This window comes from Pontibacter flavimaris (genome assembly GCF_001907195.1).
GTDB lineage: Bacteria > Bacteroidota > Bacteroidia > Cytophagales > Hymenobacteraceae > Pontibacter > Pontibacter flavimaris.
Genome location: NZ_LVWA01000003.1, coordinates 1 through 115,343, shown reverse-complemented (window position 1 = coordinate 115,343; position 115,343 = coordinate 1). Strand labels below are relative to the sequence as shown.

At 54.0% G+C, this 115,343-nt stretch carries 96 protein-coding genes and 1 other RNA gene (1 of these 97 running past the window's edge); 36 read left to right on the top strand and 61 right to left on the bottom strand.

Annotated elements, in window-relative coordinates:
• The 5 genes from thrS to A3841_RS02715 all read right to left on the bottom strand — a co-directional run.
• Nucleotides 1-312 carry the 5' end (the start) of a threonine--tRNA ligase gene (gene thrS / locus A3841_RS02735; RefSeq protein WP_073850791.1) on the bottom strand. 1,626 nt of this gene lie to the left of the window's left edge, so the window shows 312 of its 1,938 coding nt (coding positions 1-312); it begins with the start codon at nt 310-312; its stop codon lies beyond the left edge, outside the window.
• 6 nt (nt 313-318) lie between these two features.
• Entirely contained in the window at nt 319-1,398 is a 1,080-nt protein-coding gene (locus A3841_RS02730; RefSeq protein WP_083610166.1) for a tetratricopeptide repeat protein, read from the bottom strand.
• 171 nt (nt 1,399-1,569) lie between these two features.
• Nucleotides 1,570-2,358, bottom strand: coding sequence for a tetratricopeptide repeat protein (locus A3841_RS02725; RefSeq protein ID WP_235861266.1), 789 nt, complete (start codon nt 2,356-2,358; stop codon nt 1,570-1,572).
• A gap of 63 nt (nt 2,359-2,421) precedes the next feature.
• Nucleotides 2,422-5,169 carry a DNA gyrase/topoisomerase IV subunit A gene (locus tag A3841_RS02720; protein ID WP_073850789.1) on the bottom strand — a complete coding sequence of 916 codons (2,748 nt, stop codon included), beginning with the start codon at nt 5,167-5,169 and terminating at the stop codon, nt 2,422-2,424.
• Entirely contained in the window at nt 5,162-7,024 is a 1,863-nt protein-coding gene (locus tag A3841_RS02715; RefSeq protein WP_073850788.1) for a DNA topoisomerase IV subunit B, read from the bottom strand. The genes A3841_RS02720 and A3841_RS02715 overlap by 8 nt, the downstream gene beginning before the upstream one ends.
• A 351-nt stretch (nt 7,025-7,375) precedes the next feature.
• Here A3841_RS02715 and A3841_RS02710 point away from each other — a divergent pair, with 351 nt between their 5' ends.
• The 3 genes from A3841_RS02710 to fbaA all read left to right on the top strand — a co-directional run bounded on the left by A3841_RS02710 (nt 7,376) and on the right by fbaA (nt 11,270).
• Nucleotides 7,376-8,515 carry an AI-2E family transporter gene (locus tag A3841_RS02710; RefSeq protein ID WP_073850787.1) on the top strand — a complete coding sequence of 380 codons (1,140 nt, stop codon included), beginning with the start codon at nt 7,376-7,378 and terminating at the stop codon, nt 8,513-8,515.
• Nucleotides 8,516-8,649: 134 nt separating this feature from the next.
• Nucleotides 8,650-10,065 carry an exonuclease domain-containing protein gene (locus A3841_RS02705; RefSeq protein WP_083610214.1) on the top strand — a complete coding sequence of 472 codons (1,416 nt, stop codon included), beginning with the start codon at nt 8,650-8,652 and terminating at the stop codon, nt 10,063-10,065.
• Nucleotides 10,066-10,190: 125 nt separating this feature from the next.
• The gene (fbaA, locus tag A3841_RS02700; protein WP_073850786.1) at nt 10,191-11,270 is read left to right on the top strand and encodes a class II fructose-bisphosphate aldolase; all 1,080 of its coding nucleotides are present in this window, start codon (nt 10,191-10,193) and stop codon (nt 11,268-11,270) included.
• Between the two features lie 40 nt (nt 11,271-11,310).
• On the opposite strand, the gene A3841_RS02695 is transcribed toward fbaA, so the two are convergent.
• The 6 genes from A3841_RS02695 to A3841_RS02670 all read right to left on the bottom strand — a co-directional run bounded on the left by A3841_RS02695 (nt 11,311) and on the right by A3841_RS02670 (nt 18,121).
• Nucleotides 11,311-12,261, bottom strand: coding sequence for a 1-phosphofructokinase family hexose kinase (locus A3841_RS02695; RefSeq protein ID WP_073850785.1), 951 nt, complete (start codon nt 12,259-12,261; stop codon nt 11,311-11,313).
• A gap of 32 nt (nt 12,262-12,293) precedes the next feature.
• Nucleotides 12,294-14,696: a glycoside hydrolase family 65 protein gene (locus A3841_RS20465; RefSeq protein WP_073850784.1), complete on the bottom strand. Its 2,403-nt coding sequence runs from the start codon at nt 14,694-14,696 to the stop codon at nt 12,294-12,296.
• 4 nt (nt 14,697-14,700) lie between these two features.
• Nucleotides 14,701-16,278, bottom strand: coding sequence for a trehalose-phosphatase (otsB, locus tag A3841_RS20575; protein ID WP_073850783.1), 1,578 nt, complete (start codon nt 16,276-16,278; stop codon nt 14,701-14,703).
• 163 nt (nt 16,279-16,441) lie between these two features.
• Entirely contained in the window at nt 16,442-17,221 is a 780-nt protein-coding gene (locus A3841_RS02680) for an HAD family hydrolase (RefSeq protein ID WP_073850782.1), read from the bottom strand.
• A 433-nt stretch (nt 17,222-17,654) separates the two neighbouring features.
• On the bottom strand, nt 17,655-17,873 hold the full coding sequence (locus tag A3841_RS02675) for a cation transporting ATPase C-terminal domain-containing protein (protein ID WP_073850781.1): 219 nt from the start codon (nt 17,871-17,873) through the stop codon (nt 17,655-17,657).
• Nucleotides 17,874-17,935: 62 nt separating this feature from the next.
• Complete coding sequence (locus A3841_RS02670) at nt 17,936-18,121, bottom strand: hypothetical protein (protein ID WP_073851180.1); 186 nt, start codon at nt 18,119-18,121, stop codon at nt 17,936-17,938.
• A gap of 295 nt (nt 18,122-18,416) precedes the next feature.
• On the opposite strand from A3841_RS02670, the gene pgi reads away from it, so the two are divergent.
• A complete protein-coding gene (gene pgi, locus A3841_RS02665) occupies nt 18,417-20,063 on the top strand; it encodes a glucose-6-phosphate isomerase (RefSeq protein ID WP_073850780.1) in 1,647 nt (548 codons plus the stop codon).
• A 117-nt stretch (nt 20,064-20,180) separates the two neighbouring features.
• Complete coding sequence (locus A3841_RS02660; RefSeq protein WP_073850779.1) at nt 20,181-21,773, top strand: hypothetical protein; 1,593 nt, start codon at nt 20,181-20,183, stop codon at nt 21,771-21,773.
• 70 nt (nt 21,774-21,843) lie between these two features.
• Here A3841_RS02660 and A3841_RS02655 read toward each other — a convergent pair whose 3' ends face one another.
• Both A3841_RS02655 and A3841_RS20680 read right to left on the bottom strand, forming a co-directional pair.
• Nucleotides 21,844-22,755: a DUF58 domain-containing protein gene (locus A3841_RS02655; RefSeq protein ID WP_073850778.1), complete on the bottom strand. Its 912-nt coding sequence runs from the start codon at nt 22,753-22,755 to the stop codon at nt 21,844-21,846.
• A gap of 2 nt (nt 22,756-22,757) precedes the next feature.
• Entirely contained in the window at nt 22,758-23,168 is a 411-nt protein-coding gene (locus A3841_RS20680) for a septal ring lytic transglycosylase RlpA family protein (RefSeq protein WP_073850777.1), read from the bottom strand.
• Nucleotides 23,169-23,303: 135 nt separating this feature from the next.
• Between A3841_RS20680 and A3841_RS02645 the strand changes: the two genes are divergently transcribed.
• Nucleotides 23,304-23,636 (top strand): DUF3276 family protein, encoded by a 333-nt coding sequence (locus A3841_RS02645; RefSeq protein ID WP_073850776.1) that lies wholly within the window; start codon nt 23,304-23,306, stop codon nt 23,634-23,636.
• A 164-nt stretch (nt 23,637-23,800) separates the two neighbouring features.
• Nucleotides 23,801-24,898: a redox-regulated ATPase YchF gene (gene ychF / locus A3841_RS02640; protein WP_073850775.1), complete on the top strand. Its 1,098-nt coding sequence runs from the start codon at nt 23,801-23,803 to the stop codon at nt 24,896-24,898.
• Between the two features lie 71 nt (nt 24,899-24,969).
• On the opposite strand, the gene A3841_RS02635 is transcribed toward ychF, so the two are convergent.
• The 8 genes from A3841_RS02635 to A3841_RS02600 form a co-directional block, all read right to left on the bottom strand.
• Nucleotides 24,970-25,179 carry a PhnA domain-containing protein gene (locus A3841_RS02635; protein ID WP_073850774.1) on the bottom strand — a complete coding sequence of 70 codons (210 nt, stop codon included), beginning with the start codon at nt 25,177-25,179 and terminating at the stop codon, nt 24,970-24,972.
• Between the two features lie 59 nt (nt 25,180-25,238).
• The gene (locus A3841_RS02630; RefSeq protein ID WP_073850773.1) at nt 25,239-25,811 is read right to left on the bottom strand and encodes a dihydrofolate reductase family protein; all 573 of its coding nucleotides are present in this window, start codon (nt 25,809-25,811) and stop codon (nt 25,239-25,241) included.
• Nucleotides 25,812-25,955: 144 nt separating this feature from the next.
• Nucleotides 25,956-26,828 carry an alpha/beta hydrolase gene (locus A3841_RS02625; protein ID WP_073850772.1) on the bottom strand — a complete coding sequence of 291 codons (873 nt, stop codon included), beginning with the start codon at nt 26,826-26,828 and terminating at the stop codon, nt 25,956-25,958.
• 98 nt (nt 26,829-26,926) lie between these two features.
• On the bottom strand, nt 26,927-27,451 hold the full coding sequence (locus tag A3841_RS02620) for a hypothetical protein (RefSeq protein ID WP_073850771.1): 525 nt from the start codon (nt 27,449-27,451) through the stop codon (nt 26,927-26,929).
• 73 nt (nt 27,452-27,524) lie between these two features.
• Complete coding sequence (locus A3841_RS02615; RefSeq protein WP_073850770.1) at nt 27,525-28,838, bottom strand: type IX secretion system plug protein; 1,314 nt, start codon at nt 28,836-28,838, stop codon at nt 27,525-27,527.
• A gap of 122 nt (nt 28,839-28,960) precedes the next feature.
• A complete protein-coding gene (locus tag A3841_RS02610) occupies nt 28,961-29,410 on the bottom strand; it encodes an OsmC family protein (RefSeq protein WP_073850769.1) in 450 nt (149 codons plus the stop codon).
• A 149-nt stretch (nt 29,411-29,559) separates the two neighbouring features.
• Nucleotides 29,560-30,915, bottom strand: coding sequence for a sensor histidine kinase (locus tag A3841_RS02605; RefSeq protein ID WP_073850768.1), 1,356 nt, complete (start codon nt 30,913-30,915; stop codon nt 29,560-29,562).
• Nucleotides 30,905-32,290: a sigma-54-dependent transcriptional regulator gene (locus A3841_RS02600; RefSeq protein ID WP_073850767.1), complete on the bottom strand. Its 1,386-nt coding sequence runs from the start codon at nt 32,288-32,290 to the stop codon at nt 30,905-30,907. The genes A3841_RS02605 and A3841_RS02600 overlap by 11 nt, the downstream gene beginning before the upstream one ends.
• 303 nt (nt 32,291-32,593) lie before the next feature.
• On the opposite strand from A3841_RS02600, the gene A3841_RS02595 reads away from it, so the two are divergent.
• The gene (locus A3841_RS02595; RefSeq protein ID WP_073850766.1) at nt 32,594-34,999 is read left to right on the top strand and encodes an ABC transporter permease; all 2,406 of its coding nucleotides are present in this window, start codon (nt 32,594-32,596) and stop codon (nt 34,997-34,999) included.
• A gap of 81 nt (nt 35,000-35,080) precedes the next feature.
• Here A3841_RS02595 and A3841_RS02590 read toward each other — a convergent pair whose 3' ends face one another.
• Both A3841_RS02590 and A3841_RS02585 read right to left on the bottom strand, forming a co-directional pair.
• On the bottom strand, nt 35,081-35,800 hold the full coding sequence (locus tag A3841_RS02590; protein WP_073850765.1) for a pirin family protein: 720 nt from the start codon (nt 35,798-35,800) through the stop codon (nt 35,081-35,083).
• A 185-nt stretch (nt 35,801-35,985) separates the two neighbouring features.
• Nucleotides 35,986-36,771: an XRE family transcriptional regulator gene (locus A3841_RS02585; RefSeq protein ID WP_073850764.1), complete on the bottom strand. Its 786-nt coding sequence runs from the start codon at nt 36,769-36,771 to the stop codon at nt 35,986-35,988.
• 554 nt (nt 36,772-37,325) lie between these two features.
• Between A3841_RS02585 and A3841_RS02580 the strand changes: the two genes are divergently transcribed.
• Entirely contained in the window at nt 37,326-38,819 is a 1,494-nt protein-coding gene (locus A3841_RS02580; RefSeq protein WP_083610164.1) for a S8 family serine peptidase, read from the top strand.
• A 106-nt stretch (nt 38,820-38,925) separates the two neighbouring features.
• On the opposite strand, the gene recQ is transcribed toward A3841_RS02580, so the two are convergent.
• The gene (gene recQ / locus A3841_RS02575) at nt 38,926-41,058 is read right to left on the bottom strand and encodes a DNA helicase RecQ (RefSeq protein WP_073850763.1); all 2,133 of its coding nucleotides are present in this window, start codon (nt 41,056-41,058) and stop codon (nt 38,926-38,928) included.
• 165 nt (nt 41,059-41,223) lie between these two features.
• Between recQ and A3841_RS02570 the strand changes: the two genes are divergently transcribed.
• Nucleotides 41,224-41,559 carry a four-helix bundle copper-binding protein gene (locus A3841_RS02570; RefSeq protein WP_073850762.1) on the top strand — a complete coding sequence of 112 codons (336 nt, stop codon included), beginning with the start codon at nt 41,224-41,226 and terminating at the stop codon, nt 41,557-41,559.
• 19 nt (nt 41,560-41,578) lie between these two features.
• Here the strand turns inward: A3841_RS02570 and A3841_RS02565 are convergent, their stop codons facing one another.
• From A3841_RS02565 to A3841_RS02510, 12 genes are all read right to left on the bottom strand, one after another.
• Nucleotides 41,579-41,911 (bottom strand): phage holin family protein, encoded by a 333-nt coding sequence (locus A3841_RS02565; protein WP_073850761.1) that lies wholly within the window; start codon nt 41,909-41,911, stop codon nt 41,579-41,581.
• Nucleotides 41,912-42,077: 166 nt separating this feature from the next.
• Entirely contained in the window at nt 42,078-43,148 is a 1,071-nt protein-coding gene (locus tag A3841_RS02560) for an agmatinase family protein (protein WP_073850760.1), read from the bottom strand.
• On the bottom strand, nt 43,141-44,472 hold the full coding sequence (speE, locus tag A3841_RS02555) for a polyamine aminopropyltransferase (protein WP_073850759.1): 1,332 nt from the start codon (nt 44,470-44,472) through the stop codon (nt 43,141-43,143). The genes A3841_RS02560 and speE overlap by 8 nt, the downstream gene beginning before the upstream one ends.
• 164 nt (nt 44,473-44,636) lie before the next feature.
• The gene (locus A3841_RS02550) at nt 44,637-45,449 is read right to left on the bottom strand and encodes a putative phage abortive infection protein (RefSeq protein WP_073850758.1); all 813 of its coding nucleotides are present in this window, start codon (nt 45,447-45,449) and stop codon (nt 44,637-44,639) included.
• 129 nt (nt 45,450-45,578) lie between these two features.
• Entirely contained in the window at nt 45,579-46,226 is a 648-nt protein-coding gene (locus A3841_RS02545; protein ID WP_235861264.1) for a chemotaxis protein CheC, read from the bottom strand.
• A gap of 34 nt (nt 46,227-46,260) precedes the next feature.
• Nucleotides 46,261-47,901: a chemotaxis protein CheA gene (locus A3841_RS02540; RefSeq protein ID WP_073850757.1), complete on the bottom strand. Its 1,641-nt coding sequence runs from the start codon at nt 47,899-47,901 to the stop codon at nt 46,261-46,263.
• The gene (locus A3841_RS02535) at nt 47,876-49,015 is read right to left on the bottom strand and encodes a chemotaxis protein CheB (protein ID WP_073850756.1); all 1,140 of its coding nucleotides are present in this window, start codon (nt 49,013-49,015) and stop codon (nt 47,876-47,878) included. Before A3841_RS02535 ends, A3841_RS02540 begins: the two co-directional genes overlap by 26 nt.
• A 43-nt stretch (nt 49,016-49,058) precedes the next feature.
• Nucleotides 49,059-49,433, bottom strand: coding sequence for a response regulator (locus A3841_RS02530; RefSeq protein ID WP_073850755.1), 375 nt, complete (start codon nt 49,431-49,433; stop codon nt 49,059-49,061).
• Between the two features lie 25 nt (nt 49,434-49,458).
• On the bottom strand, nt 49,459-50,025 hold the full coding sequence (locus A3841_RS02525) for a chemotaxis protein CheW (RefSeq protein ID WP_083610162.1): 567 nt from the start codon (nt 50,023-50,025) through the stop codon (nt 49,459-49,461).
• 35 nt (nt 50,026-50,060) lie between these two features.
• On the bottom strand, nt 50,061-54,569 hold the full coding sequence (locus tag A3841_RS02520; RefSeq protein WP_235861263.1) for a HAMP domain-containing protein: 4,509 nt from the start codon (nt 54,567-54,569) through the stop codon (nt 50,061-50,063).
• A 169-nt stretch (nt 54,570-54,738) separates the two neighbouring features.
• Nucleotides 54,739-55,485 (bottom strand): ParA family protein, encoded by a 747-nt coding sequence (locus tag A3841_RS02515; protein ID WP_073850753.1) that lies wholly within the window; start codon nt 55,483-55,485, stop codon nt 54,739-54,741.
• Nucleotides 55,486-55,593: 108 nt separating this feature from the next.
• Nucleotides 55,594-56,082 carry a SixA phosphatase family protein gene (locus A3841_RS02510; protein WP_073850752.1) on the bottom strand — a complete coding sequence of 163 codons (489 nt, stop codon included), beginning with the start codon at nt 56,080-56,082 and terminating at the stop codon, nt 55,594-55,596.
• Nucleotides 56,083-56,246: 164 nt separating this feature from the next.
• Between A3841_RS02510 and topA the strand changes: the two genes are divergently transcribed.
• Entirely contained in the window at nt 56,247-58,685 is a 2,439-nt protein-coding gene (gene topA / locus A3841_RS02505) for a type I DNA topoisomerase (protein WP_073850751.1), read from the top strand.
• 65 nt (nt 58,686-58,750) lie between these two features.
• On the opposite strand, the gene A3841_RS02500 is transcribed toward topA, so the two are convergent.
• Nucleotides 58,751-59,932, bottom strand: a complete 1,182-nt coding sequence (locus A3841_RS02500; protein ID WP_073850750.1) for a THUMP domain-containing class I SAM-dependent RNA methyltransferase — start codon at nt 59,930-59,932, stop codon at nt 58,751-58,753.
• A gap of 228 nt (nt 59,933-60,160) precedes the next feature.
• Between A3841_RS02500 and murB the strand changes: the two genes are divergently transcribed.
• Both murB and A3841_RS02490 read left to right on the top strand, forming a co-directional pair.
• Nucleotides 60,161-61,177 (top strand): UDP-N-acetylmuramate dehydrogenase, encoded by a 1,017-nt coding sequence (gene murB, locus A3841_RS02495; RefSeq protein ID WP_073850749.1) that lies wholly within the window; start codon nt 60,161-60,163, stop codon nt 61,175-61,177.
• Nucleotides 61,178-61,290: 113 nt separating this feature from the next.
• Nucleotides 61,291-61,794 (top strand): hypothetical protein, encoded by a 504-nt coding sequence (locus tag A3841_RS02490; RefSeq protein WP_073850748.1) that lies wholly within the window; start codon nt 61,291-61,293, stop codon nt 61,792-61,794.
• Nucleotides 61,795-61,971: 177 nt separating this feature from the next.
• Here the strand turns inward: A3841_RS02490 and A3841_RS02485 are convergent, their stop codons facing one another.
• Nucleotides 61,972-62,880, bottom strand: a complete 909-nt coding sequence (locus tag A3841_RS02485; protein ID WP_073850747.1) for a YihY/virulence factor BrkB family protein — start codon at nt 62,878-62,880, stop codon at nt 61,972-61,974.
• Between the two features lie 81 nt (nt 62,881-62,961).
• Complete coding sequence (locus tag A3841_RS02480) at nt 62,962-63,672, bottom strand: class I SAM-dependent methyltransferase (protein ID WP_073850746.1); 711 nt, start codon at nt 63,670-63,672, stop codon at nt 62,962-62,964.
• 232 nt (nt 63,673-63,904) lie between these two features.
• Between A3841_RS02480 and A3841_RS02475 the strand changes: the two genes are divergently transcribed.
• Both A3841_RS02475 and A3841_RS02470 read left to right on the top strand, forming a co-directional pair.
• Nucleotides 63,905-64,438, top strand: a complete 534-nt coding sequence (locus A3841_RS02475) for a DinB family protein (RefSeq protein ID WP_073850745.1) — start codon at nt 63,905-63,907, stop codon at nt 64,436-64,438.
• Between the two features lie 248 nt (nt 64,439-64,686).
• Nucleotides 64,687-65,280, top strand: a complete 594-nt coding sequence (locus A3841_RS02470; RefSeq protein ID WP_073850744.1) for a DUF429 domain-containing protein — start codon at nt 64,687-64,689, stop codon at nt 65,278-65,280.
• 8 nt (nt 65,281-65,288) lie between these two features.
• On the opposite strand, the gene A3841_RS02465 is transcribed toward A3841_RS02470, so the two are convergent.
• Together A3841_RS02465 and A3841_RS02460 are read right to left on the bottom strand one after the other, a co-directional pair.
• A complete protein-coding gene (locus A3841_RS02465; RefSeq protein ID WP_235861262.1) occupies nt 65,289-65,831 on the bottom strand; it encodes a hypothetical protein in 543 nt (180 codons plus the stop codon).
• A gap of 383 nt (nt 65,832-66,214) precedes the next feature.
• Complete coding sequence (locus A3841_RS02460; RefSeq protein ID WP_073850742.1) at nt 66,215-66,667, bottom strand: hypothetical protein; 453 nt, start codon at nt 66,665-66,667, stop codon at nt 66,215-66,217.
• A 73-nt stretch (nt 66,668-66,740) separates the two neighbouring features.
• Between A3841_RS02460 and A3841_RS02455 the strand changes: the two genes are divergently transcribed.
• Nucleotides 66,741-67,226, top strand: a complete 486-nt coding sequence (locus tag A3841_RS02455) for a nucleoside deaminase (protein ID WP_073850741.1) — start codon at nt 66,741-66,743, stop codon at nt 67,224-67,226.
• Nucleotides 67,227-67,429: 203 nt separating this feature from the next.
• Here A3841_RS02455 and ffh read toward each other — a convergent pair whose 3' ends face one another.
• Entirely contained in the window at nt 67,430-68,767 is a 1,338-nt protein-coding gene (gene ffh, locus A3841_RS02450; protein WP_073850740.1) for a signal recognition particle protein, read from the bottom strand.
• 191 nt (nt 68,768-68,958) lie between these two features.
• Here ffh and A3841_RS02445 point away from each other — a divergent pair, with 191 nt between their 5' ends.
• The 10 genes from A3841_RS02445 to A3841_RS02400 all read left to right on the top strand — a co-directional run bounded on the left by A3841_RS02445 (nt 68,959) and on the right by A3841_RS02400 (nt 82,114).
• Nucleotides 68,959-70,284 carry a glycosyltransferase family 4 protein gene (locus A3841_RS02445; protein ID WP_073850739.1) on the top strand — a complete coding sequence of 442 codons (1,326 nt, stop codon included), beginning with the start codon at nt 68,959-68,961 and terminating at the stop codon, nt 70,282-70,284.
• A 276-nt stretch (nt 70,285-70,560) separates the two neighbouring features.
• Nucleotides 70,561-71,580 carry a UDP-N-acetylglucosamine 4,6-dehydratase (inverting) gene (gene pseB / locus A3841_RS02440; protein ID WP_073850738.1) on the top strand — a complete coding sequence of 340 codons (1,020 nt, stop codon included), beginning with the start codon at nt 70,561-70,563 and terminating at the stop codon, nt 71,578-71,580.
• 80 nt (nt 71,581-71,660) lie between these two features.
• A complete protein-coding gene (gene pseC / locus A3841_RS02435; protein WP_073850737.1) occupies nt 71,661-72,836 on the top strand; it encodes a UDP-4-amino-4,6-dideoxy-N-acetyl-beta-L-altrosamine transaminase in 1,176 nt (391 codons plus the stop codon).
• Nucleotides 72,836-73,522, top strand: a complete 687-nt coding sequence (gene pseF, locus A3841_RS02430; RefSeq protein ID WP_073850736.1) for a pseudaminic acid cytidylyltransferase — start codon at nt 72,836-72,838, stop codon at nt 73,520-73,522. Before pseC ends, pseF begins: the two co-directional genes overlap by 1 nt.
• Before the next feature lie 4 nt (nt 73,523-73,526).
• Nucleotides 73,527-75,008 carry a UDP-2,4-diacetamido-2,4,6-trideoxy-beta-L-altropyranose hydrolase gene (gene pseG / locus A3841_RS02425; protein WP_073850735.1) on the top strand — a complete coding sequence of 494 codons (1,482 nt, stop codon included), beginning with the start codon at nt 73,527-73,529 and terminating at the stop codon, nt 75,006-75,008.
• Between the two features lie 7 nt (nt 75,009-75,015).
• The gene (gene pseI / locus A3841_RS02420; RefSeq protein ID WP_073850734.1) at nt 75,016-76,059 is read left to right on the top strand and encodes a pseudaminic acid synthase; all 1,044 of its coding nucleotides are present in this window, start codon (nt 75,016-75,018) and stop codon (nt 76,057-76,059) included.
• A gap of 3 nt (nt 76,060-76,062) precedes the next feature.
• Nucleotides 76,063-77,340, top strand: a complete 1,278-nt coding sequence (locus A3841_RS02415; RefSeq protein ID WP_083610160.1) for a glycosyltransferase family protein — start codon at nt 76,063-76,065, stop codon at nt 77,338-77,340.
• A 58-nt stretch (nt 77,341-77,398) separates the two neighbouring features.
• Entirely contained in the window at nt 77,399-79,201 is a 1,803-nt protein-coding gene (locus A3841_RS02410; RefSeq protein WP_073850733.1) for a LamG-like jellyroll fold domain-containing protein, read from the top strand.
• Nucleotides 79,202-79,206: 5 nt separating this feature from the next.
• Nucleotides 79,207-80,559, top strand: coding sequence for a polysaccharide deacetylase family protein (locus tag A3841_RS02405; RefSeq protein ID WP_073850732.1), 1,353 nt, complete (start codon nt 79,207-79,209; stop codon nt 80,557-80,559).
• Between the two features lie 67 nt (nt 80,560-80,626).
• Nucleotides 80,627-82,114 (top strand): lipopolysaccharide biosynthesis protein, encoded by a 1,488-nt coding sequence (locus tag A3841_RS02400; RefSeq protein WP_073850731.1) that lies wholly within the window; start codon nt 80,627-80,629, stop codon nt 82,112-82,114.
• Nucleotides 82,115-82,419: 305 nt separating this feature from the next.
• On the opposite strand, the gene A3841_RS02395 is transcribed toward A3841_RS02400, so the two are convergent.
• Nucleotides 82,420-83,541 carry a DegT/DnrJ/EryC1/StrS family aminotransferase gene (locus A3841_RS02395; protein WP_073850730.1) on the bottom strand — a complete coding sequence of 374 codons (1,122 nt, stop codon included), beginning with the start codon at nt 83,539-83,541 and terminating at the stop codon, nt 82,420-82,422.
• Between the two features lie 155 nt (nt 83,542-83,696).
• Here A3841_RS02395 and A3841_RS02390 point away from each other — a divergent pair, with 155 nt between their 5' ends.
• Complete coding sequence (locus A3841_RS02390) at nt 83,697-84,377, top strand: hypothetical protein (protein ID WP_139307865.1); 681 nt, start codon at nt 83,697-83,699, stop codon at nt 84,375-84,377.
• 37 nt (nt 84,378-84,414) lie between these two features.
• On the opposite strand, the gene A3841_RS02385 is transcribed toward A3841_RS02390, so the two are convergent.
• The 4 genes from A3841_RS02385 to ffs all read right to left on the bottom strand — a co-directional run bounded on the left by A3841_RS02385 (nt 84,415) and on the right by ffs (nt 86,273).
• On the bottom strand, nt 84,415-85,128 hold the full coding sequence (locus A3841_RS02385) for a cell division ATP-binding protein FtsE (RefSeq protein WP_073850728.1): 714 nt from the start codon (nt 85,126-85,128) through the stop codon (nt 84,415-84,417).
• A gap of 9 nt (nt 85,129-85,137) precedes the next feature.
• Nucleotides 85,138-85,341, bottom strand: a complete 204-nt coding sequence (locus A3841_RS02380; protein ID WP_073850727.1) for a fructose-6-phosphate aldolase — start codon at nt 85,339-85,341, stop codon at nt 85,138-85,140.
• A 66-nt stretch (nt 85,342-85,407) separates the two neighbouring features.
• Nucleotides 85,408-86,064: a fructose-6-phosphate aldolase gene (gene fsa / locus A3841_RS02375; RefSeq protein WP_073850726.1), complete on the bottom strand. Its 657-nt coding sequence runs from the start codon at nt 86,062-86,064 to the stop codon at nt 85,408-85,410.
• A 108-nt stretch (nt 86,065-86,172) separates the two neighbouring features.
• An RNA gene (ffs, locus tag A3841_RS02370) (signal recognition particle sRNA small type) lies at nt 86,173-86,273 on the bottom strand.
• A 921-nt stretch (nt 86,274-87,194) separates the two neighbouring features.
• On the opposite strand from ffs, the gene guaA reads away from it, so the two are divergent.
• The 5 genes from guaA to A3841_RS02340 all read left to right on the top strand — a co-directional run bounded on the left by guaA (nt 87,195) and on the right by A3841_RS02340 (nt 93,149).
• Nucleotides 87,195-88,724: a glutamine-hydrolyzing GMP synthase gene (gene guaA, locus A3841_RS02360; RefSeq protein WP_073850724.1), complete on the top strand. Its 1,530-nt coding sequence runs from the start codon at nt 87,195-87,197 to the stop codon at nt 88,722-88,724.
• A 99-nt stretch (nt 88,725-88,823) separates the two neighbouring features.
• Nucleotides 88,824-90,518: an ABC transporter substrate-binding protein gene (locus A3841_RS02355; protein WP_235861261.1), complete on the top strand. Its 1,695-nt coding sequence runs from the start codon at nt 88,824-88,826 to the stop codon at nt 90,516-90,518.
• Between the two features lie 31 nt (nt 90,519-90,549).
• Nucleotides 90,550-91,848, top strand: coding sequence for a glutamate-1-semialdehyde 2,1-aminomutase (gene hemL, locus A3841_RS02350; RefSeq protein ID WP_073850723.1), 1,299 nt, complete (start codon nt 90,550-90,552; stop codon nt 91,846-91,848).
• 120 nt (nt 91,849-91,968) lie between these two features.
• Nucleotides 91,969-92,505: a dCTP deaminase gene (dcd, locus tag A3841_RS02345; RefSeq protein WP_073850722.1), complete on the top strand. Its 537-nt coding sequence runs from the start codon at nt 91,969-91,971 to the stop codon at nt 92,503-92,505.
• A gap of 188 nt (nt 92,506-92,693) precedes the next feature.
• Nucleotides 92,694-93,149, top strand: coding sequence for a hypothetical protein (locus A3841_RS02340; RefSeq protein ID WP_073850721.1), 456 nt, complete (start codon nt 92,694-92,696; stop codon nt 93,147-93,149).
• Between the two features lie 103 nt (nt 93,150-93,252).
• Here the strand turns inward: A3841_RS02340 and gldC are convergent, their stop codons facing one another.
• Nucleotides 93,253-93,606, bottom strand: coding sequence for a gliding motility protein GldC (gene gldC / locus A3841_RS02335; RefSeq protein WP_073850720.1), 354 nt, complete (start codon nt 93,604-93,606; stop codon nt 93,253-93,255).
• 52 nt (nt 93,607-93,658) lie between these two features.
• Here gldC and A3841_RS02330 point away from each other — a divergent pair, with 52 nt between their 5' ends.
• Nucleotides 93,659-94,726, top strand: a complete 1,068-nt coding sequence (locus tag A3841_RS02330; RefSeq protein ID WP_139307864.1) for an endonuclease/exonuclease/phosphatase family protein — start codon at nt 93,659-93,661, stop codon at nt 94,724-94,726.
• 118 nt (nt 94,727-94,844) lie between these two features.
• Here A3841_RS02330 and dnaN read toward each other — a convergent pair whose 3' ends face one another.
• From dnaN to A3841_RS02300, 6 genes are all read right to left on the bottom strand, one after another.
• Nucleotides 94,845-95,969 (bottom strand): DNA polymerase III subunit beta, encoded by a 1,125-nt coding sequence (gene dnaN / locus A3841_RS02325; RefSeq protein WP_073850719.1) that lies wholly within the window; start codon nt 95,967-95,969, stop codon nt 94,845-94,847.
• A 107-nt stretch (nt 95,970-96,076) separates the two neighbouring features.
• On the bottom strand, nt 96,077-97,774 hold the full coding sequence (gene gldG / locus A3841_RS02320; protein ID WP_073850718.1) for a gliding motility-associated ABC transporter substrate-binding protein GldG: 1,698 nt from the start codon (nt 97,772-97,774) through the stop codon (nt 96,077-96,079).
• A complete protein-coding gene (gene gldF / locus A3841_RS02315) occupies nt 97,768-98,496 on the bottom strand; it encodes a gliding motility-associated ABC transporter permease subunit GldF (RefSeq protein WP_073850717.1) in 729 nt (242 codons plus the stop codon). The genes gldG and gldF overlap by 7 nt, the downstream gene beginning before the upstream one ends.
• 94 nt (nt 98,497-98,590) lie before the next feature.
• On the bottom strand, nt 98,591-99,508 hold the full coding sequence (gene gldA, locus A3841_RS02310; RefSeq protein ID WP_073850716.1) for a gliding motility-associated ABC transporter ATP-binding subunit GldA: 918 nt from the start codon (nt 99,506-99,508) through the stop codon (nt 98,591-98,593).
• 114 nt (nt 99,509-99,622) lie between these two features.
• On the bottom strand, nt 99,623-100,330 hold the full coding sequence (locus tag A3841_RS02305; protein WP_073850715.1) for an SDR family oxidoreductase: 708 nt from the start codon (nt 100,328-100,330) through the stop codon (nt 99,623-99,625).
• Between the two features lie 182 nt (nt 100,331-100,512).
• On the bottom strand, nt 100,513-101,220 hold the full coding sequence (locus tag A3841_RS02300; protein WP_073850714.1) for an SDR family oxidoreductase: 708 nt from the start codon (nt 101,218-101,220) through the stop codon (nt 100,513-100,515).
• 112 nt (nt 101,221-101,332) lie between these two features.
• Between A3841_RS02300 and A3841_RS02295 the strand changes: the two genes are divergently transcribed.
• Nucleotides 101,333-102,064, top strand: coding sequence for an MlaE family ABC transporter permease (locus A3841_RS02295; RefSeq protein WP_170866136.1), 732 nt, complete (start codon nt 101,333-101,335; stop codon nt 102,062-102,064).
• A gap of 69 nt (nt 102,065-102,133) precedes the next feature.
• Complete coding sequence (locus A3841_RS02290; RefSeq protein WP_073850712.1) at nt 102,134-102,913, top strand: ABC transporter ATP-binding protein; 780 nt, start codon at nt 102,134-102,136, stop codon at nt 102,911-102,913.
• A 700-nt stretch (nt 102,914-103,613) separates the two neighbouring features.
• Here the strand turns inward: A3841_RS02290 and A3841_RS02285 are convergent.
• The 4 genes from A3841_RS02285 to A3841_RS02270 form a co-directional block, all read right to left on the bottom strand.
• Nucleotides 103,614-104,915: a NupC/NupG family nucleoside CNT transporter gene (locus A3841_RS02285; protein ID WP_073850711.1), complete on the bottom strand. Its 1,302-nt coding sequence runs from the start codon at nt 104,913-104,915 to the stop codon at nt 103,614-103,616.
• 112 nt (nt 104,916-105,027) lie between these two features.
• On the bottom strand, nt 105,028-105,630 hold the full coding sequence (locus tag A3841_RS02280; protein ID WP_073850709.1) for a bifunctional nuclease family protein: 603 nt from the start codon (nt 105,628-105,630) through the stop codon (nt 105,028-105,030).
• A gap of 19 nt (nt 105,631-105,649) precedes the next feature.
• Nucleotides 105,650-106,630: an electron transfer flavoprotein subunit alpha/FixB family protein gene (locus A3841_RS02275; RefSeq protein ID WP_073850708.1), complete on the bottom strand. Its 981-nt coding sequence runs from the start codon at nt 106,628-106,630 to the stop codon at nt 105,650-105,652.
• Nucleotides 106,631-106,632: 2 nt separating this feature from the next.
• Nucleotides 106,633-107,373: an electron transfer flavoprotein subunit beta/FixA family protein gene (locus A3841_RS02270; protein WP_073850706.1), complete on the bottom strand. Its 741-nt coding sequence runs from the start codon at nt 107,371-107,373 to the stop codon at nt 106,633-106,635.
• 66 nt (nt 107,374-107,439) lie between these two features.
• Between A3841_RS02270 and A3841_RS02265 the strand changes: the two genes are divergently transcribed.
• Complete coding sequence (locus A3841_RS02265) at nt 107,440-107,772, top strand: tetratricopeptide repeat protein (protein ID WP_073850704.1); 333 nt, start codon at nt 107,440-107,442, stop codon at nt 107,770-107,772.
• Between the two features lie 562 nt (nt 107,773-108,334).
• Here A3841_RS02265 and A3841_RS02260 read toward each other — a convergent pair.
• The 3 genes from A3841_RS02260 to A3841_RS02250 form a co-directional block, all read right to left on the bottom strand.
• Nucleotides 108,335-108,631: an antibiotic biosynthesis monooxygenase family protein gene (locus tag A3841_RS02260; protein ID WP_073850702.1), complete on the bottom strand. Its 297-nt coding sequence runs from the start codon at nt 108,629-108,631 to the stop codon at nt 108,335-108,337.
• A 56-nt stretch (nt 108,632-108,687) separates the two neighbouring features.
• Complete coding sequence (locus A3841_RS02255; protein ID WP_073850701.1) at nt 108,688-110,925, bottom strand: ATP-binding protein; 2,238 nt, start codon at nt 110,923-110,925, stop codon at nt 108,688-108,690.
• 203 nt (nt 110,926-111,128) lie between these two features.
• Nucleotides 111,129-114,572, bottom strand: a complete 3,444-nt coding sequence (locus tag A3841_RS02250; RefSeq protein ID WP_073850699.1) for a pyruvate carboxylase — start codon at nt 114,570-114,572, stop codon at nt 111,129-111,131.
• Nucleotides 114,573-115,343: the final 771 nt, after the last annotated feature.

The window sequence follows — 115,343 nt, the reverse complement described above, 5'->3', positions numbered from 1 at the left end:
ATAGTAAAAGCCGTTCTCCACCGGAGGCCCGATGCCGAACTTCACGTCCGGGTACATGTCCTCCAAGGCTTCTGCCAGCAAGTGGGCCGAGGAGTGCCAGAAGGTGTTCTTGCCCTCGTCATCGTTCCAGGTGAGCAGCTGCACCGTCGCATCCTCGCTGATGGGGCGCGTGGCGTCCCATACCGAGCCGTTTACTTTGGCAGCAAGCACGTTACGAGCTAGGCCTTCGCTGATGCTCTGTGCAATCTCAAGGCTGTTAACGCCGCTTTCATATTGGCGCACCGAGCCATCTGGCAGTGTGATGTTGATCATAGTGGTTTATCTTTCTATCTGTTCCTGTAGGCGTACAGCTGCACTATCAGGTATTGGTCTTGCAATTTTATACTTTAACCGGGAGATGGACCGCTTAACATACGTAGCCGTCGGGTCTACCGCTAGAAGCCGCTGGTAAGTCGAGAGTGCTTTGGTGTTCAGGCCGGTTCGCTCATAGGCCGTGGCCAACCGTTCCAGGTACTCCCTATCCGACCGGTATACTTTGTAAATCTTCTCCAGGTGCTCCAGCGCCTCGTCACTGTTGCCGATGACAAGCTGATGCACGCCCAGCCTGTAATGCGCATCCGAGAGGGTATCATTTATACTTACAGCTCTGTTATAAGCCAGCATGGCACTGTCGCGTTTCTGCTCCGCCTGGTATAGCAGCCCCCGGTTGTACCATAACTTGGCGTCTTTGGGGGCCTGGTGCATGGCCTCCAGCAAGTATGGCCTGGCGGCGGCATGCTCGCCCCTGTCAATCAATAGCGCGGCCAGTTCGCGCTGCGGCTGCATAAAGTTGGGAGATTGCTCCAGCGCCAGTTTATAGTTGCGCACCGCGCTTGCCGAATCGCCGGTTGCCTCCTGCACACGGCCTTTATAGTAGTAGGCAAACTCATCAGCCGGGGAAAGCTCTTGCGCTTTCAGGATGTAAGCCATTGCCTGCTCGTACTCTTTTCGCTGCAAGTATAACTCCCCCAGCAGTACATACAGGGAGGAGCGCTGGAAGGAGTTCCGCTCAGCCGTCAGCGCTAGCGGCAGGGCTTCTTCCGACCGGCCCATGGCACGGAGCACCTGCGCCTTCACAAAAAGGCTGGCCGGTTCATTCTTCATTAACTTCACGGCCTCCTCGGCATCCTCTAGGGCCTTTTCCAGTTCCCCGTTCTGCAGCAGCACCACTGCCCTGCGGGCATAAAGACTGCCATCGCGCTTCGAGTTCTCCAACGCAGCGTTCAGGTTCTGCAGCTGCGCCGCAGGGTCATCCTTTACCTCCTGCAGGTTCACCATCTGCTCCTTGTTGCCTTCTTCCAACGTACAGGCACCCAGCGTAACCGATAACATCAACAGCACCAAACTCGAAATCCGCATCTTATACCGGTTATTTATACTTCTGCAAAAGGGCTTTTATACTTTGCATGCGCTAAATTAAGACATTTTACCCAAATAGAAACACATCCGGGACAGGAAGCGTGCCGCACATGAAAAACAAAAAGCCTGCCACCGATTGGGGAGCAGGCTTTTCATACTTTTTACACCTTACTAGATCTTCTGTTGCTGCTGCAACATGATGCTGCATCGCCTGCTAAGCTCCAACTCCTCTTTCGTTTCGAGCGTCAGCGTCAGCGCCTTTTGCAGGGTGCTGGTACAGGCGGCGGTGTTTTTCATCTCTTTGTAGACGCAGGCAAGGTCGTAGTAATACTGAATATTGTTCGGCTCGTAGGCTATGGCTTTTTCGATGGCCTCAGCGGCGCTTTCGTTCGTGGCCTCTCCGCAAACGCCCCCGAAGAACATCTTTGTAGCTGCCTTTTCTGCGAAATTGAGGTTGGCCATTTTAAAGTACCAACGCCCAAGTATATGCCAGGCTCCTGCATGCTGGCTATTGTCGGCCAGCGCGGCATCCACAAACGATTTCATCTGGTGTATGCCTGCTAGACGCTCTTTCGGTCCGGCAACCATCGCCTGGGCACCTAAGGCCACCGCCATGGCGTAGTTCGCCTCAGCGTCCTCCGGCTGCAACTCGTAGGCCTGCAGGGCGTACGCCTTCGCTTTGGAGAAGTGCTCCAGCTTACGGGTTTCGTCCAGGAACCTGTCGCCAATGCGGGCATGCAGGAAACTGGCCTTACACAGGGCAGTGTAATTCTCGGGAGAATCGGTCAGCACCTGTTCGTACAGACGCAGGGCCTCGCTCTCTTTGTAGTCATTCAAAAGCTGCTCCGCGCGCTTCATCAGCTCGGTATTGCCTGAGGCACCGCTGTCTGCCCCGGCGTTTGCCGGGGAGGCAGCACAGAGTGCACAAACAAGTATAGCAGCCTTTAAATATCTCTTCATAAAAATTTCCACTCCCGTAAACTACCATGTGTCAGCGACTTTAGCAAGGCTTCGGGAGAGAAATTAGAAGATATCAAGCTGTCTCTTCTCCTTCAGCGCCTTCTTTGCCTTATCAGCCTCTACATCAACTTCTACGGTGTCAGCAGGCAGAGGTTGGGTACCGCTTGCCTTCGCCGCCTCCTCGGCCAGTTCCTTCAGTTGGGAAGGCAACGCTACCGGCTCTCTTTTAGCTGCTTTTTTAGCTTGCGGCTTGTTATCCTCCGAGTGCTCCACCTCCAGCATCTTCGGCACATCCGCCTCGTAGATCTTGTAATAGTTGAGCTTGTTACCCAAAGCTTTCCAGCCTTTCACATCGATGAACTCGTTCAGCAGCAGCTTCTCGCTTTCACGCTCACCACGTATAGACCGCTTGAACTTGATGCTGGCCAGCGGCGCGGGATGCGTGGAAACGGCTTCCAGACGGGAGTTCTTTGTCTCCGGGATAAAGAAGAAGCGCTTACCAATTGTTGTCGTCTCTACCTTGAAACGCTTGACGTAATATATTTTATTATCTCCTTCGTAATAGATGGCCGAAATCACCAGCTCCGGATCAAACTTCTGCAGCACCTTCAGCTTCTCCACGGTATAGTGGTTGGCCAGGTCAAACGACGTCAGTTCGTAAGTACCGTCTTCATAAACGGCAAGTATGGAGTCGTCGGTATTGAACGAGCCCAGGTAACGGCCACGTCCCTCGGTGTTCAGCCTTCCAATCACCTCGTCGTAGAAGATCTCACGGCCACCCAGCGTGGACTCGCCCAGGCTTTTCTGCACCACCTTCTTCACCGGGTACTTCGTCACGATATTGCCGTTGGAGCCCTTGCCCTTGATCATCAGTTCCGCAAAATCGAAGTCAAGCACCTTGTTTCGGGCCGATGCGTTCGGCGAGAGCGACACCGTCACCACCTCCGACTCTGAGTTCGGGTTGGCGGTAAGGTAATGTACTTTGGAGCCTTTGTTGCCCTTGGTCAGGTCGTACTCCTTGTCGCGGGTGATCGACTTGACAGAGAAACGCTTGGCATAGGACACGCCTGACTTACCATCCAGGTAAATCATGTTGTACACCATGTGCTCGTCGTTCTTGTTGTACACGCCCGCCAGCAGGATGTCCTTACCCACAAAGGTTTTCTCGGCTACTTTCGTCACCATAAACTTACCATCCTTGCGGAACACAATGATGTCGTCCATGTCGGAGCAGTCGCATACGAACTCATCTTTGCGCAGGCTGGTGCCAATGAAGCCGTCTTTGGCGTTCATGTATAGTTTCTGGTTGGCAATGGCCACGTTCTGCGCGTTGATCACATCGAAGGTTTTGACCTGTGTGCGGCGGTCCCTGCCTTGGCCATACTTCTTCAGTAGTCCCTCAAAGTATGCGATGGCATAGCGGATCAGGTTCGCCAGGTTGTCATCCACCTCAGCCATTTCCTCCTCCAGCTTGTGGATGTACTCATCGGCTTTAAAGGAGTCATACTTGGAGATGCGCTTGATCTTGATCTCGGTCAGGCGAATGATATCTTCCTCGCTCACTTCGCGGCGCAGCAGGTGCTTGTAGGGGTCCAGGCCCCTGTCGATGGCGTTCAGCACCGCCTCCCAGGTCTCACACTCCTCTATATCGCGGTAAATGCGGTTTTCGATAAAGATCTTCTCCAGGGAGGAGTAGTGCCATTTGTCCTCCAGCTCGCCTTTGCGGATCTCCAGCTCCCGCTTCAGCAGGTCCACTGTTTTGAAAGTAGAGATACGCAGCAGCTCATTCACATCCATGAAGTGCGGCTTGTCATCAATGATCACGCAAGCATTGGGAGAAATAGCCACCTCGCAGTCGGTGAAGGCGTAAAGCGCATCCATGGTCAGGTCAGGCGATACCCCCGCCGGTAGGTGCACCTGTATCTCCACGTCCGCAGCGGTGTTATCCACCACCTTCTTGATCTTGATCTTGTTGTTCTCGCTGGCCTTCACGATCGACTCCATCAAGCCGGTAGTGGTAATGCCGTACGGCACATCCCGGATGATGAGCATGGTCTTGTCGACCTTCTCGATCGTGGCGCGCACACGGATCCTGCCGCCGCGCTGGCCACCGTTATAATTGGTCACGTCCACCTGGCCGCCGGTCAAAAAGTCGGGCAGCAAGTTGATACTACGGCCTTTGAGCACATCAATAGAGGCCTTGATCAGCTCCTTAAAGTTGTGCGGCATGATCTTCGTGGATAAGCCTACGGCAATGCCCTCCACACCCTGCGCCAGTAGGAGCGGGAATTTAACGGGCAGCGTCACCGGCTCGTTCTTACGGCCGTCGTAGCTTAGCTGCCAAAGCGTGGTCTGCGGGTTAAACACCACATCCAGCGCAAACTTCGAGAGGCGCGCCTCAATGTATCGGGCGGCCGCCGCGCTGTCGCCGGTGCGCACATCGCCCCAGTTACCCTGCGTCTCTATCAGCAAGTCCTTCTGGCCCAGGTTCACCATCGCGTCGCCAATCGAAGCGTCGCCGTGCGGGTGGTACTGCATGGTCTGCCCGATCACGTTGGCCACCTTGTTGAAGCGGCCGTCGTCCATCTCGCGCATGGCGTGCAGGATGCGGCGCTGCACCGGCTTCAGACCGTCCTCAATGGCTGGCACCGCACGCTCCAGAATAACATAAGAGGCATACTCGAGGAACCAGTTTTCATAGAGGCCGGATACGGGCGTAATGTTATGGATGATTTCCTCCCCGTCCGTAAACTCCACCTCCTGCGCCTCGTTTTGCTCTAATTCTTCGTTGTTCAGCTCGTCGTTATGCATATACTTCCTCTACTATATCTTTTTCAATCTTCAGGTTCTCGATGATGAACTGCTGCCGGTCGGGCGTGTTCTTGCCCATGTAGTAGTTCAGCATCTTCTGTATGGTGGTATCCTTCTGCAGGATAACCGGCTTGAGCTTGATGTTCTCGCCGATAAACTTCCCGAACTCATCCGGAGAGATCTCTCCCAAACCTTTGAAGCGGGTGATCTCCGGCTTCTTGCCAAGCTTGTTGATGGCCTCCTGCTTCTCAGTCTCGTTGTAGCAATAGATTGTCTCCTTCTTGTTGCGCACGCGGAAGAGCGGCGTCTCCAGTATAAACACGTGCCCGTTGCGTACCAGGTCCGGGAAGAACTGCAGGAAGAAAGTGAGCAGCAGCAGGCGAATGTGCATGCCGTCCACGTCGGCGTCGGTGGCGATCACTACGCGGTTGTAGCGCAGGTTCTCCAGGCCTTCCTCGATGTTGAGGGCGTGCTGCAGCAGGTTAAACTCCTCGTTCTCGTACACCACTTTCTTTTTCATGCCGTAGCAGTTCAGCGGCTTACCACGCAAGCTGAACACCGCCTCCACGTCCACGTTGCGCGACTTGGTGATGGATCCGCTCGCCGAGTCGCCCTCAGTGATAAAAAGGGTAGACAGCAGGGAATTCTCGTGCTTGTCTTCGTTAAAGTGCAGGCGGCAGTCACGGAGCTTACGGTTGTGCAGGTTAGCCTTCTTGGCGCGCTGGTTGGCCAGCTTCTTCACGCCGGCCATGTCCTTGCGCTCGCGCTCGCTCTGCTCTATGCGCCGCTTCAGCGCCTCAGCCGTAGTGGGGTTCTTGTGCAGGTAATTGTCCAGGTGCTCCTTCACAAAATCATTGATAAAGGCGCGCACAGCTGGCCCCTCCGGCCCCATCTCTATAGAGCCCAGCTTGGTTTTGGTCTGCGACTCAAACACCGGCTCCTGCACCCGGATCGAGATGGCGCCAATGATAGAGCCACGGATATCGGTGGCATCGTAGTCTTTCTTGTAAAAATCGCGCACGGTCTTTACCACCGCCTCGCGGAAGGCCGCCAGGTGCGTGCCGCCCATAGTGGTGTACTGGCCGTTCACAAACGAGTAGTATTCCTCGCCGTACTCGTTTCCGTGAGTCAGGGCAAGCTCGATGTCCTCCCCTTTCAGGTGGATGATCGGGTAGCGCATGCTTTCCTCATCGGCCTTGTTACGGAGCAGGTCCAGCAGGCCGTTCTCGGAGTAGAATTTCTTGCCGTTGAAGTTGATGGTAAGTCCGGCGTTCAGGTACACGTAGTTCCAGATCTGCTTCTCCAGGTAATCGGGGTTGAACTGGAAGTTCTTGAAGATGCTGTCGTCCGGGGTGAAGGTGGTGAGCGTGCCGTTGCGCTGGGTTGATTCCTGTACCTCAAAATCCTCCACCAGCACGCCTTTCTCAAATTCAGCGGCCTTCATTTTGCCGTCGCGCACCGACTGGATGCGGAAGTGGCTGGAGAGGGCGTTCACCGCCTTGGTACCCACGCCATTCAAGCCAACCGATTTCTGGAAAGCCTTGCTGTCATACTTACCACCGGTGTTGATCTTGCTCACGCAGTCGATCACCTTGCCCAACGGAATGCCGCGGCCGTAGTCGCGCACCTGCACCTTGTGGTCGGAGATCTTCACCTCGATGGTCTTACCGAAACCCATCACGTGTTCGTCGATGGAGTTGTCGATCACCTCCTTTACCAAAATGTAAATGCCGTCGTCTGCCGAAGAGCCGTCGCCAAGCTTGCCGATGTACATACCGGGGCGCAGCCTGATGTGCTCGCGCGGCTCAAGGGAGCGGATGCTGTCTTCGTTGTAATTATGCTCTAACTCTGCCATTTTGTAAGCGTAAGTGTAGTTTGATGGGTAATATCACCGCGAAAGATAGGAAAATATAGAAGATTAGATGCAACCGAATAGTTCCTACCCGAGGCTAAATTTAATAAGTCTTTCCCTGTTTTACTAATTTTGTTAGCCAATCCAGTTCGCATTTATATTTGATACTTCTTCCTAACAGTATAATTTAAGAGCTGGTTCAGCAAATCAGTAGTATTTCCTATCCTTTTTATACTAACTTTGTTAGCAAATTAATATATTAATAATTATATGCTTTAACGCGCGACATTTGCTTATTTTTGAGTGGCAAAAGTAGGGGTTGGCGGGAGAAATCAAATGAGTCGGACACGTTAAATGGAAATAAAGCTACCATCATACTTTAAGTACACGGTTATACTTTTGGGCCTCGTCCTGCTGATCTATACATTGCAGCAGTTCAAGGCTGTGCTGATGCCGCTGGCCTTCGGGCTGCTGTTTGCGCTGCTGCTACTCCCCCTCACCCGCGATCTGGAGAAAAAGCTGCGCTTCCCCAGGCCCCTGGCCATACTTACCAGCATCCTGCTCGTCATCGTTATCCTGAGCCTGGTGGTCTGGTTTCTGAGCATGCAACTGGTTAGCCTTACCTCCGAGCTGGACTCGATCGGCCAGAATATGCAGAAGCTGATCGTGAAGGGGCAGAATTTCTTCGTCGAGAACTTCGGCATCGCGCCGCCAAACAAGTCCGAGCTCATCCAGAATGCCCTCGGCGGCCTGCAGGATTTCACCACCACGTTCCTGGGCAGCACCATCTCCATCACCACGGGCGCCATCACCATCCTTACCCTGGTGCCGATCTTCGTTTTCCTGCTGCTCTACTACCGCGACCACCTGGAGCAATTCATGTTCAAATTTGTGGCCAAGGACAAGCGTAGCGGCGTCATCCAGACCGTCACCAATATTCAGCATGTGGTGCAGAGCTATATTTCGGGGCTGATGATTGTGATTGTGGTCGTGGCGCTGCTGAACTCGGCGGGACTGCTCATACTTGGCGTCAAGTATGCTATCTTCTTTGGCGTCTTCGCCTCCATCCTGACCATTATCCCCTACATTGGTATACTTATAGGGGCCTCGCTCCCGGCCCTGTTTACGCTGGCCACCACCGGCAACCTGCTGGACGCCGTGCTGGTGGTGATCGTATTCATGTTCGTGCAGTTCCTGGAGGGCAACTTCATCACGCCGTTTGTGGTGGGATCGAAGGTGAGCCTGAACCCCTTTGCGGCCATACTTGCCCTGTTGGTAGGCGGCGAGGTATGGGGTGCAGCCGGCATGATCCTCTCCATCCCGATCATCGCCATGATGAAGGTGATCTTTGATGTGTACGAGCCGCTGCAGCCGATCGGGTTTTTGATGGCGGACATGGACGAGCTGAAGCCGAGGAAGAAGGGGCGGGTGCGGAACTGGCTCGAGGAGATCGTGAACGGCATCTGGCGCGGCAAGAAAGACATAAACGACTGATCTTTTGCTAACCTCCTTTGCCGCTATACAGCAACACAAGCGATTTGAAACGGATTACTAATAATTTTGGTTTAGAAGAAGGGCCTGCAGCGCATGCCGCGGCCTCCGATGAACACATCCTAAACCAGAGCAACTTGTACGCGATAGTAGATATTGAGACAACCGGCGGCCAGCCCCACCAGGACAAGATCACCGAGATTGCCATTTTCATACACGACGGGGAGAAGATCGTAGACAAATACCATACGCTTATTAACCCGGAGCGCCCCATCCCCTACTTCATCACACAGCTTACCGGAATAAAGGACGACATGGTGCTGGACGCGCCAAAGTTCTACGAAGTGGCCAAGGAAATTGTGGAGTTTACCGAGGGCAAGGTGTTCGTAGCCCACAACGTGCGCTTCGATTACTCTTTTATGAAAAAGGAGTTTGCCGACCTGGGCTTTACCTTTCAGCGCAAGACGCTTTGCACCGTGCGCCTGAGCCGTGCGCTGATTCCCGGGCTGCCCTCCTACAGCCTGGGCAAGCTCTGTCAAAGTATAGACATTCCGCTAAGCCAGCGCCACCGCGCCATCGGCGATGCTGAGGCCACGGCCATACTTTTCGACAGGCTGATTAAGCTGAACCGGCCGGTGGTGGACGGTAACATGCACATGGCCGCCGAGCACACCACGCAGGTGCTGAAACAGGAGATCAAGACCTCGTTGCTGCCGCCTGCCATCAGCAAAGAGAAGGTGGATGCACTGCCGATGGTGCCGGGGGTGTACTACTTCCACAACGAGGCGGGGGAAGTAATTTATGTCGGTAAAAGTATAAACATCAAGAAGCGCATTATCCAGCACTTCAACATCGATTACAAGAGCCGCAAATCACTGGACTTCAAGAACAACATCACCGACATCACCTATGAGCTGATGGGCAACGAGCTGGTGTCGCTGCTGTTTGAGTCGGCGGAGATAAAGCGCATGAAGCCGCACTACAACCGGCAGCAGCGCCGCAGCGTGTTTAACACCGGTATTTACGTGTACGAGGATGATAACGGTTACAAGCGCCTTACTTACAGCAGCGTGGACAAAGCCGACAATGTCAGCATGACGCCGATCATCGCGCTCTCGAACCACTTCAAGGCAAAGGGATTCCTGTTCCACAAAGTGGCCAAGTTTAACCTGTGCCAGAAACTCTGCGACCTGTACAAGACCAACGGCGCCTGTTTCGATTACCAGGTGCACCAATGCAGCGGTGCCTGTATTGGCAAGGAAAATCCTGAGGAGTATAACAAGCGCGTGGAGGAGGCCATCGAGTCGTTTACCTACGAGCACAACAGCTTCGTTATACTTGGCAGAGGCCGCGAGCCCGGCGAGCGCTCGGTGGTGGTGGTGGAACACGGCACGTACCTGGGCTTCGGCTTTGTGGACGATACGTTCTCGGCCAGCGCCCTGGAGGACTTTAAGGGGGCCGTAAAGCGCTACAATGATAACAAGGACGTGCAGCAGATTATCCGCAACTACATGCGCGGCAAGCACAAGGATAAGGTGCTGGTGTTTGATTAAGTTGCCGCTGCGCCGCGTCCGGGTTTGCATTTACAGCAAAACCTCCTAACTTCAAGTCGCTAAAGTATAAGTAGCATAGCTAATCAAACTATACCCTCGATTAATCAATATTTAAGAATAATTCTGTGAACGAAACAAAAACAAGATTCAGACCGGGCGTACTGTACGGCGATGAAGTGACAGAGCTGTTTAAGTATGCGAACGAAAATAACTTCGCACTTCCTGCCGTGAACGTGATCGGCACCAACTCCATAAACGCGGTGCTGGAGACGGCAAAGGCCGTCAACTCACCGGTGATCATCCAGTTCTCGCATGGCGGGGCGCAGTTCTTTGCGGGCAAAGGCCTGAGTAACGACGCGCAGAAAGCCGCCATCGCCGGCGCTATCTCCGGCGCCCAGCACGTGCACCTGATGGCCGAGGCGTACGGCGTGCCTGTGGTGCTGCATACCGACCATGCCGCCAAAAAGCTGCTTCCCTGGATTGACGGGCTGCTGGACGCCGGCGAGAAATTCTTTGCGCAGCACGGCAAGCCGCTCTACAGCTCGCATATGCTGGACCTCTCAGAGGAAGAGATCAAAGAGAACATTGAGACCTGCGCCACATACTTCAGACGCATGGACCGCCTGGGCATGACCGTGGAGATAGAGCTGGGCGTAACCGGCGGCGAGGAAGACGGCGTGGACAATACAGGCGTGGACAGCTCCCGACTATACACACAACCGGATGAAGTGGCCTATGCCTACGAGGAGCTGAATAAAGTGAGCTCGCGCTTTACCATTGCGGCTGCTTTCGGAAACGTGCACGGTGTGTACAAGCCGGGTAACGTGGAGCTGCGCCCTGATATCCTGAAAAACTCGCAGGACTACATCCAGGAGAAATTTGGCACGGGCCCTAACCCGGTGCACTTCGTGTTCCATGGCGGCTCCGGCTCCGAGAAGCACCAGATTACGGAGGCGATCGAGTACGGCGCCATCAAGATGAATATTGACACGGACATGCAGTGGGCGTTCTGGGAAGGTATCCGCGATTACTACGAAAGCAAGAAAGGCTACCTGCAAAGCCAGATCGGCAGCCCGGACGGGGAGGATTCTCCGAACAAGAAGTACTACGACCCGCGCGTTTGGCTGCGCGAAGGCGAGAAAACGTTTATCGCCCGTTTGAAGGAGGCCTTCACAGACCTGAACGCGAACAACCGCAATTCATAATTCTAAAGTATGGCGAGGCGACAACCTCGCCATACTTTTTTTATGCCCGCTTCTTGTGCTCCAGCAGCCACTGGTAGATCTTCTCGGTGTCCTCTTTCCTGCAAAGCTCAGAGCCGGGTGTCATGGTGGCGGCAGTACCGGCTGCCACGCCGTAGCGCACCATATCCTCCAAGCTTGCACCGTGCAGCAACCTGAGCACCATCCCGGCCACCATACTATCGCCGGCTCCCACGGCACTTTGCTGCGGCATGGTGGGCGGCACGACATACGTAATACCTTCATGAGAGGCCAGCATGGCTCCGCGCGGTCCCAGCGACACCACCAGCACCTGGCACTTTCCCTCATCCAGCACCTGCCGGGCGATCTCCTCCTGCTCCATGGCCGATATTTTCTCTTTTCCTGCCAGGGCCGCCAACTCCCCCAGGTTCGGCTTCAGCAAGTATACGCCCTCCCCTGCCGCCTTCATCAGCGCCTCTCCGGACGTATCCACGATCAGCCTGAACTTCCTTTGGTGGGCCACCTCCGCCAGTTGCTTGTAAAAATCATCCGGAACGCCTGCCGGAAGGCTGCCGCTGGCCACCACATACTTCGGGGTCTTCTCCTCCGGCAGCTTCTCCAGGTCGTCCAGGCACTGCCGCCACTCCTGCTTGTATACTTCGGGGCCGGGCATGCCGAAGCGGTACTGGTTGCCGGAGTTATCCTCCATCACCATCAGGTTCTCGCGGGTCCAGTTTTTAGTTTGGATCGCCCTGAAGTCCACGCCCTCCTCCTTCAGCAGCTCACAAATACGCTCCCCAGAGGGTCCGCCCACCAACATCCAGGCGCAGGAGCCGCCGCCCAGCTTCTTCAGCGCCCGCGACACGTTAATGCCGCCTCCGCCAGGCTCATAAACAGGCGTTTCGCAGCGTAGCTTCTTCTCGGGCAGGACCTGCGCCACGTGCGTGCTTTTATCCAGGGCAGGGTTCAGGGTGATGGTGATGATATCGCTCATAAGTATAAACGCAAGTATAAAGTATGAACCGCTTAGTTCATTAGGGTGAACTCGCGCTGCTCGCCCGTTTTGAACGTATACACCTGGCCCTGCACGCCTATCCGCACCTCCTTGGACCAGCTCCTGTCGAAAGAAACGCGCATGGTATGCTGGGTAAGGCGGATGGAGATCCAATGGCTGCGGTACCGGACGTGAAAGTTCAGGCAGCCAAGCTCCTCCGGCAGCACCGGGTCCAGCCAAAGCACCTCGTCCCGGATCTCCAGCCCCATGAAACCACGCTGCACCAGGTCCACGGTGCCGGCCATGGCCCCCAGGTGAATCCCCTCCGCCGTGGTGCCCCCCTGAATGTCCTCCACATCGCTTACCAGGGCTACCTGGAAACTGTGCCAGGCCTTCCTGCGGTCGGAGCGGGCCAGCACCCAGGCATGCACAATCTTACTTAAGGTGGAACCATGCGAGGTGCGTTGTTCGTAATAGGCGATATTTTCAAGTATGCATGCGGGACTAAAGTCATACTGCAGCCGTTCAAAAATATCTAAGAGCTCCTTTGAGGAAAACAGGTAAAAGAGCATGAGCACGTCCGCCTGCTTGCTGGCTTTATACTTGTTCACGTTGTCTCCCTCGCTCTCCAGGATGCGGTCCAGGCGCATGGCTTCTCCATACTTTTCACGGTACGCCTCCCAGGGAAACTCCGCCAGGCGCTCATAACCCTCAAACTGCGCGATGATGCCGCTATCGTCGATAAAGGGAATATACATTTTGGCGGCGATGTCGCGCCAGCGTGCCTGATCCTCTGCCGTTATACTTAGTTTCTGGCACAGCTCCTTTACCCGCGCATCGTCCAGGATGTCGAAGAGCTTCAACGCTACCTGTATCACCCACACCGCCATCACGTTAGTATAGGCATTGTTGTTGAGGCCCGGCTCATCGGAGTCAGGGTATTCCGTGTGGTACTCGTCGGGGCCTACCACGTTCCGGATCTCGTAGCGCCCGCGCTCCGGATTGAACGTGGCGATGGAGGACCAGAACTGCGCAATATCGAAGATCAGCTCGCCACCCACGAAGGTCATGAACCCCATGTCATCGGTGGCCTGATAATACTGCCATACATTGTATGCGACGGCTGCGCTGATGTGCCGCTGCAGGAAAGTATTGTCCGGCAGCCAACGGCCCGACTGGGGGTTTAGGTGGATTACCTGGCTTTCCTCCCGGCCGTTGCTGCCGCTCTGCCAGGGGAACATGGCGCCCCGGTAACCGGCTTGCGTGGCGGCATAGCGGGCTTCGGGCAGGCGGCGGAAGCGGTAGAGCAGCAACTCTCGGGTTAATTCGGGCAGGCGCAGGTTCAGGAAAGGGAAGATGAACAGCTCATCCCAAAAAATATGGCCCCTGTAGGCCTCTCCGTGCAGCCCGCGGGCGGGCACGCCCACATCAAACCCCACGGTATTGGCCGAGACGGTTTGCAAGAGGTGGAAGATATGCAGGCGAAGTATGCCCTGCGTTTTCTCGTTGCAGGAGGTTTCGAAGTCACAACGGTTCCAGAGCCGTTGCCAGGCCAATGCATGCCTTTCCAGCAAATGCCCGAAAGTGCCCTGCCGCTCAATGTTCTTGCACGCTTCCTGCAGGGGCTCCGTGATGGCCTGGTCGCGGGAGGTATGCACCTGCACTATCTTCTCCATCACCACGGGTTTGTTCTGCTCGAGCTGCAAAGTAAACTGCTGCGCCGCGTAGCCTTCTTCCAGTCGCACCTCAAGCTGCAGGTCAACTGGCTTGGAGTCCCTGTAAGCCCTCAACCGGGCCGCCTGCGCCATCACCAGCCGGGATTGCACGGTCTGTACTTCCAGAAATATTGTTTCCCCATTGTGACGTCCCTGTTGAACAGGCGCTAAATGCTGGCTCTGCAGGGCACTGTAGCGCTCCACGCCACTGTTCGTCACCCGTCCGTCCAGGGCGGCCGCCACCTCCACCGCACCAGACCAGTTTAGCGGGGTAAGCTCCCATTGCAGCGCCGTCACATGCTTGTTGGCCATACTTACAAAGCGTCTGCTTACCAGCAACGTTTCCCGATCCTGCTTGTCGCGGAAGTGCAGGCGGCGCTGCAGGAGGCCTTGCCGCATGTCCAGCTCCTGCCGGAAAGCAATCAACTCCACCTTCCGGATATCGAACCATTCTCCTCCGGGGTGCCGAAAGGTGAGCGGCAGCCAATTGGGCCAGTTCACCAGATCCTCATTCTCTATGTTCTTCCCGGCAATCTCGGAGGTTAAGCGGTTATAACCACCAGCCAGGTAAGTGCCCGGGTAATGGATTCCCCGCTCAGCAGATGCCTCCTCAAAGGCCCCGCGCGTGGCGAAGTAACCGTTCCCGAGGGTGCAGAGCGCCTCGCGCAGCAACTGCTGTTCGGGCTCCCAGCTGTCGTAGGTCATGTCCCACTCCTGCATAAGCTTATTCTTTTTTTAGTTGATGCGTGAGCGCTTCCAGAAAGACCTGTACTTCTTCGACGCTCTCCAGCCTGTACCCGGCGGCAGTTTGTTCGTCGTGTTCCCCTACCAGAATGCTCACGCCCTGGCCCTGCAGCGCGGCAAAGGCATCTTCGTCCGTCAGGTCATCGCCAATGTAGAGCGGGATGATGCCGGGCTTGTTCAGGTGGAGTTCCTCCAGCAGCCAATACACTGCTTTGCCCTTGTGCCAGTCTAGGTTGGGCTTGAGCTCGAGGACTTTCTTCCCCGGACCGGGCTTGAGTTCTTTATACTTTGAGAGGACATCGTTTGCCACCTCCAGCACCTGGCTCACCTGATCCTCCGCCACGTTACGGTAATGCACGGCAATGGCATAGCGCTTCCGCTCCACCAGCGCCCCTTCCACCTCTTTCAGGCGTTCGTTGAGTTCCGCCTGCGCCTTGTCTAAGGCAGGAATGGCGGCGGCAGCCCCGCCCGGCTCGGTGTGCATGTTATTTGGTCCGGAGATATCAAAACCATGGGAGCCCGCATAGTATAAGTTTTTCAGCTGCACCAGTTTTTCAACGTTCGCCCGGTCGCGGCCGCTCACCACCGCCACCGGACATACCTCCGCCAGTTGCTGCAGGGTGCTGCGCATGCCTTCCGAAAGTATGGCCTTGTCCGGGTCTTTCACGATGTGGGTGAGGCAGCCGTCGTAATCCAGAAATACAGCGGGTGTTTTGCCCTGCAGCAGCTCCTTTATATTGTGAAGGGCTGACGGGAGATTTTTGCCGTCCTGTTTCTGTACCTGGTTGGGATTAGGGTTCTTCATAGTAGGATTTGGTATTGTTTGCAGCACCACATCGGCGCCATGTTCACTTAACTCTTCTGCCTGGCCTGTCCGGTCCACGCCCACCACCAAGGCAAAGCCGCCTGCCTTGCCTGCCTCCACACCGGCCAGAGCATCCTCGAAAACAGCTGCCTCCGCCGGTTCTACTTCCAGCCGCCGGGCTGCCTCCAGGAAAATGGCCGGGTCCGGCTTGCCCTTCAGCCTCAGTTCCGCCGCCAGCACGCCGTCCACCCGTACCTCAAATAGCGCCTCTAAACCGGCCGCCGCAAGTATGGCCTGGCAGTTTTTGCTGGCCGAGATGACCGCTGTGCGATATCCCCGTTGCCGCATCACCTTAATAAAAGCTACCGTGTCAGAATATACTTCTACCCCACCTTGCTGCAGTAACTCGTGGAAGTATGAATTCTTCAGGTTGCCGAGCCCTGCCACGGTTTCTTTGCCGGGCGCATCGGTCGGGGTTCCTTCGGGCAGGCTTATACTTCGGGATAGAAGGAAATTACGCACCCCGTCGTAGCGCGGAATGCCATCGATGTAGCGGCGGTAGTCGGTGGCTATACTTAGCGGCTCGTATACTTTCCCCTCCCGCTGCCCGCGCTGCCGCAAGTAGTCATCGAACATGCGCTTCCAGGCGTGGGCGTGCACCCGTGCCGTCTGGGTAATCACCCCATCGAGGTCAAAGATGAGGGCCTTGATCTGTTTGCTTTCCAGTAAAAAGAACAGGTTATGCGGCGGCATGCGTTTACGTTTACAGGGTTACCCTTTCAGGAAAATCATACTATAGTTTAGCGCTTTAAGTTATGGCCATACTTTATATACGTGCCGCCAGGGCCGAAAAGCAAGAGCGCCTCTTCTTTTGAAAGAGGCGCTCTTGCGGTGATTGTTAGAAGTATGGTATACTTTATACGTCCAGTGACGGGGCAGCCTTCGCCTTCAGCTCAGCGGCAAAGCCTTTGATAACGGTATCGGCGCCCTTGGCTTCGAGCCTTTCCTGCACAAAGCTTCGATCTACGCCCACTACCAGCCCAAATCCTCCGGCTTTGGCGCCTTCTACACCTGCGGCGGTATCTTCAAAAACGGCTGTCTCTTCCGGGTTAACACCAAGCCTGCGGGCGGCCTCCAGGTAAATGTCCGGGGAGGGCTTGCTCTTCAGCTTCAGTTCGTTGGCCACTACCTTGTCTACGCGCACTTCAAAAAGCTTCTCCAGTCCGGCGCGGCGAAGTATGGTCAGGCAGCTGCGGCTCCCTGAAACAATGGCTGTTTTCATGCCATCCTGCTGCTGCTCTTTCACGTACTTTACGGCGTCATCAAACACCACCACCCCATTCTGCTTCAGCAACTCATGGAAGTAGTAGTCCTTGCGCTCCCCCAGGCCGATGAGGGTGTTATTACCTACGCTATCGCTGGGCGTGCCTTCGGGCAGTGTGATGCCGCGCGAGGCCATGAAGTTGCGCATCGCGTCAAAGCGGGGCACGTCGTGCACATAGGCCTGGTAATCCTCCTTCAGGTCGAATGGCTGGTAAGGCTTTCCGTCCTGCTCGCTGCGCTGGCGCAGGAACGAGTCGCAGAGTTTTTTCCATGCTTCGGCATGCAACCCGGCCGTGTTCGTAATCACGCCATCCATGTCCAGAATGAGGGCTTTGATGTTTCTCTCTCGTATAAGGTTACTCAGATCACTCATAAGTATAAATCGCTTGATAGGTTTTCACTTCTAGTTCTCAGGCAGTTAGGGATCTGCGGCGCCGTAAAGGCTAAGGCGATGATCCCGGACCCTAATATAGTCTACAGCGGGAACAGGCACAGCCGCATGCAAAAACTACGGACAATGTGCCGCTGCCAGTACTTTTTTTGGTCATCAAATATAGGAACCTGCCCTCATAGTTACAGCATCTACGGCTATTAAATTGCATTAGTTCACCGTCTTTTTCTTGTGGTTGCAACACTGTTCCAGCACCTGAGGAAGTCTACATACCATATTTTATACGTTGCCGGGCGCAGTGCAGCATATTTTTGGCGGATAATCCATTTATAGGGCTCAGCCGCCCAAATTATAAGGCTGGACAGCAGGAAAATGGTAACCAAATCCGGAAAAGGCAATGTTCACGCACCTGTTGCTAAACTATCCCGATCTCGAAGACAGAATACTCCAGCGCGCGCATGTTGAACATGTTGAATACCTGTGTCCTGGAGATAACAAGGAACGCAGCGGTGCGTGCTGTGCCCTCGCCCTGCGGCAGGAAAAAGGAGAAAACGGCCGGCGTTAGCCCCAACACCACAATGCTCATGCGCAGGATGCAAGGCACCACGATTCCTTCGGGCTGACGCTGCGGCAAGCAAGTTTCCTGTCACTCGCCATTATGCCGCTTGCTGTGGACGGTTGGATTCGTGGCCTGGACTACGGGATGCCCTGGGTGCGCTCCTGTGGCGGCACATCCGGCCCCTGCTCCGGCCGCGTGGCGGGCGTATCGCCGCCGGTTACGTAGCCTGTCGGCTCCGGAGGGGTGCGCTTTCCCCCGTCTTCGTGCAGTATTCCTTTTTTCTTTCCGGGCTTATGGGGCATATCTTCTTTTCTCTCTTCCATGTTCATAGCTTTTAAAGTATAAAGTGATGTCTACCTGTCGTGGCCACCGTACAGTAATCGCGCCATCGTCTGATTCCTGCATCACCTTACAGGACCCCCTTACCTACGCAGCGGGCAGCGATTTGATATTAGAGCGCACAGCCAGCACGTAGGCACATTGCATTTATTTTCTAACTTTGGAACGGCAGCCTTTGACTTGCCAGACTTTATACGTGAAAACCGAACTGGCCGAAACCTGGTATACCAAATCGAAGTAAGGGAGCCCGGGAGCCGAAATAACTCTGAAAAACATACGATGCTGAAAAACTACTCGCCTACCAAAACCGAAGCCTGGAAAAACCTGCAGGAGCATTTTAAAACGGTGCAGCCACAGCACCTGCGCGACCTTTTTGCACAGGACCCTGCTCGTTTCAACAAGTTCACCTTCCATCTGAACGAGACCATTTACGACCTCTCCAAAAACCGCATCAGCGAGGAAACGCTTCGGTTGCTCGTGCAGCTGGCCCGGGAAATGGACGTGCCGGGTGCCATCGAAAGTATGTTTACCGGCGAGAAAATAAACGCCACCGAAAACCGCGCTGTACTGCACACTGCCCTTCGTAATTTCTCCGACGAAAGCCTGGAAGTAGAGGGCGAGAACGCCCTGCAGGAAGTGCGCCAGGTGCAGGAGCAGATGCGTACGTTCTGTAACAAACTGCACAGCGGCGAGTGGACCGGCTACACCGGCAAGCGCATCCAAAGTATTGTGAACATCGGCATCGGTGGCTCCGACCTGGGTCCGAAGATGGTGGTGGAGGCGCTGAAGAAGTACCAGCAGCCGGACCTGGAAGTATACTTTATCTCCAACGTGGACGGCACCGACGCCACCGAAGTACTGCGCCGCCTGGACCCCGAAACCACATTGTTCATCATCGCCTCTAAGACTTTTACCACCAAAGAGACCATCACCAATGCGGAAACGGCACGCGGCTGGTTCCTGCACAAGGCTGTGGACCGTGAGCACATCAAGAAGCACTTCGTGGCTCTTTCTACCAATATTGAGGCGGTAACGAAATTCGGTATCGCCCAGGAAAACGCTTTCCGCTTCTGGGATTGGGTGGGCGGCCGCTTCTCACTCTGGTCGGCTATTGGTTTGTCTGTGGCCTGCGCGTTGGGCTATGATAAATTTGAAGAACTGCTGCGCGGCGCGGAGTCGATGGACAAGCACTTTCGCCAGGAGCCTTTAGAGAAAAATATTCCGGTGCTGATGGCGCTGCTGAGCATCTGGTACACCAACTTCTTCGGCTGCCAGACCCACGCCATACTTCCTTACGACCAGTACCTGCGCCTGCTGCCCGAGTACCTGCAGCAGCTAATGATGGAGAGCAACGGCAAAAACACCGACCGCAACGGCAAACGCGTGGACTACCAGACCCAGCCGGTGGTGTGGGGCGCGGCAGGCACCAATAGCCAGCACTCCTTCTTCCAGCTCATCCACCAGGGCACTATCCTCATTCCCTGCGATTTTATTGCCCCGGCAGAGAGCCAGAACCCAATTGGAAACCACCATCCACTGCTGCTGTCTAACTTCTTTGCCCAGACCGAGGCACTGATGAAGGGCAAGAACGCCGAGGAGGTACGCGAGGAACTGACGCAGAAAGGCATGAAGGGCGACGAATTGGAGCAGTTGCTGCCGCACAAGCTGTTCGAGGGCAACAAGCCCACCACTTCCATCATGATGAAGAAGCTGACGCCCTTTGAACTGGGCAGTCTGGTGGCCATGTATGAACACAAAACCTTCGTGCAGGGCGTGATCTGGAATATTTACAGCTTCGACCAGTGGGGCGTGGAGCTGGGCAAGCAACTGGCCGGCGCCATCGAGGGCGAACTGCTGCAGGGCAAATCCTCCCCTCACGACAGCTCTACCAGCGGGTTGATGCAGTACTACACCGAAAATAAATAGCTTATTTAGTTAAAAGTTGAGAGTTATGAGTTAAAAGTGGCTCATTCACCATTCGTATCACTAACAACTTAAACTCATAACTATTAACTTTTAACTCATCACTCTTAACTAAACTACATGAAGCGAGTGGCGATGGTGCTGTTTTGCGGTTTGCTGCTAAGCAGCTGCGCAAACGAGGATTTTTTCCAGCATGACGCCCTGGCTACGGAAGAAGAATTAAACGGGGAAGCCGCTGCCGGTCCGGACAGTGCCTGGGTTATACTTGGGCGCCACTACGACCGCAGCGGCTTTCACCGGTTTTTCTGGGGAGACCATCACCGCCAGCTTTGGACAACGCCGGTGAAACTACCCGTTTTCAGGTTAGACACCGCGAACGGCGGCATGCAGGTCGTGAAAAAAGGCGGCGGCTACCAGACCACCAGTTTCGAATTACAAGACAGGCAAGGCCGGCTCTATGCTTTCCGCTCTATCGATAAAGACCCCAAGGAGGTGGTAAGCAAATTCTGGCAAAGTACTTTTGTCACTGATATTCTGCGAGACCAGACCTCTGCCGCCAACCCCTTTGGGAGTCTGGTAGTGCCGCGACTGGCCCAAGCCGTGGGTGTGTATTATGCCAACCCACACTTATACTACGTGGCTGCAGATGATTCCCTGTTTGGTGAATACAGCCAGCAGGTGCAGGGAAAAGTGTTTATGTTGGAGGAAAAGTATGAAACGCCTGCCGATATCACCCCTGCCTTTGCTGCCAACGTGATTGACTTTGAGGACTCGGAAGATGCGCTGCGGAAGCGGTTTCTAAGTAACAGGTACCACTTCAACCAGCAGGCATTTGCCCGCGCACGCCTGCTCGACCTGGTTATTGGAGACTGGGACCGCCATAAAGGGCAGTGGGACTGGGCCGTGGCAACACAGGGCACCGACACCGTTTTTTACCCTATCCCCAAAGACCGCGACCAGGTATTTCTGGAAATGGGCGACGGCCTGATTCCTTCCATCGCCACAAGTAAGCTACTGGCGCGCAAGCTCCATACTTATGACGATGACTTCAGCGACGTGAAGGCCTATATGATAAACGCTGCCTTTATAGATCAGCGCCTGCTCAACGAGCTGCCCCTGAAGGACTGGCAACGTATCGCCACAGACATGCAGCAGCAACTGACTGATGCAGTGATTAACGAGGCTGTGCAGAAACTGCCCCCACCTGTTTATACTTTAGTGGGCTCCGAAATAAGCCAGAACCTGAAAAGCCGCCGCAACCTGCTTCCGGAGGCAGCCAAAAAGATGTATGAACTGCTGGCCAAAAAAGTTACCATTGCCGGCTCTGACGATGCAGAGGAATTCAGGGTAACAAGAATGGATAATGAGCAGGTAGAGGTCAGCGTATCCCGTCCTGCTGCTGGTGGTATTCCCGGAAAGCAGCTGTATAAACGAACCTTCCGGAGAGGCGAAACAGAGGAAATCATACTTCACGGCCTGGCCGGTGACGATGCGTTTATACTTACAGGAGATGTGCAGGAAAGTATACTTGTAAAGATTTACGGCGGGCTTGGCGAAGACGAAATAACAGATAGTTCCTCTGTAAAAGGTTGGAAAAAGTATACGCGTGTTTACGACACGGAGCGCGGCAACGAGCTAACCTTCGGCCCGGAAACAAAGGACTTGACCACCAACGATGTGCGGGTACACGCCTATGACCGGGAAGGAAACTGATACATTTATCAGTTAACATTTATCAATTATCAGTCCCTGCCAACGTTGTTAATTGATAATTGTTAAATGTCTAACGCCCTTTTGCCCGCTTCACCAGGTAAGAGTACAGCACCTTATCGAAGGGCTCGCTGATATCCACGGGTACAAAATCGATTTTATACTGGCCGCACTTGAGGCTGAGTTCCCTTTTATACTTTTCTACGGCGGCGCGGTAGTGCTCGCGCACCTGCGAGGGCTGCAGCTTCAGCTCCTGCCCTGTCTCCACATCCACAAACACGTAGGGGCGCTCGGCAAAATCAAACTCTTCCTCTGTTTTGCGGTCCATCACATGGAAAAGAAGCACCTCATGGTGCTGGTGCTTCAGGTGCTGTAGCGCGGCGAAAATAGCGTCCATGTCCTCCACGCGGCTCAGCATATCGCTGAAAATAACCACCAGCGAGCGTTTCGGGATCTGCTGCGCGATAAGGTGCACCACCTCGGCCACGTTGGTATCATTTGCTGTGGGCTTCTGCTCCAGTTGCTGCTGCAGGATTAAAAGCAAAGTATGGAGATGGGAGGCGGTGGAGCGCACCGGCGTCTGCTGCTCGATCTTATCCGAAAACGTTACCAGGCCCACGGCATCACGCTGCTTGCGCAAAAGGGTGGCGAGGGCGGCGGCGCAGAGGGCGGAGAAGGTAATTTTCCCGTTATCCTCCAGCGGGTAGTACATGGAGGGTGATACGTCCAGTAGGATATGGCAGCGCAGGTTGGTTTCCTCCTCGTAGCGCTTTATAAACAGCTTGTCGGTACGGGCGTATACTTTCCAGTCGATGTGGCGGGTGCTCTCGCCGTTGTTGTAGAGGCGGTGCTCGGAGAACTCCACCGAGAACCCGTGGTAGGGCGACTGGTGCAGCCCGGTGATGAAGCCCTCCACCAGTTGCTTTGCCAGAAACTCCATGTTCTCGAACTTCTGTACATCGGCAAGGGAAAGGGGCTTTTTCATGGTTACTGCTTTGGCTGGACCTCTGCCTCTGAAACGGCGAAAGGGGATTCTTGTTGTGCCTCCGGTGTAACCTCTTTTATACTTACGGCAACTGTTCCATCGCGTACCATATCCAACGCAGTGGCGGCGGCCCTGGAGAGGTCTATGACGCGGTGGCGGCTGGCGGCCATGCGGTCATTGATGCGCACTACTACGGTTTTGCCGTTCTTCAGGTTGGTCACCTCCACGCGTGTGTCAAACGGAAGCGTGGCGTGGGCGGCAGTCATCAGGGCCTTGTCGTAACGCTCGCCGTTGGCGGTGCGCTGGCCATGGAAACGGTCGGCATAGTAGGATGCTTTTCCGTCTGCCGCGTACTCGGCTAACCCCGAAGAGAACGAAAGAAGGAAGATCAATACTACTGAATAGAGATTCATAGTATTTTATAGTTGGTCCGGCTACAAATATAGGATTAAAATATTTTAGGCAAATTTTAAATTTGAATACTTTTATATATCAGAACTATATATTACTTTTAGGTTCTCAAGGTTGAATTTAACGTCTAATTAACGGTGGAAGAGAACAACGAAAAAGCAGAAATTTATTCCCAGAGAGTAAGGGCCGGGAAGCGAACGTATTTCTTTGATGTGAAGTCAACTCGATCTAACGACTTCTACGTGACCATCACGGAGAGCAAGCGCAAGTTCAAAGAAGACAGCTTCTCTTACGAGAAACACAAGATCTTCCTCTACAAAGAAGATTTTCTGAAATTCATGGACGCGCTGCAGGAAACGATAGACCACGTTAAATCCGAACTTTTGACCGAAGAGGCCCTGGCCGCACTGGAAAACCCGGTGAAAGAAGGCGAAGAGGCTCCTTTTGATGAAGAACTGAAGTGGGAATAACCCTCTCCCGCCACTTATAAAGTATACCTGAAGCCCGCTGCACTGCCGCGGGCTTTTTCTTTTCTCCCCTGCCGCGCCGCAGCCCTCATTTAGGCGCGCAAGACAAGCAAAGCTGGCTAAATTATTGTATATTTGCGGCCTGAAAATAAAGACTAAAAGTATAAATGGGACTACGATGCGGTATTGTGGGCCTGCCAAATGTTGGCAAGTCTACCCTGTTCAACGCTATTTCTAACGCCAAGGCAGAGTCTGCCAACTATCCTTTCTGTACCATCGAGCCAAACGTGGGCGTGATCACGGTGCCCGACGAGCGCCTGCAGGTACTGGAGGAACTGGTAAACCCGGAGCGCGTGCTGCCAACGGTAATCGAGTTTGTGGACATTGCCGGCCTGGTAAAAGGAGCCAGCAAAGGCGAAGGTCTGGGCAATAAATTCCTGGCCAACATCCGTGAGGTAGACGCCATCATACACGTGGTGCGCTGCTTTGAAGACGAGAACATCGTGCACGTGGACGGCAAGGTAAACCCGATTGCCGACAAGGATATCATCGACACGGAGCTGCAGTTGAAAGACCTGGAGTCGGTTGATAAGAAGATCCTGAAGGTGGTGCGCTCTGCCAAGTCTGGCGATGCCAAGGCAAAGAAAGAACTGGCGAGCCTCGAGAAGTATAAAAACCACCTGGAGGCCGGCCTGAACGCCCGCAGCCTGGATGTGAACGAGGACGACCTGGAGGCTGTGGAAGACCTGAAGCTGCTCACGGCCAAGCCTGTGATCTACGCTGCCAACGTGGATGAGAACTCCATGATTGAAGGCAACCAGTATTCCAAAGCACTGGCCGAGCACGTGAAGGATGAGAACGCGCAGGTGGTACTGATCTCCGCCTCCATCGAGGCCCAGATAGCCGAGCTGACGGACGAGGAGGAAAAGGAGATGTTTCTTTCTGAGTATGGCCTGAAGGAATCCGGGTTGAACAAGCTGATCCGCGCCTCTTATGATCTACTGAACCTGATCACCTACTTTACCGCCGGCGTGAAGGAAGTACGCGCCTGGACGATTGAGAAAGGCTGGAAAGCGCCGCAGGCGGCCGGCGTGATCCACTCTGACTTTGAGAAAGGCTTCATCCGCGCCGAGGTGATCAAACTGAAGGATTACCAGGAGTATAAGTCTGAGGCAAAAATCAAAGAGGCCGGTAAAATGGCCGTGGAAGGCAAAGAATACGTAGTGCAGGACGGCGACATCATGCACTTCCGCTTCAACGTGTAAGGCAAAGTATAAAGTATAAATACAGAAAAGGCAGGTGTTATACCTGCCTTTTTCTTTTGATTAAACCTCGGTTATACTTTCCGGAGGTAGACCGTCTTCAAACGCACACGCCTGTTCCCAATACGACCTTCTACCTCCATAACGCTGTCAGTCAGTCGGATGTTGTTAATTATACTACCGCTCCTAAGTATGGCCGACCTGCCTTTTACTTTCAGGTCTTGGACCAATTGCACAGAGTCGCCATCGTGGAGTGTATTACCGTTGCTGTCGTTAACTTCCATCTCCCTTTTAAGAGAACTGATGAGTATAAAGTATATCAGCCAGGGCTTTAAATCCTGTTTTACCTATTCGGCACTTGTATTTTTTGCTCATAGATAAGTTGCACCACTCCGGACCTGAATTTGTTTACTTCCTGTAATCCGAGGTTTGTCCGCTGCGTCAGGTTCTGAAACAGGGGCTTGCCTGCTCCCAGAATAGTGGGGTGAACGGAAATGCGGTAAACGTCAATTAGCCCAAGCTGGTTGAATGTTGTAATGAGCTTTGCTCCCCCATACAACCAGATATCCTTTTCGGCCTGTTGTTTGATTTCAGCAACCTTAGCAGCTATATCAGAGGTAATAAAAGTAGCGTTATAGTAGACAACACTGTCCTGCCGCCACTGGCTGGAGAAAACGACTTTCTTTTTAGAATGCACCCCTTCCCAAAGAGCTTGCTCTGTTTCGCTTGCATCTGCGCCGGGCTTATAGTTCCCCCACATATCATAGCTGACCCTGCCGTAGAAAATGGTGTCTATACTTGCCAGAAAGCCCTCAAAGTCCATATCATCGTCCATAATGCACCAGTCAACTTCTCCGTTTGGACCTTCTATAAAGCCGTCGAGGGTTATGGCTAAATCTAAAACTATCTTTCTCATGTAACTTAAGTGCTCAATTGATGTAGTAATGAATTCTTCTGTACCGGAATAGCCATTTCAACGGTGCTGGCACAGGATATGGACGAGGCAGGCCTGTGCCGTATTAGCGGTTTGTTGTACTGATCTACTGGCCGCTCTTACATTTTATTCTTTGTGCCCCTTCGGGTATAGTAACTTAAACGAATTAGAAACAGCTTGATGCATGATGGTGGCATGGTCTTCCTGAGGCAGATAGTCAAAGTACACGTTTATGCTTTTGCTCTTTGTCTCTTTTAGTTTCTCTGCCAGTAAATTTGCATCTACTTCCATTACCCTGGGAATAGCAGTTGGTGTAAGCCCTTCCTTACCGACACCAATATAAACATCGGTCTGTTGGGTAAAGCCGCCTTCCGGAATCTTGAACTTTTGATCAAGCAAAGAACCATTGTCCCACCACAGGCTCGGGCTGATGATCACGTACTTATTGAATAAAGTTGGTTTCTTAAATAAGATCTCTGTTATTAAAAGTCCGCCCAATGATTGCCCGATAATCGTTTTAGAACCGTTCGTTTTATACTTCTTCTCTATATATGGCTGCAGTTCAGTTTCTAAAAACGCGATAAATTTATCGGAATGACCTGTAGTGGGATATCTCTTTCGATCTTCTTCTATGCTAGTCGGGAATGTGAAGTCTCTTCTCCTGTCGACAGTAGCGATGCCCACAACAATAGACTTGGGAACCTGGTTTATCCATTCAAAACTGTTGAATTGCACGAGGCCAACTACATGAATAAAATCCTCGTCTGCCGAACCATCCAGCAAATAAATAACAGGATATCGTACCGTATCCTTCTGGCTGTATCCTTCTGGAAGGTAAATATTTAAAATTCTTTTTTCGGCGAGTTCCTTTGAGTGGATTTCATCAATCAGTCCAAGTATAAAAGGCTTGCTACCATCTTTCTTTTCCTGCCTGCTTACCTGACCAAAGGTTAGCGTCGTTGAAAAGATTAGAATTAGAAGTAAAAAGATTCTGATCATCTGTTAAATACTCGTGGATCGTTTATTACAATCAACACCAAATATGTTTGGCTATGGTGCGTTTATGCACTATAGGTCTTGTTGGCAGAGGTCATCTTTTATTTTATCTGAATCAAGGTAGAGTCAGTTGGTTCTTCTTTATAGTACACTACTGCTCGTCCGCCGTAAATTTCTAAATCCGCTATTTCGTTTGAAGTGCGCTCCGCCCTAAACTCGCCTATCTTCTTTTCAAATAGAGAAAGTTTAGTTTCATACAGGCTGTACGAGCAACAACCACCCAAAAATCCTGTGAACTGGCTTCTGAGTTGGTATTTATCATTCTGCACGACGTTGTTAGGTGGAGCCAAGAAAGCGAAGAACATAGAGCCTACTAAAGCACCTAAGATACCGTCAGCTAACCATGAGAAAAACACAACAAGTGGCGAAAGTATATACAAAGACGAATAGAAAGTTATAGCGCTTCTATTTTTGATTGTGATGAAGAACAATAGTACTCCTGATGCATACATAAGCACCCTGACAAGGAACATTATTGCATTATTAATGCCAAGGTCGAACACACTATAAAGTAACAGATTGAGAAGAATGATTGCTAATAAGCCAAGATGTACTTTCTTAATCATGCTGCTATTATTCATAATTGGTGCCAACTACTGGCTAAACGAAAACATACGCTTATCTGCACTAGAGCATCAACTACTTCCTGTTAAAGTATAACCGGTCATACCCGATCAGCAGGTCGGCGCGGGAGCCGGGCGGGCGGTAGTAGATCAGGATGTCGTAGTCGTTGCCGGTCTCGAAGTGGCTGCCCTCAAAGTAGCTGTCGTCCGGGGCGGCAGTACCGGATTTTAAAGTATAATAGTAGTTGTAGTAGCCCTGTTTGAGCAGCATGCGGCCGGTATACGCCTGCCGCTCGGCATCGAAGGTAAGCTTGGCTTCCTCTGTCTGGCGCCAGTTGGTCAGGTCGCCTTGCAGGTATACTTCGCCGGGCACCTTGTCTGATACCTGCAGCTCAAAGTCAACCCAGGTATAATCCCCGTTCACATCGCCGTTGCCGTACTGGCGGTTGCCGAAAATGCGCTTCCCGTTGATGTCCGGGTCCTGGCTGTAGGCTAGACCGCTGCGGCTTTTGTCGGTTTGCAGGAAAACGAGCGCCGGGTTCTGCTGCAGGTCAATTTCATCCACGCCAACGCCTTTATAGTCCAGGCTGCGCGTATCAAAGGCGCGGAACTCACTCAGGCCTTTAAATAGCTGGCTTGGCTCAAAGAAAACGTACTCCAGCCTCCGCTGCGCATCATGTATGTAGGTAGGGCGGGCAAGGCGTTTGGCATTATCCCAGCGGAAGTTCTGCCGCATCACGGCCTTCACCTCGGCAGCAGGATTCACCAGTTCATAATCCGCATAGAACACATTAAATTCCACCGGCTGGCGTGTCTCCCGGCCCTGCGGACCAAGCGAAGCCCCCAGTTTGGACGCCACCGTAACCAACTCCTGGTACACCATGAAACGCTGCGTAAGCAACAGCTTTCCCCCCTCTTCCTGCACCACCAGCAGGTAGTTGCCGCTCAGCTTCACGCGCGGCACCCTGAAGGTATAATGCACATAGTTCACGCGGGTGCTCACCGAGTTCTGCGCGTCGGTGATAAAGAACTCGTTAAAATCGTTGAGGAACTGCGAATCGCTGAGGGTGGAGGGTTTCCAGTTGGCGTCGCAATGGATGAGCTTGGCCTGCAGGCGGTTAGGCGCAGCGTTCAGGCGGTCAAACTCCAGTATGATAGGCTTGGTTTGATTTATCGGCACTACAGGCGGCTCCAGCACCTCCTCCTCAAAGCCGGTGGCCACATACGCCTGCACCGATTGTATACTTTCATCGTACACAAAATCCTCGTAGCGCAGCTGCGATTGCGTGGCGTTGCTGCTCTGCACCTGCTGCTCTATCGGCACGCAGGCCACGGTGCCCACTGCCAGCGCTCCGGCAAGCAGGTACGTATAAGTTGATCTTTTCAGCATTTTCGTCTGGTAAGGCCATACTCTGCAGCACAGCCGCGTGGTTATCAGAACGAATATAGCTAAAAAGTATAAACCTGGGCCAAAACAGGCAGCGGTATGGCAGATTTATACTTCACCAGCCTCTACGCTTCCATCAGGTGCGTTTCCACGGATAACCCGGCTACCAACGTTTTCTGTACGGGGCACTTGGTGGAGATTACCTTCAGGCGATCGCGTTGCTCCCCGGTAAGGTTGCCGGTGAGCCGGAGATGCTTCGTAACATGATTGAGTTTGGCCTCCTTCTCATCGCATTGGGTGCAGTCCACGGCGTGAACGCGCTCGTGCCGCAGCCGCACCTCGGCCCGCTCCAGCGGCCAGCCTTTCCGCTGCGCGTACATGTGCAGCGTAATAACGGTGCAGGACCCGAGGGCGGCCAGAATGTAATCATAGGGGTCCGCGCCCTCCTTTATACCTGCGGCCACGCCCGACTCATCGATGGTCATGGTATCTATACCGACGCTGATGTGGGCCACCAGGGGGGCGCTGCTGTCGGTGTACACGGTTACGAAGCCCTCTTTTTCCGTTACGCTCATAGGTTATACTTTAGAGATGATAGTATAGTATAAGGTAGGGCTGCAGAAAGGTTTAAGGAAGTATAAAGTATAACTCGCACACTAGCATTACGCCATCTCTTAAGTATAACCTGATCCTTCTAAGTAAGGTGTGCGCTGGCTGAAGAAATTTAAAAGCGCAGCACGAAAGTAGTACCCTGCCCCAGCTCAGACTGCACGGAGATCGTGCCTTTGTGCAGGCGCATCATCTGGCGCGAAAGGCTGAGGCCAATGCCCGAGCCGGTTTTCTTGGTGCTGTAAAACGGGATGAAGATCTTGGCCATGGCTTCTTCCGTCATCCCCGGCCCGTTATCCGAAACCGAGATCGTGATGCGGCTGCGTTCATCCAGGGAGGCGCGTACCTTTATCTGGCCATCCGGCTGCTCGTGCGCGGCCTCTGTGGCGTTTTTCACCAGGTTGATCAGCACCTGCTCCACCATACTTCTGTCGGCGGAGAGGAGCATGTTCTCGCGCGGGGCCTCGACCAGCAACCGCACCTGCTGCCGTAAGAGCTGCTCGCGCAGCAACAGCCTTATCTCCTGCAACAGCTCCCCCACATCAAAACGGGAGATCTGCGGCACTGAGATGGTGGTCAAATTACGGAACTCGTTCACAAAGCGGATGAGGCCTTCGGAGCGACGGCTGATGGTCTGCAGGCACTGGCCAATATCCTGGAGTTCCTCGCGCAGCAGGGTTATCTCCTCGGCCTCCGTATCGGTGTAGGCATGGATCTCTTCGCAGGCGCTGGCTGAGAGCGACGAGATGGGCGTCACCGAGTTCATGATCTCATGCGTCAGCACCCGGATCAACTTACCCCAGGCCTCCATCTCCTTCTCCTCCAGCTCGCGCTGGATGTTCTGCAGCGAGGCCAGCCGCACCCTGTCCCCCAGCAGCGACAGCTCCATAACGTGCACCGACAGGTGAGCCTGCTCCCCCTCCTGCCGCACCGGCACCAGTACTTTATCACCACTCTCCAGTTGCTGCAGCCCCAGCGCCAGCTTCGGACTTACCTGCTCCAGTTCCTGCACCCGCCGCAGCTGCCCCACCTGCAGTAGCTTTTTAGCCGCGTTGTTAAGCAAAAGTATACTTCCGTCGGGTTTATAGGTAATGATGCCTATGCCAATGTGCTGCACGATCATCTCGAAGTACTGCAGGTGTGCCTCCTTCTCCGCCCGCACTTCCCGGAACTTGGCCATTACATCATTTAGCCTTTGTGCCAGCTCCTGCTGCGTTTTCCCCTCAGGGCCCACATGAAACTGCTCAGTAAAGTCGTCATACTTAATAGAGTTGAGAAAGCGGAGGATAAGCCGGTTGGAACGCTCCATGTAGTGCATCAGCAGCCCTACCTGCAAAAGTATAAAAAGCCCCAGCCCCAGCAGCGTGCCGCTATACTCCTGCCTGAACTCGATCCGGGCAAAGACAAAGACAGACGCCGCCAGCAGCAGCACGCGCAGCAGGAGCTGCAGTTTGTAGTGCCTATAGCTCATACTTTTCCAGTCTTCGGTACAGCGCGCCACGGCTAAGGCCCAGTTCCTTGGCGGCCTTGGAGATGTTGCCCTCGTGCTTCTGCAGGGCCCGCTGCACCGCCTCCCGCTCCAGGTCGTCCAGGTCCAGGGTTTGGGCGGTAACGGCCGGCGCGGCAGGAGACTGTTCCTCGGACAGAAAGAAGAAATCCTCGGCCTGCAGCTCGCGGTTGTCGCTCATAATGGAGGCCCGCTCCAGCGCATGCTGCAGCTCGCGCACGTTACCCGGCCAGCTGTAGCGGCGCAAGCGGGCCAGCGCCGTCTCGCCCAACCGCTTAACGGGCTGTTTATACTTCTGGGCGTATTCCTGCAGGAAATGCGAGGCAAAAAGCGTCACGTCCTCCAGGCGCTCGCGCAGGGGCGGCAGGTGCAGCTCCACGGTGTTGATGCGGTAAAGCAGGTCCTGACGAAACTCCCCGCGCTGCACCATCTCCTTCAGCGGCATGTTAGTGGCGCAGATCAGCCGCACGTCTACAGGTATGGGTTTGTTCGTGCCCACCCGGATGATCTCGCGCCGTTGCAGCACCGTGAGCAGTTTGGCCTGCATGGCCGGCGACAGGTTGCCGATCTCATCCAGAAACAGGGTACCGCCGCTAGCCGCCTCGATCCTGCCTATTCTATCTTCCTTGGCATCGGTAAACGCCCCCTTTTTATGGCCGAACAACTCACTCTCGAACAGCGATTCGGTGACAGCGCCCATGTCCACCGTCACAAAGATCTTGTCGGCGCGGGAGGAACGCTCGTGCAGGGTGCGGGCAATGACTTCCTTGCCGGTTCCGTTCTCGCCCAGCAACAATATATCGGCATCCGTTTTCGCCACTTTATCAATGATGGAGAATAGCTGGCGCATGGCCTTACTCTCGCCCTGGATGATGTCTTTTCCGGTGCTGAGCTGTGAGCTGAGGGCGCGGTTGACTGCTTTCAGCTGGCTCACTTCCTTATAGGAGTGGCGCAGCCTGGCCGCAGACGACAAGGTGGCGATCAGCTTCTCGTTCTGCCAGGGTTTCAGCACAAAGTCGGTGGCTCCCTCCTTTAGCGCCCGCACCGCCATCTCCACATCACCGTAGGCGGTTATCATCACCACCACGGCCGAGGGGTCATACTTGAGGATCTCTTTGAGCCAATAAAACCCCTCTTGTCCGCTGGTAATGTCCTGGCTGAAGTTCATGTCCAGCAGGATCAGGTCGAACTCCTCGTTGGAGAGCAGGAACGGGATCTTCTTGGGGTTCTTCTCCATCACCACCTCCCGGGCGTGGCGCTTCAGGAGCATTTTGGCGGAGAACAGCACGTCCTCGTTATCATCTATCACCAGGATGCGGCCCAGGTTTTGTTCTTCCATAGTATAATTCTGAATGCGTGAGTGGGTGAATGTCTGAAAGCTATACTTACCCAAGTATAAAAATACTGTGCCAGCCTTACATTCATCTAATTTAATGGAAATAAGGTGAAAAGTATACTGCTGGCTGTCCGCTGTTGGACAGAAAGTGTCCGGCACCGGACATAGTTGATAAGCTATACTTGCCTGTACTTCCACCCAGGCGGTTTTTTAGCTTTGGCACAGCGCTTGGCTATAGCAACAGGGGCCTGCCATACTTTGGGCCGGGTCAATAGCATACCTGGCTACCTTTATACTTGTAAAACTATGTTTAAACTGTACTTCCTTACCGCCTTCCGCGCGCTGCTCCGCAACAAGAGCTACAGCCTGCTCAACATCGCGGGCCTCACGCTGGGCATTACCTGCAGCATCCTGCTTTTCCTGGTGATAAAGTATGAGTTGAGCTACAACACCTTTCACAGCAAGGCCGACCGCATTTACCGGCTAACCACCTATTACAAAACCGCCGAGGGCGAGCAGCAGCACACCGGCATCCGATTCCCGATACCCAAACTGCTCCGCAGCAACGACAACCTGGGTATGGAGAAAACGACGATCGTTTACAGCGAGGAGACAGCTCAGATCAATGTTTTAGGCCAGGACAAGGGGGTGCAACGGCGCTTCCGGGAGGAGAAGCCCATTGCCTTTGTGGAGCCGGAGTACTTTGATGTGTTCGATTTTGAGACAGGCCCGATTGACCCGCGCCCGGCGCTGGCAGAACCGAACAACGTGGTGCTGACGCAGCGCGTAGCCGACAAGTATTTTCCCGAAGGCAACGCCGTGGGCAAGTTGATCAGATTTAACAACATCGTGACGCTGAAGGTAAGCGCCGTGATGCCGGACCCGCCCTCCAACTCAGACTTCCCGTTCTCCATGCTGATCTCCTACCCCACCTTCCAAAACTATACGAAGTTTGAGACGGACAACTATAACATGCTGACCAGCAACTTTCAGCTTTATGCTGTGCTGCCGGAGGGGATATCGGCAGAGGCCAAGCAGGCAGAAATAGCAGCTTTTGTGCAGCGCCACCGGGAGAAGAAGGGAAGAGAGGAAGAAAGCTTTGTGCTGCAACCCCTCAACGACCTGCACTTTAATTCCTTGCTGGGCAACTTCGGGCAACGCACCATCGCCAAAGAGGTCATCTGGTCGATGGCGCTGGTGGGCATTTTCATGGTGCTGGTGGCCTGCATCAACTTCGTGAACCTGGCTACCGCGCAGGCCGTGAAGCGCGCCAAGGAGGTGGGCGTACGCAAGGTGCTGGGCAGCAGCAAGAGCCAGCTGGTGCTGCAGTTCATCGGCGAGACGTTCCTGATTACGCTGTTGGCTACCTTCTGCTCGGTTATACTTACGGAGCTGGCCCTGCCTTACCTCAACAGCCTGCTGGAACTGGAAATAAGCTTCAGCCTGTTTGAAGACCCGGTGATCCTGTTTTTCCTGGCGGCGGAGGTGGTGCTGGTCACGCTGTTTGCCGGTATTTACCCGGCCATGATCTTGGCGAACTTCCAGCCGATTGCCGCCCTGAAAAGCCGCATTAACACGCAGCAAGTGGCCGGCTTGCCCATCCGGCAGGCCCTGGTGGTGCTGCAGTTCACCATTTGCCAGGTGCTCATTATCTGCACCATCCTGGTAAACGAGCAGATGAACTTCTTTAGGACCAAATCGCTGGGGTTTAACAAAGACGCCGTGGTCACCATTCTACTGCCAAACCAGGCCGGGGAGAAAATACAGCCCCTGCGCGATGAACTGCTCAACAATTCTGCGGTGCGCCAAGTGAGTTTCGCAGGCGCGCCACCCTCCTCCAACTTTACCTGGGGATCCAACTTCTCCTATAACAACTCCAGCGAGGACGCCCCGTTTGAGGCGAACCTTAAGTTTGCTGATGCGGATTACCTCAGCCTGTTTGACATGAAGCTGGCGGCCGGCCGGGGCTATGCTAACACTGATTCCGCGTCCGTGATGATAAACGAGACGATGCGCCGCAAGCTCGGCATCGAAAGCCCCGCTGAGGCTATCGGCAAGACCATCCGGATTGGGCGGGAGTATAAGGCATCCATAGTCGGCGTGGTGGAAGACTTTCACCAAACCTCCCTGCACCGCCCCATCGACCCGATCATACTTTTTACCTCCAAAGCGGACTACCTGTACCTGAATGCCCGGATTGACATGAGCCGGAAGCAGGAGGCGCTTGCTCACCTGGAGAAAGTATGGAACATGGCCTACCCGGATGATGTATTCAGCTATGAGTTTCTGGATGAGACCATCGCCAACTTTTACCAGGAGGAGGCGCGCCAGAGCAAGCTGTTCAAGATCTTTTCCTTCATTGCCATACTTATTGGGTGCATTGGGCTCTATGGGTTGGTGGCCTTTATGGCGGCGCAGCGCACCAAAGAGGTAGGCATCCGCAAGGTGATGGGTGCCTCCGTGTTTAGCATTGCCTCGCTGTTTTCGAAGGAGTTCGTGAAACTGGTACTTATCGCCTTTATACTTGCTGCGCCGATTGCCTATTACATCATCAGCCTATGGCTAGAGGACTTTACCTACCGCATCAGCATTGGCTACTGGCCCTTCGTGCTGGCCGGGATTGCCACGCTCCTGATCGCGCTGCTGACCATGGGCACTAAGGCTGTGCAGGCGGCACTGGCCAACCCGGTGGTTTCTCTTAAAAGCGAGTAAAAATTTAGCACTTTACTACAATAGCAAGAGCCGCCCTATTTGAGCGGCTCTTGCTTCATACTTTGGTTTTGAAGTATAAAATCAGTAGTTCACTTCGGTGGCCGGCACGTCCACAAGTATAAAGGTGGCCTCGGCATTGCCGTGCAGGCTCACAATATCCTGGCTCTCCAGGCGCACTTGGTCGTTTCGGTCGGCTTCCACGTTGTTGATCAGCATGGAGCCGCTCAGCACATACACCAGCGTTTTCCGGATCTTGAACGTCTTGAAGTCTATCCCCTCGCCCTGGCTCACGTGGCCGTAGTATACCGTGGAGTTTGAGTTGATGAACGGCACATTCTCGAGCACCTTCTGGCCTGTTACCACCGGTATCAGTTTGTCCTTGGCGTCCAGGAAATCCACGTTCATGTTCTCGTAGGATGGGGCCAGGCCGCGTTTGTTTGGCAGAAACCAGAGCTGCAGGAGCTCCGTGTCATTGTCGGTATCGTTGGTCTCGGAATGGGTAAAGCCGGTGCCGGACGTCATGCGCTGCACGTCGCCGGCTTTCAGCACCACCTCATTGTTCAGGCTGTCCTTATGCGTCAGTTCCCCGTCCATAACCACGGTCACTACTTCCATTTCGGCGTGCGGATGCTGCGGAAAGCCGTTGCGGCCTTTAATCCACTCATGGTTTAACGCGCGCAGAGGCCCGAACTGTATATTGGATGGGTCGTAGTAATCAGCAAAAGAAAAGAGGTAGCGAGACTCCAGCCAGTCCCCTACTCTGGCATTGTGTTGCTCTGAGGCAGGTATCAGTTTTATCATAGTTCCGGTTTGCTAAAGTGCGTACGTATACGAGGCGCCAAGGCAGCACCCTATCTGCTAAGGCTTTACGGATATAGCTAATTTGTTGTTAGCAATTGCCTTAAATCAACGGCTAGGGGCACAAAAAAGCCTGAAGCCGTGCAGGCACGGCTTCAGGCTTAAAGTATAAACTCTACTAAAGGGAATTACTCTGCCTTCTTGAGTTTCTGTACGTCTTTTTGCAGATCGAGCACAATGCTGGTGAGTTTATCCAGCGAAAGGTCTGCGATCGGGAAGGTGGAGCTGATGTAGGATCTTGCTTCCCAGATCTCCACCACGTCTTCTACGTGCACCTCGTAGGGTGAGTAAACGGGATTATCGGAATGCAGGCGCAAGGTAGCGGCCTCCTGAATCTTATTGAAGAGACGCTTGAATACCACCCCTTCTTTCTGGCTTACGATGATACATGGCGTACCGTCTTTTATCTGACTCCAGTCTTCTATAAACCGGCCCACGATAACGGTGCCGGAGGCGATCGGCAGCATAGAGTCGCCGCTGATCTCAAAGGCACGGTACGTGCCGCCTGTGCCCAGCATAGGCAACCGGAAACGTGGCAGCTCCTCTATGAACTCAGCATCGGCATAGCCGTTCAGGTAGCCGGCGCTGGCCTTATACGGAACCAACTCAATATTCTCCTTCTCCTCCTGGTCCACAGTGATAGCCAGCACACGCAGGTTGCCACCGTTAACACGGCCTGCCCCATTTGCTGACCCGGCCGGTGCCTCATGCACCAGATCGCGGGTAATAAGGTCATCGAGGGATACATCAAAGAACCTGGCCACGTTAATCAGCGTACTCAGTTTCGGCTCTGCCCTTCCCTCCTCGTAAGCGCCCACCAAAGAGCGCTTGATCTCCAGCTTCTCGGCCAACTGCGCCTGTGTCAGGCTGGCATGTTTGCGCAAGTGTCTTAAATTAGATGTAACCAACTGCATAATAGCTCCTTTAAATTACCGGACGGCGGCCATACTTTAGCTGCACGCGTGTAAAAGTAAGTATACTTTAGCAAAAATACTAATTATTTTAGCAGAATTACTAAAGTATAGTTAGATTAAAATTAATCTGAAATAGTGATAAACTGTCACAATTCTAACAAAATTCATACTTATTGTAAAAGTATTATTTTTTATAGATTCATCACCTTGCTAATATTTTGATTTTATTTATTTATGCCTGACTTTTACAGCATAAATTGAATTTATACTTAAGGTGGGATATTGAATTTGTAACACTACTACTTCTCCTGATCATTTAAAATAATACAGAATAGTCCTATCACAAAGGATCCTTTCTATAACCAAAGCGGCAATTATCTGCAGCCAGGCCTCCTTTTGCCTATAATTGCACATTACACAGCGCGATGGTTAAAACTTCTTTTAGAACAATGGGTAATAGTGAACTTTTCTAATACAGCACAGGTTACGACATCAAAATATAAAGGTTTTATTATTAACTAAATTATTACCCCATTACTTTTCAACTTTTAGCTATGATCAGAAGTTTAACCCTGCGGCGCTCCGTTGCGTTGGCAGCATTTGCCACTGCTGTCTCCCTGACAGGATGCCAGCAAGAGGAATTCATCCAAGACCAGTTCAATGAGCCACAGGCTGCCTTCTCATCGCAGAACGGGCAGGCCATCGAGGGCCAGTACATCGTTGTTTTCAAAAATGGCGGCACGAGCCTTGGCTCCGGCGAAAGCCAGGGCCTGAAAGCCACGAAAGTAGACGCTGCCAAGCAGCGTGAGCGTGTGCTGAACACTTCCAGGGTAGACGCGAAGGATGTCTCGCAGGTATATGAAGGAGTTGTGAACGGTTTCGCGGCGCGTCTCAGCGCGGAGCAGCTGGATGCAATTCGCAAAAACCCTGACGTAGCTTATGTGGAGCAGGACCGCATTATTGCGCTTGCACCAAAGTGGAAGACCGTAACGGATACCGCCACAAAAGGCAAGGGAAACAACAAAACGGACGACGGATCTACCAAAACCAGCAACGGCAAGGGCAATGGTAAGAACAAAACCGAACCGGCCCCTACCGACCCTGCCCCAACCGACCCTACTCCAGTAGAGCCGGCACCTACAGAGCCAGTTCCTACTGACCCGGAACCAACGGAGCCTGCACCTGCAGAACCAACTCCGACAGAGCCTGCGCCATCTGAACCGGCTCCTACAGCGCCTGTGCCGACAGAGCCAGCTCCCGCTTATAACTCAATCACACCGCTTGCAGGCGAGACAGTGGCCTGGAACATTGAGCGCGTAGGCTACGGCGACGGTACTGGAAAAACAGTATGGATCATCGACTCCGGCATAGACACGGACCATGCCGACCTGAACGTGGACACCGCAAGAAGCTTCTCCTTTATCTACGGCAACCCGTCAATTGAGGATGGTTATGGCCATGGCACTTCGGTAGCCGGTGTTATCGGCGCCAAAAACAACGGATCGGGAATGCTAGGCGTAGCCTCCAACGCGACGATCATTGCCCTGCGCGTGTTCGACGATGCTGGTGCCGGCACGGTATCCAGAGCAATATCTGCAGTAAACCACGTGAACAGAAACGGCAAACCGGGTGATGTGGTAAACATGAGCCTGGGTAGCGGCATCTCCTCCACGTTGGATAACGCCGTGATGACGGCAGCCGCCAACGGTATCCTCTTTGCCATCGCGGCCGGCAACAGCGCGGTAGACTGCTCCGGCACATCGCCAGCCCGCGTGAACGCACCAGGCGTATACACCATATCCGCCATCGACAGCTACAACAAACTGTGGTCTTCCTCTAACTTCGGTGCGGGCGTGGACTTCGCGGCCCCGGGCGTGAACGTGACGGCCACAAATAAGTCCGGAAGCTTCTCTAGCGGCCACTACGGTACTTCCATGGCTGCTCCGCACGTAGCGGGTATACTTGCCCTGCGTGGCGAGGTACTAAGCCAAGGGATTATCACCGGCGACAAAGACAGCACGCCGGATCCGGTTGCCTCTGTAAAGTAAGCATCCAGTAATAACAAGTATAAAACAGGAAGGCCGCCCACGTATGGGCGGCCTTCCTGTTTTATACTTGTTATACTTTGCCTAAGTTTATACTTTGCTTCCCTGCCTACCAGGCGTTTTCCTTTTTAAAGATTGAGATGGACAGCCGGATCTTATAGTAAGCGTAAGCTTCGTTCAGCAATTCAAATATGTCCTTTAGCTTAGCATCCACCCCCAGCTTGGCAATAGCCTTGGCAATGACTTTATACTCTGCCCGGCTCACATACCGCTCCAAATCAACCGGATACCCCTGCTCAAAGAGCGTGGCCAGGTGCGAAAACACCGTCACCGGGTTCAGGTTTCGTTCTTTGGCAATCAGCTCCACGCTGTAGCCTTGCTGCAGGAGCTCCAGCGTTGCCAGGTGCGTGGCGCCTTTCAGCTTGTTGCCTTTATTCTGTTCCTCGTTTATAAAGTCGATGATCTCGGTGATGAAAGCATCGCCGTAGCGCTCATACTTCTGGGCACCCACACCGGATATGGCTAGCATCGCGATCTTATTCGTCGGGCGCTCGGCAGCCATCTCCTGCAGGGTGGCGTCGGTAAAGACCACGTAGGGCGGCACCCCGTACTCGTCGGCCAGGCTTTTGCGGAGCGTGCGCAGCTTTTCGAACAGCGCGTCTTTGATCAGCTCGCGCTTCGGGCGGGCTTTCACAGCGGGCTCCTCCTGCTTCACTTCCTCAAACTTCACGAGCTGCACCCTGCGTCCCTCAAACAGCACCTGCTTGCTCTGCTCCGTCAGTTTCAAGGTATAGCCCTGGTCGTAGGCCATCTCGATCAGCCCCTCGTTCAGCAGTTGGTGCAGGTAACGGTTCCAATCCAGGGTGCTGATGTCACGGCCGGCGCCGTAGGTTTTCACTTTATCAAATCCACCCTGTAGCACCTGCGCGTTGCGGGCGCCACGCAGCACATCCACCAGCAGGCTCATGTTGGCGCGCTCCTGCGTGCGGGCAATGGCGGAAAGGGCTTTCTGGGCGATCACGGTTCCGTCGAAGCGGGTGGGCGGGTTGCGGCAGATATCGCAGTTGCCGCAGTCTTGGGGCATGGTCTCGCCGAAGTACTGCAGCAATATGCGCCGACGGCAGGCGGCGGCCTCGGCGAACTGCTGCATACGCTCCAGCTTTACAAGCTGCAGCTCCGTCTGTGTCTCGTTCTGGTTGTCCTGCAGCATACTGCGCATGCTCATCACGTCGGCATAACTGTAAAACAGCAGCGCATCCGACTTGGACCCATCGCGCCCGGCACGCCCGATCTCCTGGTAATATCCTTCAATGTTCTTTGGCAGGTTGTAATGAATCACCCAGCGCACATTCGATTTATCGATGCCCATCCCAAAGGCAATGGTAGCGCAAACGATCTGCACGTCATCGTTCAGGAACTCCTCCTGCGCCTTAGCCCGGGCATTGGCCGACATGCCAGCATGGTAAAAAGTGGCGTTGAAGCCGCTGCGCTTGAGCTTATCGGCAAGCGATTCCGTGGCTTTGCGGCTGAGGCAGTAGATGATACCCGGCTGGTTTGGCCTTTTAGAGAGGAACTCCGTGATCTTGTTGAACCGGTCGCGGCCGGGCTTCACCATCAGGTTGATGTTGGGCCTGTCGAAAGAGGAAAGGTATACTTGAGGATTGCGCAGGTACAGTTGCTCCTGAATGTCTTTCTGCGTCAGCCTGTCGGCGGTGGCGGTGAGGGCGATGACGGGAATATCCGGGAACTGCTGCTTCAGGGCCTTCAGCTGGGTGTACTCCGGGCGGAAATCGTGGCCCCAGGAGGAAATACAGTGCGCCTCATCCACGGCAAAGAGCGATACTTTTATGCGGCGCAGGAAGGCCAGGAAGCCGGAGGAAAGCAGTTTCTCAGGCGATACGTAGAGCAGCTTCAGCTTCCCTTCCAGGCACTGGTTCTCGATCACGTACTGCTGCTCGGCGCTCTGGGAGCTGTTGATGTAGGCCGCCGGGATGCCGTTTGCCAGCAGCGCCTCCACCTGGTCCTTCATCAGCGCAATCAGCGGTGAGACAACCACGCACATTCCCGGCTGCACCACCGCCGGCACCTGGTAGCACACGGATTTTCCGCCGCCCGTCGGCATCAGCACCACCACATCCTTGCCCTGCAGCACCCCCTCAATGATCTGCTCCTGCATGGGGCGGAACTGCTCGTATCCAAAATATAATTTCAGGGCCTCTCTCGCCTCTCGTATCGTCGCCATAATTATAATCTCCGACACAGGGGTCTACCTGCTTCGCTTGTGTTCATTATAATCCAAAGATAACCATAATGGCACGTAATTACGAGAAAGCAAGCTGCATTTAAGACTTGCAGAACCATAGAAGCCTGCTGTCGTACCTTTAACCATACATAAAAAGTTTAAGCTATGAAATCAGAGATAACCAACAACCTGGAGCATGTGCTGGTAAAGTGCATGACCGCCTGCGAAACCTGTGCCACTTTGTGCCTGCAGGAAGACGACGTGAAAATGATGGTGAAGTGTATCATGACAGACCGCGACTGCGCCGATATCTGTTTGCTGACGGCACAGTTTGTGGCTCGCAACTCGCCGCATGCCAAGCACGTGATGAAGGAGTGCATTGAGATCTGCCGCCAATGCGAAGAGGAGTGCCGCAAGCACCAGCACGACCATTGCCAGAAGTGCGCCGACGCCTGCCGCGAGTGCGCCGAGGCTTGCCAGAACTGGCTGCAGCAGGCTTAAGCTATACTTAGCCCAAACTTTAGAAGATCATATCCAAAATGGCCGTGATAACAGAAAGCACCAAACTAAACAGCAGCGCCCAGATAAAGCCATCCACGGCAAAACCGGCGATCAAATAATCGGCCAGAAGTATGATGACGGCGTTGATGACGAGCAGGAAAAGACCCAGCGTAAGTATGGTAACGGGAATGGTGAGAAATACAAGAATAGGCCGCACGATGGCGTTCAGCACCGCCAGCACCAGCGCCAGTATAAGCGCCGTCAGGAAACCGTCTATCGACACGCCAGGCAACACATATGCGGCTAACATGGCCGCAGCACCGGTTAGGAGAAGTTTAATGATGAATCCCATAGTTTTATATCTTTTGTTAAATATAGATTAAACAGGTTATAGCTGTTGCGCTATACATACGGAATCAGAAGTATAAAGTATGGCTCTTGCCTAAAGTATAAAAAGAGCGCCCGCAACGGCTGCTGCGGGCGCTCTAAAAAGTATAAACTTATACTTTGGTGTTTGTCTAAAACTGCGCCTCCAGTCGCTGCTGCGACACAGCCATCCAGTTCACCAGCTTCATCAGCAGGCGGGCGCCCACGTTGCCGTTCCACTCGCTCTCACCGGGGGCCACCTCGCACAGGTCGAAGCCGATGATCTCGCGGCCGGATTTCACCAACTGCTTGATCAGGTACACCGCCTGCTCAAACTCCAGCCCTCCCGGAACAGGCGTGCCTGTGGCCGGACAAAGTTTCGGGTCCAGGCCGTCGATGTCAAAGCTGATGTATACTTTCTGGGGCAGCTGTGCGATGATTTTCTTGCACTCCTTTTTCCAACTGTCGCCGGCATACAGGTTCTCCTTCAGGGTGGCGTCGTAGAAAATGGTCACACGGCCGTTGGACTGCTCCGCCAGTTCCGCCTCTGCCTGGCAAATATCGCGGATGCCGACCTGCACCAGCTTCTTCACCTGCGGCAGCTTCAGGGCGTTAAACATGATGGACGCATGCGAGAACTCAAAACCCTCATACGCGTCACGCAGGTCGGCGTGTGCGTCTACCTGCAGAATGCCGAATTCCTCGTGCTTCTCGGCCAGCGCATGCATCAGTCCCAGCGGGGTGCTGTGGTCGCCGCCCAGTACGCCTACCAGTTTGCCCTGCTCTAAGTATGCCAGGGATTTTTGATTCAGCCATGCCAGCAGCTCCTCCCCTTTGGCCGTTACCTCGGCGGGCAGGTGCTCAAACTCACCTCTGCCCACCTCCGGGCTTCCGGCCTCCAGCCAGTTAATGTAGGCCTCTGCCTTGTCGCGTAGGGCCTCACTTGTCGCTGCCCACTCCATGGAGACGTCTTCCATGGCCACGCCCAGTTTCCAGGCATCCTTTATACCTGGCTCAAACAGGTCGAGCTGCGGAGAGGCATCTTTAATGGCCTGTGGGCCTTGCGCCGTGCCCGCGCTGTAGGATACCGTTACCTCCCAGGGCATCGGTATGATCACCACCTCCGACTCTTCCACGGTGAATGGCAGGCCAAAAAGATTGCCACTGCTATCGCCCACGCCGTTCGGGTCGAAATTCTGTATTTTCTGTTCTTTGCTAGTCATGAGTTCTTTCAGCTGAGTATGCTTCTATTGCTTGCTGCGAGCCACTGCTCAGCAGCTCTTTCACAAAGTTAGGCAATGCAAAGGCAGCCGCATGTATTTCTTCGTTGTAGTACTTCAGGCCCTGCTCCCTCGAGAATCGGGCTGCCGCCGCACGATCAAAGTTCAGCGGGGTGGAGTTTCCTTTGGATGAATACGAGAAGCTCCAGGTACCAGTCGGGTATGTCGGGATGGCTGCCAGGTAGCAATGCACCTTATTTTCTCCAAAAATCTGCTTGTACGTGTCGTAGATCTCCACAAACACAGCACTGTTAAAGCGCGGCGACTCCGATTGCGTGATCATCACCCCGTCCGGCGTCAGGCAGCGGTGCACCTGGCTGTAGAATTCCGCCGTGAACAGGCCCTCCCCCGGCCCTACCGGGTCGGCAGAATCCACAATGATCAGGTCGTAGCGGCCGTCCTCACACGCGTTGATGTACTTGATGCCATCTTCCACCAGCAGGTTCAGGCGCGGGTTGTCAAAGGAAACGGCGGTTTCGGGCAGGTGCAGTTTGCAGGCCTCGATCACCAACTCGTCTATCTCCACCAGCGTCACCTCCTCCAGTTGCTCGTAGCGCAGCAGCTCGCGCACCGTGCCGCCGTCGCCGCCACCGATGACCAGGGCGCGCCTGGCTTTGCTGTGGCTCATCATGGGCACGTGCGTGATCATCTCGTGGTACACGTACTCATCCTTCTGTGTGCACATCACCATGCCGTCCAGCGTCAGCAGGTTGCCGTAGGCCAGCGTCTCGATCACCTCCACGCGCTGGTACGGCGAGTCTTTTTTGTAAAGTTGCTTGCCCGTATGCTTTAGCGACAAGGCGATGTTCTCGTCGCGCTCCGTAAACCACACATCCCGGGTAATGGTGCCCGCCTCCTCTTGCGGCTTCGGAGACACATCGCGCAGCTGCTCCAGGCTAAAATCATTGCGCTTGAGCAAGCCCAGTTGACCCCGACGCAGCTCCATGGACGAACCGTGCCCGGACTCGAAGGCTTCTTTCAGGTACATATAAGATACCCAGGGATCCACAGAGTCGCCGCAAGTAAAAAGGTCTACGGCGGCATAGCCGTACTCCGGCCAGGTATGGATAGCCAGGTGGCTTTCCTGAATCACCACCACGCCGGAAACGCCATAGGGCGAAAAGTGGTGGAACGTGCTGTTGATGACGGTGGCACCGGCTGTTTCGGCAGCGGCTACCATACTGTTCTCGATGTGAACAACGTCGTTCATCAGTTCCGGCGAGCAATCGTAAAATTCAACTAAAATGTGTCTGCCTAAAGCGTTCATCAATGGGGATGGAAGGTTAAAAAAATGATAAGGGTGCAAAAAAACGAAATCCGGCTCTATTATCAAAGGTGAAACATGGGCACAAGGTTATACTTCGCTGCCCGTCAAAGGGTTAATAATTTACGGTGTTTGCTGCCATCAGGCAGTGGCAGGTGCCGGGCGGGCTATTTCACCGGCAGCTCCTGCTCCACCAGGTACTCTACCTTATGCTCCTCGGCCATGTCCTCGAACATGTCAAAGGCATTATCGATGGCAGCGAACTCCTTGAGCAGCTGAAACCGCGCCACGTGGTAGATCAGGAACAGCTCCGCCTGCGTGAAGTTGGCCTTGGTGATGAAGCTGTAGTACTCGCCCTGGTCCTGGGTTTCGGATCTATACTTTTGGATGAGCTTAAAGAGCACGCTCAGGTTCTTGAGGTAGGGGCCAAGGGAGTTTTGGTAAAAGGAAAAGTGGTAGGTGAAGTAATCCCGGAAAAGTTGCTGCAGGGCCACCGCTGTTTTTTCGTGCGGCTCCAGGGCGCGTGTTTTCTGCACATAGGAGGTGAGCACCTTCTCCTGAAAGAAGACAAAAAAGTTAGACCCGCGCCAGTCGCTTTTGTTGATGTCGTAGGCGACCAGGGAGTTGATGATGTCGTTGTGCTTCTGGATGAAGCTGATGTAGAGGGTGGAGAAATTCTGCTGCTGAAAGATCTTCTGCGTCTTGTGCAGCTCGAAGCGCTGCAGCTCAAACTCCCGTTTCTGGTAGGTGAGCGTGGCAAAGAAAAGAAACACGCCGGCCAGCGCCCACAGCGACCCGACAATGCCGCCAATGAACTCGCCGTACTGCCCGAAAACCCCTTCCCGGTCGGCAGGGTCGAGGTAAAGCTCTTCGGCGAGGTTAAATTTTATCGTGCCCCACACCAGCACCACCGCTCCTGTCAGGATCAGGATGTAACCGGTTATCTCATACTTGCTGAGTCGTTGTTTTGGCTGTGGCATGCTGGAAGTATAACTTCACATTGGTTGTGCAGCGACTTATACTTATACTTATACTTATACTTATACTTATACTTATACTTATAAAGTATGGCTTCCCATAAAAGATAGGCTACACTACTGCAATGCGCCTCAGTCGGTTTCCATCAGATTGGTTTTGCCCAGGTCAAAGTTTCGGATGATCTCGATGATGTGCAAAAACGTCTTGGAGTCGAAAAACAGCAGCAGCGGCAACTCCACGCTTCTGGAGTTATGGGTAAAGCGGGTGATGACGGTGAACACGAGCGGCTGAAACAGCGGGTGCTGCACCAGGATATCCTTCAGCGAGTCTGCAATGTAGCCTTTCGGCGCCTTGGGGGGCGAGCCATAGATACTGGCCTTCAGGATGTTGGCCATCTGAGTGACAAGCGCGCCGGTAATAATATTGCTGATCTCCAGCAGCAGCGACTCCTGCATAACCGATAGTTCCCCTTTCGGCACCTCCTCCATGCCCAGGCACACCTGCGAGAGGCGAACAACGTGGTCATCGGAGAAAAGCATCAGCGTGGCGCCATTAAAGTCTCCCTTGATATCTGATTGTATGATAATGTGCGAGTCCTCGTACTCGGATACCAGCCCCAGAAGCTCTTTCACATCTATCAGCTTAATATCGGGCACTTTCAGCAACACCCTGTCTTTGGCAATGGCTGCAAAAGAGTCGGCGGCACGCGCCAGTCCAATATTAAGTATCTCTTTGATAATATCTCTCTCTAACTCTGAAATCTGAGCTTCCATCATCATAGTTGTCTCGTTTGTAATTGATTTACCCATCGCCTCAAACCTGCTTTCTATGTACAAAGTAGCGCGTAATCGCCGGCACATCCAGCACCAAACATACTTTGCCGGTGCCTAACAGCGTAACGCCTCCATAAATATCTATCTGGTCCAGCGGCTTGCTTAGCGGTTTCACCACTATGTCCTGCTGCCGGTAAAGTTTATCTACAATCAGGCCGAGCTTCCTGTTGTTGTAAGACACGATGATGATGTTCTGCACCTGTCCTTTCAGCCGGCTCTTGTCACCGAGGTCCATTTCTCCCTCCGGGGCATTCAAAAGCTCGTTCAGGTAAACTACCGTAACGGTCTCCCCTTGCAGGTTGGCAATAAGCACGCCGCCAACCTCGTGCAGCTCATCCTTGTCCAGCGACACTACCTGGTCGGTGTGTATGAGCGGGATGGCAAAGTATATGCTGTCCACCTCGAACAGCAGTGCGCCTTTTACCGCAATGGATGAAGGCAATTGCAGGCTGAAGGTGGTGCCTTTCCCCTTCTCCGAGCTTACATTGATACGGCCTCCGATGGAATCGATGGCGTTCTTCACCACATCCAGCCCTACGCCGCGACCGGAAAACTCTGTTACCTCCCTTGCCGTGGAGAAGCCCGGCTCAAACAACAGTGACAGCACCTCATTGTCTGCCATGCCCCGCGCTGCATCTGCGGAGATAAGCTGCTTCTCCACTGCCGCGCGCTTCACCAGCTTCAGGTCAATGCCCCTGCCGTCGTCCTGCAGCCGGAGCAGCACGTTCTCGCGGTCGCTCTGTGCCGTCAGCCGCAGCACGCCCACCCTGCTCTTGCCTTTTGTCTCGCGCTCCTCGGGCTTCTCCAGGCCATGTGTGATGGCATTGCGTACCAGGTGCAGCAGCGAGTCCGCCATAATCTGCAGGATGTTCCGGTCTATCTGTATGTCATGGCCCTGCAGCTCCAGGTTCACCTGCTTTCCCTCGGCGGAGGCCACGTCCCGCACAATGCGCGGAAACTTGTTAAACAGCGACCCGATGTTTACCAGACGCGCGTCCATCACGCTGTACTGCAGCTCCTCGGTGATGCGGTACAGGTGCGAGCTCACGTTTTTCAGCTCATCATTATTCAACTCGCGGCTGATGGAGAGAACGCGGTCGCGGTCTATCATCAACTCCCCCACCAGGTTCATCATGTGGTCCAGCTTCTTGATCTGAATGTATATCAGTTCAGAAAGTGCCAGGTTTTTAGAAGTGTTATACTTCTGTACCTTGGCCAGCTCGATGGTACTGTCGGAGAGGTTCTCCACAATGATGTCGAGGTTGCGCAGCAGCAAAGGGTCCGGCTCGCCATAACCTGGGTTGTCCACGTTATGGATCAGCTCCCCGAGCAGGTCGATGCCATCGAACAGCACCTTCACCACCTCATCGCTGAACGAGAGCTCCTTGTTGCGGATAAGGCTAAAGGCCGTCTCCAGCTTGTGCGACACGTCCGAGATCTGCAGGTACCCGATCGCCTTGGAGTTAGCCTTCAGGTTATGCAGCAGCCGGAAGATCTCGGCCAGCGTCTCTTCGCTCTCCGGCTCTCGTTCCAGTGTGCTGATATGCCTGTTGAGTGCATCAAAATACTCTAAGGCCTCGGCTATAAATATTTCTTTATACTCCTGTTCTCTCGATTTCATATGTACCGTCAGTTGTACTGACCTGCTGCCCTGCCACATACTTGTTCAGGAAAACCGGAATTTCCTGCAATGGCAGTACTTCGTTTATATATCCGCTTTCGATGGCAGATTTAGCCATTCCGAAAATGGTGGAGGTTTCCTCATCCTGCGCCACCACAATGCCTCCGCATGCTTTGATATGAGCGGCACCCGCTGTGCCGTCTTTTCCCATGCCTGTCAGGATCACCCCAACCACCTGCCTTACCGAGCTGCGCGCCACAGACTGCATGAGCAGGTCTATGGAGGGCTGGTCGAAAAGCGATGTTTTCTCATCCGAGAAGGCAATCATCAGGTTCGCCCTGTTTCCCATCACCGTCTGCACCACCATGTTCCTTCCTCCCGGCGCCACAATCACTTTCCCAGGCTTTAGCTTCAGGCCTCTGCGGCCTTCCACCACTTTCAGGGGCGTCTGCGCCTGCAGCCTTTCGGCATAGGTGCGGGTAAAACTTTGCGGCAGGTGCAATGCCACCAGCACCGTTGCCTCCAGATCCGGCGAGAGTTGCCTGACGATGTGCTCCACGGCCTGGGTGCCCCCTGTAGAGGCACCGATCACGATCACGGTTTCGGATGTGGCCTTTGCAGAAAGGGCAGCTGGCGTTTCATTCCACTCTACTACCTCCTGTTGCAGCACCTCATAGCGGAGCTGTGCATCATGCAGATTGCTTTGCCGCACTGCCATTACTTTCTGCAGCACCTCCCGGGCTATACTTCTGTAATTGGTATAGTAGCGGCTCTTCCCGGGTTTCAGTACCACGCCGTAAACGCCTAGTTCCACAGCCTGCTTCAGTAGTTCAAGGGTCAGCTGCTCCTGCTGCAGCAACAGGAGCACCGGCACAGGCACCTCGCCAAAGATGCGCTTCAAAGCAAGCAGGTTTCCGTTCTTCGGCAGGTCGTGGTCCAGCACCACCAGTTCGGCCCTATTCGCTTTCAACGACTTCAGGAGCTCGTCCCCATCGGCTGCCAAATCCGTTATCTGCACGCCAGGTGCAGACCCAATAATATCCTGCAACACCATCCTGGAATAGCTAGAGCTATCCGCAATCAGCACACGCAACATTGTATCTTTCTCCTCCACTCCTTAAACTCTGAAGCACTCCCTTCCTCCGCAATGCCGCCTGCTACTTAGTCGGCTCGCCGGCGAGCACTTTGCTTACCACCTCCAGCACATTCTCTTCCGAGAAAGGCTTCACGATGTAGGACTTGGCGCCATACTCCATAGCCTCGTTCACGATAACCTCCTGGCCTACGGCGCTCACGATAATCACTTTCTGCTCCGGCTGCTCTGCGCGGATGCCCTTCAGCACCTCCAGGCCTGTGTTATCCGGCAGGATCACGTCCAGCGTGATGAGGTCAGGCTTTGTCTCGCGGGCCAGCTCCAATGCCGTTTGCCCGTTCGGCGCCTCCCCCACAATCTCGTAGCCTGCATCAGTCAGCATGTTCTTCAGCATCGTGCGCATGTAGAAGGAGTCATCAACAATCAGTATTCTTTTCATACTTAGTAAAGTATAGTTTCAGATATTATAAGTTCGGCAGTTGGCTCACCTCGTCCTGTGTCAGGATCTTGTGCATATCCAGCACAATGATGAGCCTGTTGTCGGTTTTGGCGATGCCTTCGATAAAGTTCTCGCTTACGCTCACATCCTGCAGGAACGAGGGGGCTTTGTCTATTTTGGTCAGCGCCAGGTTCAGCGACTGCGGCACCTCCTTCACATCCACCCCGATGCTGTAGTCGTCAGCCTCCACCACCAACGTATAACTTGTCGTCAGTTCGGCCTTCTCAGGATTTGGCCTGATGTTAAAGCGCTTCTCCAGGTCGATGATAGCGATGATATCCCCACGGATATTGGCCACGCCTTTCACAAAGTCCGGCGTGCGGGGCATGCGGGTGATACCGGGGGTCACCGTTACCTCCTTCACCTGGTCTATTCTGATGGCATATTCCTCGGTGCCCAGCCTGAACACGATGAGGTGCACCATTTCGGTGTTTACCTGCTCGCGGACAGTCTCCGATGTGGTGCTGTCCTGTTTTTCTGTAGTAGGCTCAGCCTTAGCAGCCACTGGCTGCGCATCGGCAGGTTCAGGCATAGTCGTCTTCTTTAGAGATTTTACTTCCTTTCCCATTAATTCTTCTTGCCGTCTCCCAGTCTCATGGTGTCATTAATTTTGCGTGGCGAGTCCGTTGCCACTCTTTTATTACCAGTCTGATTTCTTTGCTTGCGCTGGTTATTTGTCGGGATGGAGGCCATCAAGGCCTTTCGCTCGTTAAAAACCAGGTTGCCGTCAATCAGCTTGAAGGCAGAGATACTTACCTGCAGGTCTGCCGCAATATCATTCAGGTTCTGAGACGATGAGGTCAGTTCCTGCATCGAACCCGAGAGTTGCTTGGCCGTGCTGGCTACCTGCTGCGTGCCGGAGGCCGTTTGCTCGGCAATGGCCACCACTTCCTCCACATACTTCACCACATCCCCGATCGTCGTTTTCTGTACTTCTGTAGCGGTAAGGATGTCCTGCGCGGTGCGGAGCGTCTCACCACTGGAGGCAGCAATGTTCTTAAAGGCTCCGGAAGCCTCAAATGTGGCATTCTTTCCTTTCAATACACGTCCCTCCATGGTAGAGATAGCTGTTGCGGCTGAGGCAGTGTCTTTTTTCACATCCTCTACCAGCGTGGCAATCTCACTGGCTGATTTACGCGATCCCTCGGCCAGCTTCCTGATCTCCTCGGCTACCACGGCAAAACCACGACCAGCCTCGCCGGCGCGGGCCGCTTCAATGGCAGCGTTCAGGGCCAGCAGGTTTGTCTGAGAGGCAATGTCAGTGATTACACCAAGTGATTTTGATATCTCCTGCGAGCGTGTGCTCAGTACTTCAATCGTTTTCGACGTAAGAGCTGCCGAGCTGGAGATTTCCTCCATATTCTTCACCACTTCTGCCACTGTCTTCAGACCGATCTGGGAGCTTTCCTCACCAAGAAGGGCCGACTTATTCACCACCTCGGCACGGTTAGCCGTTTCCTTGGTCGCCTTCATGATCTCCTCGATCAGTTTAAAGGCCTGGTCTGTCTTGAGGGCCTGGTTCTGCGCACCCTCGGCCATCTGCTGCATGGCAAGCGCCACATCCAGCGTTACCTTGTTCATCTCCAGCCCTTTGCCAGCCATTTCCTCAGAGGAAGAGCCTACCACCAAAGAGGAATCGTTGATCTCCCCAAGAAGGGCGTTCAGGTTGTCAACGGCAAGGTTCAGCGCGTTGGCCATATCCAGAATATCTCCGGCGGTTTGGGCCTCTACCTTCTGAGTCAGATCACCCTCGGAGATGGCACGTACCACGCGTGATACATCCAGCACCGGCGTTACGATGGACTCCAGCAGGTCGTTCAGCGTGTCTACCAGTTCTTTCCAGCTTCCGCCCACACCCTGCAGGGTAGCGCGTTCGGTCAGTTTTCCTTCCACACCCGCCACCCTGGCCACACGCGAAACCTCGCCGGCCAGGCGGTTCAGGTCAACCACCATGGTATTGATCGTGTCAGCCAGGTCAGCCATCTCTCCCTTCGCCTGCAGCATCAGCTTCTGCGTCAGGTCACCTTTCGACACCGCGGTTACTACTTTCACAATACCACGCACCTGCGTTGTGAGGTTCGAGGCCATCGTGTTTACGTTGTCAGTCAGGTCTTTCCACACCCCGGCCACGTTTGGTACGTTGGCCTGGCCGCCCAGGCGTCCTTCCGTACCTACTTCCAGCGCCACTCTTGTTACCTCCCCGGCAAAGATGTTCAGGGAGTCCACCATGCGGTTCATGTTCTCCTTCAGCTCATTCAACTCACCCTTCACATCCACGGATACTTTCTGGGTCAGGTCGCCTTTCGCTACTGCCGTGGCCACTTTGGCGATGTCGCGCACCTGCAGTGTCAGGTTGGAGGCCATGGTGTTCACGTTATCGGTCAACTCCTTCCAGGTACCACGTACTTTCGGCACGTTGGCCTGCCCACCGAGGCGACCTTCCGTACCCACCTCACGGGCCACGCGGGTTACCTCGTCGGCAAAGATGTTGAGCGAGTCCACCATCTGATTCAGGTTCTCCTTCAAATCAAGGAGCTCGCCACGGGCCTCCACGGTAATCTTCTGGCTCAAATCGCCTTTCGCCACCGCGGTGGCTACTTTGGCAATATCTCGTACCTGAGAGGTCAGGTTACTGGCCATGTAGTTTACGTTATCGGTCAGGTCTTTCCAGGTTCCGCCCACGTTTGGCACATTGGCCTGGCCGCCCAATTTACCCTCAGTTCCTACTTCTCTGGCCACGCGGGTTACCTCATCACCAAAAATATTGAGCGAGTCCACCATCTGGTTCAGGTTCTCCTTCAAATCAAGGAGCTCGCCGCGCGCCTCCACGGTGATTTTCTGGCTCAGGTCGCCTTTAGCTACCGCGGTAGCCACCTTAGCTATACCCCGCACCTGCGTTGTCAGGTTGGAGGCCATGATATTTACGTTGTCTGTCAGATCTTTCCATACCCCGGCTACGTTCGGCACGTTGGCCTGGCCGCCCAGGCGCCCTTCCGTACCTACTTCCAAGGCCACTCTTGTTACCTCTCCTGCAAAAATGTTGAGCGAGTCCACCATGCGGTTGATGTTCTCTTTCAGCTCGGCCATCTCCCCTTTCACGTCCACCGATACTTTCTGCGTCAGGTCTCCCTTCGCAACGGCAGTAGATACATTCGCGATGTCGCGCACCTGAGAGGTCAGGTTGGAAGCCATTGTGTTTACGTTATCTGTCAGGTTTTTCCAGGTTCCGCCAACATTCGGCACATTCGCCTGGCCACCCAGCTTACCCTCTGTACCCACTTCGCGGGCCACACGAGTTACTTCATCAGCAAAGATGTTGAGCGAGTCCACCATCTGGTTCAGGTTCTCCTTCAGGTCGGCAAGCTCACCTTTTACATTTACCGTAATCTTCTGGCTCAAATCGCCCTTGGCCACTGCCGTTGCTACGTTCGCAATGTCGCGCACCTGCAGCGTCAGGTTGGAGGCCATGGAGTTCACGTTGTCGGTCAACTCTTTCCAGATACCGGCCACGTTCGGCACGTTGGCCTGTCCACCCAGTATACCTTCTGTTCCCACCTCACGTGCTACGCGGGTTACTTCCGCGCCAAACACATTCAGTCGGTCCACCATTTCATTCAGGATATCCTTCAGCTCACCCAATTCGCCTTTCACGTCCACCGACACCTTTTGGGTCAAATCACCCTTGGCCACCGCGGTAGCTACGTTGGCAATGTCGCGCACCTGAGAAGTCAGGTTACCCGCCATCAGGTTCACATTATCGGTCAGTTCTTTCCAGGTTCCTTCTACTCTTGGCACATTGGCCTGGCCGCCTAGTTTACCCTCCGTACCCACCTCGCGGGCCACGCGGGTTACCTCCCCGGCAAAGATGTTGAGCGAGTCCACCATTTGGTTGATGTTCTCCTTCAACTCAGCCATCTCACCACGCACGTTCACCGTGATCTTCTGCGTCAGGTCGCCTTTGGCAACGGCAGTAGATACGTTGGCAATGTCACGCATCTGAGAGGTCAGGTTGGAGGCCATCGTGTTCACGTTGTCGGTCAGGTCCTTCCATACACCACCCACGTTCGGCACTTTCGCCTGGCCGCCCAGGCGTCCCTCTGTACCCACTTCGCGGGCCACGCGGGTTACCTCACCGGCAAATATGTTCAGGGAGTCCACCATGCGGTTGATGTTCTCCTTCAGTTCACTCAGTTCTCCTTTTACATCCACCGATACCTTCTGGGTCAGGTCACCTTTCGCCACCGCCGTTGCTACGTTGGCAATGTCACGCACCTGGAAAGTCAGGTTGGAGGCCATCGTGTTCACGTTGTCGGTCAGGTCCTTCCACACACCGGCTACGTTCGGCACGGATGCCTGGCCGCCGAGGCGTCCTTCGGTACCCACCTCAAGGGCCACGCGGGTTACTTCCCCGGCAAACAGGTTCAGGTTATCGATGGTGCGGTTAATGGTCTCGGCCATCACCTTGAAGTCTCCGGATACCGGAATCTGGAACGTTTCGTCCAGGTTTCCGCGGGAGATATTCTTCAGTACCTTGCCTACCTCAAGAACCGGCACCGCGATAGAATCCACCAGGCCGTTGATGTTGTTGATCATGTCCTTCCAGAAACCGGAGGCATTCTCGGCGGAGGCACGGGCTTTCAGATTACCCTCCACACCGGCTACTTTCGAGATACGCGACACCTCGCCACCTACACCGCCAATCATCTCCACCATCGAATTATAGGCTTCGGCTATATCGGCAAAGATGTCGTCGTTCTGTTTGGTGAGACGCACCGATACGTCACCCTTCTTAAAGGCATCGAGGGCGTACAGCACCCGGTTCAGTTGATCGCTTATATAGTCGGGGTTGCTTGGCAGCTTGCCCTGTCGCTGCTTTTTGGCTGCGGCGGGTTTGTCTGCCCCAGGCTTGGCGGGTTCGGCCGGCTGGTCCATTGCAGTTGCCGGGGCTGCAGGCTTGGCAGGAGCCTCTGCCACGGAAGTGGTGGCGCCTCCTTTCTCAGCCTTTGCCCGGGGAGCGGACTTGTTCTCTTGTTTGGCTTCTACGTCACTGATGAGCTTCTCTTTACTCAACTTCAAGTTTTTACCTAAGGCCATAATTCGTTTGGTTGGAATAGGATATCTGCTAACCTCTTTGCGGCGCCGGAACTACATTTTGGCAGCGTGCGGCAGCACAGCAACAGGTGTACAAGTAGTGCAATTTACTATAAAAGTATGAAATTACGCGGTTTCAGCGAACCTTTATCTTCTAGGCTTCCAGGTATTCCGCTGCCAGCGCTGTGTAGTCGCGGGCTCCGTACGACGATGCATCGTAATCCAGCACGCTTTTCCCGAATGAGGGGGCCTCTGCCAGTTTCACGTTCATGCGGATCTGGCTGCGGAAAATCTTCTCCTTCACGTTCTCCTGCAGGTACTCCAGAACCTCCAGACTCAGCTTGCGGCGCACATCAAACATCACCACTACGATTCCTTTGATTTTAAGTTTTGCGTTGAAAGCTTTTTTTACCTTTTGCACCGTATTCATGATCTGGTCGAGCCCCTGCAGCGTGAGCACTTCCATCTGCAAAGGTATAAGCACCTCCTGCGCCGCTGTGAGGGCGTTCAGGGTCAGCACCGACAGCGAGGGCGGACAGTCTATCAGTATAAAATCGAAGCCTTTGGCCTGGGCAAGTATGGATTGCAGGAACTTCTCCCGTTCCGGCTGCGTCACCAGGGAGATTTCAATATCTACCAACTCATTGGAACCAGGCACCACCCAAAGTCCGTTCTTCTCTACCATTACCTCATTTATACTTTTGTCGCCCTGGAAAACGTCGGCCAGCGTGGCGGACGGGTTGGTAACAGCCAGGGAGTAGGAAAGATTGCTTTGCGGGTCAAGGTCCAGGAGGAGCACTTTTTTGCCCAGCTTGCTGAGCGCGCTGCCCAGGTTTATGGTTGTAGTTGTTTTGCCAGTGCCGCCTTTCTGGTTGATCACGGCCACCACATTAGTCTTCATCGGGTTGGTGTTAAGGGTGCTGTATAGCAGGTAGAGTATCAGTTATGCCACTAAACTATAGAAATAAAGTATGATTTGAAAGTATGCCGGGGCGAAAGAAAATGTCCTTTAGCCTTTATAGTGGTCCAGCAGCAGGCCGGTGGTGACATGGATTTCCTGCCACTGCTTTAGCTCCAGAACCACCGCCACCACGTTGGCGGGCTCCAGGTAGCCAAGCTGCAGCTCATCGGTTAATTCGCGGGCCAGGCGGGTGATGCCGGGGTTATGGGCCACCAGCAGCACCTGCTTCACATGGTCGGGCAGCTCGCCCAGGCTTTTGATCAGGAATCTTTCGCGGGCGTTATACAGGTCGGGGTCGTAGGTAATCTGCTCCTCGCCAAAGTATAAGCGGCCGGCAATTAGGCGGGCCGTAGCATTGGCCCTGTTGGCCGGACTGGCCAGAATCGCATCGACTTTCGAAAATTTTTCACGCAGCCATTTTCCGGCATTCCGGGCCTGCTGCTGGCCAAGCGGGGTAAGCTCCCGTTCAAAGTCAGGCTGAAGCGGAAATGGGTCATACGCTTCGGCATGGCGGCAGAGAAGTACAATTCTTTGCATAGATTCTGTCAGGTGAACGTATAGGTATAGCACCGGTCCGGCGCGGGGCCAGCTGGCTTTTCACGCGTAGTTAAACCCCTGTTATACGGATGAGGTTGTAATTGTTGAAAAAAAAATTTGAACTTTGGGCAAATATTGGCCTTGTTTGCCTGTAAATCTAAAGGATGATAAAAAACTTAGTCATAGTAGAGTCGCCTGCCAAGGCAAAAACGATAGAGGGATATTTAGGGAAAGACTTTATTGTGAAGTCCAGCTTCGGCCACGTGCGCGATTTGCCTAAAGACAATAACGCCATCGACATTGCACACGGGTTCAAGCCTACTTACGTCATCTCCAGTGATAAGCGGGAGGTGGTGGCGCAACTGCGCAAGCTGGCCAAAGAGGCCGAGGTAGTCTGGCTCGCATCGGACGACGACCGCGAGGGAGAAGCCATTTCGTGGCACCTGACCGAGGCCCTGAACCTGAACGATAGCAAGACACGCCGCATCGTCTTCCGGGAGATCACCAAAAACGCCATCCTCAATGCCATCAGCACCCCGCGCGGCATCGACATGGACCTGGTAAACGCCCAGCAGGCACGCCGCATACTTGACCGCCTGGTTGGTTTCGAGCTGTCGCCGGTGCTCTGGAAGAAGATCAAGACCGGGCTTTCCGCCGGCCGCGTGCAGTCGGTGGCCGTGCGCCTGGTGGTGGAGCGCGAGCGCGAGATTGAGCGCCACAAAGCAGAAGCCACGTTCCGGATCACAGCTAACTTTGATGTGGAGGGACGCACGCTGGAGGCGGAGCTTCCGCAGAAGTTCAAGACAGAGGATGAGGCGCAGGCTTTCCTGCAGCAGTGTATCGGTGCCGCCTATACCATCGAGAACCTGGAGCAGAAGCCGCTCAAGCGAAGCCCTGCCCCGCCGTTCACGACCTCTACCCTGCAGCAGGAAGCCAGCCGCAAGCTATACTTCTCGGTGGCCCAAACCATGACTGTTGCGCAACGCCTGTACGAAGCCGGTAAAATTTCTTACATGCGTACTGACTCCGTAAATTTATCGGAAGAGGCAATACAAGGTGCATCTAATGCTATTCAGAATTCTTTCGGGGAGAAATATGTAAAGACGCGCCGTTTCAAAACAAAATCGGCATCTGCACAGGAAGCGCACGAAGCCATCCGCCCGACCGATTTTTCGCAGCTTACTGCCAGCAGCGACCGCAACGAGCAGCGCCTGTATGAACTGATCTGGAAACGCGCCATCGCCTCCCAAATGGCTGACGCGGAGATTGAGAAAACCACCGTTACCATCGGCATCTCCACGCAACCGGACCAGAAATTACTGGCAACCGGCGAGGTGATCAAGTTTGAGGGCTTCCTGAAAGTATACATTGAGTCGAAAGACGATGAGGAGGAGGGCGCTGACGAGGATGTGAAGGGCATGCTGCCGCCGCTGCGCATCGGGCAAAGTATAAACCTGCGCCAGATGCTGGCCACGCAGCGCTACAGCCGTCCGCCGGCCCGCTACACGGAGGCCAGCCTGGTGAAGAAATTGGAGGAAATGGGCATCGGGCGCCCGTCTACCTACGCCCCTACCATCTCCACCATCCAGAAGCGTGGCTACGTGGAGAAAGACAGCCGCGAAGGCAAGGAACGTAATTTCCAAGTGCTTACGCTGAAAGGCGACAATATCACCACCCAGACCAAAACCGAAATTACGGGTGCCGAGAAGGCCAAGCTCTTCCCCACGGATACGGCCATGGTGGTGAACGACTTCTTGGTGGAGCACTTCCCGAACGTGATCGACTACTCCTTCACGGCACGCGTGGAGGCTGAGTTTGACGAGATCGCGCAGGGCACGAAGGAGTGGGAGAACATGCTGGATCAGTTCTACCAGAAATTCCACGAGCGCATCGAGTCGAGCGAGAATGTTTCCAGGGCTGATGTTTCCGGCGCGCGCGAGCTGGGCACTGACCCGGTGACAGGCAAAACGATCATCGCCAAGCTGGGGCGCTACGGTCCGTATGTGCAGTTGGGTGAGGAGAACGAGGAAACGGGCGAGAAACCCGTGTATGCCAGCCTGCGCAAAGGCCAGTTTATCGAGAGCCTGGCGCTGGAGGACGCGCTGGAACTGTTTAAGCTGCCCCGCATTGTGGGGGTGTATGAGGAGAAGGAAATGAAGGCCGCCATCGGCCGCTTCGGTCCCTACATCAGCCACAACAGCAAGTTCTACTCCCTGCCCAAGACGCTGGACCCGCTCAAAGTAACGGCTGAGGAAGCAGTTGCCCTGATTGAGGCGAAGCGCAAGGCCGATGCGGAGAAAGTGATCAAGACGTTCCCTGAGAACCCGGACATCCAGGTGCTAAACGGCCGCTACGGCCCCTACATTGTGGCCGGTAAGAAGAACGTGAAGATACCCAAGGGCAAGGAGCCGAGCGAGCTGACGCTGCAGGAATGCATCGACTTGGCGGAGGCGACGCCGGAGAAGAAAACACGCGGCGGCTTTAAGAAAAAGGCGGATGCCGATAAGCCCGCCGCTGCCAAGAAGCCAGCCGCCAAGGCGAAGAAAGCCACAGCCAAGAAGGCAACGACCGCTAAAAAGGCCGCGCCAAAGAAAAAGGCCTAGCTTAAAGTATAAATCAAACGAAAAGAGCACCTGCAACAGGTGCTCTTTTCGTTTCTATACATTCGTTATTCTTCCTCCGTCACGCCTCTTCTGGAGCCACGGTACAATTCATACTTGAGCAGGCGGCACTCAATGGAGCCATTGTAAAGCGGCACGCGGCGTGAAGTGCGCAAACCCACATTTTTAGCGGCCTCCAGGTTACCGGTAAACACAAAGGCATCATAACCCTGGTAGCTTTGCTTCAGCGTGTCACCTATCTGCTTGTAGAGCAGGTTGATGTCGTCGGACTGAATGCGCTCGTTATAAGGCGGGTTCATTACCACCACGCCATGCCCTTCGGGCGCCTGCGTCTCGAAAAAGTTTGCCTGCTCCACCCGGATCATACTTTCAAGGCCGGCGTTTTCAATATTATTCCGGGCGGCTTCCACGTAGTCTTCGTCCAGGTCGTAGCCGATGATCTGCGCCTGCGGGGCGCTCTTTGCTTTTGCCTCTGCGGTATTCCAAACCAGCTCGAAGAGCTGCTCGTTGTAGTCCTTCCACTTCTCAAAGCCAAAGGGGTCGCGGCGGAAAAGCCCCGGGGCCATGTTCTGCGCCATCAGCGCGGCTTCTATCAGGAACGTGCCGGAGCCGCACATCGGATCAATGAAAGGAGATTTTTTATCCCAGCCAGACAAAGCGATGATGCCCGCGGCAAGCACCTCGTTCAGGGGCGCCACGTTGGTTTGCAGGCGGTAGCCGCGGCGGTGCAGCGAGTCGCCGGAAGAATCGAGCGAAAGCGTGACCACGTTGTCGTGCATGTGCAGGTTCAGGCGCACATCCGGGCGGATCCTGTCCACAGACGGCCGCTCCCCGGTCTTTGCCCGAAACTGGTCCACAATGGCGTCTTTCGTCAGCTGCGACACGTAGAGCGAGTGCTCGAAAGTAGAATGGCTCACCACCGCGTCAATGGCGAAGGTCATGCTCAGGTCCATTATCCCGGTCCAGTCGGTTTTCTGCACCTGCTCGTACAGGCTTTTCTCATCGAGGGCCTTGAACTGGCGGATGGGCTTGAGTATGCGGATAGCGGTACGGCACCACAGGTTGGCCTCGTAGAGCTGGCGCATGTTGCCGGAGCAGGACACGGCGCGGTTGCCCACCTTCACAAACTCCATGTCCAGCGCTTGTAGCTCCTCCGCCAGCACCTCCTCCAGGCCGGAGAGCGTGGTCACGATGATATTAAAATTTTCGGTCGGTGTCTTCTTCGCCATACGTTATACTTTATCCGGTGCAAAGATAGCGGGAAGAGTTAAGAGTTGAGGGTTAAAAGTTAAGAGTCTCGCTTGTTCACTTTTAGCGTTCAGACAACTATCAGCAGTACAATAGACTTGTACGCTGCGTTCTACTAACGTTTAACCATATTATATGCTCCCCAACTCATCACTCTTAACTTTTAACTCTTAACTACTAAAGTTATCTTTACCGCAAATAACCCGCTTATGAGACTGCAGACCGATTTTCCCTTAAAGCCTTACAACACCTTTGGCATCGACGTAAAAGCCCGCCTCTTTGCCCGCTTCGACACGGTAGAGGAGTTGCAGGAGCTGCTACGGCTGCCAGAGCTGAGGCAGGAGCCCAAACTTATACTTGGCGGCGGCAGCAACCTGCTGTTTACAAAGGATTTTGAGGGGGTGGTGCTGCTGAACGGAATAAAGGGCATCCGTAAGATCGGGGAAGATGAGGCGCATGTATACCTGAAAGCCGGCGGCGGCGAAGTATGGCATGCATTTGTGCTGCACACCCTGAACATGAACCTGGGCGGTGTGGAGAACCTTTCGCTGATACCGGGCACAGTGGGCGCCGCGCCGCTGCAGAACATCGGCGCTTACGGCGTGGAGCTGAAAGACGTGTTTCAGGAGCTGGAGGCGGTGCACATGGAGACGGGCGAAGTGCGTGTATTCGATAACGAGGCGTGCCGCTTTGGGTACCGGGAGAGCGTTTTCAAGAACGAGCTGAAAGGGCAGTACATTGTCACGCACGTGGTTTTCAAGCTGCACAAGCAGCATACCCTCAACACCTCCTATGGCGCCATTAAAACCACACTGGAGGAGATGCAGGTACAGGAGCCCAATATTCACCACGTAAGCGCCGCCGTTTGCCACATCCGCCAGAGCAAGCTCCCGGACCCAAAGCAGATCGGCAATGCGGGCAGCTTCTTCAAAAACCCGGAAATTCCGCTAAGCCAGTACGAGGAACTGCAAAAACTTTACCCCGCTATCCCCTCCTACCCGGTCTCCGAAACAACCGTAAAAGTGCCGGCGGGCTGGCTGATCGAGCAGTGCGGCTGGAAGGGCAAGGTGATCGGCAACTACGGCGTGCACAGGAACCAGGCGCTGGTGCTGGTAAACTACGGCGGGGCCAAAGGCGAGGACATCCGCAAGCTGGCTTTTGAGGTCATTGCCTCGGTGAAGGAGAGGTTTGGGATACAACTGAGCCCGGAAGTGAACATCATGTAACACAGGCTGACTTCCATGAAAATTTATACTTGGTTTTGCCTAACCATTTGCTGATTCCTGCGCTATTATAGTGTATTACTTGCTTATTATATGACCCTTCACAAGTTAACACTATGCGCTCTAAAAACTTTTTACTCTACCTTACCCTCTTCCTGTCCCTGAACCTGCTCATCTCCTGCGATGACGATGATGACGGCCAACCCGAACCCACTAATACAGAGTTTATTACATCGGGCGAGTGGAAAGGCGACAAAGTGCTGCTCAACAGCATCGATGTGGCCCTGATCCCGGGAGTGGGTGAGAACGCCAATACGTTTCAGACGCTCCGCCTCACGGTACGGGAAGACAACACGTACACCGCCGTCTTCCAGGCTAATGGGCAGGAGCAGACCTACAACGGCAACTGGGAGTTCAACGCCGACGAGACAAAGGTATCGCTGGAAAACCTGGGCGAGATGAACATCGAGCGCCTGACAATGGACAACATGGACCTGACCACCACCATCAACGTCGATAACCTGAACCTGTTGGGGGATATCATTGGTGTAGACCCAAGGCTGATCCAAGCCTTCACCGGGGGCAAGCCCGTAAATGCTGAACTGAGGTTCGTGAAGTAAGGATCGCTTTACTTAGTCTATAACCAGCCCCGGCACCATTAAAGTACCGGGGCTGCTTTATTTGGATGAGCCGCTGCTCGCACAGCCCTAGCCTGCGGCTTTATACTTTCTTTTATACTTTGTGGCGGCTGCTTCTTCTGTCGGTTTATACTTTTGGGCTTAGCGCCGGGCATTGCCTCACTCTTTTTTCTCCACTTCCTTCACTTTCACTTTCACGGCATTGTCCTGTGGGCGGATACCGCGGTCCTTCACCTGGGAATATACTTGTGTAAACTCGGCCCCCAGCAGAAAGATCACAGAAGTATAGTACACCCACACCAGGATGAGGACCAGCGAGCCGGCGGCGCCGTAGGTATCAGCCAGCGGGTCGTGCTGGAAGTAGATGTTGAGAACGAATTTGCCCAGCACGAAAAGTATGGCCGTCACCGTGGCACCCACCCATACATTGGGCCAGCGGATCTTGGCATCGGGGAGCACCTTAAAGATGGCTGCGAAGATGATGATGCTGATAAGTATGGAGATGACCACATTGCCCACCGTAATGAGGTAAACGGCAATGCCGGACAGCTCCTGCCGCAGAAACTCGTTCACCAGGCCCATCACCACGTCTATCGATAGCGACACCAGCAGCAGAAAGCCCAGGCTCACCACCATCGCCAGCGAGAGCACCCTATCCACCACCAGCTTTACCCAGCCCAGCTCCGCCTTCGCCTTCACCTCCCACATGGCGTTCAGGGAGTCCTGCAGTGCGACGAACACCGTGGTGGCGGAAAAGATCATGGTGGAGACGCCAATGATAGTGCCGATGGTGGTGGAGGCGGAGCGGTCGGCGTTCTCGATGATATTCTGCACCTGCTTTGCCCCGCCCTGGCCAATGATGCCGCCAATCTGACTGGAAAGCTCACCCTGCACCGCCTCATCGCCAAAGGCAGCGCCAGCGATGCGCAGCGTGATGATGAGCACGGCAGGCAGGGAGAAAATTGTATAAAACCCGATGATGGCGGCCCAGTCGAGCGGCCGGTCCTCGCTGAACTTCTTGAAGGTGCGCTTGGTCAGGGTCCAGCCCAGTTTTAACTTTTCGTTCATGTGCCTAAAAGCTTTTTACCTGTTGCTAAAGAGGTGTAAGCTCCTATGTACGGCACTTTCAAAACTACGATACCCCTGCTGCTACCCCTCCAGCTCCAGCCGGGCCAGGTAATTCCCTGCATCACCCTGCTGCAGGACCTCAAACGTATACCCGTGCCGTAGCGCGTAATCCTCCAGGATGGCCGCATCGATGAAGAGCCAGTCGAACCAGCCGCTTTCCTGCTCTTTATACTTCATGTTGTACTTTACCTCGCCGTAATAGCCGGCGTTCAGGTCCAGTATCACCGAGCCGTCCTCTTCCTCATACATGTACAGGATGTCGGCTGACTCCAACAGGATCTGTCCGCCCGGTGCAAGCAGCGTTTTGGCGTGCTCCAGGAACCGGTCCAGCCCCGGCAGCGAGCCCGCAAGGCCGATGCCATTCATCAGCATCAGCAGGGTATCATACTTAGCGCCCTCCAATTTATAAACATCCTGGTGCAGCACCTGCCTTATCCCCTGCCGCCGCATAGCCTCCACGGCCCCTGCCGACACGTCCAGCGCCGTGGCGTTTACCCCGCGCTGCTGCAGTGCCAGGGTATGGCAGCCGGCACCCGCACCCACGTCCAGCACGGCTCCGCGGCAGGCGTCCAGGGCCTGTTGCTCTAGCTCCGGCATTTCCGCTTCCGTGCGGAAAAGGTAATAAACCGGAATCACATCCTCCTCCGTCAGGTTACTTTCCACTATCACCTCAGCGTCTTCGGCACCGGCCATATAATCCAGCACAGCCGTGCCTATCGGGTCATTTTTCATGCGTATGTATGGTTCTATGGTGCAATTTCGGAACAATCAGCTCCCGCACCAACAGGTTTTATACTTATCGTATGATAAAGTATAAACCGATGCATTCAAAATTCAAGGCATCAGGAGTTTACATTAAATTAAGGCGTCGCTATATTGCATATGTGACGAACTTCTGTAGCTTTAACATCTGTTTTTGAACGAAGTTGCCCTGTCAGCAAATGCACTCAGCTAAAACCTGCTTATGAATCCGAAACTGGAAGCCAAATACCTGCGCCTGGAAGAACTGAGGAACCGCCTGCTGGACGAGTTGGCCGGCCTGGACGATAACCAGCTGAATGCATTCCCTGCCCCGGGCAAGTGGAGCATCAACCAGCATGTGGCGCACATGGTCGTGGTGGAAGAACGCGCCCTGAACAACATACGCTATAAGCTGCAGCGGCAGGAGGAACTGCAAGATATAAGCATGGCGCAGGAGGCCAAGGCGCTGCTACTCAAGCTGGCCCTGCACTCGGGCCGCAAGTTCAAAGCACCGCCGCTGGTGGCTTCGGTGCCCGAGACCTGCCACCTGCCGGAGCTGCGCCAGCAGTGGGACAAGGCCCGCTTTGAGCTGGAGGATGAACTGACCGGCTTCCCCCCGCAGTTGCTGGACAAAGGCGTATTCAAGCACCCGATTACCGGCTACCTCACCATCAGCCAGACCCTCACCTTTTTGCAGGACCATTTCATCCACCACAAACGTATTTTACAGGCTCAGAAAGAGGTTCTGGTAAAGTAATTTCTTTTATACTTCTGCAGTATAGGTTATACTTTGATGTTAAAGACAACCGATGAAAGTTCTATAATTAATTCCTCTGAGTTAGAACGTTAGCACCTGTGATAGAAAACAGGTTATCCCCATCACCACCTCCCACCCGTACTTCAGTATTTCCACACAATTGCGGGGCGCTCCCTCAACCAAAGTATAACCCGCATCCTCCTCCCAAAGTATAAAGCCTGGTACGGCAGCAGGTAAAAAGTATTGGTATGGAAGATCATCATCTGGGGGTGGATTATGGCTCGAAGCTGGCCGGCACCACTACCGCGGCCATGGTGCAGCAGGGTGTGCTGCAGGTATGGCAGAGCGAAAAGGGGAAAGATGCCGATGCATGGCTGCGCGACCTGGTTCTTCGGCTGAAGCCGCAGGTGGTGTACATCGATGCGCCGCTCACGCTCCCCAAAGTCTACAGCATGGAGGCTTATACACCGGACTCCGACTTCTTTTACCGCCAGGCCGATCGCGAGGTGCAGGCCATGTCGCCGATGTTTATTGGCGGGTTAACGGCACGCGCGATAAGACTAAGGACACAGCTCGCCGCCAGCGGGATAGCTCTGCTGGAGACATACCCTACCGAGGCGGTTCGGTTGTTGCTGCCCCAACTACAGGGATACAAAAAAGACCCCGCCGCCCTTCCGGCTTACGCGGAAATGCTGCAGGGTCTGCTCCCCTATAACTTCCAGCAGCCGCTCCAAAACTGGCACCAACTGGACGCCATACTTGCCTGGCTGTCAGGGCACAGGCACAGCCTTGGGAAATCCATACTTTATGGGGATGCCCGTGAGGGCCGCATCATCGTGTGAGGCGTTCCTTACAGATCGGCGGCTGTCTCGAGGGTGTGGAATTCCATCTGAAGGGCCTTTATCTTCACCTCCGAATCCGTTGGGATGTTGCCGCTGATCTCGTTTTTGCGCTCGTTTAGCTTATCTAGCACCTGCTTGGCCATTTCCCAGTCCTCGTTGGTCCAGTTCTCTTTCTGCGCCCGCACATTTTCCATGAAGGTAATGTATACTTCCCGCACGTTGTTTTCGTCGATGCTGTCGGCGTCGGCCCACTGCCCCAGCAGGCTTTGCTCCCACTCCGCCAGACCCTCGCCGGTTAAACTGCGCTGGTACTCCTCGTCGGCATCCTGAAACTCCTGCTTCAGACTCTGGTAGTCCTGCTGCAGTTCGGAGGAGAAGTTCTCCTGCTTGCGGTCCAGCTCCTCCGTGCGGATCTTAAAGTCCTCGCGGGCACGCTTCCAGTCCTCCTCCGTACGATCGGCTGCGTTGGAGGTGGCATTGCTCACCCAGGCCCTGAAATCCCCCAGATCATCTTCTACCTGCTGCTCCTTGGTAGCGGAACAGGAGCTCATTACCATTAGCAGGCATGTAGTGAAAAGTAATGGTGTTAGAATTCGAAATATCCTCTTCATGTTTTATCGCTGGTTTAGTAAGGTTGTGTCCTTCTGTACGGAAAATTACCTATATAAGATATTAAAAATCAACGCCGAGTATTCACTATCATAAACCGTAGCTTATGGCATGCACAAGACAGCAGGCAAAAACAGGAACTTAAAAAGATTACAACCCTCTCCTTAGTGGTGCGTAAGAAAGAACAGGAACAAAATTATAGAAAATAAAAGTATAAGGATATTTATACTTCTAGCGCTTCACCCGCCAGCATCGCCCACAGGGGCACCGACTGCAATAGCTTATACTTCGAGTATGCATTAATACCGCACAAGTGAAGTATAAGCTATTTACTTTTGGCCTCCAGCACCAGGCACTGGCCGCTCAACGCCATAAACCGCAGCACCAGTTTAGTATCGGTCAGCTCCCTGACCTCCCAGCGCGGCAGCATCGTGCTAAGTATAGACCGGCCATCCACCTGCCTTGTCTGCATACGTATCGCCCCGCTGGAGGCATCCAGTTCCCACCGCCCTTCCTCTGTGCTCCCCGCATCCTGAACTCCATAATGACGGGTTAAGGTATAGGTACCATTGGTCCGAAAGGTCAGTTCTGCTTTTTCGTGTGGCTGCACCGGCTCCAGCTCTCCTCTATGAGCATAAAACTGCTCACGCAACGCCCAAGTTTTGGAGAGCATGGCCACGGTATCTGCCTGCTGCACCTGGAAAGCTGGAGAAACAGGGCCAAACTTTGGAGGCGGGTTTGCAGTAAGAGTGAGGAACAAAATCAGTGTTGCTAACATAGATCAGCTTAATTGGCTTACACAAGTTAACTTACGCAAGACGAGGATTTTGCGTGCAAGCGTTGCTAGAAAAATGAGAAATACCGAAGCAAGACAAGAGGAGTTTATGCGGGAGGCGATCAGCCTTTCGATCGAGAAAATGCGGGAGGGCTACGGCGGGCCTTTCGGGGCGGTGATCGTGCGCAACGGCGTCATTGTGTCCCGCGGCTATAATAAGGTGCTGCACACCCACGATCCCACCGCGCACGCCGAGATGGAGGCCATCCGGGCGGCAACCCAAGCCCTGGGCACGCACGACCTCTCCGACTGCGAGATGTACGCCAGTTCCCAGCCCTGCCCTATGTGCCTGGGCGCGATTTACTGGGCCAGGCTGAGCAAAGTATACTTTGGCAACCGCCACGAAGACGCCGCCCGCATCGGCTTCGACGATTCCTTTATTTACGAAGAGCTGGAAAAGCCCATAGACCAGCGCCGCATCCCGATGGTGCAGCTCCTGCCCGAGGAAGCCCGGAAGGCTTTTGAGGCCTGGGAGCAGAAGGAAGACAAGCAGCCTTACTGAGTTAGAGAGTTAGAGAGTTAGAGAGTTAAGGTATACTTTATACTTTGAGATGAAGTGCTAAAAAACGACAGGTTATACTTTAGAAGTATAATAAAACCGCTGGCCATACTTTTGAGGGTATAACCAGCGGTTTTTATTTTGCTGCCCGGCTTCTACACGGAGCAGCTCATTTGTCTTTTGTTAAACAGTCCTTTGGCTGAGGGCTAGCGCTGCTTCATCATGTTGGCCAGGTTGCCGAGGCCGCCGCGCTTGCCGGACATCTTGTTCATCGAGCGCATCATCTTGCGCATGTCGTTGAACTGCTTCATCAGGTTGTTTACCTGCGTGATGTCGGTGCCGCTGCCTTTGGCAATGCGGGCACGGCGGCTGCCGCTGATCATATCCGGGTTCTCGCGCTCCTGCGGCGTCATCGACTTGATGATGGCCTCGATCGGCTTGAAGGCGTTCTCATCGATCTCCACATCCTTCAGGGCCTTGCCAACGCCCGGTATCATGCCTACCAGGTCCTTGATGTCGCCCATTTTCTTGATCTGCTCCAGCTGCGTGAGGAAGTCATCGAAGTTGAACTGGTTCTTGCGGATCTTTTGGTTGATGCGCTTGGCTTCATCCTCGTCGAAGGCCTGCTGCGCGCGCTCCACCAGTGAGATCACGTCGCCCATGCCCAGGATACGCTGCGCCATACGGTCCGGGTAGAACAGGTCCAGCGCCTCCATTTTCTCACCGGTAGAGATAAACTTGATCGGTTTCTCCACCACGGCACGAATCGAAAGGGCCGCACCACCACGCGAGTCACCGTCCAGCTTGGTCAGCACCACGCCATCGAAGTTAATGCGCTCGTTAAAGGTCTTGGCCGTGTTCACTGCATCCTGGCCCGTCATGGAATCCACCACAAACAGGGTTTCGGTTGGCTTCACGGCCGCTTTGATCTCGGCTATTTCTTTCATCATCGCCTCGTCCACGGCCAAACGGCCGGCGGTGTCGATGATCACGACTTTCTTATGCGTTTTCCGGGCGTGCTCTACGGCGTTGAGGGCAATCTGCACCGGGTTCTTATTCTCCGGCTCGGTATAGGCCTCCACGCCCACCTGCTCGGCCAGCACCTGCAGCTGGTTACTCGCCGCTGGGCGGTACACGTCGCAGGCAGCCACCATCACAGAACGACCCTGTTTTTTGATGTAATTGGCCAGCTTGCCCGTGAAGGTGGTTTTACCAGATCCCTGCAGACCGGAGATGAGGATAATGGCCGGTTCGCCCTTCAGGTTGATGTCCTGCTTCTCGCCGCCCATCAGCTCGGTCAGCTCCTCGTGCATGATCTTCACCATCAGCTGGCCCGGCGACACGGCGATGAGCACGTCACGGCCAAGAGCCTTCTCCTTGATGTTGTCGGTGACAGTTTTGGCAACTTTATAGTTTACGTCGGCATCCACCAGGGCGCGGCGCACCTCTTTGATGGTGGCGGCTACGTTTATCTCGGTAATGCTTCCCTGGCCTTTCAGCGTTTTAAAGGCGCGGTCTAACTTGTTACTTAAATTATCGAACATGTTCTTTTCTGGATTTACCTACAAAAATACGGATTATCAGGAAAACTTACTACTTTATTGTACGGCATCGGCCCGGACGGTTTTTCCTGTCTCAGAAGTATAAAGACAACAGCAGCTTTTCGGGCGCGTAAAGCCATTATCGGAATGATTAATTCCCTATATTTGACAACGAATGCATTGTGCCTATTGCCTTGAAAGAAACTGACCAAACCGATATACTCTACATTTCCTATTACTGGCCGCCCTCCGGTGGGCCGGGCGTGCAGCGTGGGCTGAAATTCTGTAAATACATGCCCCAGTTTGGCGTGCACCCAACCGTGCTCACGGTGGACGAGAAACAGGCCTCCTACCCGCTCCTGGATGAAACCTTCTCCCAGGAAGTTCCCGAGGGGCTGCAGGTTTATCGCACCGCCACCTCAGAGCCCTTCGAGTACTACAAAAAACTTTCCGGCAAGAAGGAGATCCCCTACAGCGGTTTTGCCAACCAGCAGTCAAAAGACACGCTGGTAGATAAGCTGTTCAAGTTTGTGCGTGGCAACCTGTTTATTCCTGACGCCCGCGTGGGCTGGAACAAGCATGCTATACGCAAGGCAGACGAGTTGTTGCGGGGCGGCAAGTATAAAGCTATCCTTACCACCAGCCCGCCGCATTCCACGCAGCTCATTGGCCTGAAGCTGAAACAAAAGTATAACCTGCCCTGGGTAGCCGATCTGCGCGACCCCTGGACCAATATCCACTACTACGACCAGTTGTACCACACGCCCCTTGCCAAACGGCTGGACGAAAAGTATGAGCGGCAGGTGCTGGAGCAGGCGGATGCCGTGATCGTGACAAGTGAGGACACCAAACGCCTTTTCCTGAACAAGCCGGCAAGTATAGACGGCCGCAAGATTCACGTGATTCCGAATGGTTACGACGGAGCCGATTTCGTGTATCAAAGCAATCCTCCGAAAAACGAGTTCATCATCACCTACACGGGCACCATCACCGAGCAGTATAACATCGATGTATTTCTGAAGGTGCTGGCCCACATGCTGACGGTACACAGCGAGATCAATTACAAGCTGCGCTTCGTGGGCAAGGTGTCGGAGGGGATGAAGAAGCGGATTGAGAAAGCCGGTGTGCTGGGCATCACGGAGTTTATACCGTACGTGCCGCACCAGGAGGCCATTAAGTACATGATGGAGAGTACCGTGCTGTTCCTGGCCATCGCCGACGTGGAGAACGTGTACGCCAACGTACCGGGCAAGCTGTTCGAATACCTGGCCTCCAATAAGCCCATTATCGCGCTCGGGCCGGTGCACTCCGACATGGACCGCATCATCGACGAGTGCGGAGCGGGCCGCCTGTTCCACTACACCGCCTACGACCTGATGCTGGACCACATGAACCAGTGGAGCAAGGCCTGGAAGATCAACCCCAACCTGGATTTGCCCTACATCAACCACTCCCGCTTCTCGCGCGAGGCGCTGACGGAGGAACTGGCGAAGGTAATCAGGAAGCTGGTGAAGAAGTAATCTGCCACATCCTGTCATCTCTGGCATAGTCCCACTTCGCCATTGAGTTAGTGAGAGTATCGTTTGTATATTTAATACTTGTTATACTTCTCGCTGGGTCAGGCAGAACGCTGCCAAGTATAAACATCCCGGGAGACGGCGACTCAACCAAAGCCGGTACTCTTTTTAAGTATAATTCCGGACACTTCTACCCGTGCACCCTTCCGTTAAAATAAGTATCTTGCAGCAGGATTGGGTGACCATTTTGCACCCAAAGTATAAAGCAAAAAACGTAGGATGGCATTAGACCTTAACAACAAGGCTATATTGGTTACGGGCGGCACGGGCTCGTTCGGAAAGAAATTCGTGGAGATGGTGTACGCCCGCTTCCCGAACGTGCGAAGAGTGGTGATTTACTCCCGCGACGAGCTGAAACAGTTCGAAATGTCACAGGTTTTCCCCCACAGCAAGTATAATTCCATCCGTTATTTTATTGGCGATGTGCGCGATGGAGACCGCTTCAAGCGCGCCTGCGAAGGCATCGATATTATTGTACACGCCGCTGCCCTCAAGCAGGTGCCAGCCGCCGAGTATAACCCCATGGAGTGCATCAAAACCAACGTATTAGGTGCCGAGAACGTGATAAACGCCGCGCTGGACTGCGGGGTAAAAGATGTAGTAGCGCTCTCTACCGACAAGGCCGCCGCGCCGATTAACCTGTATGGTGCTACCAAATTGTGCTCTGACAAGCTTTTTGTGGCTGCCAACAACATGCGCGGCAAGCGCGATATCCGCTTCTCAGTGGTCCGTTACGGCAACGTGATCGGTTCCAGGGGCTCCGTGGTGCCGTTCTTTCTGAAGAAACGTGCCGATGGCGTACTGCCCATCACCCACCCCGACATGACCCGTTTTAACATCTCGCTGGAGGAAGGCGTTGAGATGGTATTCCATGCCCTGGATAAACACTGGGGAGGCGAAATCTTCGTTCCAAAAATCCCTTCTTACCGCATCACCGACGTAGCTGAGGCCATCGGCCCTGACTGCGAGCAGGAGGTGGTGGGCATTCGTCCGGGAGAAAAACTGCACGAAGAGATGATCACCGAAACCGACTCGCTGAACACCGTGGAACTGGAAAAGTACTACGTTATACTTCCGTCTACCCCGATCTGGAGCACAGAAGATTTCCTCAAAGCCCACAACGGCAAAATGACCGAGCTGGGCTTTAAGTACAACTCCGGCACCAATACCGAGTGGCTGACGGTGGACGAGCTGCGCGAGCAGATCCGTCAGCACGTAGACCCAAGTTTTAATGTGTAATGATTAATGATGAATGACTAATTCTCATTTTATTACATTTAATATTATTCATTACTCATTCTTGATTATTCATTAAAAACATGAAGCCCATCCCTTACGGTCGCCAGCACATTACTGAAGACGATATTGCGGCGGTAGTGGAAACCCTGCAATCCGATTTCCTGACACAGGGGCCGAAGGTACTGGCGTTCGAGCAGGCATTTGCTGCTTATGTAGGCGCCAAGTATGCGGTAGCCTGCTCCAACGGCACGGCAGCGCTGCACCTGTGCACGATGGCCCTGGGTGTGAACGGGGCGTCAAGAGTCATCACCACACCCATTACGTTTGTGGCCTCTGCCAACTGTGTGCGCTACTGCGGCGGCACCGTAGAGTTTGCCGATGTGGACCCTGCCACTGCCCTGCTGGACATCAACAAAGTGCGCCAGCTGCTGGAGAGCAAACCCAAAGGGTATTATAATGGCATCATCCCTGTTGATTTTGCAGGAAATCCCGTGAACCTGGAGGAGTACCGCCAGCTGGCCGACGAGTACGGCCTCTGGATCATTGAGGATGCCTGCCACGCGCCCGGAGGCTATTTCATCGACAGCAAAGGCCAAAAGCAATTGTGCGGTAACGGAACATATGCTGATCTGGCCATCTTCTCTTTCCACCCGGTGAAGCACATTGCCACCGGCGAGGGCGGCATGGTTACCACGAACAATGAAAAGCTGTACCAGGAACTGCTCAAACTGCGCACCCACGGCATCACCCGCGACCCGGACCTGATGGAGGAAAACCACGGTGGCTGGTACATGGAGATGCAGGAACTGGGCTACAACTACCGCATTCCGGACATGCTCTGCGCTTTGGGCATCTCGCAGCTGCACCGCGCTCAGGCCGGCCTTGCCCGTCGCAGAGGCATCGCCAAAGTATACGACAAGGCATTTGAGAACCACAAAGGCATTACTGTGTTAGGCACCAGCCCCGAGGCACTTGATGGCGAGGGAGAAACCGGCCACGCGTACCATTTGTATGTGATTCAGGTGGAAGACCGCAAAGGCCTCTACGATTACCTGCGCCAGCACAACATTTTCGCGCAGGTGCACTACATCCCGGCCCACACCATGCCCTACTACCGCAACCTGGGCTACAATAAAGGCGATTATCCCGAGGCTGAAGGTTATTATGCCGGCTGCCTGAGCCTGCCCATGTACCCAAGCCTAACGCAGGAGGAACAGGAATTCGTGATTGAGAAGGTGGAAGAGTTTGTAGGGTAGTGAAAGTAATCGCCATCATACCGGCCCGGGGAGGCAGCAAGCGGATTCCAAGAAAAAACATCCGGGCTTTTCTGGGCAAGCCGGTCATAGCTTACTCCATCGAAGCTGCGCTGAACTCTGGTTTGTTCGACGAAGTGATGGTCTCCACTGACGATGCAGAGATCGCGGACGTGGCAGTGAAGTATGGTGCGAAAGTACCTTTTCTGAGAACTCCCGGAACTTCCGACGACTTCGCCACCACTGCTGCCGTACTTAATGAGGTACTGCAAAAGTATGAACAAGCGGGCAGGCAATTCGATCTGGGCTGCTGCCTTTACCCTACCGCTCCATTGGTGGGGCAGGCCGCTTTGGTGGCTGCTTACGAACAGCTTACCGCCAACAATTACGACACTGTTTTCCCGGTGGTAAAGTATAGCTACCCGATCTGGAGGAGCCTGAAAATGGAGGAAGGAAAGACCATCATGAACTGGCCGGAGCACCTGACCAGCCGCTCCCAAGACCTGCCAGCCGCCTACCACGATGCCGGTCAGTTTTACTGGTTTCGCGTGGATAGATTTCTGCAGCAGCAAAGCCTTTTCACCCAAAACTCTGGCGCTGTAGAACTGGAAGAGCTTGAGGTGCAGGACATCGACAACCTGACAGACTGGAAACTGGCCGAGCTCAAGTACCAATTGTTAAACCCGTAAGGCTATGGAAGGTAAAACCCGCATCATTTTCCGTGCCGACGGCAACAGCCAGATTGGATTGGGCCACGTAGTTCGCTCGCTGGCCCTGGCCGAAATGCTGCGCCATGACTTTGAATGCGTGTTTGCCATACAGGCACCTGCCCCCGAATTGCAGCAGCAGATCAGGCAAACATGCGAAGGCGTTATCATACTTCCGACCTGCCACCACAGCGAAGAAAGATTCATACATGAGTTGGATGCTTATATTGCCGAGGACGTGCTGGTGGTGCTGGATGGCTATGGCTTTAACACAGCCTACCAGCAAAGTATAAAGCGCAAAGGCTGCCCGCTTTTCTGCATCGACGATATCCACCGTTATACTTTTGTGGCAGATGCCGTCCTGAACCAGGCTGGCGGCGTAGAGTCGGCAACGTATAAAACGGCACCTTACACCAAACTTTTACTGGGTCCGAAGTATGCGCTGCTACGTCCTCCTTTTCTGCAGGCAGCCACACAAGAAAGGACTTTCCCTACCGGTGAGGTGCGCGTGTTTCTGAACCTGGGCGGGGCCGATCCGCAGAACCATACCTTACGAATAGCCAGGGAATTACAGCGCATCCAACGTATAAACAAGGTAGAGCTAATTGTTGGCAGTGCCTACCAGCACCTGCCCGACCTGCAGAATTGGCTGCAACAGAATCCAACGTGTCGCCTGCATCAAAATTTAAGCGCCGAGGAGATGTGCCGGTTAATGCACGACTGCGGCATAGCGATCACCTCTGCCAGCGGCGTGGCCTACGAGTATGCTTCCGTGGGCGGGTTGCTGTTTATACTTCAGACAGCGGATAACCAGGAAGGGCTTTATACTTTCCTGACTCAAAATGGTCTGGCGCAAAAGTATGAACAGCTACCCCAAAGTATAAATGATGAGCTGCCTAGTGCATTTGAGCAAATAGTTGCAAACCAGCGCCAGCATTTTGATGGTAAGTCTGGTGAAAGGCTGCGGGAAGTGTTCCGTAACATGGCACTGGCGGCAAGCCTATCCATGCGCGAAGCTACTGCCGACGACCTGCTGCTGCTCTACGACTGGGCCAACGACCCGGTAGTGCGCAAACAATCCTTCAACCCGAACCCTATACTTCTAGAGAGCCACACCCGCTGGCTGTACACAAAGCTGGAAGATAAGCAGGCGAAACTTTATATTGCAGAGGCGGCAGGCGTGCCGGTCGCCCACATCCGATTTGAGCTCCGAGATGGAAAAGCCATTATCAGCTACCTCATCGGCTCCGATTTCAGGGGAAAAGGGCTTGGGCATGTGATCCTGCAGAAAGGCGTGGCAATATTACTGCAACAAAACCCTGCTCTGGAACTGGTGGAGGGATTGGTACAAAAAGAGAATAAGGCTTCGGTGAGAGCCTTCGAGAAAGCAGGTTTCAGCTATGGTACGCCCGATCCGAAGTTTCCGCAGGCGCATCGGTTTGAATTGCGCCCACAAAGTATAAAGTAAGTATAACATGATCCAGGATATTACCATTGCGGGCCGTTTGGTTGGCCCAACGCATAAGCCATTCATCATTGCAGAGATGTCGGGCAACCATAACCACTCGCTGGAGCGTGCGCTGGCCATTGTGGATGCCGCCGCCGATGCCGGTGCCGACGCCATCAAACTGCAGACCTATACCGCCGACACCATGACGCTGCCCGGTGCCTTTACCATTGAAGATGAAAATTCGCTCTGGAAAGGCCGCGAGCTTTACGACCTCTACAAAGAGGCCTATACACCCTGGGAATGGCACCAGCCTATCTTCGACAGGGCCAAAGAACGTGGCCTGATCGCCTTTTCTTCACCTTTTGATGAATCTGCCGTGGATTTTCTGGAAGAACTGGGGGCACCGGTCTACAAGATTGCCTCTTTCGAGAACACCGATCACCCGCTACTGCGCAAAGTAGCTGCCACTGGCAAACCGGTGATCATGAGCACTGGCGCTGCCACGCTGACGGAATTGGACGAGGCCGTCCGCGTGCTGCGGAAGGCCGGCTGTGAGCGGTTTATACTTTTGAAATGCACCAGCACCTATCCTTCTACCCCAGCAAATACGAACCTGGCCACCATACCGCACATGCGTGCGTTGTTTGATGTACAGGTGGGCCTATCGGACCATACGATGGGCGTGGGAGCCGCTGTGGCTGCCGTGGCCTTGGGCGCAACGGTTATCGAAAAGCACTTCACTTTGTCAAGGGCCGATGGCGGCGTGGATTCCGCTTTTTCGCTGGAGCCGCAGGAACTGCAGGCGCTGGTGGTGGAGTCGGAAAGGGCGTGGCAAGCACTGGGGCATGTGCAGTATGGCGTGCAGCGCGCAGAGGAGAAAAGCCGCCTGTTCAAGCGCTCTGTCTATGCAGCAAAAGACATCGCTGCCGGTGAGGCGCTTACCAAAGAGAACATCCGGGTGATTCGTCCGGGCCTGGGCCTGGCGCCCAAGCACTACGAAGAACTGCTCGGAAAGCCTGCCGCAGTAGCCATTAAAGCCGGCACCCCGCTAACCTGGGACATGGTGTAGCCCATGAAAGAATGGTACGCCCTCTACAGCAACATCCTTCACCTGCACTTCTCGGAGGGGTTTTACAAGCTTCCGGAAAGTGCTAAGGCTGCCGTTTCCCCTACCTCACCTGTAAAGCGACTGCTTAAAATGGCAGGTTATACGGTGATGCGCCTGATCGGTAATCTGTTTAAAAAGGTAGAGCAACCGGAAAAGCTACATGGCAAAATATGGCTCTACGTGGTCAGCCAGAATAATTACGACAGTTTATACTTCTTGAAAGAGGGTTTGCCGGATGCAGTTTTCGTGGCGGGCCAGAGCAAGAACATTGGCAAGTATAACCAGGCGGTGGAACGTATTTCGTTGCGCCGCAAAATTTTATACTACCACAAGTTTTTCCCGCTATACTTTACATTTCTAAAGTATAAAAAGCTGAGCACCCAACGCTTTATAGATGTGCTCTACGATGCCGTTGGCTTTTACGAAGTATACTTAACCAAACTGCAAAAGTATAAACCTGCCGCCATCGTATTTGCCAACGACCACAACGCCGATGCGCGTGCCATGCTGCTGGCAGCAAAAGCCGCTGGGATTAGAACAGTCTATATCCAGCATGCCAGCGTAAGCCCCATTTTCCCGCCGCTGGGGTATGATATGAATCTGCTCGAAGGGCAGGATGCGCTGGATAAGTATAAACTCTGCGGGCCGGTAGAAGGAAAGGTAGAACTGATCGGCATGCCCAAAGCGGATGCTTTTGTCCCATACCGCAACCACAACCAAAGTATAAAACGCATCGGCATAGGCTGTAATTTGATGGATGATGTGGCGGAGGTGGAGAAAGTGGTAAAAGCCTTAGCCACAAACCTTCCGGAACTCAAGATCATCGTCCGCCCCCACCCCCGCGACACGCGCAACTTTGGCAAACTCCAAAGTATAAGCCCCCAAATCAGCCTCTCCAATGGCCGCTCGGTGCCAACGTTTGACTACCTGCGCCAGATCGACGTCCAGATCAGCGGTAACTCCGGCATCCACCTGGAGGCGGTGCTGCTCAACGTCTGGTCTATCTTCTACGATTTCAACCCGAAGCACAAGTTGGAGGATTATTACGGTTTTATACAACATGGTTTGATTGATACCGCGGCAGGTCCGGAAGAAATGGTGAAGCTACTCGCGGCGCATCGCGCAGATAAGCCCACTGTGGTTGCGAGAGCGCAGTACTATAATGCAACTGTTGCTACGGCACATGACGGCAAAAGCTCAGCCATCGCAACAAACCTGATAGCAAAGTTTATTCATAAATAGAAAATTCTGAATATATTTAACAAGTGATTCGCTCTATTTTCTATTTACGCCACTCAAAATGCCTGCATGCAAACTTATTGCTTTATCCATCCTATTTTCCCTTATCTCTACAACCCTACTACCAGCTTCCTTAAAAGCACAAGGCGCGAAGGGAGCAATACAGCTGGATGGCATCAATGACTATGCTGATTTCGGAAATAATAACAGGGGTATCACTGACCAGCTTACTGTTGAAGCCTGGGTCAGAACAGATTCTTACGGGCACCACCACATACTTACAAAGTATGACCGGGACGCTGAGAATGGTTTTCAGTTACTCATCCAAAATGGGAAGGCTTGTTTAGCAGGCAGAGATGGTTCTGGCAACTACCGGAGCTCAGGTTATTCCTCTACTATTGTAGCAGACAATAACTGGCACCACCTGGCAGGCGTGGTAGTTAATGGTACCTGGATGATTTATGTTGATGGAGTGCTAGAAGGCAAGGTGGAGACGGGCTATCCGAACACCATCTTAAGCAGCAATGAAAAGCTTTTACTCGGCAACTATTACTATGTTTTTCTTGGGAATCACTTTTACAAAGGCCAGGTGGACGAGGTTCGCATTTGGAAAAAAGCACTGACTGAAGAGCAAATAAGGCAAAATATGTGCAGCACGCTCCCTGCCAATGCTGCCGACCTAGTGGCCTATTTAAAGCTAGATAACCTGAGCGAAGGCGTAGTGGTGGACCATAGCTCGTTAAAAATGAATGGGAGGCTGGTGAACACGACACCGGCTGTTGCTGGCGTTACCTCGGGCGCCCCGATAGGCGACAAAAGTGTTTACCGGTACCCCAAAAAATGGGATTCGTCTCTGGAGTTGGTATCCAACGAGGCTAATTTCTCTGTCGCAGGTGTTGACCCGGCAGTACAGGGCTTCCATTTGTATACGGTCCAGTCCCCTCCTGCATCAACCAACGGCATCAAATCTCCTGAGAAAGTAAAGGAGTACTTTGGCCTGTTTAAAGTAGGTGCGGCGGGGCAGAAGTATAAAGTACACTTCAGGCAGGCTGGCTCGGTTTGCGGCGGCGCTCTGTTCCGCCGGCAGGACAACACCGCAGGCACCTGGAGCCAGGTAGCTGACACGGTAGCGTCTCCTCTTATGCTTTATACCTCATCCGCCAACTACGGAGAGTTTGCCGTAACCCCTGTTACCGCCTCTCCCATCTCCATCAGCGGCCCCGGCAGCGTGTGTGCCGGATCTACAGCAACCCTTAGCGTTACAAATCCTGATCATGGGCAGATCGTGTGGAGCACCGGAGACAAGACCCCAGAACTTACGGTCACGAAAAGCGGCACCTACTGGGCAGAGGTAACCACGGCCGGCGGCTGTACGACAAGAGATGAACTAACGGTTATGTTTGAAGAAGAACCTGGCATCCTGCTTCCGGGAGAGGCGTTTGTCTGCGAGCGTGAACCCGTGCAGTTAGACGCCACCACAGAAGGCGCCACCTACAGCTGGAGCAATGGGCAGGTAACACCAAGTATAAAAATTAGCGCACCAGGCATTTATACGGTTACCATTACGCGGGAGAACTGTGCCTATGTGAAAGATATTGTCGTTTCCGGCGATGAATGCCCCATCATCCCCAACATCATCACGCCAAATGGCGATGGGAAAAATGATTCCTTTGTCGTAAACGGAGTGGTAGGGAATACGCTGGAGCTGAAAATTTTTAACCGCTGGGGAAAATCTGTTTACCACTCCGACCGTTATGACAACAGCTGGTCGGCTGCCGAAGTACCGACTGGTGTGTATTATTACCAGTTAACTAGCAGCCGCACCCAAAAAGTGTACAAAGGCTGGCTCGAAGTCATAAAATAAGCATTTTGTACATCTACGACTATACTTTACAGCATTTCCACCTCCTCTACCCCAAGGCAAAAAACCTAGCGTTTAACTACGGCGCAGGCGGTGAAGCCAAAATCACCATCAAGAAGTATAGCGGCAGCTTTTTCGAGAAAAAGCGTCCTCGTCCGCAGCAGGTTTTCTGGAAGGAGTGGCGCGGGGAGAAACTGCCTTTCTTTTTTGAGGAGGACGATCAGGCCGAACTGATCACCTACCACCCTGACGGTTCGGCAAGTATAAACTACGACATCGTGGCCTCAGCCTTTTACCTGCTCAGCGGCTGGCAGGAGTACTACGGACCCGAGCGTGATCGCTTTAAGCGCTATACTTACAAAGCCAGCGTGCAGGCAAAGTATAACTTTGTTACCAAACCTGTGGTGAACTACTACTTTGCGATACTGCGCGAGGTGATGGAACGGGTGTACGGCGTGGCGCTGCAACACGACCACTGGGGCAACAACAGCCTGGCCACCTGCCTCACCTGCGATGTGGACCGCCTGCACTCGGCCTGGCGCGTAGCGGGCAGGCAGCTGCTGTTCCACGCCAAAGGGCTGGACCTGACAAAGGTGCTGCTGCAAAAGGCAGTGGGCAAGGATGCCTGGAACAACCTGCCCGAGGTCATGGCCACCGCTGAAAAGTATGGCGCCAAGGCTACCTTCTTCTTTTTGCCAAGTAACCAGCGCTACAACGGCCACCCCAACGCCGACCATGACCTCACCAAGCTCAAGTACCAGCACCTGATGCAGAAAATCTTGGAGCACGGGCATGAAGTGGCCTTGCACGGCAGCTTCGGAACGGCCAACGATTTGGTACAACTCAAGCAGGATCGGAGCAAACTGCCGGTGCAGCCCCAGGGCAACCGCTTCCACTACCTCTGCTACCAACCCGAAACCACGCCGCAGGTGCTGCAGCAAAGCAACCTGGCCTACGACAGCACGCTGGGCTTTTCCGAGCACTTCGGTTTCCGCAACTCCTACTGCCACCCCTTCTATCCTTTCGATTTCCAGAACCGGAGGGCGCATACGTTTCTGGAGCTCCCCTTGATGCTGATGGATGCCACGCTTTACGACGTGAACTTCATGCACCTGACACCGCGGGAGGCGCTGGAGAAAGTACAGCCGATGCTCCAGGAAGTCGTGAAATTTAAAGGGCTGTTCACACTGCTGTGGCACAACGAGAATTACTCCCGCTACACTGAGTATGCTGTGCCAAAGGGAGAACCGGGCTGGCGCGAGGTTTTGGAGAAAATCTTAAAGCAGCTAAAATCGGCTGGCTCTACGTTTTATACTTGTGCCGAAGCAGCCGCTGTGGCAAAGGGAAGTTCTCACTCATAACTAATACCTAACAACCACCAACTAATACGCCGGATTTGCTATTTTTGCGGTTCACCCTGTGTAGCCCATGAGCAGAACCTTACAGCGCGAAGGAATCTGGAACACCACCATTTCGTATGCCGGCATCCTGATCGGGTATGTGAACACGGTGCTGCTCTTCCCCAATTTCCTGGACGAGACCGAAGTGGGCCTCACGCGCCTGCTTTTATCTATCTCGGTGATGTATGCGCAGTTCTCGGCCCTGGGCTTTGTGAACATGAGCGTGCGCTACTTTCCCTACTTCCGTGATCCGGAAAAGCAGCACAACGGGTTCCTGTTCCTATTGCTGTCGGTGCCGCTGCTTGGGTTTATACTTGCCACGGCTGTTTTCCTGCTCTTTAAACCGTTGGTGGTTGAGTACTACATCGAGAACTCGCCGCTCATCATTGATTACTATTATTACCTGATCCCGCTGGCGCTGTTCACGCTGCTGTTCAACATGTTCATGGCGTACCTGCGCTCGCTCTATAAAACTATTGTTTCCTCCTTTGTGCAGGATTTCCTGCTGCGCCTCCTCACTACGGTGCTCATCAGCGTGTATGCCTTGGGGGTGATGGAGTTTCAGACCTTTGTGCTGCTCTACATTGCGGTAAACTCGGTGGGGGCACTGGTGCTGGCGGGCTATACTATCTACCTGAAGCAACTGCACCTGAAGCCCTCGCTGGCCGTGATGCGCATTGTTCCGCTCCGCGAGCTGTTTTACTACGGCTTCTTTACCTTGCTGGGCAGCATTTCCACCACCATCATCACCACAGTAGACCAGGTGATGATTTCCTCCTACAGCCTCTCCGATAACGGCATTTATACCACCGCCTTCTTTATAACGAGCGCTATCCTGGTGCCGGGCCGGTCCATACTTAAGATTGCGCATCCGCAGGTGGCTGAATTCTGGAAAGAGCGGGACATGAAAGGGATGGGTACCCTCTACCAGCACGTCACCATGATTAATCTGATTGTAGGGCTGCTGCTCTTTATCGGCATTTGGGCCAATATTGACAACCTGTATGATTTTATGCCCGAGAGCTACCGCGCCGGAAAGTATGTGGTGCTGTTCCTGGCGCTTGCCCGTTTGGTAGACCTGGCGACCAGCCTGAACGGAGCGATCCTGGCCACCTCCGACAAGTATAAATGGGATCTGGGCTTTAACGTGGTGCTGGCCGGCCTGACCATCTGGACGAACTGGTACTTTATTCCGCGCTACGGCATCGAGGGGGCGGCCTTCGCCTCCATGCTTTCATTGGTGACGATGAACCTGGCGCGCCTGCTTTTTGTGAAGTTCATTTACCACATCCAGCCCTTTACCTGGCATGCCTTGGCGATCACAGCCATCGCGGCGGCCACGCTGGGCGCCTCTTACCTGCTGCCCTACCTCGGCAACGTCTTCCTCGACATCCTGACGCGCTCACTGCTGATCACGGCCATTTACCTGGGCCTGGCCCTCAACCTGAATATCTACCCCGAAATGAATGCCTGGCTGCGCAAAGTGATCTTCGGCATCACCGGCTGGAAGATTTGATTGCTGGTTGCTGGTTGTCTGAATCAGGATTCAATGCTGTACAGGATTCATTCGTTCACTTATTCAGAGTTCTTTAACTCCCGAGTTCTCTTATGTTAAAATTGAATGGCTTGCGCCTATTGACGCTCTCGCTCGCCTCTGGCGAGTGTGAGCGTCAATAGGCGGCGTCCCGCCGCTAATAATACTGCAAAAAGTATAAAGGGCCCGGAGGCCACCCTATTACGCACACTCGCCAGAGGCGAGCGAGGGCATAACTTTCTAACTTTCTAACTTTTAACTTTCTAACACTCTACCTCCCAAACTCCCTAACTTTTCTGCTTAACATAACTTAGCACATGCTGACAAACGTAAGCCAGCTGGTCCTCCTTAAGCTCCGAGTGCATGGGCAGCGACAGGACGCTCTGGCTCAGCAGTTCTGCCACTGGCAAATCGCCGGGTTTATACTTACCGGAAGTATACTTTTCCAGCAGGTGCAGCGGCTGCGGGTAATAAATGGCGCTGGGTATGTAGTTATCGTGGAGGTGCTGCTGCAACCCGTTGCGCAGTGCTGGCGCTACCTTTATCGTATACTGCTGGTAGGTATGGGAGCTGTACGAGGCGCGGTGCGGGGCCTGCACCAGTTTGGTTTCGGCAAAGGCGTTGTCGTAAAAGCGGGCAATCTCCTGCCGCGCCTCGTTGTACTCGTCCAGGTACCTGATCTTTACGTCCAGCATGGCCGCCTGCATATTCTGTAGTCGTGCGCTGAAAGTATACTTTCCGCCCATGCCGTTGCTGACGATTTGCTGCAGGCGCTCCGCCAGCTCCGCATCGCTGGTAAAAACAGCGCCACCCTCGCCGGAGTCTGCTGAAGGTTTGGTTGGGTAAAAGGAAGTATAGCCTATATGCCCGATGGCGCCTGCCTTTTGCGCTTTTTCATCCGGCCCGACATACACTGCACCCAGCGCCTGGGTAACATCCTCCACCAGCCAGAGTTCATACTTTGCCGCCAGCTCCGTGAATTCCCGCATCGGGGCACACTGCCCAAACAAATGCACAGGCACTATGGCAGCGGTAGCCGAAGTTATCACCCGTTCTGCAGCAGCCGGAGAAAGTATAAAAGTTTCAGGATCCACATCAGCAAAAACAGGGACTAGCCCTAGCTTCGTGATGACCTCAGGCAAAGCCGCATAGCAGAAGGCCGGGAGAATGACCTCGGCACCGGCAGGCACTTGCAGCGCCAGCAAGGCCAGCTCCAGGGCGTCGGTTCCGCTGGCGCAGGGTACGGCGTGCTGCGTTTGCAGGTAGGATGCTATACTTTCGGCAAACTCCTGTTGCTGCGGTCCCTCCTCCATCTGCATGCTGTTCATCACGGTGCTGAAGGCGGCATCCAGTTCGGTTTTCAGCTTGGCGTACTGGGCTTTGGTGGCGGTCATTTTTATATCTTCCATGGGCTTTTTCTTTTGGAGTGATGTAAGGCAAAGATAGGTATTGCGGTCGGCAATTCGGAGCTTATCCCTTGCGGCTAAGGAGTTGTCGTCACATCTGTAGTTTGCAACCCCGGTTAAAGCGGGCCGTTTACCTAAGCAGTAAGACCTATGTAGCAATGTATAAATGTAAGTATATTCTGTTGGTATGCGTATTGTTGCTTTGCTCCTGTGGCGGCAGAGACTCTGAGAGTGCTGCAGGCGAGCAGGAACTTGCCAACTACCGCAACTATGTCACCAGGTTTGAGCAGGATAGCCTCAGCGACTCAGAGCTGCGTGCTCTGGCCCTTGCCGAAAATAGCTCCACGACCTGGCAGACCGAGAAAGAGAGCCTGCTGCAGGCCCATGAGGGGTATAGGGTGCAGTTGGAGGAGAACCTGGAGCACCTGACAGAACAGCAGCGTGCAGAGGCCGGGCAACTGGACCAGCGTTTCAAAAACGCGCTGGAGACGCGGGAGCACCAGTTTCTGGACGCCAGCCACCGCTACGAGCTGCGACAAGATCTTTTAGGATTGGATATAGAGGATGATGACCTGAGCGAAGTGACGGCAGAGAACATTGGCCCGACCTATAGCCGTTTCGTTTCAGGGATAAAGGAGCATGCAGCAAAGTATGAAAGCCGCGATTGGCTGCTGATCGCCGGCTGGTGGAGCGCCCTCAACAGCCGCTACCGCTCGGTGGAAGGCGACGTATCAGAGCAGGTGAAGAAAACGGTGCAACAGGCGCAGAAACAGTATCAGGAGGTGGTACCGAAAGAGGATACAGCCAAACAACAAACAGAAAAGCCCCAGCAACAATAACATGTGGCTGAGGCTTTTCTGTTTATACTATATCCATTTACTGATAGCCGTTCACCAGGTTAAATTCCTCCACTTTGGAGTCCAGCACGCGGCCCTCTACGCACTTGAGCACACGCTGCGGGTAGCGCTGGATAATCTCATAATTATGCGTGGCCATCAGCACGGCCGTACCATGCTTGTTGATCTCCTGGAAAAGCTTCATGATGCCGTCGGCTACCATGGGGTCGAGGTTGCCGGTTGGCTCATCCGCGAAAAGTATAACCGGCTCGTTTAGCAGGGCCCTTGCCACCACTACGCGCTGCTGCTCCCCGCCGGAGAGCTGGTGCGGCATTTTGTTGGCGGCTGCATCCAGGCCCACACGCATCAGCACCTCCGAGATCCGCTGCTTGCGCTTCGATTTATCGCTCCAGCCGGTTGCCCTAAGCACAAAGGCCAGGTTCTCCGCCACCGTACGGTCCGAGAGCAGCTGAAAGTCCTGGAAAATAATGCCCACCTTGCGGCGCAGGTACGGAACCTGCCGGCGGCGCAGCTTGCCCAGCTGGAAGTCGGCCACGGCGGCGTTGCCGGTCTGCAGGGGCAAATCGGCGTAAAGCGTTTTCAAAAGCGAGCTTTTACCGCTTCCCGTGCGGCCCACCAGGTACACAAACTCACCTTTCTCCACATCAAAGCTCACGTTACTGAGAATGGTATTTACATCCTGGTAAATAGTGACGTCGCGCAACGAGACCACCGGCGAAGAGGAAAAACTCATAGGTACTGCTTAAATGTCTAATTTCTGAAGTTTGCCGAACTCAAGCGACTCGATAAGGGCAGCCAGGGCTTCTTCTTTGCCTTCCAGCCCGTACCTGTCCAGGTTCTTGAGCGGACGGTCGGCCCTGAAGTAGGCTATCAGAACAAAATTCTCGTCGCGGAGCTGGATATAGTCTGGAATCTTGGCCTTGCCTTTTACCTTTATGATATACATTATGGAATGAATAATTAATAATGATTAATGCGTAATAAAACTTGCTGCTCGATCATTTATTAATCATTACTTATTCCCTTTGGCGTGGTCAGACAGGAATTTCTCCAGCCCGATGTCGGTGAGCGGGTGTTTCAGCAGGCCGGTGATGACGCTCAGCGGGCAGGTAACCACATCGGCCCCCACCTCGGCGCACTGCACCAGGTGCATCACATGGCGCACAGAGGCGGCCAGCACTTGTGTTTGGTAGCCATAGTTGCCGTAGATCTGCACGATCTGCTCGATCAGTTGAATGCCGTCCGTTGATACATCATCCAGACGACCCACAAAAGGGGAAACGTAGGTTGCGCCCGCTTTGGCGGCCAGAATGGCCTGTCCGGCTGAGAACACCAAGGTACAGTTCGTTTTGATGCCTTTCTCGCTGAAGTAGCGGATGGCTTTCACACCGTCGCGGATCATCGGCACTTTCACCACAATGTTGGGGTGCAGCTCAGCCAGGAACTCGCCCTCGCGCACTATTCCGTCAAAATCCGTGGCAATCACCTCCGCACTAATGTCGCCGTCCACGATCTCACAGATTTGCTTGTAGTGTGCGATGACGTTATCGTGTCCGAAGATCCCCTCCTTCGCCATCAGCGACGGGTTAGTAGTTACCCCATCGAGCACTCCGAGGTCATGCGCCTCCTGAATCTCCTGCAGGTTTGCCGTATCGATAAAGAATTTCATAGGTTCAGATGCTTATAGTTATACTTACAAAGCTAAAGCATTAATCCAGAATCCGGAAAGAAATATGAGAAATTTGCGGGCTGTGGGAGCCTTGGGGTAGGGGCAAAAAAAAGTGGCAAACCGAACATCGCGCCGCTACAACCATCTACCCTTGCTGCCTTCCGGCCCTGGGGGAGTTCGACGGGAGCTGGCCGTGCCGATTTGCCGTTACAAAAGTACGAAGAATATCATCAAGTGCAAATTGCAAAGTATAAAAAATAATCCACCAAACGGATTCCAGCCTTATCCTGCTGATGGTGAAAAGGTTGATAGAAACAAATTTTGAATCAGGATTTGCAGGATGTATAGACAGGATTGCAGCACCGGGTCCAACCACCCCTGCCCCTCCCCCGGAACAAGTCCGGGATCCGAGACTTAGCCAAGGAGGGGAGTCTGTAATTACTTCTGCCAAAGTATAAGTTGCATAGCTGCTGGTATAGCGCGGACAGGTCGCGACCTGTCCCTACAAGTATAGACCCACCCCTAGCCCCTCCGAGGAGGGGAATTTATACTTGCTGCTTTCCTTGTGATCTCTAGCAGGGCGAAAGATCTATCGGGAATCCTGAAGAGATCTCTCCCGAAGGTCGAGATGACAGTTAGGGCAGTGGCTATCGAACTGATCTCAGCCTTTGGGTTGAGCGCCTATGCGAGTTTTTCCGGTGGCGAGCGTAAGCGAGACATTGCGACGCAGGAGCAAAGGAAAAGCTCCCAGCGCGATGCCCTTGTCGAGGGCCCCCACCCCCAAGGCGAGGCCTCCCGGCCTTGAGGGAGCCAAAGCCAGAGATGCTACTGTAGGTATGTAAGTCTGGAGGATCGGTAGTAGCTATTAAGGATAGCCAGTTTCAAGTTACGGGAAGCAGAAACTCAGGGAAGTATAAACTGAAGTATAAAGTATAAGGCACAAGCGGACGCTTGCGCCAGGAAAATATAAAGTATAGCAGGGAGGCCTGCCTTTGTAGCAGAAGCTGATACAGCTTCCGTAAGTAGAGCTAAAGTAGATGCAAGTCCCATCAATCCCTTACACTCCGCTCCAAACTGAGTAATCCTCAAAATTAATTGCCTTATACCCCCAAACTACCTTACCTTTGCACATGCCAGAAAAAATTCTCATCCTCGATTTCGGCTCTCAGTACACCCAGCTTATTGCCAGAAGGGTTCGCGAGCTTAATGTTTACTGTGAGATTCACCCGTACAACCATGTGCCGGAGCTTACAGACGAAGTGAAAGGCGTTATCCTGTCAGGCAGCCCCTGCTCGGTTCGCGACGCTGAACACCCCACCATTAATTTAGAGCAGTTCCTGGGCAAGCTACCGGTACTGGGCGTTTGCTACGGGGCGCAACTGATGGCCCACGAGTTTGGCGGTGAGGTTACCCCCTCCACCATCCGCGAGTATGGCCGCGCCCGCCTGAGCGAACTGCACAACCACGACCGCCTGCTGAAAGAACTCACGCTGGGTTCTGTGGTATGGATGTCGCACGGTGATACCATCAAAGAGATTCCGGATAACATCGAGGTGATTGCCAGCACCGAGAGCGTGCGCGTGGCAGCCTATAAGCTGAAAGACCAGGAGACCTACGGCATTCAGTTCCACCCGGAGGTAACTCATTCCGACGAGGGCAAGACCCTGCTGCGCAACTTTGTGGTGCACATCTGCGGCTGCCAGCAGGACTGGACCTCGGAGCAGTTCATTGACTCCACCGTGGCTGAGCTGAAGGAGCAGATAGGCAATGATAAAGTGGTGCTCGGCCTGTCAGGCGGCGTGGACTCCAGCGTGGCAGCCATGCTCATCCATCAGGCCATCGGCAAAAACCTTTACTGCATCTTTGTAGACAACGGCCTGCTGCGCAAAGACGAGTTCGAAACCGTGCTCGATTCCTACAAGCACATGGGCCTGAACGTGAAAGGCGTGGATGCGAAGGAGAAGTTCTACAGCGCCCTTGCCGGACTTACCGACCCGGAGCAGAAGCGCAAAGCCATTGGCCGCGTGTTTATTGAGGTATTTGATGACGAGGCGCACCAGATCGAGGATGTGAAGTGGCTGGCGCAGGGCACCATTTACCCGGACGTGATCGAGTCGGTGAGCGTGAAAGGGCCTTCTGCCACCATCAAGTCGCACCACAACGTGGGCGGTTTGCCGGACTTCATGAAACTGAAGATAGTAGAGCCGCTGAAAGCACTATTCAAGGACGAGGTTCGTTTGGTAGGCAAGGCCCTGCAGATCGACGACATCATCATTGGCCGCCACCCGTTCCCGGGACCGGGGCTTGCCATCCGTATTCTGGGCGATATCACGCCGGAGAAAGTGCACGTGCTGCAGCAGGTAGATCATATTTTTATCAGCAACCTGAAAAAGTCCGGCCTTTACGACGAGGTATGGCAGGCCGGTGCCATACTTACCCCGGTGCAATCGGTGGGTGTGATGGGCGATGAGCGCACGTATGAGAACGTGGTGGCCCTGCGCGCCGTGACAAGCGTAGACGGCATGACGGCCGACTGGAGCCGGCTTCCGTACGAGTTCCTGGCCGACGTATCGAACGAGATCATCAACAAAGTAAAAGGCGTGAACCGCGTCGTGTACGACATCAGCTCCAAACCACCGGCCACCATTGAGTGGGAATAGTTTTTGATAAATGAATAAGGAGACAAAGGATAAAAGACTTTCAGGTAACAGCCGGCGTCTTTTGTCCTTTGTCTTTTGTCCGTTAAGTATGATGATAGTATGAACAGAAGCATCTGCAAGAAAATAGCAGGCCTCGCGCTGCTGAGTGCCCTGGCCCTGCCCGCTCAGGCGCAGACACAAGACCCGGCCACCACCTATAGCAATGGCAAGGTGCTGCTACAGCAACAACGCTACGACCTGGCCATGGCAGAACTTCTGCCGCTTTCCAGCCAGGGCGGCGCCTATGCCCCGGAGGCTTCTTACCTGTACGCGCTCGCTGCCCTGAAGTCGGGCAAAACCGGCGAGGCCGCTAACATGCTGCAACAGTTGCAGAACAAGCACCCCCGCTGGGGCGGCATGGCCGATGCCGCTTACCTGCTGGCTAACGTGCTGTTCGAGCAGAACGAGTATGAGCGCGCCCTGAGCAAGCTGCAGGAACTGCAGGGCACGCCGCTGGCGGGCGATGCCGAGGGCCTGAAGCGATACTACCTGTCCCGCCTGAACGACCGCCCGCAGTATGAGCAGCTGATGCGACGCTTCGGCTCAGACAAGGTAGTGGCGCAGACCTATGCCGATAAACTGATTGGAGGATGGTACCGCCCGGAGGACCGGAAGATGCTGGAGAGCCTGGTGCAGGAGTTTAAGCTGGACCGCAACCGCTACCTGAGCAAGGAGGCCCTCAGCAACCAGGGCTACGACGTGGCGCTGCTCCTCCCCTTCCAGCTGAACCAGAACTACACCACCACGGCCCGCAAGAGCCAGTTCATAACGGACATGTATGCGGGTATAAAACTGGCGCAGGACTCGCTGCAGCAGCAGGGCATCCATATCAATTTATATACTTATGATACCGGTGCCGATACCCTGAGCGTGAAGCGCGTGCTGGATATGCCCGAGATGCAAAGTATGGACCTGATCATCGGGCCGGTGTACAAAACAACGGCGAAGGTGGCCGCCCGCTATGCCGCCCAGCACAACATCAACGTCATCAACCCGCTGTCGCAGGATGTGGAGATGGCCGCCGGCAACAGCAACGTTTTTCTGTTTGAGTCGTCGGTAGCCACGCAGGCACGGCAGGCAGCTACTTATGCGTACCAGAACTTCTCTCCCAAAACGGCGGTTATACTTTACGAGAACACAAAAGCCGACACCGACTTTGCCAACTACTACCGCCAGCAATTTCTGCAACTGGGGGGTAAGGTGAGCGCCTACAAGAAGTTCAACCCGGCTGAGGCCTCCGCCACGGCAGCCGCATTCAGAGAGCTAAAATTAAGCGGAAACGGCCACCTGGCTGTGTTCTCTGATAAAATGATCGCTGCCATGAACGCTACCAGCCTGTTGCAGAGCAAAGCGCCGGAGCTGCCACTGGTTACCTACGAGAGCTGGCTCGACATCAACCAGATCACGCTGCAGCAGCTCGACTACCTGCAGGTATACTTTATCAGCCCCAAGTATGTCAATAAGCTGAGCTCTGTTAACAAGAGCTTTCGCGAAAAGTATAGAGCAGCGTATAACCTGCCGCCCTCGCAGTATGCCTACGCGGGGTACGAGATGCTGTTTTACTTTGGGCAGCTGCTGAAGCAGTACGGCCCGCAGTTTAACGGGCAGCTGGCTACGGCAGGCGTACAACCGGGCGTGTTTTACGGCGGCATCGGCTACACCGACCAAAAGCAGCAACTGCAGCCCGACAACCAGTACATCCCTATTCTCAAGCTGGAGAACCTTGAGCTGACCGTGGTGAACCCGGTATTTTAATCACATACATTAACAAAAGACTTTTATACTTATGATACATGCACCTATAAGCGAAGAACTGTTTCAGCGCGCCCAGCACTCCATTCCGGGCGGGGTAAACTCCCCTGTTCGCGCTTTCAGAGCCGTAGGCGGTAACCCGCGTTTCATGGTTTCTGCCAAAGGGCCCTACATGTTTGATGAGGACGGCAACCGCTACATCGACCTGATCAACTCCTGGGGGCCAATGATCCTGGGCCACGCGGCGGAAGTGGTGAATGAAGCGGTGGCCAAAGCCATTCCTAACTCCCTGTCGTTCGGCGCGCCTACCCGCAAGGAAGTGGAGATCGCGGAGCTGATCGTAAGTATGATGCCAAGTATAGAGAAGGTGCGCATGGTGAACTCCGGCACGGAGGCAACTATGTCGGCCATCCGGGTGGCGCGTGGCTTTACGGGCCGCGACAAGATCATCAAGTTCGAGGGCTGCTACCACGGTCACGGGGACTCGTTCCTGATCTCGGCGGGCAGTGGCGCCATTACGCTGGGTGTTCCGGACAGCCCGGGCGTGACCAAGGGCACCGCCAACGATACACTGACGGCCCCTTATAATAACCTGGAAGCCGTACAGGCGCTGGTGGACGCCAACAAGGGCCAGATCGCGGCTATTATCCTGGAGCCGGTGGCGGGCAACATGGGCCTGGTTACGCCAGCAGAAGGCTTCCTGCAGGGCCTGCGCAGCATCTGCGACAAAGAAGGCATCGTGCTGATCTTCGATGAAGTGATGACCGGCTTCAGGCTTTCGGCGGGCGGCGCCCAGCAGCTATACGGCGTAAAGCCGGATATGAGCACGATGGGCAAGATCATTGGGGGCGGCATGCCGGTGGGGGCCTATGGCGGCAAGAAGGAGATCATGGACTGTGTGGCTCCTGCCGGACCGGTATACCAGGCTGGCACGCTATCGGGTAACCCGATAGCCATGGCGGCGGGTATGGCCATGCTGACTTACCTGAAAGAGCACCCGGAAGTATACACGCAACTGGAGCAGACCAGCGCCAGCATGGTGGCAGGGATGCAGCAGAACATGCAGCAGCTGGGGCTAAACTATACCATCAACCGCGTCGGGTCCATGTTCAGTATCTTCTTTACCGAGCAACCTGTGTATGATTTCGATACGGCCAAGGCATCGGATACGGCTGTGTTTGGGCGCTACTTTAATGCCATGCTGCAGCGCGGCGTGTACCTGGCGCCCTCACAGTACGAGACGCTGTTCGTATCCGCAGCCATTACCAACGAGTTGGTGGAGCAGTATGTGCAGGCTAACTTCGAGGCGCTTCAGGAAGCTGTTCAAGGATAAGCTGTTCGGAAGCTAAAGCAAAAGCGGCAGCACTTGACACGAGTGCTGCCGCTTTTGCTTTAGAATGCTTGAAACATAGCACGCTTCTCCTTACTTTTACAATCCTAACAACCCACCAACATGATTTTATCAGACAAGCAGATACTGGAGGAGATGGAGAAGGGCACCATACTGGTAGAGCCTTTTGACCGCGCCAGCCTTGGAACCAACTCGTACGACGTGCGCCTGGGCCGCTACCTGGCCCTGTACAAAGACGAGGTGCTGGACGCCCGCAAGCACAACCAGATAGAGACCTTCGAGATACCGGAGGAAGGCTTCGTGCTGGAGCCGGGCAAGCTCTACTTAGGCGTCACGCTGGAGTATACCGAGACGCACGCCCACGTGCCCTTTCTGGAGGGCAAGTCAAGCGTTGGCCGCCTGGGCATCGACATCCACGCCACCGCCGGCAAAGGCGACGTGGGCTTCTGCAACACCTGGACGCTGGAGATCTCCGTATCGCAGAAAGTACGCGTGTACTACGGCATGCCGATCGGGCAGCTGATCTACTTTGAGGTGAAGGGCGGCATCGAAAACTATTACAACAAGAAGCAAAACGCCAAGTATAACCACCGCACCATCGCTCCTGTAGAGTCTATGATGTGGATGAACAAATGGTAGTATAAGTAGCTGAAGAACAAGTATAAAAGCCCGTTTAATTTGGTTTAAACGGGCTTTTTGGCATGGTATCTGCACTATATCAGGTAGAAAAAAATAATTACAGCGATCGGAATTATTTACCCTTTTTGCCTCGTTGTAAGTATAAGTAACCCAAAAATAGAACTAGGAAAATAATAAAAGATAAGATTATGAAAAAGCTATTGGTAATGATTTGCATGATGTTTGGATGTGTGTTCGCAGCGAAGGCTACCGGAGATAAGTCTGCTAAGTCAAAAGCGGTGGTAACAGCCAGAGCACAGCATCTTTCGGACGAGATGATCAAGCAACTGCGTCTGAACAACTATCAAGCTAAGAAAATAAGAGAGATTAACCTGCAGGTTTCGGAGCAGGTAACGGCCATTGAGCAGCAGTTTGACGGCGATCAGCAGAAAGTAGAGGAGCTTTGCAAAAACGTGTACGCCGAGCGCGACATGTTCCTTGAAAACGTGCTGAGCACGGTGCAGTACAACGATTATTTCGGCGATAGAAATGTATACCGCACTGTTGACCAGAAGTTCATGGGCTCGCTCAACAACCAAAATGCTGGAAGTATAGCCTCTTCCGTGAAAGCAGACGCTGGCGATATGAGGGTAAGTATAAACTAATTTGTTCTGCAGGCATTTCCAGTAGTTTATTTCTAGTATAAAAACAGCGAAGCCGCTTCAGGATCCTGAAGCGGCTTCGCTGTTTTTATACTTTGCGGCAATTTTATTTCGCCGCGTTCGGATCGTTCTTCTGGCGGTCCTGCTCCACGTGCTCGTTCAGTTCCTGGCAGAGCGCGCGTATTTTCTGGGCCATGGCCTGATCGTTGGTGGCAGTGGCGATGCTTTGTGCCATGGCACCCATGGTATCGATGTAGAAGTACTTCATCTCGTCCACGGGCATGTCCTTTGTCCAGAGGTCAATCTTCATCGTGCCCGCCTCATCGCGGTCCCATAAGGAGATGTTGATGGCCTTGGCAAAGTGTATCTTATCACCGGCATCCGTGGCCCGCCAACTGATAGCCTCCGGAATGCGGTTATCGTCCAGGGCAATGCTAAAGTATATTTCTGACTTCTTCATGAGCTCAATTTAAACTTTATTGTATAGTGTTCTCGTAATATGCTTATAAATTATGACAGCACAAAGTTACGCGATGCGCCACGGATTTAAAACCCTCTTTCTCTTTTTTACCATCCTCACCCTTGCCGGATGTGCCAAACTGCCTATACCGTCTAAAAATGGGAGGCTGCACACCATTGCCTTTTACAATACAGAGAAGTTTTTCGACACCAAAGATGACCCGAAAACCAATGATGATCCCTTCACCCCGGACGGAGAAATGGCATGGACACAGGAGCGGTATGCAAAGAAACTCACCAACATCGCCACCGTTATTGCGGGCATTGGCGGGAACAACGGCCCGGCCATTATAGGCCTGGGCGAAATTGAGAACCGCCAGGTGCTCGACGACCTGCTGGCCACCTCCCCCCTGCGCAAGCTCGGTTACAGCGTCATCCACCGCGACATGGCCGATGAGCAGGGCCTGGACATCGCCCTGCTTTACAAAGCAAGGTTTTTCAAGCCTACCTCCACGCAGTACATCAAGATCAACTTTAAGGAGCGGGGTTATACTTCCAGGGATATCCTGCAGGTAAAGGGGGAGCTGCAGGGCGAACTGGTCACCATTTATGTGAACCACTGGCCACCCCGTGGCCGCACAGGCCGCGGAAGGCAGGATGAGAGCCGCCTGCAGGCAGCCGCGGCCACCCTGCGCCAGGAGATCGATAAGCAGCAGAAGGCCGACCCTAACGCGAAGATCATTGTGATGGGAGACTTCGACGCGGAGCCGCGTTCCGACGTACTGCAGCAGACGCTGAAGGCCACCGGCCGCCCAAACCCCGCCTACAACGAGGAACTCTTCAACACCCACTTCATCTCCTTTGTAAATGGCCTGGGCAGCTATGCCTACCGCGGCGATTTCCAGATGCTGGACCAGGTGATGGTATCCAAATCGTTTATAGACCCGAAGGCGGGTCTGGAGTATGTGCGGGGATCAGCCAAGATCTATGACCCGGTGACAATAAAGTATACGTTGGGCAAGTTCAAGGAAGCTCCCAGAAGCACCTACAGCGGCACCGTATACTTAGGCGGCTACTCCGATCATTTCCCGGTGTTCATTCAGGTAAGGCGTGTGAAATAGCTGCTGCTCTACCTGAAAGTATAACAGCCGCCTTGCTTCCTGCAAGTATGGCAAAGTATAAAACAGGAAAGGCGAGCCACTGCGGCCCGCCTTTCCTGTATCAATAAGTATACTTATACTATACGTAGTTGTTGAGCATTACCGGCATCACCAGCATCAGCACGTCCTCCGCTTCCTCGTTCACGATCGGCATCAGCAGACCGGCACGGTTCGGGGTAGAAAGCTCAAAGGTGATCGAGTCGGAGTCGATGTTATTCAGCATTTCCATCAGGAACTTGGCGTTGAAACCAATCTCCATGTCCTCCCCGTCGTACTCGCAGGTCAGGCGCTCGCTCGCCTCGTTCGAGAAGTCCAGGTCCTCGGCAGAAACCTGCAGCTCAGAGCCAGACAGCTTCAGGCGAATCTGGTGCGTGGTTTTGTTGGAGTAAATGGAGATACGCTTCACAGAGCTCAGCAGGTCGGCCCGCTCAATCACCAGTTTGTTCGGGTTCTGCACCGGAATCACATTCTCATAGTCCGGGTAGCGCTCGTCTATCAGGCGGCAGATCATGCGGATATTGTCGAAGCTGAAGAAAGCGTTGGACTGGTTGAACTCCATGCGCACAGCCGTGGCCTCAGAAGGTAGTGTGGACTTCAGAAGTGTAAAAGCCTTGCGCGGCACGATGATGGATGCCTCCTGGGCTGTTCCCACGTCGGTGCGACGGTAACGCAGCAGGCGGTGGCCGTCTGTGGCTACAAAGGTAACGTTCTCGTTGCGCAGCTGCACGAAGATACCCGTCATCGCCGGGCGAAGCTCATCGTTGCTCACCGCGAAAATGGTCTTGTTGATGGCTCTTGCCAGCACGTTAGAAGGAATATCGATCGAGTTGCCACCCTGCACCGAAGGCACGCGCGGGAAATCCGTAGCGTTCTCGCCAGACAGCTTGTAACGGCCATTGGCGGAGCTGATCTCGATGGTATACGTCTCCTCGTCAATCGTGAAGGTTACCGGCTGGTCCGGCAGGTTCTTCAGCGTCTCCAGCAGGATTTTGGCGGGAGCGGCGATACGGCCGTTCTCCTTCGCCTCCACCGGCAGTTCGGTGATCATGGAAGTTTCCAGATCGCTGGCTGTGATGGTGAGCTTGCTGTTGTTGATCTCGAAGAGGAAGTTCTCAAGGATAGGTACAACCGGGTTATTGGTTACCACACCATTTATGCTGGATAGCTGCTTCAGGAGAGCAGAGGAAGAGACGATGAATTTCATTATGTATACCTATAATGTTATTTAGGCAAAGTTAAAAATATTTCGTTTTTCTCCTAAGCCTTTCGTCACTCCTTTTTTGCGGCAGGCTATGTTATAGGCAGATAATTTTAAAAGCGCTCATACTTGCGCTTGCGCAGGTAGTAACGCGCTACGCCAAACACGCCCAGCAGCACGATCGGGGCAACCAGGTTCAGCAGTTGCCAGTAGGTTTTCTCCTCCCGCACGCGCACTTTATCCAGCGGCCGTAAGGCAATCTCCTTGCTGCGCACGTTTATCAGCCCCTCGGCATCCAGCAAATAGTGGATGGTATTCAGGGCCAGCTCCTTGTTGGCAAAGGTTACGTTGTTAAACCTGTCAAAACCCAGTTCATAGGCCTGCCCGGTTCTTGGGTTCACGTCGTTGCGTACCAGGTCGCCGTCCGAGAAAACAGCAATCTTGGTCTCCACGCCCTGCTCCTGCACCTGCGCATCATCCACCCCCTCGGGTGCCCGGCGGTTGCGGAACAAGGAGGTAAACTTGCCCTCCAACAGGTATCCCACCGGCTGCTTCCCAGCCTGGTACTGCTGCGGGTTCACCTCCATACGGGCTTCCTCCAGCGTCAGCGGCACCGGCGCCTCCATAATGCGGGAGTAGGTAGAAGTATAAACCAGCGGCGTTTTACGGATGCCCTCGGCTTTCACGGTATCGATCGTGCTCACGAACCTGGAGTAAACGGCATCGAGGTTACGCGTGATGGGGTGCTCGCTGAAGTTGTTGAGCAGGGGGTAAAAGCGCCAGTTCACCATCTCGGTCTGCGGCTTGTCGCCCATGTAGCCGGTTACCAACGGAATAAAGCCCGAGTTCAGGTCCATGATCAGGTTCGGGTTGAGGCGCAGGCCGTAGCGGAACAGCAGGTCGTCGAGGTTCAGGTTATAAGGCAGTGCAAACATCCCCCCTGCCCCCACGCTGTCCATGTTGGCGTTCATCGGGTCCACAAAGAAAACGGCCTTGCCGCCTTTCATGATGAACTGGTCTATTTTATACTTGTCGGCCTCCGAAAAAGCTCTTACCGGCTTGGCCACAATGATCAGGTCCAGCTTCTCCAGCGAGGCCATTGGTAGCTGTGCAAGCTCGCCACGCGCCACGCGGTAGTACTCCCCCAGCGATCCCACCAGATCTGCTACCTGCAACTGCTCCAGTTCGCCATGCCCCTCAATATAGCCGATGATCTTGCCGCCCTGGAACGCCAGCTTTCGGATGGCCGAAGCCAGTTCATACTCCACGCCCTCCACCGACTGGTTCAGGCGCTCATCCGAGGAGGCAGCCAGGTTGCCCTTCAGCAGGTTCACGGCTGCTTCTTTGCCGTTATACCTGACCACGGCGCCCGGAAACACCAGGCGTTCTACTTGTTTGCCATCCTCGGTGGCCCGCAGGTTGGTGGGCATGATGCCCTTCTGCGCCAGCGAAGTATAAAACTCGTTTCGCTGCTGCTCATCCGTAATCTCCGTAGGGTCGATGAAGTTGTAGCGTAGGTTGCCGCCGGCGTAAATGCGGAACTCATCCAGCGTCTCACGCACCGACTGCTGCAGTCGCTTGAAGCCGGCCGGAAAATCGCCCTCCAGGTATACATCCACCACCACCTCCTGCTGCAGGTTGCCCAGCATCTGCTTCGTTACCGGAGCTATGGTATAGCGCTTGTCCTCCGTCAGGTCGAGGCGGAAGAAATAGTTGGCAGCCAGTACGTTCAAAAGTATGATGCCTGCCACCGAGGCCAGGAACGTCAGAATATCGCGGCCTCGTTTGCTCTTGTTCTGCTCCGTTACCATTTTCTGCTCCTCAACACGAGTTTAGTAGCCAAGATCATGATCGCGATCACGCTGAGAAAGTATAGCACATCCCGCGAATCGACCAGGCCCTTGCTGATGGCGGTGTAGTGGTAGGAGATGCCTAGCTGGCTGATGAAGTAGCTGTAGCCGCCCCACACGGGTATGGAGGCGATCAAATCAAAGCCGGTGTAGATGATGTAGCTCAGGAAAACGGCTATTACGAAGGAGATGATCTGATTATCGGAAATGGACGAGGCAAACACCCCGATAGCCGTAAAAACGCCTGCCAGAAATATCAAACCCAGGTAGGAGCCTACCACGGCGGCGGAGTCTACGTTGCCCTGGGGGTTGCCCAAGGTATAAACCGAGTAATAGTAGAGCAGCGTGGGCAGCAGCGCAAAAAGGGCCAGCAGCAGCGCCGCGAAGTACTTGCCAAGTATAAGCTGCAGGTCGGTGATGGGCTTGGTGAGCAGCAGCTCGATGGTACCCTCCCGCTTCTCCTCGGCAAAGGTGCGCATGGTAATGGCCGGGATCAGGAACAGGAATACAAAGGGTGCCATGGCAAAGAGCGTCTGCATATCGGCAAAACCATACTCCAGCACACTGCTCTCCGGGAACACCCACATGAACATGCCTATGGCCACCAGAAACACCGCTATCACAATGTAGGCGATAAGCGAGTTGAGGAAGCCGTTAAATTCTTTTTTTAAGATTGCGAGCATCTTTTGCTAATGAGTAATGACTGATGAATAATGATTAACAAGCGATTGCGTTAGTACCATTATTCATTAGTCATTCTTGATTATTCATTACAAACTATTCATTCTTTGTGAGTTGCTGGAAAATCTGCTCCAGGGAGCTTTCCTCCTGCCGTAGCCCCACCAGCGGCCAGTTGCGCTCAGCGGCCAGCCGGAACACGTTGGAGCGCACGTCGGCTTCTTTGCTGGAGGTAATGCGGTACGTATGGTTTTGCACCAGCTCCACGCGCTCCACGCCGGGTATACTTTGCAGCGTCTCCTCCTCCACCGGTGCCTCAAACTCCACCAGCGTCAGTTTCTCATTTTTGCCGGCAGCCTGGAGGCTGGCCACGTCGTTGTTGGCAACGAGCTTCCCCCTATTGATGATCACCACGCGGTCGCAGATGGCGGTTACTTCCTGCATGATGTGAGTGGAGAAAATAACAGTTTTGTTCTGCCCGATCTGCCGGATAAGGGCGCGTATCTCCACGATCTGGTTCGGATCGAGGCCGGTGGTGGGCTCATCCAGTATCAGCACCTGCGGGTCGTGCACCAGCGCCTGCGCCAGCCCCACCCGTTGGCGGTAGCCTTTGGATAAAGCGCCAATCTTCTTGCCCTGCTCCAGCGTAAGCCCGCACAGCTCCACCATCTCCTGCACACGCGCTTTTCCATACTTTCCCTTCAGGCCATATATGGCAGCTACAAAAGCCAGGTACTCGTGCACATACATATCCAGGTACAACGGGTTGTGCTCGGGCAGGTAGCCCACGTTGCGGCGCACGGCGATCGGGTCTTGTACCACATCGTGGCCGGCCACCACCACCGTTCCGGCAGAAGGAGGCAGGTAGCAGGTGGCAATTTTCATGGTCGTGGACTTGCCGGCCCCGTTCGGACCCAGAAAACCCAGAATCTGCCCCTGCTCCACCGTGAAGGAAATATCATCCACCGCCCGTTGGGCACCGTATATTTTCGTAAGGTTCTTTACTTCAACTGACAAAGCTTGAGAGTTAGAAAGTTAGAAGGTTTAGGAGTTAGAAAGTCGTTAAAACTCCTAAACGCATAGCAAATAACGCACAACGAATTGCGAACAGCAAGCGCATGCATTACTTCTTTACCCCTTCCGTTGTTTTCCTTTCGGCATGAGCGGGCGTACTTCAATATCGACGTGGTGGTAGTTCGGGTGCGATTCGAGCGCGTGCATAATGGTAGAGGCAATATCCTCCGGGCGCATCATGTTCTCATTCACTGTCACGCTGTCTATGTTGTCGAAAAAGTTGGTCTGCACTGAGCCCGGGTAAATGCAGGTCACCTTCACACCATCGTTGCGCACTTCCTTGTAGAGCGCATGCGAAATGCCGCGTACGGCGTGCTTGGTACCGCAGTAGCCCGCCATCTGCTCTATGCCTGTGGTGCCGGCTATGGAAGATATGTTGATGATGTGGCCTTCCTCCAGCTCCTTCATGCCCGGCAACACCAGCCGCGTGCAGTAGAAAATACCATTCACGTTCGTCTCGAACATCAGGTGCCAGTCGTCCAGGCTCATGTCCTCAAACAAACCGGACAGGCCCAGGCCGGCATTATTGATCAGTACCTGTACATGCGTACCCACGCGCGCAATGGTCTGGTCAAACGCATTTTGCACCGACTCGCTATAGCGCACATCGCACTCAAAGAAATGGAAGTTCCCGTGCTGCAGGTCCGGGGCGGTACGTCCCCAACCCACCACGATGGCGCCTTTCTCCAGCAGCGCCATAACGGTAGCCAGGCCAATACCTTTGCTAACGCCGGTCACCACCGCTACTTTTCCCTCTAAGTTCATAGTTTTATAGGTTTGATTTTGAATGCGTGCATGAGTGATTGAGTGAATGAAGGAAGTGATAAGTTGGAAAAGTATAAAACAGGTCTTTATAGAATTCCTCTTCCATACTTCAACGCTTTATACTTTATGATTCACTCAATCATTCAAAATTCTCTAACTCCCAAACTCTCTAAATCTCTAACTCACAAGTCTCCCAGCTGTGGACGAATGATCAGCTCTTCCACCACGCTATTTTCCGATAACGTATAGGCGCCCCATACGGCCATCGCCACATCCTCCGCCTTCACGAAGCGCTCAGGTGGCAGGTCCACGCCCTCCCAGCTGGCGGTTAGCGTGGCCCCCGGGATGATGGAGGTAACGCGCACATGGTGCTCTTTCAACTCCTCGCGCAGCACCTTGCTCATGCCGTACATCGCGAATTTGGAGATGCTGTAAGCTCCGCCGTTGGTGTAGGCCATGATACTTGCCGTGGAGCACATATTAAAAATGTGGCCTGCCCGGCGCGAGATCATTCCCTGCACGAATGCCTTGGTGATGTAATAGGCACTGTAGAGGTTGGTGTTGATCATGAACGGCAGTGCCTCATCGTCCTCCTCGGTTATTTTGCCGGGTATAAAAAGGCCGCTGTTGTTCACCAGCACGTCTATTTGCACCTTCAGGCCCTGCACATACTTAATAAAACGCTTCATGGAGTCGCGGTCGCTCAGGTCGGCCTCCTGGTAAAAAACCTTCGAGAACGTATAGTTCTGCTCTATCTCCAGCTTCAGTTTCCGAAGCTCCTTTTCAGTTCGGGAACAGGTGATGATATGAAAGCCTTCCTTGGCAAATTGCTCAATAATGGCTCTCCCGATGCCTTTTGTTCCCCCTGTTACCAAAATATATCGCTGCATGCGCTACTCCGTTTTGTATGTTTTCCGATTTTATCCGTAATATAGGTATTTAACAGTATTTTTGCCTTAGAACCTATCAATTACCCAGTTTTCAAACCCTGAGCACCGCAAAATGTTGCAGAATTTCGGAAAGTACCTTCTGTTCCTGAAAAGCCTCGTCACCCGGGGAGAGCCGCTGAAGATCATTTTTAAACGCACCATAGATGAAGCAATACTAATCGGAATCAACTCCATTTTCATTGTGGCCCTGGTGTCCACGTTCATAGGCGCGGTGTCTACGGTGCAGGTGTCCTACAACATGGTAAACGCGCTGATCCCACGCTCCACCATCGGCTTCATCGTACGCGAGATGGTGATCTTGGAACTGGCCCCCACCATTACCTCTATCGTGCTGGCCGGCAAGGTGGGCTCCAGCATAGCGGGCGGACTTGGCACCATGAAGATAACCGAGCAGGTGGATGCGCTGGAGGTGATGGGCATCAACTCCACCTCCTACCTGGTGCTGCCCAAGATCCTGGCTGCCCTGCTTGTTTTCCCGATGCTGGTGATCATTGCCATGTTCCTGGGCCTGATGGGCGGCTATATTGCCGGCACTGTAACCGGCCAGCTCACCGCGCAGGAGTACATCTCCGGGCTGCGCATCGATTTCATACCTTACAACGTGGTGTTTGCCCTGATCAAGTCCTTTATCTTCGCCTTCCTGATCTCCTCCATCTCCTCTTACAAAGGATATTATACTTCCGGTGGAGCCCTGGAGGTTGGCGCGGCTGGCACCGCCGCCGTTACCCACAGCGTTATTGCCGTGCTGATAGCCGACTTTGTAAGTGCCCAAATGCTGCTTTGATTCGTTTATACTTTACAGGAGCGCCTGCAACCCGGCAACCCCGATTTTCACGCTTACGGTTTTCCCTGCATGATTGAGATACATAACATACATAAGAGCTTTAACGGCAAAGTGGTGCTGGACGGCATTAGCGGCGTGTTCCAGACTGGCAAGACCAACCTGCTGCTGGGCGCCAGCGGCACCGGCAAGAGCGTGCTGCTCAAGTGCATTGTGGGGCTGATCAAACCGGACCTGGGGAGTGTGACCTTCGATGGCACCTACTTTACGAACAACAAGCTGGACATCCGGCAGGAAATCCGGCGCAAGATCGGGATGCTGTTCCAGGGGTCGGCCCTTTTCGACTCGATGAACGTGGAGGAGAACGTGGAATTCCCGCTGATGATGCTGACCGATATGAGCCGGCAGGAACGCATGGACCGCGTGAACTTCTGCCTGCAGCGGGTGGGCCTGGAAGGGACGAACAAGAAGATGCCGGCGGAGCTAAGCGGCGGCATGAAAAAGCGCGTGGGCATCGCCCGCGCCATCGCCCCGAACTGTACTTACCTCTTTTGCGACGAGCCCAACTCCGGCCTCGACCCGCTCACGGCCCTGAAGATCGACAGGCTGATAAAGGAGATCACCGAGGAGTATAACATCACCACCATCGTGGTAACCCACGACATGAACTCCGTGATTGAGATCGGTGATAACATCATGTTCCTCTACGAAGGCAAAAAGCTGTGGGAAGGGACCAGCAATAACATCCTGGATTCTGACGTGCCGGAGCTGAACGAGTTTATCTTTGCCAACCGCCTGATGCGCGACGCCAAGAAAGTGGAGGAGGAAGAAGAACGGCAAAAGACTCCGTAACACAGCGAAGTAAGTACAAAGTATAAAAGCTACTTATACTTATACTTATACTTATAGCATCGCTAATGCTTAGGCTATCGAACCAGTCCCAAGTCCTTGGCTCCATTTCACCCCACCCCAACCCTCCCCTAAAAACAGGGGAGGGAGCTCGGTACCTGTTGTATAGCAGTGGCTATCGAACTGATCCCAGTCTTTCCGTTGAGCGCCTTGTGAGATCCGGTGCCACGTTAGTGGCAGCGCCCTGGCGCAGGAGGGAACACAGCGCGATGCGGGAAAGAGTTTACCCCGGAGGATTTCGGGGAGCCCTCCCGGGCTAGAGGGAGCCGAAGCTAGAAATGAAACAGTAGGTTTGTAAGTCTGGAGGATGAACGGCATCTAATAAGTATAGCTTGTTTAAAGTTGCTGGAAGCAGCGGCTAAGAGAGGTATAAGTATGATTAAAGTATAAGGTATAGCTGAAGTATAAAAGTATAGCCAACTAAAGTATGGCTTTTCAAGCCAGTCGGGTTGAAAACCCGATGCCATAATAGAACACAAGTCCGAAGACTTGCGCCATAGGGAAAAGCCTAGGGCCAGGTATAAGTTTGTACTTCCGCAAACATCGCAACTTGGGTTCTAAAGTATAAAAAAGGGCCTCCTGCCGGTAAGTGCAGGAGGCCCTTTTTTATACTTTATACTTCTATTTATACTTTGTTTCGCCCTTAAAGCACATACAGCATGCCTGCCACAGTCGCCGTCATCATACAGGCCAGCGAGGCACCCAGTAAGGCCAGGAAGCCCAGCTTCGACAGGTTGCCCTGCTGGTTCGGGGCCATACTTCCAATGCCTCCGATCTGGATGGCGATGGAGCTGAAATTGGAGAAACCAGCCAGTGCATAGGTGGACATCACCAGCGCTTTGTCGCTCAGGGAGCCGGCTGCCTTCATGTTGGCCAGGTCCAGGTAGGCTACAAACTCATTAATGGCAGTTTTCTGCCCTAAAAGGCTGCCCACCTGCAGGGTATCCTGCCAGGGAACGCCCATAATAAAGGCGAAAATCCGGAAGATCTGCCCCAGGATGTACTGAAAGGAGAAGCCGTTGAACTGGCCGTTGGTGGAGGACACGACAAACTCGTTCAGGCCGGTTACGCCCCCAATCTTCATCAGGATATAGTTCAGGAGAGCAATAACTGCGATAAAGGCAAGCAGCATACCGCCCACGTTGGCGGCCAGCCGAAGGCCATCCGCCGCGCCGCGGCTCAGGGCATCCACCAGGTTCACCCCCAGTTGCTCCTCGTTCACCTCCAGCTGCGTGTTGATCTTCTCCGGCTCCGTTTCCGGCACCAGGATCTTGGCCAGCACGATACCGGCCGGGGCGTTCATGACAGAGGCCGTGAGCAGGTGGGCCGCAAAAACAGCCTGCTGTGCCGGGTCGCTACCGCCCAGAAAAGCCACGTAGGCCGCCAGCACACCACCAGCCAGTGTAGCCATGCCGCCGGTCATCAAACACATCAGCTCGGAGCGCGTCATGCGGCTGATGAACGGGCGCACCAGCAGCGGCGCCTCCGTCTGGCCCAGAAAGATATTACCCGCCGCAGACAAGCTCTCGGCACCTGACAGGCGCATACCCTTCGACATGATCCAGGCAATGCCGAATACGATCTTCTGGAGCACGCCCAGGTAGTATAGACCAGCCGATACGGTAGAAAAGAAAATAATGGTGGGTAGCACCGAGAAGGCGAAGATAAAGCCGAGGCCGCCGTTTTCGGCCGGGTTGGCCAGGTTTCCGAACAGGAACTCGGAACCGGCCTGCGAGAAGCTGAGCAGCTTTACGAAAAGCTTGCTGACAAAAGCAAAGGCGTCTGCAACAAGGGGCACCTGCGTTACCAGCACACCAAAAAGTATCTGGAGTAAGAGCCCAAAGCCTACCAGCCTCCAGTTAATGGCTTTCCTGTTTTTTGAGAAAAGAACAGCTATGCCTACTAGTACCAACAGGCCGCCGGCACCCCTAAGAATATCGAACATTTATACTTGGTTGAAAGAGAAAATCGGGCAAAATTAAGCCGAATATCTTATAAAACAAAAAGGTTCGGCACCACCAGGCACCGAACCTTCCGATTCTTATACTTCAGGTAAATCAGTTACGTTTATTCAGCTCGTCTCGTATTTTAGCTGCCTTTTCGTAATCCTCTTTCTCAAGCGCGTCGTTCAGCATCTTGTTCAACTCATCCACAGAGGTTTGGCTCAGCGACTCCTTGGTGGTTCCGGAACCGGCGGTAGAAGTGCTTTTGACAGTCATTTCCTCGCTTTCCTCCTCCTCCTCTTCCAGGTCGCTCAGGATGATGCCGGCCTCCGAGAGCACACTCTCCACCGTGTAGATCGGCACGCCGAAGCGCAGGCCGATGGCAATGGCGTCAGAAGGGCGGGCGTCGAGCTCAAACTCCTTGGTGCCGTTGGAGCACACGATCTTCGAGTAAAACACCCCTTCCTTCAGGTCCGAGATCATGATCTCCGTTACGCGCACGTCCAGCTCCTCGGCAAACGACTTGAATAAATCGTGCGTGAGCGGGCGGTTGGGGTTTATCTTCTCTATCTGGATGGCGATGGACTGCGCCTCAAACATGCCAATGATGATCGGCAGCCGTCTGTTTCCCTCTTTCTCTCCCAAAACCAATGCAAACGATCCCGTCTGCGACTGGCTGGAGGAAAGGCCGAGTATCTCTAACTGAATTTTATCCACAGTATCTTTCTTCTAAAGTCTATTTGTCTAAAGCTTTGGCAGCTTCAATTAATTTAGGGACGATTTCGAATGCGTCGCCAACTATGCCATAATCAGCGGCTTTGAAGAACGGCGCCTCCGGATCCTTATTAATAACGACAATCACTTTAGAAGAGTTAACCCCGGCCAGGTGCTGGATGGCTCCCGAAATGCCGATGGCGATGTACAGGTTAGGGCTGACGGTGATGCCTGTCTGGCCTACGTGCTCGTGGTGCGGTCTCCAGTCCATGTCGGACACCGGCTTGGAACAGGCCGTGGCGGCGCCAAGAACTTTGGCCAGATCCTCCACCAGGTGCCAGTTCTTCGGCCCTTTCAGGCCACGACCGCCTGATACCACGATCTCCGCCTCCGGCAGCAGTACGCCACCGTCCGAGTCCTGCATCACTGTCTCCTTTGGGGCAGCGGCAAAGTCTGCATCGGTTAGCTCGGCAGACAGCTTCTCTACTGTGGCAGTATTGCCGGCATTATGGGCAGCCTCGAAGGAGTTCTTCTTTACGGCCACGATCTTCACGTCAGAGATCAGGGCTACATCGGCAAAGGCTTTGCCGGAAAACACCCCGCGAGTTACCACAAACTGTCCGCCGTCTGTTTTCGGCAGCGACGTTACGTTGGTAGCCAGCGAACCGTTCAGACGAACGGCCAGCTTAGAACCCACGGCAGCACCGATGTTGGAGTTGGAGAACACCAGCACCTTAGCGCTTTCCTGTTGCGCGGCTTTGGCAATTACTTTTACATAGGCATCGGCCACAAACTGCTTCAGGCGGTCGTCGGCATCGTATAATACTTTGCTGATGCCCTGCTCACCCAGTTTAGTTAGCGCTTCTTCGTGCACCTCGCCAATGGCAACCGCCGTGGCCGTAGTGCCCAGTTGCTGCGCTACCTGGCTTCCGTACGATGCCGCCTCCAGTGAGGACTTTTTGATCTCTCCGTTAAGACCTTCTACAAATACTAATACAGACATGGTTATAGTACTTTAGCTTCGTTTCTCAATAATGTTATCAGTTCTCCGGCATTCTCAGCCTCGATCATCTTCACGCCGGTTTTCTTCTCAGGCTTGCTGAAGTGCACATACTCGGCCTTTGCCTCGGCGCCTACCGGCTCCTTCACCGCCAGCGGCTTGGTACGGGCCGTCATGATGCCGCGCATGTTCGGGATGCGGGGCTCGGACATGGGCTGCTGTGCGCTGGCCACGAACGGCAGCTTCACCTCCACCACTTCCTTGCCACCCTCAATCTCGCGCTCCAGGCGGGCCGTGCTGTCGTCCACCAGGTCCAGCTTAAAGGCTGGCACCACCGATGGGATGCCCAGCAGTTCGCCTACCATGCCATGCACCTGCGAGCCGTTGAAGTCGATCGACTCCTTGCCCATCAGGATCATGTCGTAGCTGTTTTCCTTAGCCACGGCAGCGATCTGCTGCGCCACGAAGAAAGCATCGGTTGGTTTTGCGTTTACGCGGATGGCATCGTCTGCGCCTATGGCCAGTGCCTTGCGGATATTTGGCTCGGCATCGGCCTCGCCTACGTTTAATACAGTTACGGTGCCGCCTTTGGCCTCTTTCAGCTCAATGGCGCGGGTCAGTGCGTACTCATCCCAGGGGTTGATGACGAACTGCACACCGTTTTTGTCAAATTCCTTATTATCAGCCGTAAAGTTTATCTTGGATGTGGTATCCGGTACGTTGCTGATGCAAACTAATATTTTCATGGTTAGAAATGTTAGCTTTTAAAATTTAGATTTGTGCGAAGTTAATTAAAATATAGCCAATTCGAAATGAACGAAAGCAGATTAGCCCAGCTCTTTAAGTTTCTGGAAGACGACCCTAACGACGCATTTACCCTATACGCCATAGCCACCGAATACCGGAAGGAAAACCCGAAGAAAGCACTGGAATTTTATGAAAAACTGCTGCACGAGCACGAGAACTACGTGGGCACCTACTACCACGCTGCCAAACTATACGAGGAGCTGGGCCAAAACGATGTAGCCGAGCAAACTTATAAGAAAGGAATGCGCATCAGCCGCCAGGAAGGCAACATGCACGCTTTCTCGGAACTGCAGCAGGCCTACAACAAGATGATGGGCCTGGATTACGAGGACGATTAACCGGCTGCCATCGTCCCCGAACCGCCTGCGTCAAAAATAGTATGCATGCAGCATATTTACAAGTATACTTTATACTTCGTGAAACGGTTACGGTTTATACTTTAACAGCGGGTTTATACTTTGGTTTGGGTAGAGGCAAAAGTTAGCGTGATCAAACCACCCCCAGCCTCTCCGGGGAGGGGAATTTCGCAAAAGAGTAGGTGATTCCCCTCCTCGGAGCAGGGTCGTTAAGGTCTACAGAAAACTGTCCCCTTGAGGGGACTATAGGGGTGTAAAGCCAGTTACAAGAGCCCTAACGCAGACGCCGACACCCCTCTAACTCCCCTCAAGGGGAGAATCTAGTTCTTACTATCTTCAACATTACTGTTAGAAATTAGCGCTTTAAGATAGAATTTAACGGCCCTGCTCTTCAGAGGGGTTATAGGTAAGTTTACACCTGCACTGCATGAGTAAATCGCAACCCGGGTTTTATACTTTATACCTCATACTTTATACTTTATACTTTATACTTTGGACCCGGGATCCGAAAGAGCAAAGTATAGGCCTAACGTATAAAACGCTCCTACTCTCCTACCAGCTCAAAAAAACGCACCTTGGTTTTTCCCGGTACCAGTTTCACGCCCTGGGGTATCCCCGCGTGCGACTCCTTCATGTGGTTCCGGTACCACACCAAATAACTTTCCTCAGCGTCCCAGTAGGTCAGGAGCCAGATCTCGTTCGGGTTATCCTGAGGCACCATCACATTCATTTTGATAAAACCCGGGGCATTGTCTACCAGGTGCGGGCGGTTGATGAAGGCTGCTCTTACTTCGGGCGCCATGTCGTTGGCGATGGTAAAGGTGCTGGATGCTATAAACATACGATATGGTTGTGGCAGCATGGCTTTTTCCCGGCCTGCCGCTGGTTAAGGTTGATTTATACTTTCAGGCATACTTGAAAGGTAGCGCCCTCGCCGGGAGTGCTCTCTACCGAAATGCCTCCGCCCAAGGCCTCGGCCTGAATCTTGGTCAGGTACAGCCCCAGGCCCTTGGCGTCTTTGTGCTTATGGAAGGTGTTGTAGAGGGTAAATATCTTGTGCCCGTAGCGCTGCAGGTTCAGCCCCAGCCCGTTATCCTTCACGGAAAGGCACATCTGCCCTTCCTCCTGCCACGACCTGATCCGGATGTGCGGCCGCCGCTCCGAAGACCTGTACTTCAGGGCATTCGAGATAAGGTTGTGGGCCATACTTTCCAGGTATACTTTCGGAGCCTTTACCTGGTGCACCTTCAGGTCCAGTTCTACTTCTGCGTCGGTCTCAAGTATAATGGCCTGCAGGTTCTCCAGCTCCCGCTCAATAATTTCCGGCAGGTACACGGTCTGCTGCTCCAGTTTCTGGCCCAGCTCGCTCTCCAGTATCATGTTCAGGTCATCCAGCGTGGAGGCCATGTTCTGCACCATCTTGTCCATCATGTGCATCACCTGCCCTGCCGTTTCCTCGGTTGGCTGCGCCTGGTAATGGTTTAGCAGGCCTTTCATGTTGCCGAGCGGCGAGCGCAGATTATGGGCTATTATCTGGGCGAAATCCTCCAGGCGGCGGTTTTTAGAGGCCACAACGCCGGAGCTTTGCACCAGCTGCTTGTTCAGCGTCTCCAGGTGCTCCTTCTGATTGCGCAGCACCACCGAGATCAGGTCTTTCACCAGGGTCTGCGCCATCTCTACCTCGTTCAGGCCCCAGGGCAGCGACTTGCCCCGGATTACCTGCACCCAGCGCGCAAACGACTTGCGCGGGTGTATGCGCCGTGATTTCTCCTCTGTTTCCTTATCCGGCTTTCCGGCCCATATCCGTTTTTCAGAAATCTCAGGCTTAAAGTATAAAAGGTATTCTTTGTTGAGCCTGGAGATCTCCAGCGCCAGCAGCCCGCTTGCCGGCCCGCTTATGGCAGCGGCGGCAGGATATTCCCTGGATAAATTGCGCGTATGAAACGTGCTTCCGGCAGCTTCCCTGGAGAGCCAGTCTGCCAGCGCCTTCAGATCGTCCTCTCCGGGCGTAAGGCCATGGGTGTAGCATTTGCCGCCAAGCAGCAGGGCCAGGCCACTGGCTTCGGTCAGGGCAAGTATGGCGGGCTTCTGCGCCTGCAGTTCCTCTTCCAGGTTCGAGCTTTGCATCAGGCGGCGCATCAGTTGTTCCTCCTGCCGGCGCAGCTCCTCCAGTTGCCGCTGGTCGTGCTGCTCCTGGTGCGCCAGCACACCGTTGGCAAAGGCCTGGGCCACGTTCAGGCAAAGCTGGCGTTGCCAGTAGTTCACAAACTGCGGGGCTTTGTGCTGGCAGGCGATGATGCCCCACAGCTTGCCGTTCACGACAATGGAGACAGACAAGGTTGCCTGCACGCCCATGTTCTGCAGGTACTCCAGGTGGATCTCCGACGGGTTACGCAACTCGGACAGGATGATGTTGGATGGCTCCCCGGTGGCCGGGTTAAAGTATGGCTTGATGTTAACCGCCTTCGCCGACACATCGGCAATCTGGCGCACCGGCTTCTGGAGCAGCAGCGCGCGCGCCTGCGCCGGAATGTCGGAGGCCGGGAAATGGTGGTGCAGGTAAGAATGCTGGCCGCTCACAACTTTTTCAGCGATCACCTCGCCATGCCAGTCCTCATCGAAGCGGTAGAGCATGACGTGGTCGTAGGCGATGGCCTGCTGCACGAACGCTGCCGTTAAACGGGCCTGTCCCTCCAGCGTGCCCTCCTGGTCCAGCTTCTCCAGGAAGTTAGTATATGCCCCGTTCTGCTCCAGCAGCTCCTGCCCCGCTGCCGGCTGCGCATAGGGCTCGCACTCCAGCACCAGGCTGCCCCGCGACTCGTGGAGGAAAGCGAAGTATAGATGACCCTGCAGCTGCACCAGCCTCGGTTTTATACGTGGCCCCTCATACTGCCGCAGCTGTTTTTCCAGCGTTGCATACTCTTCCGCAGAAATAATGGTGTCCAGCTGCTTGCCTGAAAGTATGGCCGGTTCAGCCTGCAGAAACTGGCCCAGGTTCTCGCTTACCTGTTCCACCTCCAGCGTACTCTTATTCAGGATAAGCAGGAAGCCGTGCGGCTGGATTCTTCCGATGATATGGATGGGTTCCTTATCGCAATTGGAGAGGTCAACTTTATAGTTCTGATAATTCTGCATCAGGTGTTCTTGAGCCGCTTTCAGGATTGTTGGGCGTGTAAGTTAGCTAAATAGTATGGGAATGCAGCATGGAAAGGCGGGAGGTTTATACTTGGTGCCTGCTTATACTTTGCCCTACGTGCTACTTTGCCGTTACGACAACAAAGCCAACTCCTATACGGGCGTTGGCTTTGCAGGGATTGCACTAATTGATGTTCTGAGTTTTATGCCAGCGTCAGTACCAAATCATCGGTGTTCACCAGTTCGCCCTCCGGCAAAGTGATGCTGGCTACCTCCGCATCGGCCGCGGCGGTGATGGTGGTCTCCATCTTCATGGCCTCGATCACGAAAAGCGGCGTGTTCTTCTTCACCTTCTGCTCCTTCTCCACCAGTATCTTCGACAGCAGCCCCTGCAGCGGCGCGCCGATTTGTTTCGGGTTGTTTTTGTCTATTTTCTGATGCTCCACGCGCTCCACCTTCACCGAGCGGTCGCGCACGTCGATGTTGCGGCTCTGTCCGTTCAGCTTAAAGAACACAGTGCGCATGCCGTCCTCGTTCACATGGCCCACCGACTGGTGCTTCACCACAATGGACTTGCCGCGCGCAATGTCGATGATGGCTTCCTCGCCGGGCTGCAGACCGTAGAAAAAGAGCCTGGTCGGGATCTTGGACACGTCGCCGTACTGCTCCAGGTGCTTGTGGTAGGCCTCGTATACTTTAGGGTAGAGCTGGTAACTCAGAAAGTCAGTGAACTTCGTTTCTTTCCCGAACTTCTCCTGGAAGGCCCCAAACGCAGTCTCAAAATCTACTGGCTCCAGGTGCTCGTTTGGCCGATCGGTAAAGGGTTTTTCCTCTTTCAGGATGATCTCCTGCAGCTTTTTCGGAAAACCGCCCACCGGCTGGCCCAACTCGCCTTTAAAGAACGATTGCACCGACTCCGGAAACGAGATCTCCCCGCCCCGCTCCAGCACATCCACCGTAGTCAGATTATTCGACACTAAGTATAAAGCCATATCCCCCACCACTTTAGAGCTGGGCGTTACCTTCACCACATCCCCGAACAGCTGGTTCACCTCGGCGTAGGTTTCCTTTATCTCCTCCCATTTATCTCCCAAACCAAGTGCGTTGGCTTGCGGGCGCAGGTTGGAGTACTGCCCTCCCGGAATCTCGTGGCGGTATACTTCGGCCGTGCCTGCCTTCAGTCCCGACTCGAACGGGTAATAGTACTCACGCACCGTTTCCCAGTAATTCGAGTGCTGGTTCAGGCTCTTTTGGTCGAACTCACGGTGGCGCTCCTGGAAGCGCATCATCTCCACCATAGCGTTGAAGTTAGGCTGCGAGGTAAGCCCCGACATCGCCCCAAGCGCTACGTCCACCACATCCACCCCGGCTTCGATCGCCTTCAGGTAGGTAGCCGACTGCACGGAGGAAGTGTCGTGGGTATGCAAATGGATGGGGAGCTTGACCGTCTCGCGCAGCGCCGTGATGAGCTCGGAGGCTGCATAAGGCTTCAGCAGGCCGGCCATGTCCTTCACGGCCAGAATGTGCGCGCCGGCATCCTCCAGTTGCCGGGCCAGTTGCAGGTAATAGTCCAGGGTATACTTTGTCTTTTTCGGGTTCAGGATGTCGCCGGTGTAGCAGATGGCGCCCTCGGCCAGGCCTTGCGTACGCTTGCGCACGAAGTTGATGCAGGGCTCCATACTTTTCATCCAGTTCAGCGAGTCGAAGATGCGGAAAATGTCCACGCCCGTCTCCCAGGATTTCTCTACAAAAGCCTCGATCAGGTTGTCCGGGTAGGCTTTGTACCCCACCCCGTTGGAGCCCCGAATAAGCATCTGCAAGAGTATGTTCGGTACCGCTTTACGTATCTCGGCCAGCCGGTCCCAGGGGTCTTCGTGCAAAAAGCGCAGGCACACATCAAAGGTAGCGCCACCCCATACTTCCATACTGAAGATCTGCGGATGGTCCTTGGCGTAGGCTTCGGCAATCTTGAGCATATCGAATGAGCGCATGCGCGTGGCCAGCAGCGACTGGTGCGCATCCCGGAAAGTGGTGTCGGTGTAGTGAATTTGCGGGTCGTTGCGCAGCCATTTGGAGAACTCCTCCGGCCCCAGCTCCGTCAGCAGGTCCTTGGTGCCTTTTTCATAAGCTTTGTTCGTGTTGAAACTATGCAAGTAGGGCTTGCGCAGCACCTTGTCCGGATCTACCTTCTTCACGTCCGGGTTGCCGTTCACCATCACATCAGCCAGGTAGGCGAGCATCTTCGTAGCCCTGTCTTTGCGCTGCTTAAAGACAAACAACCCGGGGTGGTTCTTCACAAAGTCCACGGTGGCGTCGCCGGAGATGAAGGTGGGGTGCCCGATGATGTTCTGCAGGAACTGCATGTTGTGCTTCACGCCCCGGATGCGGAACTCATCCAGCGTGCGCGCCATTTTGTTGGCGGCCAGGGCCAGCGTAGGCGCATGGGTGGATACTTTTACCAGCAGTGAATCGAAGAAGGGGCTGATCTTGGCGCCCGTGTACACGCTGCCCTGGTCGAGGCGGATGCCGAAGCCACCGGCGCTGCGGTAGGCGATGATGGTGCCATAGTCGGGCTTGAAATCGTTCTCCGGATCCTCGGTGGTGATGCGGCACTGAATGGCCACGCCGTTGGCGCGCACCACATGCTGCGGCCCCAGCAGCACTTCTTCATCATCCAGCCGGTAGCCGTCGGCAATGTAAAGCTGCGTCTTGATCAGGTCGATTCCCGTGATCATCTCCGTGACCGTGTGCTCCACCTGGATGCGCGGGTTCACCTCGATAAAGTAGATTTTATCCGTGTGCGGCTCCACCAGGAACTCCACCGTGCCTACGTTATTATAGTTGACGGCCTTGCAGATGCGGATGGCGTAATCGTAGAGCTTCTGGCGCGTTTCCTCGTTCAGGCTGATGGCCGGGGCCACCTCCACCACCTTCTGGAAGCGGCGCTGCACCGAGCAGTCCCGCTCAAAAAGGTGCGTGATGTTGCCATATGCATCGGCCACAATCTGCACCTCGATGTGCTTGGGGTTTTCCACGTACTTCTCCAGGAAAACCGTGTCGTCGCCGAAGGCTTTCAGCGCCTCGTTCCTGGCCTCAAAAAATCCCTTCTCCAGCTGCTCGTCGTCCCGGATCACGCGCATACCCCGGCCGCCACCGCCGGCAGCCGCCTTCAGCATGAGCGGGTATCCAATGCGGTGCGCCTCCTCCCGGCCTGTCTCAAAGGTGTTTAGATCGAGGTCGCTACTCTGGATCACGGGCACCTCGCAGCTCACGGCTACTTTCTTAGCCGCAATCTTATCTCCCAAAGAGGCCATTACCTGCGGCTTGGGTCCGACGAAGATGATGCCGTTGTCGGCACACCGCTGTGAGAAATGCTGGTTCTCGGACAGAAAGCCATAGCCCGGGTGAATGGCGTCCACGTTGTTCTCTTTCGCTATCCGGATGATGCCGTCGATGTCGAGGTAGGGTTGCAGTGGCTGGTTGTCCTTGCCGATCTGGTAGGCCTCGTCGGCTTTGTAGCGGTGCAGCGAATAGCGGTCCTCATAGGTATAAATGGCTACCGTCTCAATGTTCAGCTCCGTGCACGCACGCAGCACCCTGATCGCGATTTCGCCCCGGTTGGCAACAAGTACTTTTTTAATTTTCATGCAAGCTGAGATGTGTAAAAGTTTAGTTTAGTATTCCAGGTGTATTGGGAGATAGGCACAACCATGGCCAAATTCGATGTTCAACTTCCGATTGTACAAAACAAGGTTTGCGTGATACTAATTTTCAGATGTTTCTAATACATACTTTTTCAAAAGAAGGTTATTAAGCTGTACTTCAGTAATTTACATGAAAAACGCGTTGATAAATGTAAATTGTGGCTCGACTTATACTTTGGTGCAAGCCCTGGGAAAAGCTGCGGGGCGAACTTTACAGCGCGTGTCTGCCCCCGTGCTTCGCTTCCGGGAGGTGAGCGGAAAGGAATTTATACTTGCGCTATACTTTATACCTACTGTTTCTGGCGCAAATCTCCAGACTTGCGTCCTAACAGTAGGTGTCGAGTCTGTGCCCCGACTGGCTTGAAAAGCCATACTTGCTTTAGCTATACTTTCATACTTGCGCAAGCCATACTTTATGCTTTCTCTGGCGCAAGCGTCCGCTTGTGCCTTTTTATACTTGAGCCATACTTTATACTTCGAATTATACTTCGGCCATACTTCCTTAGCCGCAGCTTCCCGTTATTTCACACAAGCTATCCTTGCTAGCTCCCGTTCATCCTCCAGACTTACATGCGGCTCGTTTCATTTCTTGCTTTGGCTCCCTCAAGGCCGGGAGGCCTCGCCTTCGGGCATCGCGCTGGGAGCTTTTCCTGCCCTCGTGCCTCGGGCTGCCTCACTAGCGTTCGTCACCGGAAAAACTCGCATAGGCGCTCA

Bases quoted from the DNA above. Each gene is read 5' to 3' on its own strand.
- A3841_RS02730 (WP_083610166.1), bottom strand. From the start codon at position 1,398: ATGCGGATTTCGAGTTTGGTGCTGTTGATGTTATCGGTTACGCTGGGT.
- A3841_RS02725 (WP_235861266.1), bottom strand. From the start codon at position 2,358: ATGAAGAGATATTTAAAGGCTGCTATACTTGTTTGTGCACTCTGTGCT.
- A3841_RS02720 (WP_073850789.1), bottom strand. From the start codon at position 5,169: ATGCATAACGACGAGCTGAACAACGAAGAATTAGAGCAAAACGAGGCG.
- A3841_RS02715 (WP_073850788.1), bottom strand. From the start codon at position 7,024: ATGGCAGAGTTAGAGCATAATTACAACGAAGACAGCATCCGCTCCCTT.
- A3841_RS02710 (WP_073850787.1), top strand. From the start codon at position 7,376: ATGGAAATAAAGCTACCATCATACTTTAAGTACACGGTTATACTTTTG.
- A3841_RS02695 (WP_073850785.1), bottom strand. From the start codon at position 12,261: ATGAGCGATATCATCACCATCACCCTGAACCCTGCCCTGGATAAAAGC.
- A3841_RS20465 (WP_073850784.1), bottom strand. From the start codon at position 14,696: ATGCAGGAGTGGGACATGACCTACGACAGCTGGGAGCCCGAACAGCAG.
- otsB (WP_073850783.1), bottom strand. From the start codon at position 16,278: ATGCCGCCGCATAACCTGTTCTTTTTACTGGAAAGCAAACAGATCAAG.
- A3841_RS02680 (WP_073850782.1), bottom strand. From the start codon at position 17,221: ATGAGTGATCTGAGTAACCTTATACGAGAGAGAAACATCAAAGCCCTC.
- A3841_RS02670 (WP_073851180.1), bottom strand. From the start codon at position 18,121: ATGGAAGAGAGAAAAGAAGATATGCCCCATAAGCCCGGAAAGAAAAAA.
- pgi (WP_073850780.1), top strand. From the start codon at position 18,417: ATGCTGAAAAACTACTCGCCTACCAAAACCGAAGCCTGGAAAAACCTG.
- A3841_RS02660 (WP_073850779.1), top strand. From the start codon at position 20,181: ATGAAGCGAGTGGCGATGGTGCTGTTTTGCGGTTTGCTGCTAAGCAGC.
- A3841_RS02655 (WP_073850778.1), bottom strand. From the start codon at position 22,755: ATGAAAAAGCCCCTTTCCCTTGCCGATGTACAGAAGTTCGAGAACATG.
- A3841_RS20680 (WP_073850777.1), bottom strand. From the start codon at position 23,168: ATGAATCTCTATTCAGTAGTATTGATCTTCCTTCTTTCGTTCTCTTCG.
- ychF (WP_073850775.1), top strand. From the start codon at position 23,801: ATGGGACTACGATGCGGTATTGTGGGCCTGCCAAATGTTGGCAAGTCT.
- A3841_RS02635 (WP_073850774.1), bottom strand. From the start codon at position 25,179: ATGGAAGTTAACGACAGCAACGGTAATACACTCCACGATGGCGACTCT.
- A3841_RS02630 (WP_073850773.1), bottom strand. From the start codon at position 25,811: ATGAGAAAGATAGTTTTAGATTTAGCCATAACCCTCGACGGCTTTATA.
- A3841_RS02625 (WP_073850772.1), bottom strand. From the start codon at position 26,828: ATGATCAGAATCTTTTTACTTCTAATTCTAATCTTTTCAACGACGCTA.
- A3841_RS02620 (WP_073850771.1), bottom strand. From the start codon at position 27,451: ATGATTAAGAAAGTACATCTTGGCTTATTAGCAATCATTCTTCTCAAT.
- A3841_RS02615 (WP_073850770.1), bottom strand. From the start codon at position 28,838: ATGCTGAAAAGATCAACTTATACGTACCTGCTTGCCGGAGCGCTGGCA.
- A3841_RS02610 (WP_073850769.1), bottom strand. From the start codon at position 29,410: ATGAGCGTAACGGAAAAAGAGGGCTTCGTAACCGTGTACACCGACAGC.
- A3841_RS02605 (WP_073850768.1), bottom strand. From the start codon at position 30,915: ATGAGCTATAGGCACTACAAACTGCAGCTCCTGCTGCGCGTGCTGCTG.
- A3841_RS02600 (WP_073850767.1), bottom strand. From the start codon at position 32,290: ATGGAAGAACAAAACCTGGGCCGCATCCTGGTGATAGATGATAACGAG.
- A3841_RS02595 (WP_073850766.1), top strand. From the start codon at position 32,594: ATGTTTAAACTGTACTTCCTTACCGCCTTCCGCGCGCTGCTCCGCAAC.
- A3841_RS02590 (WP_073850765.1), bottom strand. From the start codon at position 35,800: ATGATAAAACTGATACCTGCCTCAGAGCAACACAATGCCAGAGTAGGG.
- A3841_RS02585 (WP_073850764.1), bottom strand. From the start codon at position 36,771: ATGCAGTTGGTTACATCTAATTTAAGACACTTGCGCAAACATGCCAGC.
- A3841_RS02580 (WP_083610164.1), top strand. From the start codon at position 37,326: ATGATCAGAAGTTTAACCCTGCGGCGCTCCGTTGCGTTGGCAGCATTT.
- recQ (WP_073850763.1), bottom strand. From the start codon at position 41,058: ATGGCGACGATACGAGAGGCGAGAGAGGCCCTGAAATTATATTTTGGA.
- A3841_RS02570 (WP_073850762.1), top strand. From the start codon at position 41,224: ATGAAATCAGAGATAACCAACAACCTGGAGCATGTGCTGGTAAAGTGC.
- A3841_RS02565 (WP_073850761.1), bottom strand. From the start codon at position 41,911: ATGGGATTCATCATTAAACTTCTCCTAACCGGTGCTGCGGCCATGTTA.
- A3841_RS02560 (WP_073850760.1), bottom strand. From the start codon at position 43,148: ATGACTAGCAAAGAACAGAAAATACAGAATTTCGACCCGAACGGCGTG.
- speE (WP_073850759.1), bottom strand. From the start codon at position 44,472: ATGAACGCTTTAGGCAGACACATTTTAGTTGAATTTTACGATTGCTCG.
- A3841_RS02550 (WP_073850758.1), bottom strand. From the start codon at position 45,449: ATGCCACAGCCAAAACAACGACTCAGCAAGTATGAGATAACCGGTTAC.
- A3841_RS02545 (WP_235861264.1), bottom strand. From the start codon at position 46,226: ATGATGATGGAAGCTCAGATTTCAGAGTTAGAGAGAGATATTATCAAA.
- A3841_RS02540 (WP_073850757.1), bottom strand. From the start codon at position 47,901: ATGAAATCGAGAGAACAGGAGTATAAAGAAATATTTATAGCCGAGGCC.
- A3841_RS02530 (WP_073850755.1), bottom strand. From the start codon at position 49,433: ATGAAAAGAATACTGATTGTTGATGACTCCTTCTACATGCGCACGATG.
- A3841_RS02525 (WP_083610162.1), bottom strand. From the start codon at position 50,025: ATGCCTGAACCTGCCGATGCGCAGCCAGTGGCTGCTAAGGCTGAGCCT.
- A3841_RS02515 (WP_073850753.1), bottom strand. From the start codon at position 55,485: ATGAAGACTAATGTGGTGGCCGTGATCAACCAGAAAGGCGGCACTGGC.
- A3841_RS02510 (WP_073850752.1), bottom strand. From the start codon at position 56,082: ATGCAAAGAATTGTACTTCTCTGCCGCCATGCCGAAGCGTATGACCCA.
- topA (WP_073850751.1), top strand. From the start codon at position 56,247: ATGATAAAAAACTTAGTCATAGTAGAGTCGCCTGCCAAGGCAAAAACG.
- A3841_RS02500 (WP_073850750.1), bottom strand. From the start codon at position 59,932: ATGGCGAAGAAGACACCGACCGAAAATTTTAATATCATCGTGACCACG.
- murB (WP_073850749.1), top strand. From the start codon at position 60,161: ATGAGACTGCAGACCGATTTTCCCTTAAAGCCTTACAACACCTTTGGC.
- A3841_RS02490 (WP_073850748.1), top strand. From the start codon at position 61,291: ATGCGCTCTAAAAACTTTTTACTCTACCTTACCCTCTTCCTGTCCCTG.
- A3841_RS02485 (WP_073850747.1), bottom strand. From the start codon at position 62,880: ATGAACGAAAAGTTAAAACTGGGCTGGACCCTGACCAAGCGCACCTTC.
- A3841_RS02480 (WP_073850746.1), bottom strand. From the start codon at position 63,672: ATGAAAAATGACCCGATAGGCACGGCTGTGCTGGATTATATGGCCGGT.
- A3841_RS02475 (WP_073850745.1), top strand. From the start codon at position 63,905: ATGAATCCGAAACTGGAAGCCAAATACCTGCGCCTGGAAGAACTGAGG.
- A3841_RS02470 (WP_073850744.1), top strand. From the start codon at position 64,687: ATGGAAGATCATCATCTGGGGGTGGATTATGGCTCGAAGCTGGCCGGC.
- A3841_RS02465 (WP_235861262.1), bottom strand. From the start codon at position 65,831: ATGAGCTCCTGTTCCGCTACCAAGGAGCAGCAGGTAGAAGATGATCTG.
- A3841_RS02460 (WP_073850742.1), bottom strand. From the start codon at position 66,667: ATGTTAGCAACACTGATTTTGTTCCTCACTCTTACTGCAAACCCGCCT.
- A3841_RS02455 (WP_073850741.1), top strand. From the start codon at position 66,741: ATGAGAAATACCGAAGCAAGACAAGAGGAGTTTATGCGGGAGGCGATC.
- ffh (WP_073850740.1), bottom strand. From the start codon at position 68,767: ATGTTCGATAATTTAAGTAACAAGTTAGACCGCGCCTTTAAAACGCTG.
- pseB (WP_073850738.1), top strand. From the start codon at position 70,561: ATGGCATTAGACCTTAACAACAAGGCTATATTGGTTACGGGCGGCACG.
- pseC (WP_073850737.1), top strand. From the start codon at position 71,661: ATGAAGCCCATCCCTTACGGTCGCCAGCACATTACTGAAGACGATATT.
- pseG (WP_073850735.1), top strand. From the start codon at position 73,527: ATGGAAGGTAAAACCCGCATCATTTTCCGTGCCGACGGCAACAGCCAG.
- pseI (WP_073850734.1), top strand. From the start codon at position 75,016: ATGATCCAGGATATTACCATTGCGGGCCGTTTGGTTGGCCCAACGCAT.
- A3841_RS02415 (WP_083610160.1), top strand. From the start codon at position 76,063: ATGAAAGAATGGTACGCCCTCTACAGCAACATCCTTCACCTGCACTTC.
- A3841_RS02410 (WP_073850733.1), top strand. From the start codon at position 77,399: ATGCCTGCATGCAAACTTATTGCTTTATCCATCCTATTTTCCCTTATC.
- A3841_RS02400 (WP_073850731.1), top strand. From the start codon at position 80,627: ATGAGCAGAACCTTACAGCGCGAAGGAATCTGGAACACCACCATTTCG.
- A3841_RS02395 (WP_073850730.1), bottom strand. From the start codon at position 83,541: ATGGAAGATATAAAAATGACCGCCACCAAAGCCCAGTACGCCAAGCTG.
- A3841_RS02390 (WP_139307865.1), top strand. From the start codon at position 83,697: ATGTATAAATGTAAGTATATTCTGTTGGTATGCGTATTGTTGCTTTGC.
- A3841_RS02385 (WP_073850728.1), bottom strand. From the start codon at position 85,128: ATGAGTTTTTCCTCTTCGCCGGTGGTCTCGTTGCGCGACGTCACTATT.
- A3841_RS02380 (WP_073850727.1), bottom strand. From the start codon at position 85,341: ATGTATATCATAAAGGTAAAAGGCAAGGCCAAGATTCCAGACTATATC.
- fsa (WP_073850726.1), bottom strand. From the start codon at position 86,064: ATGAAATTCTTTATCGATACGGCAAACCTGCAGGAGATTCAGGAGGCG.
- guaA (WP_073850724.1), top strand. From the start codon at position 87,195: ATGCCAGAAAAAATTCTCATCCTCGATTTCGGCTCTCAGTACACCCAG.
- A3841_RS02355 (WP_235861261.1), top strand. From the start codon at position 88,824: ATGAACAGAAGCATCTGCAAGAAAATAGCAGGCCTCGCGCTGCTGAGT.
- hemL (WP_073850723.1), top strand. From the start codon at position 90,550: ATGATACATGCACCTATAAGCGAAGAACTGTTTCAGCGCGCCCAGCAC.
- dcd (WP_073850722.1), top strand. From the start codon at position 91,969: ATGATTTTATCAGACAAGCAGATACTGGAGGAGATGGAGAAGGGCACC.
- A3841_RS02340 (WP_073850721.1), top strand. From the start codon at position 92,694: ATGAAAAAGCTATTGGTAATGATTTGCATGATGTTTGGATGTGTGTTC.
- gldC (WP_073850720.1), bottom strand. From the start codon at position 93,606: ATGAAGAAGTCAGAAATATACTTTAGCATTGCCCTGGACGATAACCGC.
- A3841_RS02330 (WP_139307864.1), top strand. From the start codon at position 93,659: ATGACAGCACAAAGTTACGCGATGCGCCACGGATTTAAAACCCTCTTT.
- dnaN (WP_073850719.1), bottom strand. From the start codon at position 95,969: ATGAAATTCATCGTCTCTTCCTCTGCTCTCCTGAAGCAGCTATCCAGC.
- gldG (WP_073850718.1), bottom strand. From the start codon at position 97,774: ATGGTAACGGAGCAGAACAAGAGCAAACGAGGCCGCGATATTCTGACG.
- gldF (WP_073850717.1), bottom strand. From the start codon at position 98,496: ATGCTCGCAATCTTAAAAAAAGAATTTAACGGCTTCCTCAACTCGCTT.
- A3841_RS02305 (WP_073850715.1), bottom strand. From the start codon at position 100,330: ATGAACTTAGAGGGAAAAGTAGCGGTGGTGACCGGCGTTAGCAAAGGT.
- A3841_RS02300 (WP_073850714.1), bottom strand. From the start codon at position 101,220: ATGCAGCGATATATTTTGGTAACAGGGGGAACAAAAGGCATCGGGAGA.
- A3841_RS02295 (WP_170866136.1), top strand. From the start codon at position 101,333: ATGTTGCAGAATTTCGGAAAGTACCTTCTGTTCCTGAAAAGCCTCGTC.
- A3841_RS02290 (WP_073850712.1), top strand. From the start codon at position 102,134: ATGATTGAGATACATAACATACATAAGAGCTTTAACGGCAAAGTGGTG.
- A3841_RS02285 (WP_073850711.1), bottom strand. From the start codon at position 104,915: ATGTTCGATATTCTTAGGGGTGCCGGCGGCCTGTTGGTACTAGTAGGC.
- A3841_RS02275 (WP_073850708.1), bottom strand. From the start codon at position 106,630: ATGTCTGTATTAGTATTTGTAGAAGGTCTTAACGGAGAGATCAAAAAG.
- A3841_RS02270 (WP_073850706.1), bottom strand. From the start codon at position 107,373: ATGAAAATATTAGTTTGCATCAGCAACGTACCGGATACCACATCCAAG.
- A3841_RS02265 (WP_073850704.1), top strand. From the start codon at position 107,440: ATGAACGAAAGCAGATTAGCCCAGCTCTTTAAGTTTCTGGAAGACGAC.
- A3841_RS02260 (WP_073850702.1), bottom strand. From the start codon at position 108,631: ATGTTTATAGCATCCAGCACCTTTACCATCGCCAACGACATGGCGCCC.
- A3841_RS02255 (WP_073850701.1), bottom strand. From the start codon at position 110,925: ATGCAGAATTATCAGAACTATAAAGTTGACCTCTCCAATTGCGATAAG.
- A3841_RS02250 (WP_073850699.1), bottom strand. From the start codon at position 114,572: ATGAAAATTAAAAAAGTACTTGTTGCCAACCGGGGCGAAATCGCGATC.